Genomic DNA, 113,687 nt, shown 5'->3' with positions numbered 1-113,687 from the left:
GAGCCGACGAGCGGCTGCCGCACGGGCGACAGCGTGGTCCGCACCTACCGGCTGCTGCTGTCCGGCGCGCTCGGCGCGCAGGTCGAGCGCGCGGTGGTGCTCGGCCACCCCACGCTGTCACGGCCGGTCGCGCGGCTCCTGGCCCGTGCCGACGTCGAGGTCGTCTCGGCACGCGCGCGCGGGCGGTGGCCCGACCGGCCCTACGCCGTCGCGCACGAGGCCGACCAGGTCGACGTCGCGTCGCCCGACGACCCCGCGTGGGCGGAGGCGTGGCGCGCGGCGGACCGCGTCGTCTCGCGCGACCTCGACCGGCTCCTGGCCGCCGAGCCCGGCCTCACGCCCCACGAGGTGGCCGGTGCGGTCAGCCGGGCGGTGCCGCGTGGGGGGCTCCTCGTCGTGGGCGCGTCCAACCCGGTCCGCGACCTCGACCTCATGGTCGCGCGCTACGAGGTGGGCGGGCGACGCAAGGTGATCGCCAACCGCGGTCTGGCCGGCATCGACGGTACCGTCAGCAGCGCGATCGGGGCGGCGCTCGGACGGCCCCAGTCGTCGCGCGCGCTGGCGCTGATGGGTGACGTGACGTTCCTGCACGACACCACCGGGCTCTTCCTCGGCCCTCGCGAGGAGCGTCCCGACCTCACGATCGTCGTGGTCAACGACGACGGAGGGTCGATCTTCGCGACCCTCGAGCAGGGCGCACCCGAGCACGCGGACCGGTTCGACACCCTCTTCGGCACTCCGCACGGCGCGGACCTCGCCAGCCTGTGCGCGGCGGCCCGGGTCCCGCACCTGCGGGTCGGCAGCCTGCCCGAGCTCGAGCAGGCGCTCGCCATGCCCAACGGCGGCATCGAGGTCGTCGAGGCGCGGGTGCGCCGCGACAACCGCCGCGAGCTGGACGAAAAGATCCGCGCGCTGACCCTTCCCTGACGGGAGGGGGCCAGCGCGCGGATCGTCGTGCTGCGGTGCGTCAGTGGCTCAGGCCTGCGGGGTCTCCCACACGCGGACCCAGTCGACGTACATGTGCTGCGGGAGCTTCTTGTCGTTCATCTCCAGCGCCTCGTAGTCGGAGGCGAGCAGGCTCAGGATGAGGTACTGCTGGGCCTTCGACACGCGCTTCGACGTGCGCCACGTCTCCTTGCCGTCGATGCGGAAGATGATCGTCTTCGGCGTCCACTGGACCGAGAAGACGTGGTAGTTCTTCGACCAGCCGTCGCGCTTGTTCTGCAGGAACGACCTCGAGTCCTTGATCCACGAGCCGGTCTTGATCAGGCGCTTGCCCTTGTACCAGTGGATGAAGCTGGTGAGGCCACCCTGCGGGTGCTTGTCACCGAAGTACTCGATGATGTCGATCTCGTGGCCGTCGCTGCCCGGGCCGTTGCCGCCGACGGGCTGCGACCAGAAGCTGGAGTGCTGGCCCTGCGACTTGTGCATCTTCACGCGCGCGGCGGCGACGCCGTACTTGAAGCTGAACGCGCCCTCGGTGCCGACGTGGCCGTTCAGGCGGTAGGAGATCTTCTTCTTCAGCTTGCGGGAGGTGGCCTTGCACTTGCCCTTGGCCGACTTGTCCTTGATGACGCTCAGGCGCAGGGTGCCGCCGCCGACCTTGACGGCCTTCGGGTCGCCCTTGGAGCACTTGCGCTTGCTGGACGGCTCGTAGTCCTGGCCGCGCATGCTCCACACAGGGCTCAGGGAGCCGCCGGAGAACTCGTCGGAGAAGGTCGGGGTCAGCCACTGCGACGTGTCGGCGGCGGAGCTCGAGACCTTCTTGAGGCCCTTGAACTTCTGCGCAGTCACGCGGTAGGTCACGGCCGCGCCACCGCTGGAGACGGCCGCGCGGAAGTTGGCGTCGCCGGACCGCTCCTGCTTGGCGGTGCCGACCTTCTTCCACGACGTCCCGACGAGACGCTCGAGGACGACCTTGCGCCCGACCTTGACCGGCTTGATGGTCGCGGTGACGGCGCCCTTGGCGGAGTCGGCGCTGGCGTCGCGCTTGCCCTGCTGGACGATCTGCGGGAGCACCTCCAGCGAGATCTTCTGGCCGGCCTTCTTGGTCAGCGACGACGTCGGCGCGGTGCGCTCGATGGTGTCGGTGGCCGAGCCGGTCTCGACCGTCAGGAGCAGGGACGCGGGCAGGAGCAGCGCGACGGCGCTGCCTGCGAGCACGCGGCGTGCAGACATGTAGAACTCTCTTCGTCTCGGGTGCGATTGGTGGTTCCCCCAGGGCACTCCACCCAGTCGGAGGCTGTCCCACCTTAACCTTCAGCCCCACCGGTACGACGATTCGGCGTGCCCCGGAGCGCGCCTATGGTGGATGCCATGCGGATCACCAAGTTCGGTCATGCGTGCGTCCGGGTGCAGGGAGAGGGCGGCGTCATCGTCCTCGACCCCGGGGTGTTCACCGATCCGGCGGCCCTCGAGGGCGCCGACGCCGTGCTCATCACCCACGAGCATCCCGACCACGTGCATCCCGACCACCTCCGCGGCAGCGACGCCCCGATCTGGACGATCGCCGCCGTCCACCGGCTGCTGCGCGAGCAGGCGCCCGACGTGGCCGACCGGGTGAGCGTCGTGCGGCCGGGCGACCGGCTCGAGGTCGCCGGCACGGCGGTCGAGGTCGTCGGGGAGAAGCACGCGGTGATCCACCCCGACTACGACCGCTTCGACAACTCCGGCTACGTCCTGGAGTCCGGGGGAGCGAGCGTCTACCACCCGGGCGACGCCCTGACGCCGCCCGGCCGTGCGGTCGACGTGCTCCTCGCGCCGGTCAGCGCTCCGTGGCTCAAGGTCAGCGAGGCGATCGACTTCGTGCGCGAGGTCGGCGCGCCCCGGTCGCTGGGGATCCACGACCGCGTCTACAGCGACATCGGCCTCGACATGGTCGCCACTCACATGGCCAACCTGCTGCCGAAGGGCCAGGCCTTCGAGCGTCGCGAGCCCGGGCAGGACCTCTAGCGACTCCTGGGTCAGCCGGCGCCGAGCGCGTCGCGCACGGGCACGAACTTCGCCTGCGACTCGGCGAGCTCCGCCTCGGGGTCCGAGCTCGCCACGATGCCGCAGCCGGCGAAGAGCCGGACGCCGCCCTCGGTGACCATCGCGGAGCGCAGCGCGATGCCCCACTCGCCGTCGCCGGAGGCGTCCATCCAGCCGACGGGTCCGGCGTAGCGGTCGCGCGGCATGCCCTCGATCTCGTCGATGAGGCGCGTCGCCTCGGTCGTCGGGGTGCCGCCCACCGCCGCCGACGGGTGCAGCGACTCGGCGAGCTGCAGCGACGTCGCGTCGTCGTGGACGACGCCGTTGACGTCGGTGGCCAGGTGCATGACGTTGGGCAGGTGGAGGACGAACGGCGCCTCCGGCACGTTCATCGACGAGCAGTGCGGCTCCAGGGCGTCGGCGACCGAGCGCACGGCGTACTCGTGCTCCTCGAGGTCCTTCGACGAGCGGGCCAGGGTGGCGGCGAGGGCGAGGTCGCGCTCGTCGTCACCCGTACGCCGGATCGTGCCGGCCAGCACGCGGGAGGTCACCAGGCCGCGCTCGCGGCGCACGAGCATCTCGGGAGTGGCGCCGAAGAGCCCGTCGACGTGGAACGTCCAGCACATCTCGTACTGGGCGGCGAGCCGGTGCAGCGGCCAGCGGACGTCGAGCGGCTCGTCGGTGGTGGCGATGAGGTCGCGGGCGAGGACGACCTTCTCCAGGTCGCCGGACGAGATGCGCCGGACCGCCTCGGCCACGACCGACATCCACTCCTCGCCGTTGCGGGCGCCGTCGGAGAAGACGAGCCCGACGGGCGGCTCGGGAGCGGGCGCGGGCTCGAGCGCCGGCGCCTCGACCGAGACGGTCGTCAGCCAGGCCCGGTCGCCGCGTCGCCCGACGACGACCTGGGGGACGACGAGCACGGAGTCGCCGGGCTCGTCGGCGAACGCGAAGGCGCCGAAGGAGACCAGTCCCGTGCCCGGCTCCACGACCTGGTCCTCGACGTCGGCGCGCGCGACGGTCTCCGACCACCACTTCACCGCGTCGCTGAAGCGGGTCGGACCCGACGTCTCCAGGCGTGCGGCCACGCCCCAGCCGACCAGGCCCTCGCCGCGGCGCAGCCAGCTGACGGGCTCGTGCCGGGGCAGCAGGTCGAGGAGGGAGAGGGCCGCCGGGTCCACCGGGACGGTCCGCACGACGAGCGGCGGGGTGGAGGCGGACGCGGGGGTCGTCACGAGGGGGGAGCCTACGCCGAGACGTGCAGGGCGGGGACGACAGATCGTCCAAACGGCGAACAGGAGAGGCGTACGTCACCTAGGTTGCCTCGGTAACCGACACAGCCTAGGAGCCCGCACGTGCCTGCCCACGAATCTCCTCTCGTCCGGTTGGAGCGCCACGCGCGCAACCGTGCTCTCGAGGTCGCCGTGACGGAGGTGCGCGACGGGTCGTGGACCACGCTGACGTGGAACGAGCTCTACCGCCGGGTCATCGACGGCGCCGCCGGCATGATCGAGGCGGGCGTCAACCCGGGCCAGGTAGTCGTCATCCGGGTCCCGACCGGCGTCCGCCAGCTCGAGCTCGAGCTCGCCACGCGGGTCGCCGGCGCCGTGCCGCTGCTCCTGCCCGAGCACCTCGATCCGAGCGAGGTGGGCCGGCTCCTCGACGAGGTGCAGGTGCGACTCGTCGTCGTCGACGACGAGAGCCGCCTGTCGCTGCTGCGACGCGCGGCCCTGGCCGACGCCCAGCTGTTCGAGTGCGACGACCGCTCCTGGGAGCGCCTGCGCGGGATGGGGCTCGAGCGTCGCAAGCGCCAGCCCGACCTGCTGGCCTGGGTCGCCGGCGCGCGTGCCGGGTCCTCCTCGGCGCCGGTGCTCGGCCTGCCGCGGGAGAAGAGCGAGGCATGGCTCTTCCGCCCCGAGTGCTCCGGCGCCCTCTCCGACCTCACCGGCCACGACGTCGTCCTGCTGACCGGCGAGGCGACCGACCGCTTCACCACGGTGGCGCGCGACGCCCACCTCACCTCGGGGTGCACCCTCGCCTGGGTCGAGACCCCCGAGCAGCTCGAGGCGGCCCTCGCCCACGTGTCGCCGACCCACGTGCTGCTCGACCACGTGGCGGCCCGGGTGCTGGAGGACCTGCTCGAGGCGGGCACGATCGACGGCGCGCCGTGGCACGAGACGCCCCGTGAGGTCCTCGACGCCGCGTCCGCCCTGGTCGCCGAGGCGCGGCTCGGCTCCAAGGAACGCAAGCTCGCGGCCGAGGTCACCGCCCTGAAGCCCTGGTGGGGCGACCGGCTGCGCGTGCTCGTGATGGACGCCCGCGTCCACCGCCGGGTCAGTGCGCTGGCGACCACCCTCGGCTTCCGCCTCGGACGGGTCGCGCACCACCCCGCCGTCCGGCTCGAGCTGTCGCGCGAGCACGCGGTGGTCGACGTGCCGGCGGCCCCTCAGCCCGAGACCGCCTCGGTGTCCCTCCCGCGGCGCGGCCGGGCGGGCGACGGGCTGGACTCGGCCTTCTCGCTCGCCGGCAGCCCCGGCTCCTGAGCCGGCTCGCTCAGGAGCGGTAGACGATCACCTTGTCGCCGAGCCTGACCTGGTCGAACAGCCAGGCGACGGCGGCGCGGTCGCGCACGTTGACGCAGCCGTGCGACGCCCCGTTGTAGCCGTTGGCGGCGAAGTCGGGGGAGTAGTGCACCGCCTGGCCGCCCGAGAAGAACATGGCGTAGGGCATCGGGGTGTTGTAGAGGCTCGAGACGTGGTCGCGCGACTTGCGGAAGACCGAGAAGGCCCCCTCACGCGTGGGCAGCTCGTCCGACCCGAAGCGCACCTCGACCGTCCTGAGCACCGCGCCGTCGACCACCCAGCGCAGCGAGCGCGACGTCTTGTCGACGCACATGGCCCGCCCCGTCAGGCAGCGCGGGTCGAGGGCCGGCCCGGTGGGCACGATGTTGAAGAGCTCGGCCTTCGTCGGCGTCCGGGTCATCGCCTTCAGCCGCTCGAGCGTGCGGCGGTCGACCGCGCCGGTGACCGGGATCCGGCGCTTGGCCTGGAAGCCCTCCACCGCCTCGACCGTCGCCTGCGTGTAGCGACCGGTGACGCGGGCGTCGTACCAGCGGACCTGCACGAGCCGGGCCTGCACCTGGCGCACCCACATGCCCGTGTCGCCGCGCTGCAGCAAGGGCTTGCCGGGGGTGTAGACGTTGTGCAGCGCCTCGGTCGTCGGCTCGGTCGTCAGGCTGACGATCTTGAGCCAGGTGCGCTCGTCCACGACGCCGTCGGCGGTCCAGCCGCGGCGGCGCTGGAAGGTCGCGACGCCGTCGCGGGTCTCCCGGTCGAACCGGCTGGTCACGACCTCGGAGTGCAGGTCGAGCTGGTGCAGCCGGCTCTGCAGCACCCGCACCCGCCAGCCGGAGTCGCCGAGCTGCATCGGGGCGAAGGCGGCGCGCGTCGCCGGCGCTGCGGAGGCGGACCCGCTCGCGGACACCCCGCTGAGGACGGTCAGGGCGCAGAGCAGCGCCAGGACGAGCGCAGGAGCGCGGTGACGTGACATGTGGGTCCTCCCCCGGGGAAGCCATAGACGTGGTGATCATAGGGACGTACGACGACACCCCCGCGTTGCGCCTCCCGAGGATCGGACGCCTACGCTCGCGGCGTGGCCCGTGCTGACCTGGACAAGCAACCGACCGACGTACGTCGCATGTTCGACACCGTGGCCAAGCGCTACGACCTCACCAACGACCTCATGACCGCCGGCATCCAGCGCACCTGGCGCCGCGCGATGGTCGACGCGGTGGCGCCGCAGCGCGGCGACCTGGTGCTCGACCTCGCCGCTGGCACGGGGTGCTCGAGCGAGCCCTTCGGCGCCCACGGGGCCACCGCCGTCCCGTGCGACTTCTCGGTCGGCATGCTCCAGCAGGGGAAGAAGGACCGGCCCTCGCTGCCCTTCGTCGCGGGCGACGGCACCCGCCTGCCGTTCCTGGACGACACCTTCGACGCGGTGACCATCTCCTACGGCCTGCGCAACTTCGTCGACCCGGTCGCCGGGCTCAAGGAGATGCTCCGCGTCACCCGGCCCGGGGGCCGCCTCGTCGTGTGCGAGTTCAGCACCCCCACCAACGGCGCCCTCCGCACGCTCTACCTCGACGGCTTCATGCAGGCGCTGCCCCGCATCGCCTCGCTCACCGCGAGCGCGGCCGACGCCTACGTCTACCTCGCCGAGTCGATCCGGGCCTGGCCCGACCAGGAGGGACTCGCGGCGATGGTCGCCGAGGCCGGCTGGCAGCGGCCCGAGTGGCGCAACCTCACGGGCGGCATCGTCGCCCTGCACCGCGCCACTGCGTGACCTCCCGCCGGTGATTTAGGACACGCTCGCATCACCGAATTGCGCTCGTCAGAGACGTACGAACGAGTCCGCACCCCCACGTGACGCACGCCGCACCGGAGTCCTAGACTGTGGCCCGCGCCACTCGTGAAGCCGTTCACAAGGGCACATGTCTCGAGGGCACAGGCCCAGCAGGGCGTGGCGCAGGTCCATGGGAAGGGAAGCGATGGAGCTCTACACGCCGGTCCTGGCGCTGGCACTCATCGCGACGGGGTTCGCGGTCTTCTCCGTGATCATGAGCGCCGTCGTGGGTCCCAAGCGCTACAACCGGGCCAAGCTCGACTCCTACGAGTGCGGCATCGAGCCGACGCCGCAGCCCGTCGGCGGCGGCAGGATCCCGGTGAAGTACTTCATCACCGCGATGCTCTTCATCGTCTTCGACATCGAGATCATCTTCCTCTACCCGTGGGCCGTCCACTTCGACCAGATGGCCCTCTTCGGCCTCGTCGAGATGGTCCTGTTCATTGCGACTGTGTTCGTGGCCTACGCCTACGTTTGGCGTCGCGGCGGACTGGATTGGGACTGAGGACCGTGATGCCCGCACATTGCCCGCGTTGTCGTCGGTCGACGACCGCTCCGCTGCGCTCCGCTGAAGGTCGTTTTCCCTCCTCCGCCTTGGCACTGCACGCGCCTCACGACCCTCAGAGGGAGAGTTGAGATGGGACTGGAAGAGAAGCTGCCGAGCGGCGTCCTGCTGACCACCGTCGAGGGGGTCGCGGGCTACATGCGCAAGGCGTCGTTCTGGCCGGCCACCTTCGGCCTGGCCTGCTGCGCCATCGAGATGATGACCACCGGCGGCCCCAAGTACGACCTCGCGCGCTTCGGCATGGAGGTCTTCCGGGCCAGCCCGCGCCAGGCCGACCTGATGATCGTGGCCGGGCGGGTCAGCCAGAAGATGGCCCCGGTCCTGCGCCAGATCTACGACCAGATGCCCGAGCCCAAGTGGGTCCTCGCGATGGGCGTCTGCGCCTCGTCGGGCGGCATGTTCAACAACTACGCGATCGTCCAGGGCGTCGACCACGTCGTGCCGGTCGACATGTACCTCCCCGGCTGCCCGCCGCGCCCGGAGATGCTCATCGACGCGATCCTCAAGCTCCACGACCAGGTCCAGCAGACCAAGCTGGGTGCCAACCGTCGTGACGAGGTCGCCGAGCTCGAGACCGCCGCGCTGCGCGCCCTGCCCACCTCGGAGATGAAGGGCCTGCTGCGGTGACCGACAAGCCCGACGAGAAGGCGGCCGGCAAGGCCGCGGACGAGTCCGACGACAAGACGGACAACAACGAGGCCGCGCGACCGGCCGAGGAGCGCAACCTCGAGAAGGCCAAGTCCGGCACCGGCACCGGCAGCGGCGTCGAGCAGCCGGCGCCCGAGCAGTCGCCGGAGAACGTCCCGGCCCCCACCGGCGAGGTGCGGGCGGTGGGCGAGCGCCGCGGCATGTTCGGCGTGACCGGCACCGGCGACACCTCCGGCTACGGCGGGCTGGTCAGCGCCACGGTCTTCCCGGCGCCGTCGGCGAAGCCCTACGGCGGCTGGTTCGACGAGGTCGCGGGCGCGCTCGAGGCGCGTCTCGAGGCCACCGAGCTCACCTCGGCCATCGAGAGCGTCGTGGTGCACCGCGGCGAGATCACCTTCCACGTGCGCCGCGAGGACCTGCCCTTCGTGGCGCAGATGCTCCGCGACGACGAGGCGCTGCGCTTCGAGTTCTGCGCCGGCGTCAGCGGCGTCCACTACCCCGACGACACCGGTCGCGAGCTGCACGCCGTCTACCACCTGGCGTCGATGACCCACAACCGGCGCATCCGCGTCGAGGTCAGCGCGCCCGACAGCGACCCCCATGTGCCGAGCCTGGTGAGCATCTACCCGACGCTCGACTGGCACGAGCGCGAGACCTACGACATGTTCGGGCTGATCTTCGATGGTCACCCCGCTCTGACCCGGGTGCTCATGCCGGACGACTGGCCGGGCCACCCGCAGCGCAAGGACTACCCGCTCGGCGGCATCCCCGTCGAGTACAAGGGTGGGTCCATCCCTCCGCCGGACCAGCGCAGGAGCTACAACTGATGATCCACCCCACTCGATTCTCCGATCCTCCGCTCCGCTCCTCCACGAACAATCGATCGGGGACCCCGGAATGACCACCGAGCAGGACTTCTACGCTGCGCCCGGCGAGACCAGCCAGGGCCGCGTCTTCACCGTCACGGGCCAGGACTGGGACTCGGTCACGCAGAGCATCGGCGAGTCCGCCGAGGAGCGGGTCGTGGTCAACATGGGCCCCCAGCACCCGTCGACCCACGGCGTGCTCCGGCTCATCCTCGAGCTCGAGGGCGAGACGGTCACCGAGGCCCGCTGCGGCATCGGCTACCTCCACACCGGCATCGAGAAGAACATGGAGTACCGCTCCTGGGTGCAGGGCACGACGTTCTGCACCCGCATGGACTACCTCTCCCCGTTCTACAACGAGGCCACCTACGTCCTGGGCGTGGAGCGCCTCCTCGACATCGAGGACGACATCCCCGAGAAGGCGCAGGTCATGCGGGTGCTCCTCATGGAGCTCAACCGCATGTCCTCCCACCTGGTCGCCATCGCGACCGGCGGCATGGAGATCGGCGCCCTCACGGTCATGACGATCGGCTTCCGCGAGCGTGAGCTCGTGCTCGACCTCTTCGAGCTCATCACCGGCCTGCGCATGAACCACGCGTTCATCCGTCCCGGTGGCGTCGCCCAGGACCTGCCGCCCGGTGCGCTCGACGAGATCCGCGACTTCATCGCCCTGATGAAGAAGCGCCTTCCGGAGTACGCCGCTCTCTGCAACGCCAACCCGATCTTCAAGGGCCGCCTCGAGGGCGTGGGCCACCTCGACCTGGCCGGCTGCATGGCGCTCGGCCTGACCGGTCCGGTGCTCCGCTCCACCGGCTACGCCTGGGACCTGCGCAAGACCCAGCCCTACTGCGGCTACGAGGACTACGACTTCGAGGTCCAGACCTGGGACACCGCCGACTCCTACGGCCGCTTCCGCATCCGGCTCAACGAGATGTGGGAGTCGCTCAAGATCGTCGAGCAGTGCGCCGACCGCCTCGCCGGGCTCGAGGGCGCGCCCGTGATGGTGGGCGACAAGAAGATCGCGTGGCCCAGCCAGCTCGCCATCGGCAGCGACGGCATGGGCAACAGCCTCGACCACATCCGCCACATCATGGGCGAGTCCATGGAGGCGCTGATCCACCACTTCAAGCTGGTGACCGAGGGTTTCCGGGTCCCGACCGGCCAGGCCTACGTCCCGATCGAGTCGCCCCGTGGCGAGCTGGGCGCCCACGTCGTCTCCGACGGCGGCACGCGCCCCTTCCGCGCCCACTTCCGCGACCCGTCCTTCACCAACCTGCAGGCGACGAGCGTGATGGCGGAAGGCGGCATGGTCGCCGACGTCATCGTCGCCATTGCCTCGATCGACCCCGTCATGGGAGGAGTCGACCGATGAGTCTCGACGAGAAGACCTGGGCCGAGCTGCGCGAGATCGCGGACCGCTACCCGGAGAAGCGCTCCGGCCTGCTGCCGATGCTGCACCTCGTGCAGTCGGTCGAGGGTCGGGTCACCCCCGAGGGGATCGAGGCGTGTGCCGAGGTGCTGGGGATCAGCGCCGCCGAGGTCAACGGGGTCGCGACCTTCTACACCATGTACAAGCGCAAGCCGGTCGGCGACTACCACGTCGGCGTCTGCACCAACACGCTGTGCGCGGTCATGGGGGGCGACCTGATCTTCGAGCGGCTCAAGGAGCACCTCGACGTCGGCAACGACGAGACGACCGCCGACGGCTCGATCACCCTCGAGCACGTCGAGTGCAACGCGGCGTGCGACTACGCCCCGGTGATGATGGTCAACTGGGAGTTCATGGACAACCAGACGCCGGAGTCGGCCGTCCAGGTCGTCGACGACCTCCGCGCCGGCCGGGAGGTCCACTCCACCCGCGGGCCGCGACTGTGCACGTGGCGCGAGGCGGAGCGCGTGCTCGCGGGCTTCCCCGACGACCGCGCCGACGAGGGGCCGGCCGCCGGTCCCGCCTCGCTGGCCGGTCTCGCGATCGCCCGCGAGCAGGGCTGGACCGCTCCGAAGGGAGAGAGCAAGTGACCGACACGCTGACCCCGGTCCTCACCGACAACTGGGACGCCGACCGCGCCTGGACGCTCGCGTCCTACGAGGAGCGCGGTGGCTACGCCGCCCTCGACAAGGCGTTCGCGATGACGCCCGACGACGTGATCACCGCCGTCAAGGACTCCGGGCTGCGCGGGCGCGGCGGCGCCGGCTTCCCGACGGGCATGAAGTGGGGCTTCATCCCGCAGGACAACCCGAGGCCGAAGTACCTCGTCGTCAACGCCGACGAGTCCGAGCCGGGCACCTGCAAGGACATCCCGCTGATGATGGCCAGCCCGCACACGCTGGTCGAGGGCGTCGTCGTCAGCTCCTACGCCATCCGTGCCAACACGGCGTTCATCTACGTGCGCGGCGAGGTCCTCCACGTCGTACGCCGCCTCCAGCGCGCGGTGCAGGAGGCCTACCTGGCCGGCCACCTCGGCAAGAACATCCACGGCTCGGGCTACGACCTCGACCTCGTCGTGCACGCCGGTGCGGGCGCCTACATCTGTGGCGAGGAGACGGCCCTGCTCGAGGGCCTCGAGGGTCGCCGAGGCCAGCCGCGTCTGCGCCCGCCGTTCCCGGCCGTCGCCGGCCTCTACGCCAGCCCGACCGTGATCAACAACGTCGAGTCGATCGCCTCGGTGCCGAGCATCATCACCAACGGCGCCGCCTGGTTCGCCGGCATGGGCACCGAGAAGTCCAACGGCTTCGGCATCTTCAGCCTGTCGGGCCACGTCACCAACCCCGGCCAGTACGAGGCCCCGCTGGGCATCACGCTGCGCCAGCTGCTCGAGCTGGCCGGTGGGGTCCGTGAGGGCCACGAGCTGAAGTTCTGGACCCCCGGCGGCTCCAGCACGCCGCTCCTCACGCCCGAGCACCTCGACGTGCCCCTGGACTTCGAGTCGGTGGGCGCTGCCGGGTCCATGCTCGGCACCCGCGCCCTGCAGATCTTCGACGAGACCACCTGCGTGGTGCGCGCCGTGCTGCGGTGGACCGAGTTCTACAAGCACGAGTCCTGCGGCAAGTGCACCCCCTGCCGCGAGGGCACGTGGTGGCTGGCGCAGACCCTCGCCCGGCTCGAGAGGGGCCAGGGCGACGAGGGCGACCTCGACCTGCTGCTCGACCAGTGTGACAACATCCTGGGGCGGGCGTTCTGCGCGCTCGGGGACGGCGCCACCAGCCCGATCTCCAGCTCGATCCAGTACTTCCGGGACGAGTACCTCGCCCACCTCACCCACGGCGGCTGCCCGTTCGACCCGGCCGCCTCGACCGCCTTCGCACCCGCGGGAGCCTCAGCATGAGCACGACCGACAAGGCGCCGGAGCGGGTCGACACCGACCTCGTCACGCTCACCATCGACGGCGTCCAGGTCAGCGTCCCCAAGGACACCCTGGTCATCCGCGCCGCCGAGCAGGTGGGCGTGCAGATCCCGCGCTTCTGCGACCACCCGCTGCTCGACCCGGTCGGCGCCTGCCGCCAGTGCCTGGTCGACATCCCCGACGCCGGCAACGGCCGCGGCTTCCCCAAGCCGCAGGCCTCCTGCACCCTGCCGGTGGCCGATGGGATGGTGGTCAACACCCAGGCGACCAGCGAGGTCGCCGACAAGGCGCAGCAGGGGATCATGGAGTTCCTGCTGATCAACCACCCGCTGGACTGCCCGGTCTGCGACAAGGGCGGCGAGTGCCCCCTGCAGAACCAGGCGATGAGCAACGGCCGCGGCGAGAGCCGCTTCGCCGAGCGCGGTGGCATCAAGCGCACCTTTCCCAAGCCGATCAACATCTCCGCGCAGGTCCTGCTCGACCGCGAGCGCTGCGTCCTGTGCGCCCGCTGCACCCGGTTCTCCGAGCAGATCGCCGGCGACCCCTTCATCGCCCTCGCCGAGCGCGGCGCGCTGCAACAGGTCGCCATCTACGAGCGCGAGCCCTACGAGAGCTACTTCTCGGGCAACGCCATCCAGATCTGCCCGGTGGGCGCGCTCACCTCGGCCGACTACCGCTTCCGCTCGCGGCCCTTCGACCTGGTCTCCACGCCGGGCGTCGCCGAGCACGACGCCTGCGGCGCCGCGATCCGCATCGACCACCGTCGGGGCAAGGTCATGCGACGCCTCGCCGGAAACGACCCCGAGGTCAACGAGGAGTGGATCAGCGACAAGGACCGCTTCGCCTTTCGCTACGCGCAGGTCGATGACCGCATCACCTACCCGCAGGTCCGCGAGGACGGCGTGCTGCGCCCCGCGTCGTGGACCGAGGCCTTCGCCGTCGCCGCCCGCGGCCTCCGCGACGCCGGCGCCGCGGCCGTGCTCACCGGAGGCCGGCTGACCGCCGAGGACGCCTACGCCTACGCCAAGTTCGCCCGCGTCTCGCTCGGCACCAACGACATCGACTTCCGCGCCCGCCCGCACAGCGCCGAGGAGGCGAGCTTCCTCGCCAGCCACGTCGCGCTCGCCGGTGACGTCACCTACGCCGACCTCGAGGCCGCGCCCGTCGTGGTGCTCCTCGGCCTCGAGCCCGAGGACGAGGCGGCGACGCTCTTCCTGAGGCTGCGCAAGGCCGCCAAGCGCGGTCGTACGCAGGTGGTGTCGGTCGCGCCCTACGCCTCGCGCGGCCTGACGAAGATGAACGGTCGGCTCGTGCCGGCCGTGCCGGGCACCGAGGTCGAGGTGATCGGCTCGCTCAAGGACGCCGAGCACGGCGTCACCAAGGACGCCGTCATCCTCGTGGGCGAGCGCCTCGCCCAGACCCACGGCGCCCTCAGCGCCGCCGCCGACCTCGCCGCCGGCACCGGTGCCCGCCTCGCGTGGGTGCCGCGTCGCGCGGGAGACCGCGGTGCGGTCGAGGCCGGCGCGCTGCCCACCCTCCTGCCCGGCGGACGTCCGGTCACCGAGGCCTCGGCGCGCGTCGACGTGGGCGCCGCCTGGGGCGCGGAGTCGCTCCCGGCCAAGGTCGGCCGTGACGGCAACGCGATCGTGGCGGCGCTGGCCAAGGGCGACCTCGGCGGCCTCGTCGTCGGCGGCGTCGACCCCGACGACACCGCCGACCCGGCCGCCTTCCGCGCCGCGCTCGACGCGGCCCGCTTCGTGGTCAGCCTCGAGCTGCGCGAGACCGACGTGACCCGTGTGGCCGACGTCGTCCTGCCGGTGGCCCCGGTCGCCGACAAGGCCGGCACCTTCGTGACCTGGGACGGCCGGACGCGCTCCTTCGACGCAGTCTTCGCCAACCCGGCGTCCCTGCCCGACCTGCGCGTCCTGTCCGGCATCGCCGACGAGCTCGCCGCGATCGGGCACGGTCGCCCGCTCGGCTTCCGCACGGTCGCGGAGGTCCGCGACGAGATGCAGGCACTCGGCCCGTGGGACGGCGCCCGTCCGGCGCTCGACGCCGGCAAGGCGCCCAAGCCCGCCAAGGTCCCGAAGAAGGGCGACACCACCTTCGCGCTGGCGACCTGGAAGCAGCTCGTCGACCTCGGCTCGATGCAGGACGGCGAGGAGCACCTCCGCGCCACCGCCCGCCGGCCGGTCGCACGCGTGAGCCGCGCGTCCTACGAGTCGGTGCTCGGGATGCTCGAGGCGCACCCCGCCGGCGAGCGGCTCGTCACGGTCACCGGTGACCGGGGCAGCGTGACACTGCCGGTCGTCGTCGCCGACATGCCCGACGGCGTCGTCTGGGTCCCTGCCCGGTCGTTCGGTCGCGGCGTCCTCGCCGAGCTCGCCTCGCCCGGCAGCACGGTCACCCTGAAGGGAGCCTCCTGATGAACCACCCCACGAAGTTCTCGTGCTCCTCCGCTGCGCTCCTCCGCCCGACAACTCCGAGGGGACCCCGATGATGCTCGCTCCGCTCGCGGCGGACCTGCCCGACCCCGGCCTGGCCGCCTTCGGCCAGGACCCGTGGTGGGTCATCGCCCTCAAGGCCGTCTTCATCTTCCTGATCCTGGTGCTGCTGACGCTCTTCAACATCTGGTTCGAGCGCCGGGTCGTGGCCCGGATGCAGCACCGCGTCGGCCCCAACGTGCACGGACCCTTCGGGCTCCTGCAGTCGCTGGCCGACGGCGTGAAGCTCGCGCTCAAGGAGGACATCATCCCCAAGGCGGCCGACAAGGTCGTGTTCCTGCTCGCGCCGGTCATCGCCGTCGTCCCGGCCTTCGTCACCTGGGCGGTCATCCCGCTCGGTCCCGTGGTCAACTTCTTCGGCCACGAGACGCCGCTGCAGCTGACCGACATGCCGGTGGCCGTCCTCTTCATGCTCGCCATCGCCTCGATCGGCATCTACGGCATCGTCCTCGGCGGCTGGTCGTCCGGCTCGACCTACTCCCTGCTGGGCGGCCTGCGCTCCAGCGCGCAGATGATCTCCTACGAGGTCGCGATGGGCCTCGCCCTCGTCGCGGTGTTCCTCTACGCCGGGTCGATGTCGACCTCGGAGATCGTCGCCGCGCAGGACCGGCTGTGGTTCGGGCTGATCCTGCTGCCGTCGTTCGTCATCTACGTCATCTCGATGGTCGGCGAGACCAACCGCGCGCCCTTCGACCTCCCCGAGGCCGAGGGCGAGCTGGTCGGCGGCTTCCACACCGAGTACTCCAGCCTCAAGTTCGCGCTGTTCTTCCTGGCCGAGTACATCAACCTCGCCACCGTGTCGGCCATCGCCACGACGCTGTTCCTCGGCGGCTGGGCCGCGCCGTGGGGCATCGAGAACGTGTGGGAGGGCGCCAACAGCGGCTACTGGCCCCTGCTGTGGTTCTTCGGCAAGGTCTTCTGCTTCATCTTCCTGTTCGTCTGGCTGCGCGGCTCTCTGCCCCGCATGCGCTACGACCAGTTCATGGCGCTGGGCTGGAAGGTCCTCATCCCCGTCTCGCTGGCCTGGATCGTGGCCGTCGCGACCATCCGGGTGATCTCGCTCGAGGGCAACATCAACCGCACCTACCTCGTGGCCGCGATCGCCGTCCTGCTCGTCCTCACCGTGGCGCTGATGTTCGTCGGCGACAAGTCCGACAGCTCGGGCGAGGAGTCCTCGACCGAGGCGAGCGAGGAGCCCCACGACGCGTTCGCCGGCGGCTTCCCCGTGCCGCCGATGCCTGCCGGCGGCGCCGTACGCGGAGGCGCCGCGCCGCTGTCGTTCGCCCAGAGCCGCACCACCGTCACCGCTGCAGCGGAGGAGAACCATGAGTGAGTCCCCTCAGTCCGGGCAGGGGTCCAAGGGCATCAAGGAGAGCCTCTGGGACCCGATCGCCGGGTTCGGCGTCACCTTCCGGACGATGTTCAAGAAGGTCGTCACCGAGCAGTACCCGTTCGAGAAGCTGCCGACGGCTCCCCGCTTCCACGGCCGGCACCAGCTCAACCGCTGGCCCGACGGCCTGGAGAAGTGCATCGGCTGCGAGCTGTGCGCCTGGGCCTGCCCGGCCGACGCGATCTACGTGGAGGGGGCGTCCAACGTCGACCTCCCCGACGGCTCGGGGCGCTTCAGCCCCGGTGAGCGCTACGGCCGCGTCTACCAGATCAACTACCTGCGCTGCATCCTGTGCGGGCTCTGCATCGAGGCGTGCCCGACCCGCGCGCTGACGATGACCAACGAGTACGAGCTCGCCGACGACAACCGCGCCGACCTGATCTACGAGAAGTCCGACCTGCTCGCGCCGCTCCTGCCCGGCATGGAGGAGCCGCCGCACGCGATGCGGCTCGGCGACGACGAGGGCGACTACTACCGGGGGGCCACGCGATGACCTTCTGGATCCTGGCCCCGATCATGGTGGCCGCCGCGCTGGGCATCCTGTTCGTCCGCAAGGCCGTGCACGCCGCGCTCCTGCTCGCCGTGGTAATGATCAGCCTGGCGGTCCTCTACGCCGTGCTCGACGCGCCGTTCCTCTTCGCGGTGCAGATCATCGTCTACACCGGCGCGATCTTGATGCTGTTCCTCTTCGTGATGATGCTCATCGGCGTCGACGCGACCGACTCGGTCGTGGAGACCATCCGCGGCCAGCGCGTGATGGCCGTCGTCCTCGGCCTGCTGTTCGGCACCGTGCTGGTCCTCGGCATCAGCCAGGTCACGCTCGGCGCGGTGGTCGGGCTCGACGAGGCCAACGCCGGCGGCAACGTGCCGGCGATCGCCAACATCCTGTTCTCCCGCTACGTCTTCGCCTTCGAGGCGACCAGCGCCCTGCTCATCACCGCCGCGCTCGGCGCGATGGTGCTCGCCCACCGCGAGCGCCTGACGCCCAAGGCGACGCAGGCCGACCTCGCCGCCCAGCGCCTGCGCGACTACGCCGAGCACGGCAAGCACCTCGGACCGCTGCCCTCGCCGGGCGTCTACGCCCGCCACAACGCGGTCGACACCCCGGCCCTGCTGCCCGACGGCACCGCCGCCGAGTCGTCGGTGTCCCGGGTGCTCGCCGCCCGCGGCACGGTCCGCTCGGCCCCCGCGCTCGCCGACGACATCGACGACGTACGCCGTCAGATCGGTGACCCGACCTCGATGCCCGAGACCTCGGGCAAGGCCGGCGCGCCCGCGACCACCGAAGAGGACGTCGAGAAGGGCGTGCAGAAGTGACCCAGTACATCGTCGCCACCCCAACGACTTCTTCGCTCCTCCGCTGCGCTCCTCCGCGAACAACTCGCCGGGGACCCCGACGCTCGGAGAGGTCGAGCCTTGACTGAATACATTGTCTTGTCGGCGATCCTCTTCACGATCGGCTGCGTGGGTGTCCTCACGCGCCGCAACGCCATCGTGGTGTTCATGTGCGTGGAGCTGATGCTCAACGCCTGCAACCTGGCGTTCGTCGCCTTCGCCCGCCAGCACGGCAACCTCGACGGCCAGATCACCGCGTTCTTCGTGATGGTGGTGGCTGCTGCCGAGGTCGTGATCGGGCTCGCGATCATCATGACCATCTTCCGCACCCGACGCTCGGCCTCGGTCGACGACGCCAGCCTGCTGAAGTACTGAGGGAGCGCTCGTGAACCTGTTGTCCCACTCAGTACTCGCGGTCGGCCTGCCCATGGCCGAGGAGGGTGGCCACCCACCCGTGGTCGCGCCCGACATGGGCGCGGGCGGCGTCTTCGACCTGCTCTGGCTGGTCATCGCCCTGCCGGTGCTCGGCGCGGTCCTGCTGCTCGGCGTCGCGCCGTTCCTGCCGGGCTCGCTCCGGGCGACCGCCGACAAGCACGGCCACCTCGTCGGCACCGCGATGTCGGTCCTGTCCTTCGTGCTCAGCCTCGTCCTGTTCTTCGCCCTGCTCGGCCGCGACGCCGAGTCGCGCCAGGTCGGCCAGCAGCTGTGGACGTGGTTCGAGACCGGGTCGCTGACGGTCGGCATGGACCTGCTCTACGACCCGCTGGCCGCGCTGTTCCTGCTCCTCATCACCGGTGTCGGCTCGCTGATCCACGTCTACGCCATCGGCTACATGGAGCACGACCCGCGCCGTCGCCGGTTCTTCGGCTACCTCAACCTCTTCGTCGCGGCGATGCTCACGCTGATCCTGTCGGCCAACTTCGTGGGCCTCTTCCTGGGCTGGGAGGGCGTCGGCCTGGCGTCCTACCTGCTCATCGGCTTCTGGCAGCACAAGCCGTCGGCCGCCGCGGCCGCCAAGAAGGCCTTCGTCATCAACCGGGTCGGTGACATCGGCCTGTCGCTGGCGATCGCGCTGATGTTCGCCACCTTCGGCACCACCGACTTCGGCGCCGTGAGCGAGCTCGCCGGCGAGGCGAGCCAGGGCACGCTCAACGCCCTGGGCCTGCTGCTCCTGCTCGGCGCGTGCGGCAAGTCCGCGCAGGTGCCGCTGCAGGCGTGGCTGCTCGACGCGATGGAGGGCCCGACCCCGGTCTCGGCCCTGATCCACGCGGCGACCATGGTCACCGCCGGTGTCTACCTGGTGGTCCGCTCCAACTTCATCTACGACCTCACGCCCGTCGCGCAGACCGCGGTCGTCATCGTCGCCACCGTCACGCTCCTCTGGGGTGCTGTCCTCGGCTGCGCCAAGGACGACATCAAGAAGGCGCTGGCCGGCTCGACGATGAGCCAGATCGGCTACATGATGCTCGCCGCCGGCCTCGGTCCCGTCGGCTACCCGTTCGCGATCTTCCACCTGCTCACGCACGGCTTCTTCAAGGCCAACATGTTCCTCGGTGCGGGCTCGGTGATGCACGGGATGAACGACGACGTCGACATGCGCCACTACGGCGCGCTCAACAAGGCCATGCCGGTCACCTTCCTGACCTTCGCGATGGGCTACCTGGCGATCATCGGCTTCCCGGGCTTCTCCGGCTTCTGGTCCAAGGACAAGATCATCGAGTCGGCCCTGGCCGACAACCTGGTCATCGGCCTCCTGGCGCTGCTCGGCGCCGGCATCACCGGCTTCTACATGACCCGCCTGATGCTCATGACCTTCTTCACGACCAAGCGGTGGGAGCCCGACGTCCACCCGCACGAGTCGCCCAAGGTGATGACGGTCCCGCTGATCGTCCTGGCCGCGCTCTCCGTCCTCGGTGGCGCCCTGCTCCTCGGCGACTGGATCGTCACCTGGCTCGAGCCGGTGACCGGTGTCGCGGAGCACCACGAGCCGCCGCTGCCGGCGATCGTGATCACGCTGATCATCACCGCCGTCGTGGCCCTCGGCGTGGCCGCCGCCTGGTTCCTGGTGGGCAGGCGCGAGGTCCCGCGCGAGGCCCCGCAGGACGTGTCGTTCGCGACCCGCGCCGCCCGGGCCGACCTCTACGGCGACGCGATCAACGACGCCGTCGTCGTACGCCCCGGAGCCGGGCTGGTCGGTGGCCTGACCACCTTCGACCGCGTCGGCGTCGACGGTGTCGTCGAGGGCGGGTCGTCCGCCGTCGGCGGGCTGTCCACCACGATGCGTCGAGTCCAGAACGGCTTCGTCCGCTCCTACGCCCTGTCCCTCCTCGGTGGCGCCCTGCTGGTCGTCCTCGCTCTCCTGGCGGTGAACCTCGGATGACCCTGACTGTCCTGATCCTGCTGCCGCTGGTCGGCGCGCTCGTCACGGCCTTCGTGCCGGCCGCGGTCGCCCGGCTGGTCGGCCTCGGCTTCGCCGCCGCGACCCTGGTCGCCGGCATCGTCGCCGCGACGCAGTACGAGACCGGCGGCGGCATGCAGCTGGAGGAGACCCACACCTGGATCGAGTCGCTCGGCGTGCACTACGCGCTCGGCGTCGACGGCCTCGGCTTGCTGATGGTCCTGCTCACGGTCGTCCTCGTGCCGATCGTGCTGCTCGCCGGCTGGCACGAGTCGGAGGCTCCCGGCAACAACGGCGCCCGGTCCTTCTTCGCCTGGACCCTTGCGCTCGAGGCCATGTCGCTGGCGGTGTTCACCGCCACCGACGTGCTGCTCTTCTACGTCGTCTTCGAGGCCACGCTGATCCCGGCCTACTTCCTCATCGGCGGCTTCGGCCGGGCCGGTCGGGGGCGTGCCGCGACCAAGTTCCTCATCTACCAGCTCGCGGGCGGGCTCATCATGCTCGCGTCGGTGATCGGGCTCTACGTCGTCTCCGCCGACGCCGGCAACCCGAGCTTCCTGATCAGCGACCTGGCCGCGATCGACATCGACGAGACCACGCAGCGCTGGCTGTTCGTCGGCTTCTTCATCGCGTTCGCGATCAAGGCGCCGATGTTCCCGGTGCACACCTGGCTGGCCGACACCACGGAGAAGGCGACCACCGGCACCTCGGTGCTGCTGGTCTGCATCCTCGACAAGATCGGCACCTTCGGCATGCTGCGGTTCTGCCTCGGGCTGCTGCCCGACGCCTCGCAGTGGGCGACGCCGGTCGTGGTCGTGCTCGCGCTGATCTCGATCATCTACGGCGCCCTGGTCGCCATCGGCCAGGACGACGTGCTGCGCCTGATCGGTCTCACGTCGCTGTCGCACTTCGGCTTCATCGTGCTCGGCATCTTCGTCTTCAGCTCCAACGGCAGCTCCGGCGCGATCCTCTACATGGTCAACCACGGCATCGCGACGGCGCTGATGTTCCTGGTCGCCGGGTTCCTGATCCACCGCACCGGCACCGCCTCCATCCGCGAGATGGGCGGTGTCGAGAAGGCGGCCCCGGTGCTCGCCGGCTTCTTCCTCGTCGGCGGGCTGGCCGCGGCCGGCCTCCCTGGCCTGTCGCCGTTCGTCTCCGAGATGCTCGTCATCATCGGCGCGTTCGACCACCACTGGCTGGTCGGCTCGGTCGCCGTGCTCGCGATCGTTCTCGCCGCGTTCTACGCGCTCTGGATGTACCAGCGGACGATGACCGGCCCCGACCGGGTGGGCATGGCGCCGGTGGCCGACCTCGACCGGCGTGAGGTGGGCATCCTCGCCCCGCTGCTGCTCGCGCTCGTGCTGTTCGGCTTCTACCCGATGCCGCTGCTCGACGTCATCAACCCGTTCGTCCACGAGTCGCTCGCGAGCGTGGGCATCGGCCAGGAGGGTGGTCCCCAGTGACCGAGTTCGTGAAGCCCAGCATCGAGTACTTCGAGCTCTGGCCGCTGCTGGTCGTCTTCGGGGTGGCCTGCCTCGGCGTCGTCGTCGAGGCGTTCCTCCCGCGCTCGGTCCGCTACACCGCACAGGTCGCGCTGGCCCTGGGCGGCCTCGTGCTCGCCCTGGTCGGCGTGGTGCTGGTGGCCCAGGACGTGCAGACCTACGACGACGGCGCCGCGCGCGGCGTGCTCGCCGTCGGCGGCACGATCGCGGTGGACGGCCCGAGCCTCTTCATCTGGGGCCTGGTCCTCGCGCTGGCCATCGCGGGCGTGCTCCTCTTCGCGGAGCGCCACCTCGACGGCGGGGTGTCGGCGTTCGCCGGCCAGGCGGCCGCGGTGCCTGGCACCGACGCGGAGACCGCGTCGATCGCGGCCAACCGCGAGCACACCGAGGTCTACCCGCTGATGATGTTCGCGGTCTTCGGCATGATGCTCTTCCCGGCGGCCAACGACCTGCTGACGATGTTCGTCGGCCTCGAGATCCTCTCCCTGCCGCTCTACCTGCTCAGCGGCCTGGCGCGTCGCCGCCGCCTGCTCAGCCAGGAGGCCGCGCTCAAGTACTTCCTGCTCGGCGCGTTCTCCTCCGGCTTCTTCCTCTACGGTGCGGCGCTGCTCTACGGCTTCGCCGGCTCCTTGGACTTCGCCGCGATCAACGAGGCCGTGCGCAACGACGTCGGCAACCAGAGCCTGCTGCTCATCGGCACGGGCCTGCTGTCGGTCGGCCTGCTCTTCAAGGTCGGCGCCGTGCCGTTCCAGGCGTGGACGCCCGACGTCTACCAGGGCGCGCCGACGCCGGTCACCGCGTTCATGGCGGCCGGCACCAAGGTCGCCGCCTTCGGCGCGATCATGCGCCTGTTCTACGTCGCCCTCGGCGCGGACCGCTGGTCGTGGCAGCCGATGCTGTGGATCATCGCCGTGCTGTCGATGTTCGTCGGCGCCGCGCTGGCCATCACGCAGACCGACATCAAGCGCCTGCTGGCCTACTCCTCGGTCGCGCACACCGGCTTCATCCTCACCGGCGTGATCGGCCTGCAGGCCTCCGACCAGCTCGCCGTGGGCGAGATCAGCTCGGTCCAGGCGGTGCTCTTCTACCTCGCCACCTACGGCTTCGCCACGCTCGGTGCCTTCGCCGTCGTGAGCCTGGTCCGCGACGGCGGCGGCGAAACGACGGCGATCGACCGGTGGGCCGGCCTCGGCAAGGAGTCGCCGGTGGTGGCCGCGGTCTTCGCGTTCTTCCTGCTGGCCATGGCGGGCATCCCGCTCACCTCCGGCTTCGTGGGCAAGCTCGCGGTCTTCTCGGTGGCGCTCGCGGCGGGCGCGTGGCCCGTCGTGGTGGCCGCCGTGCTCGCGAGCATCGTGGCCGCGTTCCTCTACGTCCGGGTCATCAAGGTCATGTACTTCGACGCGCCCGTCGGCGACGGTCCGAGCGTGGCCTACCCCTCGGTGCTGACCGCCACGACCATCGCCGTCGGGGCCGCGATCACCCTCGTCCTCGGCGTGCTGCCGGGCCCGGTGCTCGACCTGGCGGCGGCTGCGGGAGAATTCATCAGGTGACCGACTCGCCCCTCGCCATGCCCGTCGTCGACCCCGCTCTGGAGGAGCGGCTGGTCGAGCGGCTGGCGCGCATCGAGGAGATGCTCGCCGACCACTGCAAGGGGCGCGCACAGTTCGTCTCGGAGGCCGCGACGCACCTGATGATGGCCGGCGGCAAGCGCTTCCGGCCGCTGCTGGTGCTGCTCGCGGCCGAGGCGGGTCCCCACCCCGACGCCGACGCGGTCGACACCGCCGCGTGCGTCGTCGAGCTCACCCACGTCGCCTCGCTCTACCACGACGACGTCATGGACGAGGCGTCGCTGCGCCGCGGGGCGCACACGGCCAACGCGCGGTGGGACAACAACGTCGCCATCCTCACCGGCGACTTCCTGTTCGGGCGTTCCTCCGAGCTCACCGCCGAGCTCGGCCCCGAGGCTGTCCTCATCCAGGCGCGCACCTTCACCCGCCTGGTCGAGGGTCAGATCATGGAGACGGTGCCCCCGGGGCCCGGCGAGGACCCGCTGGAGCACTACCTCGACGTCGTCGCCGGCAAGACGGGCTCGCTCATCGCCACGTCCGCGCGCTACGGCGCGATGTTCAGCGGGGCGCGCCCCGAGGTCGTGGAGGCCCTGAGCTCCTACGGGGAGATCGTCGGCTCGGCCTTCCAGCTCACCGACGACATCCTCGACATCGCCTCGGAGTCCGACACCTCGGGCAAGACCCCCGGCACCGACCTGCGCGAGGGCGTACCCACCCTCCCGGTCCTGATGGCCCAGGCCTCGACCGACCCGGCCGACGCCCGCCTGCTGTCGCTCCTGGGCCGGCCGCTGGTCGACGACGCCGAGCACGCCGAGGCGCTCGAGCTGCTGCGCCGCCACCCCGCCATCGACCAGGCCCGCGGCCACGTCCTCGCCGAGGCCGCCCGCGCCAAGAAGCTGCTCGAGGCGCTCGACCCCGGCCCCGTGCGCACGGCCCTCGAGTCGTTCGCCGACATCGTCGCCACCCGCACGTCCTGACGCCTCGCGAACCTCACTCGAGGTAGGTGAGCGTCCGGACGCGGTGGTAGCCAAGACGCACGGCACGGGCCAGGTCGTCGCCGGTGACCACGAGGCCGGTGTGCATGGCGGCCATCGCGTAGCCGACGAAACCTGTCGCGGCGTCGTCGTCGGTGTCGGGATCGAGGCAGGCCCGGTCGAACATCGGGCGCAGCTCGGGCGGCACGGACTCCTTCTCGTGCTCCTCGACGTACATGAACTCGTCCGCGTCGAACAGGACGGCTCCGTCGCGAGCGCAACCGAACCGCTCGTGCGCCATGATGTTGCTCCGCGTGACCGCTGCTGCGCCCCCGAGCGCCGAGAGCGCGGCCAGCACCCGGGGACTGGGATCTGCGTAACCGGTGTGCTCGACAGCGACCACGCCGCCGTCGACCTCGGCCAGCGCGTACCCGGAGTAGTCGATGTCCTCGAGGTCCGGGTACGGCTCGCGGCCTGCCTCGGGTTCGGCCCCGAGGAGCCGGAGCACCTCCGCGCGTGTGCCACCTCGGACGAGCAGCACGGTCAGCGACTCGCCATCGATACCCGCGTCCTCGAACATCGCCTCGTAGAGCAGGGGGTCGTGATCCATCCGGGGAGACTAGTGCCGCTCCGCGAGCGGCCGGAGGGCCCCGTCACGCGTTGATCGCAAGGACGATGCGATCGACGACCTCGAGCGTGACGGGCTCGTCGAGGACCTCCCTCACCCAGGCGGCGTTGTGTGCGCGATCCGGGTCGGTCGAGGACGCCAGCCACCGTTCGCAGCCGATCTGGAGGATGTGGCCGAGCTGGGCCACCAGCATGGTCAGGTCTCCACGGTCGGTCAGTCGACCCGGACCGCCGGCGCCGACGTAGGCGTCGTACAACGAACGCATCCGCTCGGGCTCACCCAGCCCGTACTCGAAGAGCGCGCACCCGAGCTCGCCGTTCACGTCGCCGGGGCCGCTGTTCTCCCAGTCCAGCACGACCAGACCGCCTCGCGGCGTGCGGCGGACGTTGTCCGCCCACAGGTCGCGGTGACAGACCGTGGCCGCGAGCGGCGGGGTGAGGATGCCCTCGGCCTCCAGGACCTCGGGGAGGCGGGTCGGGAGGCGACCGGCGAAGGGGGCACCCGCGCTCCGCAGGCGCCCCAGCAGCTCCTGCCAGGCCCCGGCGCCCACCGGGTCGACGTACCAGCCGTCGACGGGGCTGGTGGTCGGCACAGCCGCCGCGTGGATGGACGCCAGCAGGCGTCCGACCCGGCCGGGTTCGAGCCGCTGGTCCGCTGGCAGCACGTCGACCCACTCGTAGACCCGCACGTGGGCGCCGCCGACGTCTGCGAGGACGGTGCCCGCGCCAGTGCGTACGACCGCCGGCATCGGCACACCAGCGGCCCGAACCACGTCCTGGTAGCGCGCATCGAGCTCGGCGTCCTCGACCGAGACCGGGACGTGCGCGTGCTTGACCGCGAACCGGCCCCGCGCCGTGACCAGCTGCCAGACGTCACCGAGGCGCCCGGACGCAACGGGACCGCGCAGGCGAGCGTCCGGTCCCAGCCCGAACCGCTCGGCGATCACACCGGCGTGCGTGGGGTCGAGCACGAACCCCACCGTACGCCGAACACGCCGCGCCCAGCGCGGGGTCGCGGACGGGCAAGCTCGCAGATCGCTCGTCGCTGGTGCGAGCAGACTTCGAGTCAGACGGCGCTGGCCTGGGCGACGAGCCGCAGCTGGCGGCGGCGGTGGTTGAGCGCCTCGACGGTGAAGATCGCGAGCGCCACCCACACGAGCCCGAAGCCGATCCAGCGGCTGGGGGGCATGTCCTCGTGGAAGACGAGGATGCCGAGGGCGAACTGGATGGTGGGGGCGAGGTATTGCAGCAGGCCGAGGGACACCATCGAGACCCGGATCGCCGCGGCGCCGAAGAGCATGAGGGGGATGGCGGTGATGATGCCGGTGGTGGTGAAGAGCAGCGCGTGCCCGACCCCGTGGCTGCCGAAGCTCGAGGCGCCGGTCGCCACGAGCCAGGCGACGTACGCCGCGGCGAAGGGGGCGATCACCATGGTCTCCAGCGTGATGCTCTCCACCGCGCCGACGCCCGCCTGCTTCTTGAGCAGGCCGTAGGTGCCGAACGAGAACGCGAGCACGAGCGCGACCCAGGGCGGCCGGCCGTAGTCGACGGTGAGCACGGCGACCGCGACGAAGGCGATCGCCATCGCGATCCACTGGAGGCGGCGGAGGTGCTCGCCGAGGATGAGCACGCCCATCTGCACGGTGACGAGCGGGTTGATGAAGTAGCCCAGCGAGGTCTCGACGACGCGGTCGTTGTTGACACCCCAGATGTAGCCGCCCCAGTTGATCGTGATGACGACGGCGGCGCAGCTGATCAGGAGGAGCCGACGCCGATTGCGCAGCAGGGCCCGGAAGTGCCCGACGCGTCGCGACAGCACCAGGATGACGAGCATCGTGAGCACCGACCACACGATGCGGTGCGCGAGGATCTCGATCGCACCGGCCGGCTGGAGCAGCGTCCAGTAGAGGGGGAACGTGCCCCACAGGATGTAGGCCAGTGCGCCGAAGATCAGTCCGCGTCGGCTATCTGGCACTCCGGGAGTCTAGGCGCAGCCTGTCGCCTACGATTGGGGAGGCCTCGGGGGCGGGACCCCGACCGCCACACACGTCATCACCACTGAGGGGGAACTCACCATGCGGACTCTCCGCACTGTCCTGGCGGCACTCGTCGCCGCCCTGCTCGTCGTCGGGGGGCTCAGCACGAGCGCCGGCGCCGGGTCGCTGCCCAAGCGGATCATCGATGAGGTGCCGCCGAAGACCAAGCAGGTCTCCTACAGCGCCTTCAAGCTCAAGGGCACCGTGATGGAGCCGCAGGTCGACGGCACCCTGCTGCCCTACGCCAACCAGAAGGTGAAGATCCTCAAGAAGAAGTGCGGCAGCTGCAAGTGGCGCACCGTCAAGAAGGTGAAGACCAACGACAGCGGCGTCTTCAAGACCCGCATCTACGCCCCGGACCGGGGTCGCTGGAAGTGGCGCTCGAAGGTGGACCACTCCAACGGCTACGGCAACACCAAGGGCAAGGTCTGGACCCTGTTCTTCGAGTGACCCCGGCTCAGCGCCGGGAGCACCCGCCCCTGGACGATCAGATGATCGTCCAGGTGTCGCCACCGCCGATCAGCCCCGCCAGCCTGGCGGAGCGGTCGGCGGTGCCGTCATTTGAAGCCTGCTCGACGGCCGCGCTGACCTGCTCGCGCGCCTGGTCGTCGTACGTCGGCCGCTGCACCTGGCGGAAGATCCCGATGGGCGACTGGTCGAGGTAGTCCGCGGCAGTCAGCCGTGAGATCGCGAACGCCGTCGACGGGTCCTCGTTGTGGGCGTCGTGGACCAGGATGTCCGCGGCGTCCACGTCGTTGGTCGCCACGACCGTGACCCCGCCGCTCGCGGTGTCGCGGACCAGCGCCTTGGACCCACGCCCGTCCTCGAGCCTGGCGCCGAACGTGATCGGCTCGCCGTGCACGAGCGGGATGATCGCGTCGGCCTTGGTGTCGGGCGACTTGATCGCGTCGAAGGCGCCGTCGTTGAAGATCGGGCAGTTCTGGTAGATCTCCACCAGCGACGTGCCGCGGTGGGCGGCGGCCGCGGCCAGCACGTGGGTGAGGTGCTTGCGGTCGGAGTCGATCGTGCGGGCGACGAAGGACGCCTCGGCGCCCAGGGCCAGCGAGACCGGGTTGAACGGGTGGTCCAGCGAGCCCATCGGGGTCGACTTGGTGACCTTCCCGGTCTCGGAGGTGGGGGAGTACTGCCCCTTGGTCAGGCCGTAGATCCGGTTGTTGAACAGCAGGATCGTCATGTTGACGTTGCGGCGCAGCGCGTGGATCAGGTGGTTGCCGCCGATCGACAGCGCGTCGCCGTCACCGGTGACGACCCACACCGACAGGTCCTCGCGCGCCGTGGCGATGCCCGTCGCGATCGACGGCGCGCGGCCGTGGATCGAGTGCATGCCGTAGGTGTCGAGGTAGTAGGGGAAGCGCGAGGAGCAGCCGATGCCGGAGACGAAGACGATGTTCTCGCGGCGCAGCCCGAGGTCGGGCAGGAACGACTGGACGGCCTTGAGCACGGCGTAGTCGCCGCAGCCGGGGCACCAGCGCACCTCCTGGTCGGAGGTGAAGTCCTTGCCCGTCTGCGGCCCGTCGGCCGCCGGCACCTGCTCGGTGCCCGAGCGCAGGCCGGGGAGGGGCAGGTCGGTGGAGGTGCCGGTCTGGATGGGCGCGGTCATCAGATGTGCTCCTTCTGGGTGGGCTCGCCCCACACGCCGAGGTCGATGTCGATGCCCTCGGCCTGGCCGACCAGCTCGCCGATCGCGTGGGCGAGCTCGGTGGCCTTGAGGGGAAGACCGCGGACGTGGTTGTAGCCGACGGCGTCGACGAGGTACTTCGCGCGCAGCAGCAGGGAGAGCTGGCCGAGGTTCATCTCCGGCACGAGCACCTTGTCGTAGCCCTTGAGGACCTCGCCGAGGTTGCTCGGGAACGGGTTGAGGTGGCGCAGGTGGGCCTGGGCGACCTGGTAGCCGGCCTTGCGGACGCGGCGTACGCCGGCACCGATCGGACCGTAGGTCGATCCCCACCCGAGGACCAGCACCTTGGCCTCGCCGGACGGATCGTCGACCTCGACCGGGGGGATCGAGTCGGCGATGCGGTCGACCTTGGCCTGCCGGGTGCGGACCATGAAGTCGTGGTTGGCGGGGTCGTAGGAGATGTTGCCGTGCCCGTCGCCCTTCTCGAGGCCGCCGATGCGGTGCTCGAGGCCGGCGGTGCCGGGGATCGCCCACGGGCGGGCCAGGGTCTTCTCGTCGCGCAGGTAGGGCCAGAACTCCGCGTCGTCACCGCTGCCGTGGTTCTTCTCCGTGGCGAACGCGGGGTCGATGACGGGGAGCTCGTCGACGGCCGGCACGCGCCAGGGCTCGGAGCCGTTGGCCAGGTAGCCGTCGGAGAGCAGCAGCACCGGGGTGCGGTAGGTGACGGCGATCCGGGTGGCCTCGACGGCCGCGGCGAAGCAGTCACCGGGGGACTGCGGCGCCACGATCGGCACCGGCGCCTCGCCGTTGCGGCCGAACATCGCCTGGAGCAGGTCGGCCTGCTCGGTCTTGGTGGGCAGGCCGGTCGAGGGCCCGCCGCGCTGCACGTCGACGACGACCAGCGGCAGCTCGGTCATCACGGCCAGGCCGATCGCCTCGGACTTCAGCGCCACTCCGGGACCCGAGGTGGAGGTCACGCCGAGGTGTCCGGCGTACGACGCCCCGATGGCGGCACCGACGCCGGCGATCTCGTCCTCGGCCTGGAACGTCGTCACGCCGAAGGACTTGTGCTTCGACAGCTCGTGGAGGATGTCGGAGGCGGGGGTGATCGGGTAGGTGCCGAGGAACAGCGGGAGCCCGGCCTGGACGCCGCCGGCGACGAGGCCGTAGGCGAGCGCGAGGTTGCCGGTGATGTTGCGGTAGGTGCCGGGAGGAAGCGTGGCCGGCTTGATCTCGTACTGCACGGCGAACGTCTCGGTGGTCTCGCCGAAGTTCCAGCCGGCCTTGAAGGCCGCGAGGTTGGCGTCGCGGATGTCGGGCACCTTGGCGAAGCGCTTGGTGAGGAACGCCGTCGTCGGGTCGGTGGGTCGGCCGTACATCCACGACAGCAGGCCGAGCGCGAACATGTTCTTCGCGCGCGAGGCGTCCTTGCGGGAGAGGCCGAACTCCTTGACCGCCTCGACCGTCATGCCGGTCAGGTCGACGGGGTGGACGGCGTACTCGGCGAGGGTGTCGCCGTCGAGCGGGCTGGTGGTGTAGCCGGCCTTCGTGAGGTTGCGCGCGGTGAAGTCGTGGGTGTCGACGATGATCGTGGCGCCCTTGTGGAGGTCGCCGAGGTTGGCGCGCAGCGCGGCCGGGTTCATCGCGACGAGCACGTCAGGGGCGTCGCCCGCGGTGAGGATGTCGTGGTCGGCGAAGTGCACCTGGAACGACGAGACGCCCGGCAGCGTCCCCTGGGGCGCCCGGATCTCCGCCGGGAAGTTGGGCAGGGTGACGAGGTCGTTGCCGAACGCGGCCGTCTCCTGGGTGAACCGGTCACCGGTCAGCTGCATGCCGTCACCGGAGTCGCCTGCGAACCGGATGATGACGCGGTCGAGCTGCTTGACCTGCTTGTCGGTCTGGGTCACCTCTGCCCTGCTTCCTACGTGTCGCGAGAGTCCTCTCCCAGCTCCCCACGATAGTCGCGGCGCCAGCAGATTCCTGCCGCTCCCCACGTGATGGACGCCTCCTCCCGTACCCCTTCCGCGCGGGCGTGACCCACGACACGCGCCCGAACTCCGGACAATGTCGGCGTCGTCAATAAACTCATGTATCTTTCTCGACATTGCACACCGATCGAGAAAGTCGAGCATCCCCCATGCAGATCCGTTCACGTGCCGCGCTCGCGGCCGCACTCGTCGGGGCCACCTTGTCCGGACTGGCCCTGTCCGCATGCGCCCCCGGTGGTGCCAGCAGCAGCGAAGAGGATGACTCCAACACCATCCACATCGTGGGCTTCGCGGTCCCGGAGGCCGCCAACAAGAACATCGCCACCGAGTTCGACAAGACGCCCGAGGGCGAGGGTGTGAAGTTCCAGACCTCCTACGGTCCTTCGGGGGACCAGAGCCGTGCCGTCGCCGCCGGGCTCAAGGCCGACTACGTCCACTTCTCGGTGCCGACCGACGTCACCCGCCTCGTCGACGAGGGCCTGGTGGCCGACGACTGGGACGCGGGCGACAACAAGGGCGTCGTCTCGCACTCGGTCGTGGTCTTCGGTGTCCGCGACGGCAACCCCAAGAACATCCGGACGTGGGACGACCTGGTCAAGCCCGGTGTCGAGATCGTCACGCCCAACCCGGCGTCCTCCGGCGCCGCGCGCTGGAACGCCCTCGCCGCCTACGGCCAGGTGATCAGCGACGGCGGCACCGAGGAGGAGGCGACCGACTACGTCAACAAGTTCTTCAAGAACGTCGTCTCGCTGCCCGGCAGCGGCCGTGACGCGACCACCGCCTTCCTCGGCGGCACCGGCGACGTCCTGATGGCCTACGAGAACGAGGCGATCCTCGCCGCCCAGAACGACGAGGGCTTCGAGTACGTCCTCCCCGACACCACGCTCCTCATCGAGAACGCGGGCGCCATCCTCGAGGACGCCTCCGAGCCGTCGCAGGCCTGGCTGGACTTCGTCCTCTCCGACGAGGGCCAGAAGCAGTTCGCGCTCACCGGCTTCCGCCCGATCCGCGACGACGTCGACTACGGCGGCACCGTCGAGGGCGCCGCCGACCCGTCCAACCCGTTCCCGGACGTCAAGACGCTGCTGACCGTCGACGACGACTTCGGCGGCTGGGACGAGGTGTCGACGAAGTTCTTCGACGAGGAGAACGGCCTGATCTTCGAGGCCATCCTCGGCGCCGGCCTCTCGCTCGAGTGACCTGTCGGCCACCTCATCACTCCACCCATCTCTGTCATGACATCAACTGAGATCGCAGCGGTCCGACCGGCGAGGACTCCTCGCCGGTCGGGGCCGCGCTCCACGCTCACGCGATCGTCGGGGCTCGGGCTCGGCATCGCCATGATCTGGTTCAGCGCGCTGGTCCTGATCCCCCTGGCGGCCGTCGTCGTCACCGCCATCGACGGTGGCTGGGACGTCTTCTGGTCGACCATCACCAACGGTCAGACCGCCGCCGCCATCAGGCTCACCGTCTTCACCGCCCTCGGTGTCACCGCCGTCAACGTCGTCATGGGCCCGCTCATCGCCTGGGTGCTGGTCCGCGACCGGTTCTGGGGCAAGTCGGTGCTCGAGGTGATGATCGACATCCCCTTCGCGCTGCCGACGATCGTCGCCGGCCTGGTGCTGCTCTCCCTCTACGGCACCGACAGCCCGATCGGCGTCGACATCGCCAACCAGCGCCCGGCCGTCTTCCTCGCGTTCCTCTTCGTCACGCTGCCGTTCGTGGTCCGGATGGTCCAGCCGGTGCTCGAGGAGCTCGACCGCGACGTGGAGGAGGCCGCCGCCTCGCTCGGCGCGAGCCGGTTGACCACCTTCCGCCGCATCATCCTGCCCAGCCTCACGCCGGCCATCACCGCCGGCGCGGCCCTGTCCTTCGCCCGCGGCGTCAGCGAGTACGGCTCGCTGGTCCTGCTGTCGGGCAACCTCCCGTTCAAGACCGAGGTCACCTCCGTGCGCATCCTCAGCAGCATCGAGAACGACAACGTCGCGGCCGCCGCTGCCGTCGCGACGGTGCTGCTGGCCATCTCGCTCGCGGTGATCGTGCTCCTGGACCTGATCCAGAGGCGGGTGGCCGCTCGTGGCTGACACGCTGGTCCGACCTACCGCAGAGGTGCCGCCCGTCGAGGAGCGTCGCCGGCCGCCGCGGGTGCGCAAGACTCCGGTCACCTACCTTCTCCGCTTCATCGTCACCGCCTACCTGTTCTTCCTCGTGGCGTGGCCGGTGTCGCTGGTCGTCACCAACACCTTCGACAACGGGTGGGAGTCGATCCGCTCCCTGCTCGAGGACCCCGACATGGTCGTCGCGCTGCAGCTCAGCGCGTACGTCGCCGTCTGGTCGGTCGTCATCAACACGCTCTTCGGCGTGGGGATGTCGCTGCTCCTGGTCCGCTACGAGTTCCCGGGCAAGCGGCTGCTCAACGCGCTCCTCGACCTCCCGCTGTCGGTCTCGCCGATCGTCGTCGGCCTCGCCCTGGTGCTGGTCTACGGCGGCCGCAACGGCTGGTTCGGCCCGACGCTCGCCGGCTGGGGCCTCGACGTCATCTTCTCGACGCCGGGCATCATCATGGCGACCACCTTCGTGGCGCTGCCGCTGATGATCCGCGAGCTCGTGCCGGTGCTCGAGGAGATCGGCATCGAGCAGGAGCAGGCGGCCGAGAGCCTCGGCGCCAACGGCCTGCAGCGCTTCTGGCGGATCACCCTGCCCTCCATCAAGTGGGGCATCACCTACGGCGTCGTGCTGACCCTGGCGCGCTCGCTCGGCGAGTTCGGCGCGGTCAAGGTCGTGTCGGGCAACGTGCTCGGCCAGACGCGTACGGCGACCCTCGCGGTCGAGGAGAAGTACCTCAACTTCGACCAGCAGGGCGCCTACGCCACCGCCTTCCTCCTCGCGATGGTCTCCGTCGCCTGCATCGTCATCGTCGGGATCATCCGGCCCAAGAACCACCCCTGACCCCCATCTCCTGACCTCACACCAGCTCGACCAGAGAGGCACCACCATGAGCATCGACGTGACCGGACTGAACAAGAAGTTCGGCGACTTCGTGGCGCTCGAGGACGTCAACGTCACGATCCCGACCGGCCAGCTCACCGCCCTGCTCGGCCCCAGTGGCGGCGGAAAGTCGACCTTGCTCCGCATCATCGCGGGCCTCGAGAAGGCCGACACCGGCTCGGTCAGCATCGAGGGCGTCGAGGCCACCCACCTGCCGGCCCAGAAGCGCAACGTCGGCTTCGTCTTCCAGCACTACGCCGTCTTCAAGCACATGACGGTGGCCAAGAACGTCGCGTTCGGCCTCGAGATCCGCAAGCGTCCCAAGGACGAGGTCGAGCACCGCGTCCAGGAGCTGCTCAAGCTCGTGCACCTCTCCCAGTTCGCGCACCGGCTCCCGTCGCAGCTCTCCGGCGGACAGCGCCAGCGCATGGCGCTCGCCCGCGCCCTCGCGGTGGAGCCGTCGGTGCTGCTGCTCGACGAGCCGTTCGGCGCGCTCGACGCCAAGGTCCGCAAGGAGCTGCGCGACTGGCTGCGCCGGCTCCACGACGACGTGCACGTGACGACCGTCTTCGTGACGCACGACCAGGAGGAGGCGCTCGAGGTCGCCGACGAGATCGTGGTCATCAACGAGGGCCGCGTCGAGCAGGTCGGCACCCCCGACCAGCTCTACGACGAGCCGGCCAACGACTTCGTGATGTCGTTCCTCGGCGAGGTGACCCACCTCGGCGGCGTCTCCCTCCGCCCTCACGACATCGAGCTCGACTCCTCACCCCGGCTCGCCGGTGGTGTCGAGGGCACGATCTCGCGGATGGTCCGGATCGGCTTCGAGGTACGCCTCACGGTGCTCACCGTGGACGGCGACGAGGTGTCCGTCGTGGTCACCCGGGCCCACGCGCGCACCCACGGGCTCGCCGAGGGGGGCACCGTGTGGCTCACCCCTGCGGCGGGTGCCACGGTGGTGCCGCGCATGGCGGCGGCCGTCTGAGCGCCGACAGCGTGGTCCAGGACGCGACGCGAGCGCCCGGCACGGACTAGCGTTCGCCTGTGACCCTCACGACGACCTCCGACGAGCTCTGGGCTGCCGTCGAGACCTTCGACGCCGAGGCCGCGGAGATCGCCATCGCCAGGCTGCTGTGGGACGTGCCGCTGTCCGGCGCGGTCACCGGCGTCGTCCTGCCCTTCCTGCAGGAGGTCGGCGACCGGTGGGAGGAGGGCACGCTCTCGGTCGCCCACGAGCACTTCGTCAGCGACATGCTGCGGCGCAAGCTGACCGCGCTGGCCGCCGTACCTCCGATGCCGGTGCTCGAGGACGCCACGGCGGTCGCGCCGGTCGTCCTGCTCGCCTGCCCGCCGGGGGAGCGGCACGACATGGTCCTGCTGTGCGTGGCGCTGATGCTGCGCGAGCGAGGCGTCCGCGTGCGGTTCCTGGGGGCCGACACCCCGGTGCCGGCGATCCTCACCGCGGCGCGCGGCACCGGGGCCGACGCTGTCGTGCTGGCGGCGACGAGGCCGACGATGTTCACCTCGCACGCATCGGCGCTGCGCAAGCTCGCCGCCGACCACCCGCTCTACGCCGCCGGGCGCGGCGCCGACGATCAGACCGTGGCCGAGATCGGGGCGCTCACGCTTCCCGCCGACCCCGTACGCGCCGTCGTCGCGCTCGTCGGCGCACTGGCCGAGATCCGCGGCGGCTGGTGAGCAGCTCCGCCGGCCGCCCGGTCTGATCGGCCCGAGTCATGAAGAACGCCCCACGACCAACCCCCTGGTCGCGGGGCGTTCTCGTCCATGGCGGTGCCGGCAGCCCCCCGTGAGGTTGCCGGTCGCTCAGCACCCACGTTGGCAGGTGCGGCAGGGAGTGTCCTCGGCTTCGAGGAATCTTCGACGTTCCCAGCAGAACCATTCCGGGAGGCGAGCTGCGGAGGCCCGGTCGCCGGTGAACGACAGGGACGGGTCCGGCTTCTGTGTGTCGCCCTCGAGGTCGTCGGTCGACATCCCAGCTACGCGCCACCCGTTGTCCGCGGCCGCACGGGACTCCTCGCGGACCATCCACTTGATGCGGCCGGCGCACGTTCTTCGACACCAGCCTCGCGCCAGCTGCGGGGACGGACTCTATGGGCATGGGGCCCTCCGGGCTGGCTCGAGGGCTGGGTGCTACTGCCCTGGAGGCGGGACGGGAATGCCGCGGTCGGTGAGGGTCTGCTCGGCACGGATGACCAGCTCTGCGCGCTTCGCTGACCACTTCCGCAGGTTTCCCAGCACGGTGCGCCCGTTCTTGCCGTGGCGCAGTAGATCGAGGTCAGGGCGAGCGAGCAGCACGTCGTAGAAGGGGGTGAGGGTGACGTCGCTGAACTTGAACCTTGCAGCCAGCGTCTCCAGCGGTGTCCCGTCGTTCGGAAGAACCTCGTTCACGTCCACGCCCGCGTCGAGGAGGCGTTCGACGAGTGGCGCCTCGGCCGCGAAGTCGTGCTCGTTGCGCGCCAGCAACACGTGCAGGGGATGGCGTCGGCTGACGTCGGCACCGTCATCGAGCAGCCGGTTAGCGATGGCAACCCGCTGGGTGGTGTCAGAGTTCGTCAGTGCCAGGACGAGGGTCGTGCCCGACTCGTGGTCGTGGTTCACCCACGCCGGCTCGGGTCAACGCGGCGTGCAGCGCGTTCGTGTCGCGGGGCGCGTTGCGGTTGGACAGTCCCACGCCTACCTGTCGTCCTGCTGGTTGTCTGCTCGACCCAGGGTCGCAGGAAGAGATCGGGTACGGACACCTCCTCGACCGCGGATCCGCCCAGTCAAGACAGCGTGCGGCCGGACTCAAAGACCTCCGCCAGCCCGAAGGTCAACGTGTCGATCCGACCTCGACATGACGCGTCGTACGGGGCACCACACCGAGGTCCGTGTCGTCGAAGATGTCTTCCTCAGCCCAAGCCAGTCGACGGAGTTGCGTCCGGCTGAGGTGCACCATCAGAGGCAGGCCCGCCTCGCGACCAGTGGGATACATGTCCTCGGCGATGTCGAGGCGGATCACACCAAGGGCCACCTCTCGGGCAACTCCGTAGCACCCGAGGAACTCGATGAACGCTTCATAGAGGTCGTCGTCGCTGATGTCTTCAGTGACACGGCGCACTCCGGACGAAGGAACGGACCGCTGGGCTGCGGCAACCGCTCGTTGCGCAGGAGTAGGAGTCGACTCTGGTCTTGGGGTGGACCCCTCTGGCGCGCACGCGAACCAGCCGCTTGTACTCATGCTTCGAGACTAGGTTCGAGACAGCCAGGAGGGGAGACCATTCCTCCCGAGGCCTGCCGCGCTCATCGGTATGTGCGGTCGTCAGATTGCTGAGGCCACGAACGCGACCAGGACGTAATTGGGGTGGCGTGCCCCACGCTCAGAAGGGCGTGGTTCACCGGTAGTTGGTGAACTGCACCGCGAAGTCGTAGTCCTGCGCCTTCACCAGCTGCTGGACGGCCTGGAGGTCGTCACGCTTCTTCGACGAGACGCGCAGCTCCTCGCCCTGCACCTGCGCCTTGACGCCCTTGGGCCCCTCGTCGCGGATCAGCTTGGAGATCTTCTTGGCGTCCTCGGAGGTGATGCCCTCCTTGAGCGCGATGTCGATCTTGGAGACCTGCCCGGACTGGCGCGGCTCGGAGGCGTCGAGGATCTTGAGGCTCTGGTTGCGCTTGATCAGCTTGTCCTGGAAGACGCTGAGCACCGCGCTGGCGCGGTCGTCGGCCGAGGCGGTGATCTCGATCGCCTTCTCGCCCTTCCACTCGATCGACGCGCCCGTGCCCTTGAAGTCGAAGCGAGTCGCGATCTCCCGCGCCGCCTGGCTGAGCGCGTTGTCGACCTCCTGGCGGTCCAGCTTGCTCACGATGTCGAAGCTCGAGTCAGCCATGTTGTGCCTCCTTGTGGGGCCTCCTGGAGCGTGCCCCGGCGATTCGTGGTGAAGTGCGTGCCTTGCTATTGTTCCGCACGGCCCGGCAGGTTGCCCGAGCGGCCAAAGGGAGCTGACTGTAAATCAGCCGGCATTGCCTACAGAGGTTCGAATCCTCTACCTGCCACTGGACGTAGTCCAGTCGCGAGACCCCCGTCGACAGGCGGGGGTCTCGTGCATTTGACTGCCGACATGAGCGATCCCGCCCCTCCCGACGACGCCTGGCTCGACGCCGAGTGCCGGCGCCTCCTCGCCTTCGGCACTCGCGTCGTGCACCCCCGCGGCGGTGCGGCGTGGCTGGACGACGACGGTGCCCCCGACCTCGCTCGTCCGGTGCACACCTGGATCACCAGCCGCACCGTCCACGTCTTCGGGATCGGCGCGCTGCTCGGGGTCGAGGGCTGCGCCGAGGTCGCGACCGGAGCCCTCGACGGCCTGCGTGGCGTGCTCCGCGACGACGACCACGGCGGCTGGTTCGCCGCGGCCGGCCCGGACGGCGAGCCCGACGACACCAAGGCCTGCTACGCCCACGCCTTCGTGATGCTCGCCGGGTCGACGGCGGTCGTCGCCGGCCTCGCCGGTGCGGACGACCTGCTCGCCGAGGCGACCCGGGTCTTCGAGGAGCACTTCTGGGACGAGGACCTCGGCCGCGTGGTCGACGAGTGGGACCGGGGATGGACCTCACCCGCGCCCTACCGAGGCCTCAACTCGACCATGCACTCCCTCGAGGCGATGCTCGCCGTCGGCGACGTGACCGGTGACCACTTCTGGCACGAGAGGGCAGCCCGGCTGGCCGGCCTGGTGGTCGAGCTGGCACCGTCGTACGACGGACGGCTGCCCGAGCACTTCGGTCCGGACTGGTCGGTCGACCTCGAGCTCAACCGCGACCGGCCCGACGACCCGTTCAAGCCCTACGGCGCGACCGTCGGCCACGGCCTGGAGTGGTCGCGGCTGCTGCTCCACCTCGAGGCGACCCTGGGGGACACGGCACCCGCGGGGCTGCTCGACACCTCGCGCCTGCTCTTCGACCGCGCGGTCGCCGACGGCTGGCACGCCGACGGAGCGCCGGGCTTCGTCTACACCACCGACTGGGAGGGCCGGCCCGTCGTCCGCGAGCGGATGCACTGGGTGGCCGCCGAGGCGATCGCGGCCGCCGCGGCGCTGCACCGGCGTACGGGCGATGAGGGCTGTGCCCAGCGCTACGCCGAGTGGTGGGCCTACGCCCGCGAGCACCTCGTCGACCGCGAGCGCGGGTCGTGGCACCACGAGCTCGACCCGTCCAACCGGCCGCAGGCCCACGTGTGGCCCGGCAAGCCCGACCTCTACCACGCCGTCCAGGCCACCCTCCTCCCGCGACTGCCCCTGGCACCGAGTCTCGCTCGCGCGGTGGCGCTGTCGGCCGCCCGACCCGCACCGGCATGATGGGGGCATGACCGACGAGCAGCCCCGGATCCTCGTCGTCGGCGAGGCACTCGTCGACGTGGTGCCCGGCCCCGACGGGACGACCCGCGACCACCCCGGCGGCAGCCCGGCCAACGTCGCGATCACCCTGGGCCGGCTCGAGCGCGACGTGCGCCTGGTGACGCTGCTCGGCGACGACGAGCGCGGCGCCGCCGTGCGGGCCTGGCTGGAGGCCAGCGACGTCACCGTCCTGGCCGGTACGACCGGGTCGGGCCGCACGTCGAGCGCCGCGGTGACCCTGGACGAGTCCGGCGCGGCCACCTACGACTTCGACCTCGACTGGGACCTGCGCTCGGTGCCCGAGGAGGCGTGCGACGTGCTCCACGTCGGCTCGATCGCCACCGTCCTCGACCCCGGCGCCGACACGGTCCTCGAGGCGTTCCGCACCCACCGGGGCCGGGCGCTGCTGTCGCTCGACCCCAACGCGCGCCCGGCGATCACCCCGGACCGCGCCGGGCCCGTGGCCCGCGTCGAGGAGCTCGTCGCGCTCGCCGACGTGGTCAAGGTGAGCGACGAGGACCTCCACTGGCTCCACCCCGACGACGAGCCCGTCGCGACCGCCACCCGGTGGGCCGACGCGGGACCCGGGCTGGTCGTCGTGACGCGCGGTGGCGCCGGCGCGGTCGCCGTACGTCCCGGCGGGACCGTGCTCGAGGTGCCCGGCGTGCCGGTCGCGGTGGCCGACACCGTCGGCGCGGGCGACACCTTCAGCGGCGTGCTCATCGACGCCCTCCTCGCCCACGGGGTCCACGGACCGGGTGGCGCGGACGCGCTGCGCGCGCTGACCGACCGCGACCTGCTCGAGGTCGTCACCACCGCCGCCGTGGGTGCGGCGATCAACGTCTCCCGCCCCGGCGCCGACCCGCCGACGCGGGCGGAGCTCTCCGCCGCGCTCGGCGTGGACCGCGAAGCCGGACAGGAGTGAGCGCGGAGCAGATCCACGACATCGGCAGGCGGCGGGCCTGGGTCATCTGGCTGGTCTCGCTCGCCGTCTACGTGCTCGCGGTGTTCCACCGCAGCTCGCTCGGCGTCGCGGGCATCATCGCGTCCGACCGGTTCGACATCAGCGCCACGAGCCTGGCGACGTTCACCGTCCTCCAGCTCGTGGTCTACGCCGGCATGCAGGTGCCGGTCGGGGTCCTGCTGGACCGCTACGGGTCGCGCGCCATGCTGCTGGCCGGTCTCGTGCTGATGACGGCCGGCCAGCTCGGCTTCGCGTTCTCGACGTCCTTCGCCGGGGCGGTCGCCTCCCGCGCGGTCGTGGGGGCGGGCGACGCGATGGTCTTCGTCAGCGTCATCCGGCTCGTCACGATCTGGTTCCTCGTGCGGCAGGCGCCCATGGTCACCCAGCTCACCGGCCTCACCGGCCAGCTCGGTGCGATCGCCGCGGCCGGTCCGCTGTCCTACCTCCTGCACGAGCTGGGCTGGACCCGCACCTTCGCACTCACCGCCAGCGTCGGGGTCGTGCTGCTGGTCGCCGTCGTCGCCCTCGTCAAGGACTCGCCCTACCGGCGCTCCGACGTGGTGGCCATCAAGCTGCGGGCGCTGGCACAGTCGGTGCGCACGGTGTGGGGCAACCCCGGCACCCGGCTGGGCATGTGGTCGCACTTCTCCTCGCAGTTCTCCGCCACGGTCTTCGCCCTGCTGTGGGGCTTCCCGTTCCTGGTGCAGGGCCTCGGGTGGTCCTCCGCGGAGGCGAGCACCCTGCTGATGGCGATGACCGCGTGGGCGGTGGTGAGCGGGCTGGTGCTGGCGCGACTGGTGGGCCGGCTGCCCTACTACCGCTCGTGGCTCGTCGTCGGCGTCGTCCTCACCATGGTGGTGCCGTGGACCGCGGTGCTGCTGTGGCCCGGCGTCGCGCCGACGTGGCTGGTGGTCGTGATGGCCTTCGCCACGGCAAGCGGAGGCCCCGCGTCGATGGTGGGCTTCGACCTGGCCCGCTCCTTCACGCCTCCCCACGAGACCGGCCGCGCCAACGGGCTGGTCAACATCGGCGGCTTCACCGCCTCCCTGCTGACGATGGCGCTGATCGGCATCGTGCTCGACCTGTCGGCCCCCGGTGGCATGGAGTCCTACACGCTCGGCGACTTCAAGCTCGCGATGGCGGTGCAGTACCTGTTCTGGGGCCTCGGCGTCGTGCAGGTGCTCCGCTACCGCCGGCGCGGCATCGCGCACCTCGCCCGCGTCCACCCCGGCTCCGTCGAGCAGATGCGGGCCGGCCAGCCCTTCGTCCACCCCGGCATCGGCACCGAGGGCGTCTAGGGGCGCAGGCCAGGCGTACGTCGTACCGCCGACCGACTGACAGCGGCCGGTTCCTGAACTTGTCGGCCCGTGCAAGGCCTGACATGTCCAGGGTTCCCCGGGCGGCCGGGGATCGCTGAACTTGTCGGCCGTCTCCCCGGGCAGCCGCGGGCGCGTCAGCCGATCTCGCCGTCGTCGTCGGGGTCGAGGTCGCCGGTGGGGTCCTCGGCGGTGGGGTCCTCGAGGAGCTCACCGCCGACGGCGTGGCCCTGCCAGGACACCATCTCCCAGCCGGAGTCGTGGTCGCCCTCGAGCACGATGAGCGCGGTGTTGTGGAGCGGCTGGGTCGCGGGCGGCGCGTCGGGGTGCGGGGCCATCCGCGTGGAGACCCAGGTGCGGAGCGCGGCACCGTGGCTGACGACGAGCGCGGCGCCGTGCCCGGTCTCGACGATGGTGCGGACGGCCGCGTCGTAGCGGGCGAGGAACTCGTGGCCGGTCTCGCCGCCCGGCATCCGGTGGTCGAGGTCGCCCTCGAGCCACGTCGCGACGGAGCCGATGTAGCCGGCGACCGCGTCGTGGTCGCTGCGCATCTCGAAGGCGCCGGCCGCGATCTCCTCCAGCCCGTCGAGCTGGACCGGCTCGAGCCCGCGCTCCTCGGCGGTGGGCGCGGCCGTCTGGTGCGTACGCACCCGGCTGGAGACGTAGATCGCGTCGAGGTGCTCGTCGGCGATCGCCTTCGCGGCTGCCGCGGCCTGGGCCCGGCCGAGGTCGGTGAGGTCGAGCCCGGGGTGGGCGGTGTCGAGCTCGCCGGCGACGTTGGCGTGGGTCTGGCCGTGGCGCATCAGCAGGAGTCTCAAGGCGGTTCCTCGGGGTCAGGGAGGGGGCGGGGGTGGGGGTCAGCTGTTGAACTGCGAGGTCTTGGACGAGGCCAGCTCGCGGGCCTGCTCCAGCGGCACGTCCTCCAGCGCCTCGGCGATGTCGGAGCCGATGTGGCTCACCTCCGGTCCCCGCTCGAGCGGGACGAGGGTGTGCACCAGCCGGTCGTCGTAGGCGTGCACCATCATGAACGCCTGGTTGGCGTCGACCCCGGAGACGAAGCGGTCGACCGGCGCCGGGTCGGTCGTGTAGCAGCTGGCCGAGGCGACCGAGACCGGCACGCCGGCGAAGGTCGACCACGACGAGAGGTGCAGGTGCCCGGCGAGGATGCCCCGCACGTCCGTCCCGGTGATGACGTCGGCGAGCGCCTGCTGGTCGTGCAGCTCGATGAGCTCGGCGGCACGCAGCATCGGCACCGGGAGCGGCGGGTGGTGCATCGCGAGGAGGGTGCCGTGCTCCGCGGGCGTCGCGAGGACGTCGGCCAGCCACGCCAGCTGGTCGGCGTGGAGGTCGCCGTGGTGGTAGCCCGGCACGCTGGTGTCGAGCGCGACGATCCGCAGGCCGTCGACCTCGTGCACGCGGTCCTGGAAGCCGTCGTCGTCGGACCCGAAGAGCCCGCGGGCGAAGGGGGCGCGCTCGTCGTGGTTGCCCATCGTCCACACCACGATCGCGCCCATCTCGGCGGCCGCGGGCTCGACGATCGAGCGCAGCGTCTCGTAGGCGTCGGGCTCGGCCCGGTCGGCGAGGTCGCCCGTGAACACGAGCGCCTGCGGCGCGGGTCGTACGACGGCGAGCCGGGCCAGGACGCGTCGGAGGTGGTCGACGTTGTCGATGACGCCGTAGTGCAGCCCGCCGCTGCCGATCAGGTGCGGGTCGGAGAGGTGCGCGACGACGTGCCGCGGGGCGGCGTACTGGCCGAGCTGCTTCACGCGCCCAGAGTAGGACCCGTCCGGGAGCGCGTCAGCGCGCCGGCAGGATGCGGCCGGTGACCTCGCCGAGGGTGATGCGGCCGCCACCGGTGCCGGGCGCGGAGTAGCGCAGCGTCACCTCGTCGCCGTCCTCGAGGAACGTGCGCTCGCGTCCGCCGGCCGTGAACGGCTCCTTGCCGCCCCAGCTCAGCTCGAGGAGGGAGCCGCGCTGGTCGCGCTCGGGGCCCGACACGGTGCCGGAGCCCCACAGGTCGCCGGTGCGGACGCTCGCGCCGTTGACCGTCGTGTGCGCCAGCATCTGGGCCGGCGACCAGTACATGGTGCGGTAGGGCGGGCGCGCGACGACCTCGCCGTCGAGCACCACCTCCACCTCGATGTCGAGCCCGGCCGGGCCCTCCACCCGCAGGTAGTCGAGGACCTCCGGGTCGTCCTGGCCGGGCAGGTCGGTCCAGGCGGCGTCGAGCGCGGCCAGCGGGGTGACCCACGCGCTGACGGACGTCGCGAACGACTTGCCGAGGAACGGCCCGAGCGGGACGTACTCCCAGGCCTGGATGTCGCGCGCCGACCAGTCGTTGAGGCCCACGACGCCGAAGGTGTGCCGCGCGAAGTCGGCGGTGGTGACCCGCTCGCCCATCGCGGAGGGCACGCCCACGACGAACCCGAGCTCCGCCTCGATGTCGAGCCGCTCGGAGGGGCCGTAGGTCGGTCGCTCGTCCGCGGGTGCCTTGCGCTGCCCGCAGGGGCGTACGACGTCGGTGCCCGACACGACGACCGTGCCCGAGCGGCCGTGGTAGCCGACGGGCAGGTGCTTCCAGTTGGGCAGGAGCGGCTCGGCGTCGGGCCGGAACATCCGACCGACGTTGGAGGCGTGGTGCTCGGAGGCGTAGAAGTCGACGTAGTCGCCGACGGCGAAGGGCAGCAGCATCCGCACGGAGTCGACCGGTGCCAACGCCGGCTCGACGAGGTCGCGCTCGGTCTGGTCGGTGAGCAGCCCGCTCACCCAGGCCCGGGTCGACGCCCAGACGGCCGGTCCGGCCGCCATGAACGGGTTGAGGGTCGGCTGGTCGAAGAGCGCGTGGGTGTCGACCATGTCGGCGGCCGCGACCACGCTGAGGTCGAGCACCTGGTCGCCGATGCGCACCCCCACCCGCGGGCGTTCCCCCGAGCGCGCGAAGACGCCGAACGGGAGGTGGTCGACGTCGAAGCCGGAGCCGGCGGCTCCGTCGACCCAGCTGGGCGCGGTCATGCGTCCTCCTTGACGTCGGGAGCGAGTCCGAGGGTGATCAGGTCGTCGAGCGGCTCGGTGACCGAGCACGAGCCGAAGGAGGTGAACCACCGACGGGCCGACGCGACGCCGCCGTCGGCGAGAGCGGCCGCGAGCGCGGCGCCGTCACGCTGCTCGAGGACCTCCGTCGCGTCGGCGACCGTGCCGCCGTCCCACAGCGTCCTCGTCGCGACCAGCACGTTGACGAAGCCGTGGGCGCCGCCGCCCTCCGGGTCGTGGCGGACGGCGCGGTGCAGGCCGGCGGTCGCCTTGAACCGGATCTCGCGGTCGAGCGCCGCGTCGATCCACGCGGCGACGGTCGCGGAGTCGGGCAGGAGGTCGTGGTCGACGTGGCCGAGGCGCAGCTTGAGCCGGTGGTCGCACGCCGCGACCTCGTCCGCCGCCGCGAGCCAGGTGGCCGTGGGAGGACCCGGCAGCTCGACGAACAGCGGTACGTCGACGTCCGCCGCGCGCAGGGCGGCGTCGATGCGGCGCACGTTGCCCACCGGGTCGTCCACGTCACGCACGGCGATCTCGACGGCCGCGACGTGCAGCCCGAGCCGGGCCGCCGCGCCGAGGGGCCCGGCGAGCTGGCCCGCTCCGCCGGTGACGACCACCGACAACGGCGCGTCGAACCCGCGGACGAGGGGGAGGTCGGTGTCGCGGAGCACGAAGGTGCCGACCAGGTCGGCCCACCTCTCGCCCCGGCGCGCGACGTGGGCGGCGGTGGCGTCGTGCAGCGGCACGTCGCCCGGCGGGAAGATCGCGGCGTCGTCGACGAGGCCGCGCCACTCCTCGGGCCAGGCGCGAGGCGGCGTCGGGTCGACAGGTGCGTCACGGGGGTCCACGGGGCTACTCTAGCCACCAGATAGCGGACGCCTGCGTCCGATAGTCGGATGATTGGATCGCACGATGGCCCACTACCGAGCACTCGGCCGGCTGCCGCGGCAGCGCCACACGCAGCTGCGCGACGACGACGGCCACCTCTTCCGCGAGGAGCTGATGGGCGAGGAGGGCTTCTCCTCGGACTCCTCCCTCCTCTACCACCGCGGCGTCCCCAGCGCGATCACCGACAGCCAGGTCTGGCAGCTGCCCGACCAGACGCGTACGCCCAACCACCCGCTCAAGCCGCGCCACCTCGAGCTCCACGACCTCGAGACCGGCACGTGCCCCGTCGAGGGGCGCCGGACGGTCCTCGGCAACAACGACGTGCGCCTCACCTACGTCGTCACCGGCACCGACCCCTCCCCGCTCTACCGCAACGCCATCGGCGACGAGTGCGTCTTCGTCGAGACGGGCAGCGGAGTGGTCGAGACCGTGTTCGGCGTCGTGCCCTACCGCGCCGGCGACTACGTCGTGGTCCCGCGCGCGACCGACCACCGCTGGGTGCCGGCCGAGCCGTCGCGCCTCTACGCCATCGAGGCCAACAGCCACATCCACCCGCCCAAGCGCTACCTCTCGCGCTTCGGTCAGTTCCTCGAGCACGCGCCCTACTGCGAGCGCGACCTCCACGGCCCGGCCGAGACCTTCCAGGCCGACGGCACCGACGTCGAGGTCCTGGTCAAGCACCGCACCAGCGCGGGGATCGTCGGCACCCGGCTGACCTATGCCACGCACCCCTTCGACGTGGTCGGCTGGGACGGCTGCCTCTACCCCTACACGTTCAACATCGAGGACTACATGCCGATCACCGGCAAGGTGCACCAGCCGCCTCCGGTGCACCAGGTCTTCGAGGGCTGGAACTTCGTCATCTGCAACTTCCTGCCCCGCAAGGTCGACTACCACGACCTCGCGATCCCGGTGCCCTACTACCACTCCAACGTCGACTCCGACGAGGTGATGTTCTACGTCGGCGGCGACTACGAGGCCCGCAAGGGCTCGGGCATCAACCTCGGCTCGATCAGCCTGCACCCCGGCGGCCACGCGCACGGCCCCCAGCCCAGCGCCATCGAGGCCAGCCTCGGCGTGCCCTACTTCGACGAGTCGGCCGTCATGGTCGACACGTTCGCCCCGCTGGAGCTGGGCGAGGGCGGCCTCGCCGTGGAGGACCCGGCCTATGCCTGGACCTGGGCCGGGCGCGGCCCGGACGCAGCGGGCGAGGACGGCGGACCGGCGGTCTACAGCAACTCCTGAGGCCGCCCGCACGGCCGCCCCCTCCTTCGGGTGGTCGTTAGCGTGGCCGGCATGACCACCGCAGCCCTCCCGCCCTGCGTCTTCCTCCTCTTCGGCGCTCGCGGCGACCTCGCGGCGCGCAAGCTCTTCCCGGGCCTCTACCGGCTCGCGGCGGCCGGGCGGCTGCCGGACGACTACGCCGTCGTCGGCAGCGGCCGGCACTCGCCGGGCTCCGACGACGACTTCCGCGAGGAGGTCCTCTCCGGACTTCGGGAGTCGGTGGACGACCTCGACGACGCCGTCGCGCGCGACCTGCTCGACCGGTTGACGTTCCAGACCTCCGACGCCGACGACGGCGCGGACCTCGCCGCCCGGGTGCGGGAGGTCGAGGAGGGCCTCGGCGACGACGTACGACGCATCGTCTACCTGTCGGTGCCGCCGGACGCGATGGGCGGGATGATCGGCATGCTCGGCCGCGAGGGGCTGGCCGAGCGGGCCCGCCTCGTCGTCGAGAAGCCCTTCGGGCTCGACCTCGCGTCCTTCGAGGAGCTCGACCGCGACGTGCACGAGGTCTTCGACGAGGAGCAGGTCTTCCGCATCGACCACTTCCTCGGCAAGGAGGCGCTGCAGAACCTGCTCGCCCTGCGGTTCGCCAACGCCCTCTTCGAGCCGGCGTGGGACCGCCGCAGCATCGCCTCGGTGCAGGTCGACGTCCCCGAGACGCTCGCGATGGAGGGCCGCGGCTCGTTCTACGAGTCCACCGGTGCGCTGCGCGACATGGTCTCCACCCACCTCTTCCAGATCCTCGGCGCGGTCGCCCTCGAGGACCCGGGGGAGTGGTCCTCCGAGGCCGTACGACGCGCGCGTGCCGCGGTCTTCGCCGACGTACGCCTGCTCGACCCCTCACGCGTCGTGCTCGGGCAGTACGACGGCTACCGCAAGGAGGAGGACGTGGACGAGGACTCCGACGTCGAGACCTTCGTGGCGCTCGAGGCCTGGGTCGACAACGACCGGTGGCGGGGCGTGCCCTTCTTCCTGCGCACCGGCAAGGCGATGGCCGAGACCCGGCGCACCGTCACCCTCCGCTTCCGCGCGCCCGACTCCACGGTGTTCGGGGAGGGCCTGGCCCGCGACGAGGTGGTGCTGGAGCTGACCGACGAGGCGCAGGTCCACGTCGACCTGCTCGGCAAGCGGCCGGGCCCGGAGATGGAGCTCGCGCCGGCGACCATGCGCCTCGACCTGGGCGACGAGCTCCCGCACGACGAGCCGCTCGAGGCCTACGAGCGCCTCCTCCTCGACGTGCTCAACGGTGACCACACCCTCTTCGCCCACGCCGACGAGACGCGGCGGCTGTGGGAGGTCTGCCAGCCGGTGCTCGACGACCGGCCCGCGCCGCTGGCGTACGACCAGGGGTCGTGGGGCCCGGCCGAGGCGCTCGGCCTGCCCGAGGGCGGCTGGCGGCTCGGGAGCGGCGACGCCGATGGCGAGTGAGGGACCTGGGGGCGGCGGTCCCGGTCCCGGCGGTCCGGCCGCGCCCATCGCGGACCACGGCCTGATCGGCGACCTCCGCACCGCGGCCCTCGTGGCGACCGACGGCACGATCGACTGGTTCTGCCCCGGCCGCTTCGACGCGCCGAGCGTCTTCGCCTCGATCCTCGACCCCGACGGCGGGTCGTGGCGGCTGGGGCCCGACGACCCCGACGCGCGCAGCCAGCAGTACTACCACCCCGAGACCAACATCCTCGTCACCCGCTTCATGACCGAGCACGGCGTGGTCGAGGTCCAGGACTTCATGCCGGTGCTGCGCGCCCACGACCCCGACCACCGGCAGCGGCTCGTACGCCGCGTCGTCGGCCTGCGCGGCTCCGTCGACCTGACCATGCACATGGCGCCGAGACCCGACTACGCCAGCACCGACCCCGACCTCAGCGTCGAGGACGGCGTCGTCCGCTTCGCCGACGGTGACGTCCACCTCGCCCTGTCGAGCACCGTCGACCTCGACGTCGCCGCCACCACCGCGACCGCGCGCCTGGGCCTGACGACCGGCGAGTCCGCCCTCTTCGTCCTCGAGGTCCTCGCCCCCGACGAGCCGGCACGCGGGTGCTCGCTCTCCGACGTGTCGGACCTCTTCGAGGCGACGGCCGCCTTCTGGCGCGGCTGGCTCGGGCAGTCGACGTACACCGGGCGGTGGCGTGAGTGGGTCGACCGCTCGGCCCTGACCCTCAAGCTGCTGTGCCACGAGCCGAGCGGCGGCATCGTCGCCGCCCCGACCACGAGCCTCCCCGAGCGCATCGGCGGCTCGCGCAACTGGGACTACCGCTACGTGTGGGTCCGCGACGCCGCCTTCAGCGTCTACGCCCTGCTGCGCCTCGGCTTCACCGACGAGGCGGGTGCCTTCGTCCGCTTCCTGTCCGAGCGGCTCGGCGAGGCGGCCGACGGCGCCGACGACGAGCTCGGCCCGCTCCGCGTGCTCTACGACCTCGACGGCGGGCTGCCGCACGAGCGCGAGCTCGACCACCTCGCCGGCTACCGCGACTCCCGCCCCGTGCGGGTCGGCAACGGCGCGGTCGACCAGCTGCAGCTCGACGTCTACGGCGAGATCGTCGACTCGGTCTACCTCTTCGACAAGCACGGCCGCGGCATCAGCCACGACGCGTGGGGCGACCTGCGCCGGATCGTCTCGTGGCTGATGGACAACTGGCAGCGCCCCGACGCCGGCATGTGGGAGGTCCGCTCGGAGCCGCGCACCCACACCACGTCGCTGGTGATGAGCTGGGTCGCCGTCGAGCGGATGATGCGCGTGGCGCGGCGCCGCGGACTGCCCGGCGACCTCACCAAGCTGGCCGCCTGCCGTGACGAGATCTACGAGCGCGTGATGACCGAGTGCTGGAACGAGGAGCTCGGCGCCTTCACCGCCGTCGCGCACGGCGACGCGCTGGACGCGGGCGCGCTGCTGATGCCGATGGTGAAGATGCTCGCCCCCGACGACCCGCGCTTCCTGTCCACCCTCGCCGCCATCGAGGAGCGCCTCGTCACCGACAGCCTGGTGCTGCGCTACGACCCGGAGGCCTTCGGTGACGGGGTCCAACCCGGCGCCGGGGAGGACTCGGGTGAGGACTCGGAGGACGACTCGGGGGACGGCTCGGGGTACGACTCGGTCGAGGAGGGCACGTTCTCGCTGTGCTCGTTCTGGTACGTCGAGGCGCTGACCCGCGCCGGCCGCCTCGCCGACGCCCGCCTGGCGCTGGAGAAGATGTTCACCTACGCCAACCACCTCGGGCAGTACGCCGAGCAGGTGGGCCTCAACGGCCAGCAGCTGGGCAACTTCCCGCAGGGCTTCACCCACCTCAGCCTGATCAGCGCGGTCATCAACCTCGACCGCAGCCTCGACGGCTGACCGGCGCGCCGCTGGGCCGGACCTCGCACCCGAGTTCCATGCTTCGGGGTCGAGATCTGTACCTGTAAGTGGGGCGGTCACCGGATATCCGGTGACTCCGGACGAGGAGGCCGGGGGTGGCGGCGGATCGCGGGTTGCGGCGCCGAGCGCGCGCGATGTGCCGCCACCTTTGTGGCCCCGGCCCGGGGGGTGGCGGCGGATCGCGGGTTGCAGCGGCGAGCACGCGCGATGTGCCGCCACCTTTGTGGCCTCGGCCCCGGGGGTGGCGGCGGATCGCGGGTTGCGGCGGCGAGCGCGCGCGATGTGCCGCCACCTTCGCAGCCCGGCGCCGGCGCCGGCGCCAGCGGCGCGTCCAGGCTCAGGACGTCCAGGCGTGCCAGAGGTCGGCGTACTCCCCGTCGAGGTCGAGCAGCTCGTCGTGGCTGCCGAGCTCGACGATGCGACCGTCGAGGACCACGGCGATGCGGTCGGCGTCGTGGGCGGTGTGCAGCCGGTGGGCGATCGCCACGACGGTGCGGCCCTCGAGCAGGCTGTTCATCGACCCCTCGAGCGTCCGGGCGGTGCGCGGGTCGATGAGCGAGGTCGCCTCGTCGAGCACGAGCGTGTGGGGGTCGGCGATGATCAGCCGGGCCAGGGCGACCTGCTGGGCCTGGGCGGGGGTGAGCGAGAAGCGGCCGGAGCCGATCATGGTGTCCAGCCCCTCGGGCAGGCGCTCGACCCACGACAGCCCGCCGACCGCGGCGAGCGCCTGTCGTACGGCGTCGTCGGGGGAGTCCTCGCGGGCGAGCACGACGTTGTCGCGCACCGAGCCGATGAAGACGTGGTGCTCCTGGGTGACGAGCGCGACCTCGGTGCGCAGCACCTCGAGCGGGAGGTCGACGAGGTCCACCCCGCCCACGCGGGCCGACCCCGTGCGGGGGCGGTTGATCCCCGACAGCAGGCGCCCGAGCGTCGACTTGCCCGATCCGCTCGGACCGACGACGGCCAGCCGCTCGCCGGTGCGCAGGCGCAGGTCCACGCCGTGGAGCACGTCGTGGCCCTCCCGGTAGGCGAACCGGAGGTCCTCCGCGGCCAGCTCGACGCCGTCCGGGAGCCGGTCGCCGGGCTCGCGGTCGGGCGGCACCTCGGCGATGCCGAGCAGGCGGCTGGTCGAGGCGGCGCCCACCTGGAGCCGGTCGACCTCACCGATCACGGCGTCGAGCGGCTCGGCCAGCGCGACGACGTAGAGCAGGGCGGCGGTGATCTGGCCCAGGTCGACCCAGCCGCGGCTGTAGCCGTAGGCGCCGACGACGAGGGTGACGACCTGCGGCAGCTGGAAGGCGGCGTTGAGGGCCGCGAAGAGCACGTTGCGCAGGGTCATGCCGTAGCGCTCGGCCTGCGCGGAGACGGCGATGTCGTCCGAGCCGGCCCGGACCCGGGCCTGCGATAGGCCGAGCGCCTCGACGGTGCGCGAGCCCTCGACGGTCTCGGTGAGGGTGGTGTTGATCCGCGAGTAGGTGGCGCCCTCGGTGATGTACGCCTTGGGCGCGCGCCGCAGGTAGGTGCGCACGGCCGGCGTGCAGAGCGCGAACACCACGAGGGCGGGCATCGCGAGCACCAGCGAGTTGAGCAGCATCGCCACGACGGACAGCACGACGGTCATCAGCGAGATCAGCAGCCGGGGCACCCCCCACTGCACCGACCGGGCCATGGTGCCGACGTCGCGGGTGACGCGGGTGACCAGGTCGCCCGTGCTGGCGCCCTCGACGCGGCCGACCGGGAGCCGCAGGATCGTGCGCACCACGTGCTCGCGCGCCGAGGCGAGCAGGTCCTGGCCGAAGTGGGTGGAGGTGCGCTGGGCGCCGAAGGTGAAGAGGGCCTGCAGGACGACGACGCCGATCACGGCGAGGGCCAGTGCGTCGAGGCCGGTCGCCGCGGCGCCCTGGGTGTCCACCCGGTTGACGAGCGACCCGAGCAGCCGCGGGACGACGAGGGCCGACCCGGCGGCGAGCGCATTGAGGACCACCATCAGCACGAACGAGCGCTTGCGCTCGCGCACGAGGTCGGCGAAGAAGGCGAGCACGGCCCGGTTGCCCGAGACCGGCCAGCCGCGCACCGGGTTGCGTGAGGCGTCGTAGACCGCTTCGGCCCGCTGCCGGCGCAGGTCGTGGCGCTGCCACAGGGCACGGTTGCGCGCACGCAGGCCCACGCGGCCGGGGGGCTCGAGCTCCGGTGGGACGGCCGGCGGGTCGGCGGCCCGGTCGCGCCAGGTGTCAGCGGAGGTGGCGAGGAGGTCGGTGGTCATCGGGCCGGCTCCTCCTCGTCGAGCTCGCGGGTGACCACGCGCCGGTAGCCCTCGTGGTCGGAGAGGAGGTCGGCGTGCCGGCCCTCGGCGACCACCGTGCCGTCGTGCAGCAGCACGACGCGGTCGGCGTGGTGCAGCCACAGGGGCGAGACGGTCGTGACGACGGTCGTACGACCCCGGCGCGCCTCGGCGACCCGGGCCGCGATGCGGGCCTCGGTGTGCGCGTCGACCGCGGACGTCGGCTCGACCAGCACGAGCACCGGCGCGTCGGCGGCGATCGCGCGGGCCAGCACGACCCGCTGGCGCTGGCCGCCGGACAGGCCACGTCCCCGCTCGTCGAGCTGGCCCTGCCAGCCCTCGGGGAGCGCGTCGTAGACGTCCTCGGCGCTGGCGATGCGCAGGGCCTCCTCGGCCTGCTCACGGGTCAACCGGGCGTGGGGGTCCACGGCGTCCTGCAGGGTGCCGGCGAAGAGCTGGCTGGTGGTGTCGCTGACCAGCACATGGCGTCGTACGTCGTCGAGGCGGGCGCGGGAGAGGTCGACCCCGCCCAGGGTGACGCCCCACTCGCGGCGCACCCGCTCCTCGTCGAGCGCGGCGATCCGGGCCCGTTCGGCCGCCCGCTCGGCGCGGGACCGTCGGGCGGCGCGACCCTTCGCGCCCTCGTCGTCGGCGAGGGGGACGGGCTCGGTGTCGGCGGGCAGGTAGCGGCCGAGCCGGTCGGCGAGCGCCGCGCTCTGCTCGGGTACGGCGCTGACGACCACGGTGAGGACGCCCGGTTGCACGGTCAGCCCGCTGGCCGCGTCGTGCAGCGGCGCGGTGCCGTCGAGGACGACCGGCTCGGCCGGGTCGCGCCACGGCGGCTGCTGGTCGAAGATCGCGACGGCCTTGCGGGCGCTGACCAGCGAGCGGGTGCTCTTCTGCGCGAACTCGAAGAAGGTGCGGATCGGGCCCACCATGAAGAGGCCGTAGCCCAGGAAGGTGATCAGCTGGCCGACGCTGAGGGTGCCGTCGAGGACCTGCCGGGTCCCGAGCCACACCAGCGCCACGAGGAAGATGCCCGACAGCAGCACGCCGACGGCCTCGACGACGGCCTGCCAGATGCCGGCGGCCACCCCGGCCCGGCGCGCGGACTGCGACTGGCGCGCGTAGTTGGCCCCGAAGGTCTGCTCGCCACCGATGCCGCGCAGGATCCGCAGCCCGGCGACGATGTCGGTCGCCAACGAGGTCAGGTCGGACGTGCGCGAGCGCTCGAGCTGCTGGCGGCGGTGCAGCGGGCGCAGCAGCGGCAGCGCCGCGCCGACCAGGACCGGCGCGGCCACCAGGGTGAGCAGCCCGAGCTGCCACGACATCGTCAGCACGATGAAGGCGACGGTGAGGTAGGACACGAGCTGGCCGACCGTGCGGGCCAGGATCTCGGTGAGCGCGCCGAACTCGTCGGAGTCGCTCGAGGCGACGCTCAGCACCTCGCCGGTGGGGGAGCGGCGCGGGAGCACGTGGCCCATCTGCGCCACCTTGCGGGTCACCATCTCCAGGGCGCCGTAGAGGGCGACCAGCCAGCTGCGCACCACGAGCGTGTGCGACACGATGCCGAAGACGCCGCCCACCACGACCACGGCGAGCAGCAGCGCGGCCCATCCCAGGAGTGCCGCCTCGTCGCCGCCGACGATGCCCTCGTCGACCGCCCGGCCGAAGATCCACGGCCCGAGCGTCATCGGGAGGAACCACAGCGCGTAGCAGAGCGACGAGAGGGCGATCAGCGCCTTCTGCTGGCCGAGGATCCACCTGAGGAACGCCAGCGGTGACCGGGTGTCAGGGTCCGGCGTTGGCGCGTCGTCCGTACCCGTGAAGAACGTCGCGATCCGGGGTGGGTAGTCCTGCATGTCGTGTCGAACCCTAGGCGCCGGTGGCCCGCCGGCACGAACCGTTATCGCTGCCGCTCGGTGCCCGCCGGCTCAGGCGGCGCCGTACGCCGGGTAGTCGGTGTAGCCCTCGGCGTCGCCGCCGTAGAACGTCTCGGGCCGCGGCGGGTTGAGGGGCAGGCCCTCGGCGAGCCGGCGCGGCAGGTCGGGGTTGGCGATGAAGGACCGGCCGAAGGCCGCGGCGTCGACGAGGCCGGCGTCGAGCAGCCGCTCGGCCTTGGCGAGGTCATAGCTCCCGGCCCCGACGATCGGCCCGGGGTGGGCCGCTCGCAGCGCGCGTCGGTAGTCGTCGTCGAGCGCGGGGCCGCCGGCCCAGTCGGGCTCGGACAGGTGGAGGAAGGCCAGGCCGCGGCGGCCGAGCTCGCCGGCGACGTACAGCCCTGCGTCGGCGCCCTCGGGGTCCTCGGTGCCGTTGAACGAGCCGATCGGGGAGATCCGGATGGCGACCCGGTCCGCGGACCAGGCGTCGACGACGGCGTCGGTGACCTCGAGCATCAGCCGGGCCCGGCCGGCCAGTGAGCCGCCGTACTCGTCGGTGCGCTGGTTGCTGTCGGCGGCGAGGAACTGGTGCAGCAGGTAGCCGTGGGCGCCGTGGATCTCGACGAGGTCGAAGCCGGCCTCGCGGGCGTTGACGGTCGCGCGCCGGTAGTCCTCCAGCAGCCGGGGGATCTCGTCGAGGCCGAGCGGTCGGGGGACGGGGCAGGCGACCCGGGTGGGCCGACCGTCCTCGCCGCGCACGGTGGTGCGGTTGCGGTAGGGGCCGTCGCTCGCCGAGACCGGCAGCTCGCCGCCGTGGAACGACTCGTGCGAGACCCGGCCGACGTGCCACAGCTGCGCGGCGATCCGCCCGCCGACCTCGTGCACGGCGTCGGTGATGCGGCGCCACCCGGCCACCTGCTCGTCGCTGTGGATGCCGGGGGTGTCCATGTAGCCCTTGCCCTCGGGGCTGATCTGGGTGCCCTCTGAGATGAGCAGGCCCGCCCCCGCGCGCTGGACGTAGTAGTCGCGCATCAGGTCGTTGGGCACGTCGCCCGGGGCCGTGGCACGCATCCGGGTCAGCGGCGCCATCAGCACGCGGTTGTCGGCACTGACGGCGCCGAGGGTCAGGGGCTCGAAGAGGGAGGGCACGCCAGCCGCCAACGGGGCCCGGCGGTGGGCTATTCCGGGTCTGCCCGCCGCCGTGACCCGGGTCACGTCCGTCCGGCGCCCGGGAGCGGGTGCGACCCTGCGCGCATTCGCCCGTGGGGGTACCGTGGCGGTCGATGACCGACGTCGAGGTGCTTGCTCCACGTGAGGTCCCGCTCGGGGGTCCTCGGGCCATGCGCGTACGACGCACGCTGCCGCAGCGCCACCGGTCGCTGATCGGCGCCTGGTGCTTCGTCGACCACTACGGCCCCGACGACGTGGACGAGACCGGTGGCATGGTCCTCCCGGTCCACCCGCACACCGGCCTGCAGACCGCCAGCTGGCTCTTCGGCGGCGAGCTGGAGCACCGCGACTCCGTCGGCAGCCTGGCCACCGTGCGACCCGGCGAGCTCAACCTGATGACCGCCGGCCGCGGGATCAGCCACACCGAGGTCTCCACCCCCGGCACCACGGTGCTCCACGGTGCGCAGTTGTGGATCGCGCTGCCCGACGACAGCCGCCACGTCGAGCCCCGCTTCGAGCACTTCGCGCCCGACCCGGTCCGCGGACCCGGCTGGGAGGCCCGGGTCTTCATCGGCTCGCTGCTCGGCGCGACCTCCCCGGTGCAGGTGCACACCCCGTTGCTCGGCGCCGAGGTCATGCTCGCACCCGGCAAGAGCGTCGAGATCGAGGTCGACCCGACCTTCGAGCACGGCGTGCTGCTCGACGTCGGCACGATCGACGTCGACGGGCAGGAGCTCGCGCCCAGCGACCTCGCCCACCTCCCGCACGGGCGGACCACCATCACGCTGACCGCGCACGAGGAGGCCCGGCTGCTCCTCCTCGGCGGGCCGCCGTTCGGCGAGCCCATCGTCATGTGGTGGAACTTCATCGGCCGCAGCCACGACGAGATCGCCGCCTACCGCCGCGAGTGGCAGGAGCAGATCACCACGGACGACGACCCCGACCAGCCCGACCGGGTGGTCGCCGACGGCCGCGAGGTCCGCGAGGGTCGGTTCGGCACGGTCGACCTCGGCCTGCAGCCCATCCCCGCACCGCCCCTGCCCAACGTGCGGCTCAAGGAGCGGCGCTGACCGGCGTCGGTCCCGTCGTCGGTGCCGACGGGGTGGCGCGCTGCCCCTGGGGCGCGGGGGACCCGGTCAACCTCGCCTACCACGACACCGAGTGGGGGCTGCGCGTCGACGGCGAGGCCGCCCACCTCGAGCGGCTCACCCTCGAGGCGTTCCAGTCCGGCCTGTCGTGGCGCACGATCCTCGACAAGCGCGACAACTTCCGCGCCGCGTTCGCCGGGTTCGACGCCGACGTGGTCGCCGCCTACGACGAGGACGACGTCGAGCGGCTGATGGCCGACGCGGGCATCGTCCGCAACCGCCGCAAGGTCGACGCCGCGATCACCAACGCCCGCGCCACGGTCGCGCTGCGCGAGCAGGGCGGGCTGGAGTCGTTCATCTGGTCCTTCCGACCCGAGCCCGGCCCCGCCCCCCGCACCACCGCCGAGGTGCCCACCACCTCGGCCGAGTCGATCGCCCTGTCCAAGGCGCTCAAGAAGGCGGGCTTCGCCTTCGTCGGCCCCACCACGATGCATGCCCTGATGGAGGCCATCGGGCTGGTCGACGACCACCTCGCCGGCTGCCACCGCCGCGGCTGCGCGGGGTGAGGGTCAGCCGGGCTTGCGCCAGACCGACACGTGGCTCTCGCTGTCGCCGGTGAAGGGTGCGCCGTGCCAGTCGGCGACCCGGCGCTCGAGCTCCATCCCGGCGAGCTGCGCCATCAGGTCGCACTCGTTGGGCCAGATGTAGCGGAAGTTGCTCGCGCCGTAGGTCACCGTGCCGTCGTCGTGGCGGCGGTAGTGGTGGGACGTGCCCTGCTGCGTGGTCATGTCGTAGGTGTCGAACCCGACGTGCCGGCGTCCCACGTGGAACGGCACCGCGTCCTGGCCGGGCGGGAAGCGCCGGATGCCGGGGACCCACAGCTCGACCACGAACCGGCCGCCCGGCTCGAGGTGGGCCGCCGCGTTGCGGAAGCACGCCACCTGCTCGGCCTGCGTTCGCAGGTTGCCGATGCTGTTCCACACGACGTAGACGAGGGCGAACTCGCCCGGCACCCGGGTCGTGGCCATGTCGCCGACGACGACCGGGAGGTCGGCCCGCTTGCGGTGGAGCTCGTCGGTCATCGGCTGCGAGAGCTCGATGCCGGAGACCCGGATCCCGCGGTCGGCCAGCGGGATCGCGACCCGGCCGGTGCCGACGGCCAGCTCCAGCGCCGCGCCGTCCCCGGCGAGCCCCGCGAGGAGGTCGACGGCCGGGTCGAGGACCTCGGGCTCGAACATGAACGCCGAGCCCTCGTCGTACGCCGCCGCCGTCTCGGCGTCCCAGTAGTCGCTGCTGCTCATGGCGACACGCTGCCCGACCCGGTCCGTCGGGATCCACCCATTTCGCCCCTGCCGCAGTGCCGCGCCAGTCCGTAGGCTCCCCGTCCATGACGACGCGCGTGCACGCCTTCTCCGCCGACGACGCCCTCGCCGACCTCGACGCCACCGGCCTCGTCGAGGCCCTGCGCTCCGGGCTGGTCTCCGTGCCGGAGGTGGTCGAGGCTGCGATCACCCGCACCGAGCAGGTCGACGCCGCCCTCGGCGCGGTGGCGTACGCCGCCTACGACCGCGCCCGCGCCGAGGCGAGGCACCCACGCGGTGGCTGGTTCGCGGGCGTGCCGACGTTCGTCAAGGACAACGTCGACGTGGCCGGCATGCCGACCCAGCACGGCTCCGACGCGTTCACCGCCGAGCCCCAGGCCGTCGACGGCGACTTCGCCCGGATGTACCTCGCCACCGGGCTCATCCCGCTCGGCAAGACCCAGCTCTCCGAGTTCGGGTTCTCCGGCGCCGCCGACCACGTGCGCCTCGGGCCGGTCCGCTCGCCGTGGAGCCCGGACCACTACGCCGGCGCCTCGTCCGCCGGCTCCGCCGCCCTCGTCGCGGCCGGGGCCGTGCCCATCGCGCACGCCAACGACGGCGGCGGCTCGATCCGGATCCCGGCCGCGGTCAACGGTCTCGTCGGCCTCAAGCCCACCCGCGGTCGCCTCGCCCAGGACCGGATGATGCGCGACATGCCGGTCCGGATCGTCTCCGACGGCGTGCTCACCCGCAGCGTCCGCGACACCGCGGCGTTCTACCGCGAAGCCGAGAAGGTGTGGCGCAACCCGCTCCTCGCGCCGGTCGGCGACGTCACCCGGCCCGGCCGGGCGCGGCTGCGGGTCGCGGTCGTCACCGAGGGCATCGGCCGCTCGTGCAGCCCGGAGGTGCGCGAGCTGACGCTGCGCACTGCCGCCCTGCTCGAGCAGCTCGGCCACCACGTGGAGGAGGTCGACAACCCGGTGCCGGCCAGCTTCCCCGAGCACTTCGTACGCTTCTGGTCGATGCTCGCGCTGGCCATCTCACGCCGCGGCCGGAAGGACTTCGGCCCCACCTGGGACCCGACCAAGCTCGACAACCTCACCCTGGGCCTGGCCCGGCACGCCGCGCGCAACCTGCACAAGCAGCCGTGGTCGATCGCGGTGCTGCGCGGCTCGCAGCGGCTCGCGGCCCGCCACCGGGCGTCGTACGACGTCACCCTCACGCCCACCCTCGCGACCGAGACGCCACGCGTCGGCCACCTGCGACCCGACCAGGACTACGACGAGATCATGAGCCGGCTGATGGACTGGGTGGCGTTCACCCCGCTGCAGAACGCGACCGGCGAGCCGGCGATCTCCCTGCCCCTCGCGACCACCGCCGCGGGGCTGCCCCAGGGCATGATGCTGGGCGCCGGAGCGGGGCGCGAGGCCCGCCTCCTGGGGCTGGCCTACGAGCTCGAGGAGGCCGTCGGATGGCCCCGGATCCACGCCGATCCGGGCGTCGCCTGAGCCGATTTCTCATCGCGGCGGGGCGTGTGTATCGTTCTCCGTCGTTGCCCCTTTAGCTCAGTCGGCAGAGCGTCTCCATGGTAAGGAGAAGGTCTACGGTTCGATTCCGTAAAGGGGCTCTGGGTCGGACCTCCCTCCGGGGGCGTCTGTCCTCCGCGGCGGGGTAGCTCAGGTGGTTAGAGCACACGGCTCATAATCGTGGTGTCGCGGGTTCGAGTCCCGCCCCCGCTACCACCGAAGTCTCCCGCACCATCCGCAACCCAAGGATCTCCTCATGGCCAGCAAGAGCTCTGACGTTCGCCCCAAGATCACGCTCGCGTGCACGGAGTGCAAGGAGCGCAACTACATCACCAAGAAGAACCGGCGCAACGACCCGGACCGGATCGAGCTGAAGAAGTTCTGCCCGCGCGACCGCCGGCACACGATCCACCGCGAGACCCGCTGACGCTGTTCTTCGTCGCACCCGACCCGTCCGAGCACTCGGACGGGTCGTCGTGTTTGTAGGCTCCCTCCTATGCCCGTCGACCCCTCGCTGGTGGGGCGCGCGTTCCCCGCACCGGCGCCCCTGTCCGTGACCCCCGAGCGGGTCAGCGCCTTCGCGGCGGCCGTCGGCCACCCCGCCGGCCCCGGTGAGCCCGGCGACGTCGTCCCGCCGACCTTCCCGATCGTGCTCGCCTTCGACGCCATGCAGGCCTTCCTCGACGCCGAGCGGATCGACCTGCACCGCATCGTCCACGGCGAGCAGCGCTTCGCCTACGCGCGCCCGCTGGCGGTCGGTGACGAGCTGTCCGCGACCCTCACCGTGACCGGGCTGCGCCAGATCGGCGGCGCCGACATCATCGCCACCGCCAGCGAGATCACCGACGCCACCGGTGCGGTCGTCTGCACCGGCAAGGCCACCCTCGTCCACTCCGCCGGATCGGAGGCGGGCGCGTGAACGCCGGGGACGTGCTCGAGACCAGGACCTTCACGGTCACCCGCGCCGACCTCGTCGCGTACGCCGACGCGAGCGGCGACCACAACCCCATCCACCAGGACGAGGACGTCGCCCGCAGCGTCGGCCTGCCCGGCGTGATCGCCCACGGCATGTACACCCTCGCCCTCGTCGGCCGCGCCGTCGCGGAGTGGACCGGCGGCGCCGAGGTCGTCGACCTCGGGGCGAAGTTCACCAGCCCCGTCGTCGTACCCGCCGAGGGCGGTGCGGAGGTGGTCGTCGGCGGCACCGTGAAGTCGGTGGCCGACGGCCTCGTCACCCTCGCGCTCGAGGTGACGTGCGAGGGCCAGAAGGTGCTCGGCATGCCGAAGGCCGTCGTGCGTGAGGCCACCGTCCGTGCCTGACCTGCGCGACCACACCACCCTCCGCCTGGGTGGTCCCGGCCGCGAGTGGGTGCGCGCGACCACCGAGTCCGAGCTGGTCGCCGCTGTGGCCGACGCCGACGCGGCCGGCACCCCCGTGCTGCTGCTGTCCGGCGGCTCCAACCTCGTGGTCGCCGACGAGGGCTTCGACGGCCGGGTCGTGCAGGTCGCGACCACCGGGATCGACGCCGACACCGACACCTGCGACGTCGATGCCCTCGCCCAGTGCGGCGGCGTGGTGCTCACGGTGGCCGCCGGGGAGGACTGGGACGAGCTGGTGGCCCACGCCGTGGCCCAGGGGTGGGCCGGCATCGAGGCGCTGTCCGGGATCCCGGGGGCCGTCGGCGCGACGCCCATCCAGAACGTCGGCGCCTACGGCCAGGACGTGGCGCAGACCATCGCCCGCGTCCGCACCTGGGACCGCGTCGACCGCACCCAGCGCACCTTCGCCGCCGCGGACTGCGGCTTCGGCTACCGCCACAGCCGCTTCAAGGCCGAGCCCGGGCGCTACGTGGTGCTCGAGGTGACCTTCCAGCTGCGGCAGGGCGACCTCTCCGAGCCGGTGGCCTACGCCGAGCTCGTCCGCACCCTCGGCGTCCGCCAGGGCGAGCGGGCTCCGCTGGCGGCCGTGCGTGACGCGGTGCTCGCGCTGCGCTCCGGCAAGGGCATGGTGCTCGACGCCGGTGACCACGACACGTGGAGCGCCGGGTCGTTCTTCACCAACCCGTTCCTCACCCCCGAGCAGGCCGCCGCGCTGCCCGACGACGCCCCGCGATGGGACCAGCCCGACGGGACGGTGAAGTCGAGCGCCGCATGGCTGATCGAGCGCGCCGGCTTCGGGAAGGGCTACACCAGCCCGGCCGCGGGGGAGCGGGTGCGCCTGTCCACCAAGCACACCCTCGCCCTCACCAACCGCGGCGGCGCCACCACCGAGGAGCTGCTCACCCTGGCCCGCGAGGTCCGCGACGGGGTGCACGAGCGCTTCGGCGTCACCCTGGTCAACGAGCCCGTGACGGTCGGCTGCTCCCTCTGACCGGTATCTGAGGACGGGGCGGACGGATCTTCACCCGATCCGCGACCAGGGCGTCCTCAGACATCTCCTTCAGCCGAGCCAGTCGGCGATGTCCCGCTTGGCCGCCGCGACGACGTCCGACGGCGCCTGCGAGGCCTCGAACGACATCTCCGCGAGCCGGGCCAGCACCGTGTCGTCGAGGTCGTGCGCGGCGCGCATCGTGGCGTACTGGCCGGCGAGGCGGGAGCCGAAGAGCAGCGGGTCGTCGGCGCCGAGCGCGATCGTCGCGCCGGCGGCGAGCAGCTGCGGCAGCGGGACCGACGTGAGGTCGCTGTAGACGCCGAGCGAGACGTTGGAGACGGGGCAGACCTCGAGCGCGACGCCCGACTCGACGAGCCGGTCGAGCAGCGCCGGGTCCTCCACGCTGCGCACGCCGTGCCCCAGGCGGTGCGCCCCGAGGCGGTCGAGGCACTGCCGCACGTGGTCGGGGCCGCGCAGCTCCCCGCCGTGCGGGACGAGCAGCAGCCCGGCGCGCTCGGCGATCCGGAACGCGGCCTCGAACTCCTCCGTGCGCCCGCGGCGCTCGTCGTTGGACAGCCCGAAGCCGACCACGCCCCGGCCGGCGTACTGCGCGGCCAGGCGCGCCAGCGTGCGGGCGTCGAGCGGGTGGCGGGTGCGGTTGGCGGCGATGACGACCGCGATCCCGAGCCCGGTGCGCTCCGACGCGTCGCGCACGCAGTCGAGGACGAGGTCGGTGAAGGCGGTGATGCCGCCGAAGCGGGCGGCATAGCCGCTGGGGTCGACCTGGATCTCCAGCCAGCGGCCGCCGTCGCGCACGTCGTCCTCGGCGGCCTCGAGCACCAGGCGTCGTACGTCGTCGGGCGTGCGCAGCACGGAGCGGGCCACGTCGTAGAGGCGCTGGAAGCGGAACCAGCCCTTCTCGTCGGCGGCGCTGAGCTGGGGCGGCCAGTCCTCGACGAGCGGGTCGGGCAGGACGATGCCGTCGCGCTCGGCCAGCTCGAGCAGCGTGTCGTGGCGCATCGACCCGGTGAAGTGCAGGTGGAGGTGCGCCTTCGGCAGCCGGGACACCTCCCGGCGTGGCTCCGCGCGATCCACCGGCCCCGCCCCCGCACCTGCCATGCCCCGCATCGTAGGGGGGCGCGGGCTCGTCCTGCGGCCGGTGGGTGCCTCGGTTCGACTGGGAGTGGGCCCGCCCCGTATGCTTCCGGATTGGTGGTTTCGCCACATGCTTCGGCATGCCCCCAGCGATGGGGACGGGACCACCGAAGGGCACTAGCTCAACTGGCAGAGCATCGGTCTCCAAAACCGAAGGTTGGGGGTTCAAGTCCCTCGTGCCCTGCGACAACACTGCACAGCAAGACTGCACACAGCAACGGCGAGAAGGTGGATGACGTGGCCGACGGCAACGCGGTTCAGGACCGGCGCGACTCGCGCGGCGACGACCGTGGGCGCACCAGCCCCGCCACGTTCCTGCGCCAGGTGGTGGCCGAGCTCCGCAAGGTGGTGTGGCCCACCCAGCAGCAGCTGATCACCTACTTCTTCGTCGTGCTGGTCTTCGTCGTCGTGGTGATGGCGCTCGTGACGGTCCTCGACCTGGCTTTCGGAAAGCTGGTCTTCGAGATCTTCACGGGCAGCGGCGCCCAGTGACGACAGGGGAGACAGTTCCCCGCCCCCAGCTATGAACTACGGAGTGAGACGTGTCTGACAACCATGACGTGGACCAGGTCGACGACCAGGTCGAGATCGTCGACGAGGCGACCCCCGAGGACGCCGAGACCGACGTCGACGTCGTCGAGGACACCGAGGACGTGACCACTGACGCGACCGACGAGGCCGGCGACGCCGCTGCCGACGTCGACGCGGACGAGTCGGACGAGTCGGACGCCGCCCCCGCGGACGAGGAGCCCGTCGCGAGCGCCGAGGACGACGACCCGCTCGAGGCCTTCCGCCGCGAGCTGTGGGCCAAGCCGGGCGACTGGTTCGTCGTGCACACCTACTCCGGCATGGAGAAGCGGGTCAAGCACAACCTCGAGAACCGCATCATCTCCCTCAACATGGAGGACTACATCCACGAGATCGTGGTCCCCACCGAGGAGGTCGCGGAGATCAAGAACGGCCAGCGCAAGATGGTCACCCGCACCGTGCTCCCCGGCTACGTCCTGGTCCGGATGGACCTCACCGACGAGTCCTGGTCCGCCGTGCGCCACACGCCGTCGGTCACCGGTTTCGTGGGGCACAGCCACCAGCCCGTGCCGCTGAGCATGAGCGAGGTCGAGGACATGCTGGCGCCGGCCGTCGTGGCCGTCGCCGAGGCCGAGGCCGCCGCCTCGGGCGAGAAGGGTGCCTCCACCACGCCGCGCAAGCCCGTCGAGGTCGCCGACTTCGACGTGTCCGACTCGGTCATGGTGGTCGACGGCCCGTTCGCCACGCTCCACGCGACGATCACCGAGATCAACGCCGAGTCCCAGCGCGTCAAGGCGCTCGTCGAGATCTTCGGCCGCGAGACGCCGGTCGAGCTCAGCTTCAGCCAGATCCAGAAGGTCTGACGCCGGCGTCCGACGATTTGGTGTCCGCCCGCTCAGCGGGCTGACAATGCAGTAGCAACAACCCGTGGCAGGGGGCAGGTGCCCTCGTCATGACCACACGAGAGAGAGAAGAAGGCAATGCCTCCCAAGAAGAAGATCGCCGCACTCGTCAAGGTGCAGCTGCAGGCCGGCTCGGCCACCCCGGCTCCGCCGGTCGGTACGGCGCTCGGTCCGCACGGCGTCAACATCATGGACTTCTGCAAGGCCTACAACGCCCAGACCGAGTCCATGCGCGGCAACGTGATCCCCGTCGAGATCACCATCTACGAGGACCGCTCGTTCGACTTCATCACCAAGACCCCGCCGGCCGCCGAGCTCATCAAGAAGGCTGCCGGTTTGTCCAAGGGCTCCGGCGTCCCGCACAAGGACAAGGTCGGCAAGCTGACCAAGGACCAGGTCCGCGAGATCGCGACCACCAAGCTGCCCGACCTCAACGCCAACGACATCGACGCGGCCATGAAGATCGTCGAGGGCACTGCGCGCTCGATGGGCGTCACGACCGACTGAGCGGGCTCAGCAGACAAGCACTGACCGTGGGAGAGCCGCGCTGGCTCGCCTAAACCACATCCTTCGCACCACAGAAACGAGAAGACCATGCAGCGCAGCAAGACCTACCGCGCGGCCGCCGAGACGTTCGACAAGGACGAGCTCTACGCGCCGCTGGCCGCCATCAAGATCGCCAAGGGTGGCTCCAAGAAGAAGTTCGACGAGACCCTCGACGTCGTCATGCGCCTGGGCGTCGACCCGCGCAAGGCCGACCAGATGGTCCGCGGCACCGTCAACCTCCCGCACGGCACCGGCAAGACCGCCCGTGTCCTCGTGTTCGCCAACGCCGACAAGGCCGAGGCCGCCCGCGAGGCCGGCGCCGAGTTCGTCGGTGGCGACGAGCTGATCGAGAAGGTCGCCGGCGGCTGGCTCGACTTCGACGCCGTCGTGGCGACGCCCGACATGATGGGCAAGGTCGGCCGCCTGGGTCGCGTCCTCGGCCCGCGCTCGCTCATGCCCAACCCGAAGACCGGCACGGTGACCCCCGACGTCGCCAAGGCCGTCACGGACATCAAGGGCGGCAAGATCGAGTTCCGCGTCGACCGCCACGCCAACCTGCACTTCATCATCGGCAAGGCGTCCTTCTCCGAGGTCCAGCTCGCGGAGAACTACGCCGCCGCCCTCGAGGAGGTGCTGCGGCTCAAGCCGGCCAGCTCCAAGGGCCGCTACATCAAGAAGATCACCGTCTCCACGACGATGGGCCCCGGCATCCAGGTCGACCCCAACCGCGTGAAGAACGTCGCGTCGGAGGACGAGGCCGTCCAGGCCTGATCCGCCGCCGCGTGCACGGCCCGGTCGCCCCTCGGGGTGGCCGGGCCGTTCTGCGTCCGGACGTCCTTCGGTGGGCCGGTCGCCGTTTGGGTGCGGGGGCATCGGGTAGAACGTCAGTGGCAGCTCTTGCCGCCCCACCGTCGTACCTCTCGTCCCAGGAGACACACATGCGCGTCACGTCCCTCACCCGCCGCCTCGGCTCCGCCGCCCTGGTGCTGACCATGGGAGCCGGCCTCGCCGCGTGCAGCGACGACTCTGGCTCCGCCGACAGCTCCAGCTCGGCGACCGACGGGAGCGCCGACGAGGGAGCCACGAGCGAGGAGGGCGCCGAGGAGAGCGAGGCGCCGGCCGAGGCCTCGCTCGCCGAGCTGTCCGCCGAGGAGTTCTACCCGGCCGTCATGGAGGCCATGCGCGAGGCGGAGACGTTCGCGTTCGAGACCACCTCGGGAGCCGCCGGCCAGGCGCAGACCATGTCCGGCCAGGCCCGCTTCAGCGACGACGGCATCGAGATGCAGGCCTCCAGCACCGGGGCGCAGGCGATGGAGATGATCCTGCTCGGCAAGGCGATGTACATGAAGTCGCCCGACCTCGGCACCGGCGACAAGTGGCTCAAGATCGACCTGAGCGACCCCAACTCCCTGTTCGGGATGATCGGCAAGGCGACCGACCCCGAGGTCATGTTCAAGGCCATGGAGGCGCCGAAGAAGCTCGAGCTCATCGGCTCCGAGGAGGTCGACGGCGTCGAGGCCAACCACTACCGGATCACCCTCGACCCGACGCAGTACCTCAAGGCCATGGAGTTCCCGGCCGCGATGGCCGACATGCTCCCCGACGAGCTCGTGACCGAGATGTGGGTCGACGCCGACGACCTGCCGCGCAAGTTCACCCAGACGATGCAGATTCCGGCCGTCGGCGGCGGCAAGCCCACCACCACGACCGCCGAGGGCACCTACTCCGACTTCGGCACCGACGTCGAGATCGAGGAGCCCCCGGCGAGCCAGGTCACCCAGCAGCCCGGGATGTGAGCCTCCGGCGGGCGGGTCGCCCGACTGACACGGCTTCGTCTCACTCCCGGAAGACCCGCTCGTCGATCAGCTGCTCCTTGACCTCCGAGCCCTCGGACTCGTAGCGGCCCTGGTCGAAGCGGGTGCGGAACTGCAGCACCGCGCCGTCGCGACCGAACCGGTTCTTCTCCACCGTCAGGACGGCGTAGTCGCGGAACCGCTCGGCGTTGCCGAGGTCGTAGGTCAGGTGGTGGCGCGCGACGATGTCGAACTTGTTGTTGAGCACCAGGACGACGTCGGCCTCGTAGGCCAGGGCGCTCGAGCCGCGCAGGTCGTTGGCACGCATCCGCTTGCCCCGGCGCAGCGCCTCCTTCTCGGCAGCCGCGATCGCGAGGACCGGCGCGCTGATGTCGATGGCGAGGTCCTTGAGGCCCTCGACGATCTCGGTGGTGCTGGCTTCCTCGTCGGCGTGGCTCGACCTCACCTTCTGCAGGTAGTCCACGATCACCAGAGGGGTCGTGCCCGAGAGCTCCCGCACCGCGTCGATGGCGTTCTGGATCGCAGCGAGGTCGGTGCGCGTGCCGGTGGAGCGGTGCACGAACAGCATCTCGGAGTACTGCGCGACCCGGGTCAGTGCCTCGACACCGGAGGGGACCGACTCCAGGCGGTGCTCCAGCGAGCTCACCCACAGGTCGTCGAAAATCGACCTGATGCTGTTCACCCGCACCTGGTCGGAGTCGTCGAGCTCACCCGCCTCCATGGCGATGAGCTTCTGGGTGAGGTCCTCGGCGTCGTGCTCGTAGGAGAAGTAGAGGACCGGACGACCGGTGGCGGCGTTGTTGCGGGCCACCTGGAGCGCGAAGGTCGACTTGCCGAGGCCCTGCGGCCCGGCGAGCAGGACCAGCGAGCCGGCCCGCATCCCGCCGCCGATCAGGGGGTCGAGGCCGCCGAAACCGGTCTTCCAGAGGCGCCCGGCCGCGTTGCGGCCGGTGAGCATGCGTTCGTCGCTGCGGGCCAGGGAGGCTCCGACGGTCATGAGCTGGTGATCCACGGGGTCATTGGACCAGTGTTGGGCGGCGTGCGTGGGCCGATTGCGGGGTTTGCCGGCCGATGCCGCCGATTTGTCTGGTCCGCGCCCCGGCGCGTACTGTCCCTCTCGAAACCAGAGACCGCAGGTTGTCACGAGCTCCTCGCTCGTGACCGAAGGTCCGCAGCAGCGGGCGGCCGGCGCAGGTGAAGAGCAAGCGGCTCACGCCGCTCCACGCCCTGAGCCTGTGCTCAGGGCGTTCGTCTTCTGTGGTCCCGACGCCGGTGGTCAACCCCGGAAGGAGACCCATGGCGCGGCCAGAAAAGACTGCCGCCGTTGCAGAGATCGTTGAGTCCTTCAACGACTCCGCCGGCGCTGTGCTGACCGAGTACCGCGGGCTCACCGTGAAGCAGCTGCAGGACCTGCGGCGCTCCCTCGGCGAGAACGCCAACTACGCCGTGGTCAAGAACACGCTGGCCAAGATCGCCGCCACCGAGGTGGGCATCGAAGGCTTCGACGACCTGCTGACCGGCCCCACCGCCATCGCCTTCATCAATGGAGACGTGGTCGAGGCCGCCAAGGGTCTGCGTGACTTTGCCAAGGCAAACCCCGCTCTTGTCATCAAGGGTGGAGTCCTGGACGGCAAGCCGCTCGACGCTGCCGAGGTCGCCAAGCTGGCCGACCTCGAGTCGCGCGAGGTGCTGCTGGGCAAGCTGGCGGGCGCGATGCTCGCCTCGCTCTCCCAGGCCGTCTACCTGCTCAACGCCCCGATCGCCCAGGCCGCCCGTCTCGCGGGTGCGCTCCAGGCCAAGGCCGAGCAGGACCCCTCGATCCTCGCAGGTGGTGCCGGCACGCCGGCTGCTCCCGCTGCCGAGGACGCCCCGGCGGAGGAGGCCCCCTCGTCCGAGGGAGCCGCCGAGCCCGAGGCGACCGACGAGGCTGCCGAGCCGGCCGCCGAGTCCACCGACGCCTGAGCCCAGGCCGACGTACACCACCTGAAACCCGGCGCCTCGCACCACGCGATGGCGCCACACACGGAAGGAAACGCCACCATGGCGAAGCTCAGCACCGACGAGCTCCTTGACGCCTTCAAGGAGATGACCCTGATCGAGCTCTCCGAGTTCGTGAAGCAGTTCGAGGACACCTTCGGCGTGACCGCCGCCGCTCCCGTCGCCGTGGCCGCCGCCCCGGCCGCCGGTGGCGCTGCCGGCGGCGACGCCGCCGCCGAGGAGAAGACCGACTTCGAGGTCGTCCTCGAGGCCGCCGGCGACAAGAAGATCAACGTCATCAAGGAGGTGCGCGCCCTCACCTCCCTCGGCCTGAAGGAGGCGAAGGACCTCGTCGAGGCCGCGCCCAAGACGATCCTCGAGAACGTCGACAAGGCTGCCGCGGACAAGGCCAAGGAGGCCCTCGAGGCCGCCGGCGCCACCGTCACCGTCAAGTGACGATCCGCTAGCACCGCTGCACCGCAGCACCCGTCGAAGGGCGGTCACCCCGTGGGGTGGCCGCCCTTCGTCATGTCCGGCGCCGACCGGACGGACCCGCGTCCCTCCGCAGGGGTGAACGCACCGGCGCGTCTCGCGACGGTGAGTGACGAGCGTCGCACCGCGGCCGTAACCTCTCGCGCCCTCCCGCGTTGTCTACCCAGGAGTAGCGCGGGGCGGGAGCCGCCCGGCCAGTGGCGAGCCAGCCGGCAGGAGGGTGCACATGGGCGTCGAGATCCAGGTCAACGACCTCACCAAGTCCTTCGGCAAGCAGCTCATCTGGGGCGACGTCACGCTGACCGTCCCGGCCGGTGAGATCTGCGTGATGCTCGGTCCGTCGGGCACGGGCAAGTCGGTGTTCCTCAAGACCCTCATCGGCCTCCTCAAGCCCGACAAGGGTTCGATCATCATCGAGGGCACCGACATCGCGAGCTGCTCCGAGCGCGAGCTCTACGAGATCCGCAAGCTCTTCGGCGTGCTGTTCCAGGACGGCGCGATGTTCGGCTCGATGAACCTCTACGACAACGTCGCCTTCCCGCTGCGCGAGCACACGAGGAAGTCCGAGTCCGAGGTGCGCGACATCGTCATGGAGAAGATGGACCTCGTCGGTCTCCTCGGCGCCGAGGACAAGCTCCCCGGTGAGATCTCCGGAGGCATGCGCAAGCGCGCCGGCCTGGCCCGCGCGCTCGTGCTCGACCCCGAGATCGTGCTCTTCGACGAGCCCGACTCGGGCCTCGACCCGGTGCGCACGGCCTTCCTCAACCAGCTCATCGTCGACCTCAACGCCCAGATCGACGCCACCTTCCTCATCGTCACCCACGACATCAACACCGCGCGCACCGTGCCCGACAACATCGGGCTGCTCTACCACCGGCACCTGGCGATGTTCGGCCCTCGCGAGCAGCTGCTGAGCTCGGAGGAGCCGGTCGTGCGGCAGTTCCTCAACGCGCAGCGCGTCGGCCCGATCGGCATGTCGGAGGAGAAGGACGCCGACGAGCTCGCGGCCGAGGCCGGGCAGGAGCTCCCGCCGCTGCCGCCGATCCCGCTGCAGCTCGACCCCTCCAACGGCATCCCGCGCCGCAGCCAGCGTCCGGCGGGGGAGTGGTGTCGCGAGCACGGCGTCACGCCGCCGCCCGGTTCGTTCGAGTCCAGCAACGCCGGCCTGGCCCCGGGAGCCTGACGACCGATGGCCACGTCCATGTCCTCGCGCGCGCTCGCGCCCATCGGGGTCGCCGGCAACCTCTTCGCCTTCGCCCTCGACGTGGGGCGTGGGCTGTTCCGGCGGCCCTTCCAGGTGCGCGAGTTCATCCAGCAGGCGTGGTTCATCGCCTCGGTCACCATCGTGCCGACCGCGCTGGTCGCCATCCCCTTCGGCGCCGTCATCGCGCTCCAGGTCGGCGGGCTGATCAAGCAGTTCGGCGCCCAGTCCTTCACCGGCTCGGCGTCGGTCCTCGCCGTCATCCAGCAGGCGGCCCCCATCGGCACCGCGCTGCTGATCGCCGGCGCCGGCGGCTCCGCGATCGCGGCCGACCTGGGCGCCCGCAAGATCCGCGAGGAGCTCGACGCGATGATGGTGCTGGGCATCGACCCCATCCAGCGCCTCGTCGTGCCGCGCGTGCTGGCGTGCATGCTCGTGGCGTTCTTCCTCAACGGCATGGTCAGCGTCGTCGGGGTCAGCGGCGGCTACGTCTTCAACGTGATCCTGCAGGACGGCACCCCCGGCGCCTACCTCGCCAGCTTCACCGCGCTCGCCCAGCTCCCCGACCTCTGGATCGGGCTGATCAAGGCGCTCGTCTTCGGACTGATCGCCGCGATCGTCGCCTCCTACAAGGGGATGAACGCCAAGGGCGGGCCGAAGGGCGTGGGCGACGCCGTCAACGAGTCCGTGGTCATCACGTTCCTGCTGCTCTTCGTGGCCAACTTCGTGCTGAGCATGATCTACCTGCAGGTCGTCCCCCCGAAGGGCGGATGAGCGATGGCCCTCCGCGACGTCTACGCCAAGCCGCTCGCCTCCCTCGACGACCTGGGTGGCCAGCTGGCCTTCCACCTCGGGGTGCTGAAGGCGGTCCCGCGCTCGGTCACCCGCTACCCCCGCGAGATCATGCGGATCCTGGCCGAGGTCACGCTCGGCTCGGGTGCGCTCGCCGTCATCGGCGGCACCGTCGGCGTCATCATCGGCATGACCTTCTTCACCGGCGCCCAGGTCGGGCTCTCCGGCTACGCCGCGCTCAACCAGCTCGGCACCGCCGCCTTCTCCGGCTTCGTCTCGGCCTACTTCAACACCCGCGAGATCGCGCCGCTGGTCGCGGGCATCGCGCTCGCCGCCACGGTCGGGTGCGGCTTCACCGCCCAGCTGGGCGCCATGCGGATCTCGGAGGAGGTCGACGCCCTCGAGGTGATGGCCATCCCCTCGATGCCGTTCCTCGTCGCCACCCGGGTGGTGGGCGGCCTGATCGCGATCATCCCGCTCTACGTCGTGGGACTGCTGTCGTCCTACTTCGCGAGCCGGCTCGTCGTGACCCAGTTCTACGGCCAGTCCGCCGGCACCTACGACCACTACTTCAACGCGTTCCTGCCACCGGGCGACGTGCTGTGGTCGTTCGGCAAGGTCCTCGTCTTCGCCGTGACCGTGATCCTCATCCACTGCTACCACGGCTACAACGCCTCCGGCGGGCCCGCCGGCGTGGGCGTCGCCGTGGGTCGCGCGGTCCGCACGAGCATCGTCGCCATCAACGTGCTCGACCTGCTCCTGTCCATGGCCATCTGGGGCGCGGCCACCACCGTGCGGTTGGCGGGGTGAGCCGACGATGAGGACCAAGTCCCTGGGCGTGCTCTTCCTCGCCCTCATGCTCGCCGCGGTCTGGGCGACCTACGGCGTGTTCACGCAGAAGTTCAGCGACTACGACGAGGTCACCGTCAAGGCGTCCAAGATCGGGCTCCAGCTGCCGCAGCGCGCCGACGTCAAGATCAAGGGCGTCATCGTGGGCGAGGTGCTCGACTACGAGCCCACCGCGGAGGGCGCCGACATCACGCTCGGGCTCTACCAGGACCGGACCACCGACATCCCGCGCGACGTCACCGCCTCGATCCTGCCCAAGACCCTCTTCGGCGAGAAGTTCGTCTCCCTCGTCGTCCCCGAGGGCGGGTCGTCCGCCGAGACGATCGCCGACGGCGACGTCATCCAGCGCACCGACCTCTCGATCGAGGTCGAGCAGGTGCTCAGCGACCTCTACCCGCTCCTGCGCGCGGTCCAGCCCGCTGACCTCAACACCACCCTCAACGCCGTCGCCACGGCCCTCGAGGGCCGGGGCGAGCAGCTCGGCGAGACGCTCGAGACGCTCGACTCCTACCTGACCCGCTTCAACCCCGAGCTCCCGGCCCTCATCGAGGACCTGCGGCTCACCGCGCGGGTCTCCGACACGTACGCCGACGTGCTGCCGGAGGTCGCCACCATCCTGCGCAACACGATCACCACCACCTCCACGCTCGAGGACCGCGAGGACAAGCTGCAGGCGCTGTTCAACGACGTGTCCAGGTTCGCCGGCGTCACCGAGCGGTTCACCCGCGCCAACGGCGACAACCTGGTCCGCCTCGCCGACCTCGGTGCCGCCCAGCTCGAGGTGTTCGCGCGCTACGCCCCCGGCTACCCGTGCCTGCTCGGTGGGATCGTCGGCGCCGGCAAGCTCCAGGCCGAGGCGTTCCGCGGCTTCACCCTCCACATCGTCCTGGAGACGCTGCCCAACCAGCCGCGCGGCTACGGCCCCCAGGACGCACCGGTCTACGGCGACAAGCGCGGTCCCTACTGCGGGACCCTGCCGAACCCGCCGTACTCGCAGAGCAACCCGGGCACCCAGCCCGACTTCGTCGACGGGGTCGACGAGCCCACCGGCAAGGGCACCAGCCGCGTCGCCCCGGGCTGGTCCGGCACCGCCGCCGGCTTCGCGGGCGGCCGTGACGAGTCCGCGCTCCTCAAGGCGCTGCTCGCCCCGGGGCTCGGCGTCAGCAGCGACGACGTACCCGACCTCGGGGTCCTCCTGGTGGGGCCGATGGCACGCGGGGCGGAGGTGTCGCTGCGATGAGCCGGATCCTGGACGTGAAGACCTCGATCGACCTGGTCAAGCTGCTGGTCTTCGTCGTCGTCACCTCGCTCGCCACGACGGTGCTGGTCGTGACGATCGGCAACCTCGACTTCGGCAGGTCGCGGGAGTACAGGGCGGAGTTCACCGACGCCACCGGCGTCAACAAGGGCGACGACATCCGCGTGGCCGGCGTCCGCGTCGGCACCGTCAGCGAGGTGGAGATCGTCGACCGCACCCGTGCGCTGATCACCTTCTCGGTCGACCGCGACACCTCGGTCAACGGCGGCACCAACGCCGCGATCCGCTACCGCAACCTCGTCGGCCAGCGCTACATCTCGCTCACGCAGGAGGTGGGTGACACCCGACGGCTCCCGGCCGGCTCGACGATCCCGGTGTCGAGGACGACGCCGGCGCTCGACCTGACCGTCCTCTTCAACGGGTTCAAGCCGCTCTTCGAGGCGCTCTCGCCCGAGGACGTCAACCAGCTGTCCTACGAGCTCGTCCAGGTGTTCCAGGGCGAGGGCGGGACGCTCGAGGGACTGCTCGCGCACACCGCGTCGGTGACCTCGACCCTCGCCGACCGCGACCAGGTCATCGGCGACCTCATCGACAACCTGTCGTTGGTCCTCGACCACGTCGCCGACCGCGACAAGCAGCTCACCCGCCTGATCCAGTCGTTCCGCACGTTGGTCGGCGGGCTGAAGAAGGACCGCAACGCGATCCTCGGCTCACTGGAGGAGGTCTCGGCCCTGTCGGTGGAGACCGCCTCCCTGATCGACGGCATCCGCGAGCCCTTCGTGAAGGACATCAAGGAGCTGCGCGCGGTGGCCGGCAACATCGACAAGAACAAGGCCGAGCTCGACCGTGCCATCCAGGTGCTGCCGATCAAGCTCACCAAGATCGGTCGCACCGCGATCTACGGCTCGTTCTTCAACTTCTACCTCTGCGAGTTCCAGGGGCGGGTCAACCTGCCCCGCGACATCTCGATCCCGGTGAAGTACAACACCGGCTCCGACAGGTGTGATCTCGGATGACAAGCCACCCCACGACGTTCTGCTCCCCCGCAACGCTTCACCCCACAGCCTTGCGGTTCCCCCGCTGCGCTCCTCCACCGCAAGCCTGCGGGGGCCCCGAAGCGCTCCTCCTCACAACGCCGAGGGGACCCCGGACATGAAGCCGTTCAGGGAACGCAACCCGATCGTGGTCGGGGCGGTCAGCCTCGTCGTCCTCGCGGTGACCGTGGTCGCCGCCCTGCGGGCCGACGACCTGCCGATCATCGGCGGGGGCGACACCTACCACGCGATGTTCACCGAGGCGGGCGGGCTCAAGGTCAACGACGAGGTCCGCATCGCCGGCGTCCGCGTCGGCAAGGTCGACGAGATCGAGCTCGCGGGCGACGAGGTGCGGGTCAGCTTCAAGGTCGACGACGCCGCCGACTTCGGTGGCGAGACCCGGGCCGCGATCAAGGTGAAGACGATCCTCGGCTCGATGTTCCTCGCGCTCGAGCCCGCCGGCGGCGGCCGGCTCGCCGAGGGGGCGACGATCCCCGCCGCGCGCACCTCCTCGCCGTTCGACGTGGTCGAGGCGTTCGAGGGACTCGCGGCGACCTCCGAGCAGATCGACACCGACCGGCTCGCGGAGTCGCTCACCACGCTCGCCGACCTCACCCGCAACACCCCCGAGGAGTTCCGGGGCGCGCTCGACGGGCTGAGCCGGCTCTCGTCCAACATCGCCGCGAAGGACGAGCAGCTCAACACGCTGCTGGTCAACCTCGAGCGGGTCTCGACCGTCCTCGACGAGCGCGACCAGGACATCATCAAGCTGATGCAGGACAGCGACGTGCTGTTCCGGGCCCTCGTGGCCCGCCGCGAGGCCGTGCACGACCTGCTGGTCTCCAGCACGACCCTGTCGAAGGAGCTCACCCGCCTCATCGAGCAGTCGCGCGAGGACCTCAGGCCCGCCCTCGCCCACCTCGAGAACGTCGTGGCGGTCCTCAACAAGAACGAGGACAACCTTGACAGCAGTCTCCGGCTGATGGCGCCGTTCTACCGCGTCTTCGCCAACACGCTCGGCACCGGTCCGTGGTTCGACACCTGGATCTCCAACTTCCCACCCGTCCCGCAGGTGGGCTGACCCATGGACCTCGTGAAGCGCCTCGTCGTACCGCTCGTCGTGCTCGCCTTCGTCGTCGCGGCGGCCGTCAGCTTCCTCGGTGGCGACACCTCCAAGACCCTCGTCGCCCACTTCCCCCGCGCCATCTCCGTCTACGAGGGGAGCGACGTCCGGGTCCTCGGCGTGGCAGTGGGCACGGTGACCCGCGTCGAACCCACCGGCACCGACGTGACCGTCACCATGACGTACGACGACGAGGTGAAGCTGCCCGCCGACGCGCGGGCGGTGATCATCGCCCCGTCGGTGGTCGGCGACCGCTACGTCCAGCTCACCCCCGCCTACTCCGGCACCGGCGAGGTCCTCACCGACGGGGCCGAGCTCTCCGTCGACGAGACCGCGCAGCCGCTCGAGCTCGACCAGATCTACGAGAGCCTCGACCGCCTCAACGTCGCGCTCGGTCCCCGGGGTGCCAACAAGTCCGGGGCGCTGTCCGACCTGCTGTCGGTCACGGCCGACAACTTCGGCGGCCAGGGCACGACCTTCCGGCAGACGATCAAGGACTACTCGCGACTCAGCGACACGCTGGCCGGCAACTCCGACGAGCTGTTCGGCTCGGTCGAGGCGCTGGAGGGCTTCATGGAGACGCTCGCCGAGAACGACCAGACGGTGCGCCAGTTCAACCAGTCCCTCGCCGACGTCTCGACCATGCTGGCGGGGGAGCGGGAGGAGCTGGTCGCCGCCACGAGGAACCTGTCGGTGGCGCTCACGGCGGTCAAGGAGTTCGTCGAGGAGAACAAGGGATCGCTCAGCCGCAACATCACCGGGGTCAACCGGGTCGCGAAGGTGCTCGTGCGCCAGCGAGCAGCCCTCGACGAGATCCTGCGCGTGGCCCCCGGGGCGCTCAACAACCTCGCGCTGACCTACAACCCGCAGGCCGGCACCCTCGACACGCGTGCCAACTTCGGCGAGTCCATCAACCAGCTCGAGATCGACCCGGCCGCGTTCCTGTGCGGCTTCGTCGGCCAGGTCGAGCGCTCGGGGCAGGTGTGCGACCGGATCACCGACCTGCTCGCCCGGCCCCGCGCCGGCGCACTCGGCCGGGAGCCGACGCCGCTGCCGGCGCAGGACGTCTTCGACCCCACCCTCGGCGGGCTCGTCGCGGCAGACCCGGAGGTGGAGCGATGATGCGGCTCAAGGTCCTCGTGCTGGGTGTGCTCGCGACGCTCTTCCTGTCCGCGTGCGACGCGAGCGTCTACTCGCTCCCGCTCCCGGGCGGTCCCGACGTGGGAGACGACCCGATGACGGTCAAGGTGGAGTTCGCCGACGTCCTGGACCTGGTGCCGCAGTCGACGGTCAAGGTCAACGACGTGAGCGTCGGCAAGGTGAGCGCCGTCGACCTCGAGGGCTACCAGGCGCTGGTCACCCTGGAGATCCGGCGCGACGTCGACCTGCCCGGCAACGCGGTGGCCGAGCTGCGCCAGACCAGCCTGCTCGGCGAGAAGTTCGTCGAGCTCAGTGCCCCTGAGGAGGGTGCGATCGAGTCCCGGCTGCGGGACGGGGCCGTCATCCCGATCGAGCGGGCCGGTCGCAACCCCGAGGTCGAGGAGGTGCTCGGCGCCCTGAGCCTGCTGCTCAACGGAGGCGGCGTCGCCCAGCTCAAGACCATCACCCAGGAGCTCAACCTGGCCCTCGAGGGCCGCGAGGACTCCGCGCGCTCCGTGCTGCGCAACCTGCGCACCTTCACCGGCCAGCTCGACGAGAACAAGGCCGACATCGTCGACGCGATCGAGTCGCTCAACCGGCTCGCGCTCGCGGCGGAGAAGCAGCTGCCCACGATCGACCGGGCGCTCGACGAGCTGCCCAGCGCGCTCGACTCCATCGACCGCCAGCGCGACGACCTCGTGGAGATGCTGGCGGCCCTCGACCGGCTGTCGTCGGTCGCCGTGGACGTCATCGCCCGCTCGAAGGACGCGACCATCACCTCGCTCCGGCGGCTCGACCCGGTGCTGACCCAGCTCGCGGCGTCGGGTGACGACTTCACCAACGCCTTCCACGTCTTCCTCACCTACCCCTTCGTCGACGAGGTCGTCGGCCGCGACCCGCAGGTGGCGCGCAACCTGCACATGGGCGACTACACCAACCTCTCGATCACCCTCGACGTCGACCTGACCGGGATCCCGACCACGATCCCCACCACGTTGCCGACCGAGGCGTGCATCCCGCTGAGCGCCCTGCCCCAGGACGGCCCGCTGCCCGACTCGAGCCGGCTGTGCCAGGACGCCCTCGACGCGATCAACGACTGCCTCGAGGGCCTGCGCCGCGGCGACGTCTCCGCCTGCATCGGCCTCCCGGGCTCGGTCATCAGCGCGGTGTGCAAGCAGTACCCCGTGCCCGGCCTGTGCGGCGGGTCGGGAGACCCCACCGTGCCGCTCCCGACGCCCACGCTGCCGACCGTCCCGGTCCCCACGCTGCCGACGATCACGCTGCCCGGGCTGCCCGGCCTGCCCCGCCCCGGCGCCTATCCGGCCGGCGACCCGCCCGGCAGGGAGCGGGGGCCGACGATGGGCGACCTCGCGGAGGTCTACGACCCCGCCCTCGTGAGCCTCCTCGTCCCCGGGATGGTGACGCGATGATCACCCGGAGGACCAAGCTGCAGCTGCTCGTCTTCGCCATCATCACGCTGGTGGGCGTCAGCTTCGTGGGCGCTCGCTACGCCCGGCTCGACCGTCTCGTCCTCGACCAGAGCTACACGGTCGTGGCCCACTTCGCCGACTCCGGAGGCGCCTTCGCCGGGGCGGAGGTGTCCTACCGCGGGGTGCGCGTGGGCGAGGTCAGCGAGCTCGTCCTCACCGACGACGGCGTCGACCTCGTGCTCGACATCGAGGAGGAGCACGACGACATCCCGGCCGACGCCCACGCGCTGGTCGGCAACCGGTCGGCCGTCGGCGAGCAGTACGTCGAGCTCCAGCCGCAGAGCGACGACGGCCCGTTCCTGCGCGACGGCTCGGAGATCGCCCGCGACGTCACGACGACCCCGATCCAGACCGACACCCTCCTCACCCACCTCGACGAGACCGTGCGCAGCGTCGACCAGGACGACCTGCGCACCGTGACCTCCGAGCTCGGCCTCGCCTTCAGGGGCGCCGGCGACGACCTCCAGACGATCCTCGACAGCAGCAACGAGCTCATCACCGTGGCGGAGCAGAACTTCGACGTCACCGTCGACCTGATCCGCGACAGCAACACGGTGCTCAACGGGCAGATCGACTCCGAGCGCGCCTTCCGTCGCTTCGCGCGCGACCTCTCGCTCTTCTCCACCACGGTGGCCGACCACGACCGGGACCTGCGCCGGCTCATCGAGGACGGCTCGCTCGGCGCCAACGAGCTGCGCGTCTTCCTCGAGGACAACGAGGTCGAGCTCGGCGACCTCATCAACAACCTGGTCACCACCGGCGAGGTCGTGGTCAAGCACCTCGACGGCATCGAGCAGCTGCTGGTCATCTACCCCTACGTCGTCGAGGGCGGCTACACGGTCGTGTCGCGGTCGCCGGGCACCGGGCTCTACGACGCCCACTTCGGCATGGTCCTCACCTCGGAGCCGCACGTGTGCCTCGGCGGCTACGAGGGCACCGACCGCCGCTCGCCGCTCGACGGCAGCGACGCCCCCATGAACGAGGGCGCCGGGTGCACCGAGTCGGCGGCGACCTCCAACGCCCGCGGCGCGCAGAACATCCAGGCGCCGCGACCGGCCACCGGCTGGGGTGCCGCCGACTTCGCCCACGACCCCGAGACGGGCGCCGTGACGTCCGACCCCGCCGAGATCCAGCGCCTCACCGGGTCGCGTCCCGCGGCGCCGCGGACCCTCGGCGAGGACAGCTGGAAGTGGCTCTACCTCGAGCCGCTGCTCGGGCACGGCGTGACGTCGGCCGCCGATCGTCGTTGACCCTGCAGACCCCTTGGAGGAGGGGTCGCACGTTCCAGGGAGGGAACATGTCCGTGCTGTCCGAACGCACCCGGTCGGGCGGGGCCGTCGAGCCCGGGCCCGCCGGGAAGGTGGCCGAGGGTGGGTCCGCCACCCGTGACCCCGCCCCACCTCGCTGGCGGCGCCTGCTCGCCGTCGCGCTCACCCTCGTCGTCGTGGCCTGCGTCGCCGTGCTCGTCTGGCTCACCGCCGGTGGGCGGGCGTCGGCCGGTGGCACGCTCGACCACCCCGAGGAGCGCGAGCAGGTGATGAGCCTGACCGACCAGTTCGTCAAGCGGCTCGGCACCTACAGCCCCGACCTCCTCGACGGGTCCGGCCAGATGCCCGACTACCGCGAGCAGGTCCGCGAGGTCATCACGCCGAAGTTCGCGGCCGACTTCGACAAGGAGGTCGCCACCGCCGAGCAGCTCGTCGCCCAGGGCGGCATCACCCGCACCGCCGACGTCTTCGCCACGGCCGTGTCGTCCGTGGACGACGACTCCGCGCGGGTGCTCGTCGCCGGGGCGTTCACCGACAGCTACCAGCAGGGCGAGGGCAAGCAGGCGCGCACCGTCGACCAGGAGCCGCTCCCGTTCCGCTTCACCGTCGACCTGGTGATGATCGAGGGCGAGTGGCTCGTCGACGACTTCACCCCGGTGAGCTCGCCCGACGAGCCCGGCGCCTCCGAGGGGAGCACCCCGTGACCGACGCACCCACCTGGTACGACGTCCTCGACGTGTCGCGCGACGCCTCGACCGAGGAGGTCCGCGCCGCCTGGAAGGGCCGCATCGCCGACCTCGAGCCGGGCGACCGACGCTTCGACACCCTCAACCGGGCCGCGAAGGTCCTGCTCGACCCCGCCGCGCGTGCGGCGTACGACGAGACGCTCCCGCCCGAAGGTGTCCGAGAAGCCCTGGACACCCACGAAGCCGAGGGCGCCGAGGGCGCTGGGGGCTCGGCGTCACCGGAGCCCGTGGCGAGGCCGGGCCGGGCGGGGCCGGGCCTCGCCACCCGCCTCCGCCGTTCCTCGACCGCCGGGGCCGACGCGCCGGGGGAGCGGCGCGGGGCGCCCTCCTGGCTGCTGGCGGGGCTGGGCGTGCTGGCGGCCGGGCTCCTGGGCGCGACCGCGTGGACGTGGAGCCAGGGCGCGGCGGCCGGCGACGACACGGCCGCCCGTGACGCCCAGGTGGCGGCGGAGCGCGCCGTCGTGCCCGTGCTGTCCTACGACTACGAGACCCTCGAGGCCGACCAGCGCGAGGCCCAGGCCCTGATGACCGGCAGCTACCGGGAGGAGTACGACAAGCTCTTCACCGTCCTGGAGGACAACGCGCCGCGGACGCAGACCCGGGTCACCGCCTCGGTGGTCGCCTCAGGCATCGTGCGCGCGAGCCAGGACCGGGTGCAGGTGCTGGTCTTCGTGGACCGGCCGACGACCAACAAGCTCGACGCCGAGCCGGTGGTCTACAAGGATCAGGTCACCGTGTCGATGCAGCGCGTGGACGGCGAGTGGCTGGTCGACGACCTCATCACCTCGCCCGCCCAAGGGTAGGCAATCGGCGCGTTCTGCTTGACCCAGGGCGACGTGACGTTCATAGTCATGGCCAACGCGTGGAGCGTCCCTCAGGGAAGTCGACCCCGCGTTTGTGGCGTGTCCTCAAGTGCGCTATCGTGTCTCCTTGCGCCTGCCCTCAGATGCCCGACGCCTTCCGGACGGTCGTCGTGGTGGTCGGCAAGCGCCGATCACTTGCTCATTTGTGAGGACACCTCTTGGCCGCGCGCAGCTCTGCTGGTAACCACCGTCGCACCTCTTTCGCAAAGATCACCGAACCTCTCGAGGTTCCCCCCCTCATCTCGCTCCAGACGAGCAGCTTCGACTGGCTGGTCGGCGGCGAGCGCTGGGAGGCGGAGGTGGCCGCCCGTCGGGCTGCCGGTGAGGACGTCTCCGAGAAGACCGGTCTGCAGGAGATCTTCGAGGAGATCTCCCCGATCGAGGACTTCTCCGAGACGATGATGCTCTCCTTCGACAACCCCGTCTTCCTCGACGAGAAGTACACCGAGGAGGAGTGCAAGGAGAAGGACTTCACCTACTCCCGCCCGCTCTACGTCTCGGCCGAGTTCATGAACCACGAGACCGGTGAGATCAAGGGCCAGACGGTCTTCATGGGCGACTTCCCCATGATGACCCGCAAGGGCACCTTCATCATCAACGGCACCGAGCGCGTCGTCGTCTCGCAGCTCGTGCGCTCGCCCGGCGTCTACTTCGAGTCGAGCCCCGACAAGACCTCCGACAAGGACATCTTCACCGCCAAGCTCATCCCGAGCCGCGGTGCCTGGCTGGAGTTCGAGATCGACAAGCGCGACCTCGTCGGCGTGCGCCTCGACCGCAAGCGCAAGCAGAACGTCACCGTCCTGCTCAAGGCGCTCGGCTGGACCACCGAGCAGATCCGCGAGGAGTTCGGCCAGTACGAGTCGATGATGCTGACCCTCGAGAAGGACAGCGTCCGCTACGAGGTCGTCTACGAGGAGCTGCAGAAGAAGGCGCGGGGCGAGGCCCCGACCGCCGAGCAGGTCAACGACGAGGTCACCCGCCTCGCGCTGCTCGACATCTACCGCAAGCTCCGCCCGGGCGAGCCGCCGACGGCCGAGGCCGCGCAGACGCTGCTCAACAACTACTACTTCAACCCCAAGCGCTACGACCTGGCGAAGGTCGGCCGCTACAAGATCAACAAGAAGCTCGGCCTCCACGAGGCGTTCGACCAGCAGACGCTGACCATCGACGACGTCGTGGCCGCCATCCGCTACGTCGTGCAGCTGCACGCCGCGGGTGTCCAGGCCGACTCGCCCGACCTGGTCGACGCCCAGGGCAACGTCGTCGAGGGTCCTGACGGCGCCCCCGTCAAGGTCCAGGCCGACGACATCGACCACTTCGGCAACCGCCGCATGCGCACGGTGGGCGAGCTCATCCAGAACCAGCTCCGCACGGGCCTGGCCCGCATGGAGCGCGTGGTCCGCGAGCGGATGACGACCCAGGACGTCGAGGCCATCACGCCGCAGTCCCTGATCAACATCCGCCCCGTGGTCGCGGCGCTGAAGGAGTTCTTCGGCACCTCGCAGCTCTCGCAGTTCATGGACCAGACCAACCCGATCGCCGGCCTGACGCACAAGCGTCGCCTCTCGGCCCTCGGTCCCGGTGGTCTGTCCCGCGACCGCGCCGGCATGGAGGTCCGTGACGTCCACCCGTCGCACTACGGCCGCATGTGCCCCATCGAGACCCCTGAGGGCCCCAACATCGGCCTGATCGGCTCGCTGGCCTCCTACGGCCGGATCAACCCGTTCGGCTTCGTCGAGACCCCCTACCGCCGCGTGGTGAAGGGTGTCGTCACCGACGAGATCGACTACCTGACCGCCGACGACGAGGACCGCTACGTCATCGCGCAGGCCAACGCCCCGCTCGACGACGCGATGAAGTTCGTCGAGGAGCGCGTGCTGGTCCGTCAGAAGAACGGTGAGGTCGACGCGATCCTGGCCGAGGAGGTCGACTACATGGACGTCTCGCCGCGCCAGATGGTGTCGGTCGCGACGGCCCTGATCCCCTTCCTCGAGCACGACGACGCCAACCGCGCGCTCATGGGCGCCAACATGCAGCGCCAGGCCGTGCCGCTGATCACGAGCGACAGCCCGCTGGTCGGCACCGGCATGGAGTACCGCGCCGCCGTCGACGCCGGTGATGTGGTCGTCGCCGACAACGCCGGTGTGGTCAAGGAGGTGTCCGCCGACGCCATCGAGACGATGAACGACGACGGCACCTACCAGACCTACAAGCTGGCCAAGTTCCGTCGCTCCAACCAGGGCACCTGCATCAACCAGCGCCCGCTGGTCAAGGCCGGTGACCGTCTCGAGGTCGGTACGCCGATCGCCGACGGCCCCTGCACCGACGACGCCGAGATGGCGCTGGGCACCAACCTGCTCGTCGCCTTCATGCCGTGGCAGGGCCACAACTACGAGGACGCGATCATCCTCAGCCAGCGCCTGGTGCAGGAGGACGTCCTCACCTCGATCCACATCGAGGAGCACGAGGTCGACGCCCGCGACACCAAGCTCGGCCCCGAGGAGATCACCCGGGACATCCCGAACGTCTCCGAGGAGGGCCTGGCCGACCTCGACGAGCGCGGCATCATCCGCATCGGCGCCGAGGTCACCACCGGTGACATCCTGGTCGGCAAGGTCACGCCCAAGGGCGAGACCGAGCTCACCCCCGAGGAGCGCCTGCTCCGCGCGATCTTCGGTGAGAAGGCGCGCGAGGTGCGCGACACCTCGATGAAGGTGCCCCACGGTGAGTCCGGCACGGTCATCGGCGTGCGCGTCTTCGACCGCGAGGACGGCGACGACCTGCCTCCGGGCGTCAACCAGCTGGTGCGCGTCTACGTCGCGCAGAAGCGCAAGATCTCGGTCGGCGACAAGCTCGCCGGACGCCACGGCAACAAGGGCGTCATCGCCAAGATCCTGCCGGTCGAGGACATGCCGTTCATGGAGGACGGCACCCCGGTCGACGTCGTGCTCAACCCGCTGGGTGTGCCGCGACGCATGAACATCGGCCAGATCCTCGAGCTCCACCTCGGCTGGCTCGCCAAGCAGGGCTGGGACCTCAACCTCTCCGGCGAGAAGGGCGAGTCCGACTGGAAGAAGCGCCTCATCTCGATCGGCGCCGACCAGGCCGACCCCAACACCAAGGTCGCGACCCCGGTGTTCGACGGTGCCCGCGAGGACGAGATCACCGGCCTCCTCGGCTCCACGCTGCCCAACCGCGACGGTGAGCGGATGGTCAAGGAGGACGGCAAGGCCAACCTCTTCGACGGTCGTTCGGGTGAGCCGTTCCCGGAGCCGGTGGCTGTCGGCTACATGTACATCCTCAAGCTGCACCACCTCGTCGACGACAAGATCCACGCTCGCTCGACCGGCCCCTACTCGATGATCACGCAGCAGCCGCTGGGCGGTAAGGCCCAGTTCGGTGGACAGCGGTTCGGCGAGATGGAGGTCTGGGCGATGGAGGCCTACGGCGCCGCCTACGCCCTCCAGGAGCTGCTGACGATCAAGTCCGACGACGTGCCGGGCCGCGTGAAGGTCTACGAGGCCATCGTGAAGGGCGAGAACATCCCCGACTCCGGCATCCCGGAGTCGTTCAAGGTGCTCGTCAAGGAGATGCAGTCGCTCTGCCTCAACGTGGAGGTGCTGTCGCAGGACGGCTCCACCATCGAGATGAAGGACGCCGAGGAAGACGTCTTCCGGGCGGCCGAGGAGCTCGGCATCGACCTGTCCCGCCGCGAGCCCAGCTCGGTCGAAGAAGTCTGAGTCGCTGGTACGGCGGCCGGCCACCGGTCGCCGTACCACCTCAGTCCCAGCCTCACTTTCCACGTACTAACGAAGGACTGCAGCCATCGTGCTCGACGTTAACTTCTTCGACCAGCTTCAGATCGGCCTGGCCACCGCGGACGACATCCGCACGTGGAGCCACGGCGAGGTCAAGAAGCCGGAGACCATCAACTACCGCACGCTCAAGCCCGAGCGTGACGGCCTCTTCTGCGAGAAGATCTTCGGTCCCACCCGGGACTGGGAGTGCTACTGCGGCAAGTACAAGCGCGTGCGCTTCAAGGGCATCATCTGCGAGCGCTGTGGCGTCGAGGTCACCCGCTCCAAGGTGCGCCGCGAGCGCATGGGCCACATCGAGCTCGCCGCGCCCGTGACCCACATCTGGTACTTCAAGGGCGTCCCGTCGCGCCTGGGCTACCTGCTCGACCTGGCGCCGAAGGACCTCGAGAAGGTCATCTACTTCGCCGCCTACATGATCACCTCGGTCGACGAGGACGCGCGTCACCGCGACATGGACTCGCTCGAGAACAAGGTGGGCCTGGAGCGCGAGCGCCTCGAGAAGCGCCGCGACACCTCCGTGGAGGACCGCGCCAAGAAGCTCGAGGAGGACCTCGCCACCCTCGAGGCCGAGGGCGCCAAGGCCGACGCCAAGCGCAAGGTGCGTGATGGTGCCGACCGCGAGATGAACCAGCTCCGTGACCGCGCCAACCGTGAGATCGCGCGCCTCGAGGAGGTCTGGGACACCTTCAAGAGCCTCAAGGTCCAGGACCTGCTCGGCGACGAGCTGCTCTACCGCGAGATGAAGAACTGGTTCGGCAAGTACTTCGAGGGCCACATGGGCGCCACGGCGATCCAGAAGCGCCTCCAGGACTTCGACATCGAGGCCGAGGTCGAGTCGCTGCGCGACACCATCGCCAACGGCAAGGGCCAGCGCAAGGTCCGTGCCCTCAAGCGGCTCAAGGTCGTCGACGCGTTCCGCAAGACCGGCAACCAGCCCATCGGCATGGTGCTCGACGCCGTCCCGGTGATCCCGCCGGACCTGCGTCCGATGGTCCAGCTCGACGGTGGCCGCTTCGCCACCTCCGACCTCAACGACCTCTACCGCCGCGTCATCAACCGCAACAACCGCCTCAAGCGACTGCTCGACCTCGGTGCTCCCGAGATCATCGTCAACAACGAGAAGCGGATGCTGCAGGAGGCCGTGGACAGCCTCTTCGACAACGGTCGTCGCGGTCGTCCCGTCACCGGCCCGGGCAACCGGCCGCTGAAGTCGCTCTCCGACATGCTCAAGGGCAAGCAGGGTCGCTTCCGCCAGAACCTGCTCGGCAAGCGAGTGGACTACTCGGGCCGTTCGGTCATCGTGTCGGGTCCGCAGCTCAAGCTGCACCAGTGCGGTCTGCCCAAGCAGATGGCACTCGAGCTGTTCAAGCCGTTCGTAATGAAGCGGCTGGTCGACCTGTCGCACGCGCAGAACATCAAGTCCGCCAAGCGGATGGTGGAGCGCGCCCGCCCGGTCGTGTGGGACGTCCTCGAAGAGGTCATCACCGAGCACCCCGTGCTGCTCAACCGTGCGCCCACCCTGCACCGCCTCGGCATCCAGGCCTTCGAGCCGCAGCTGATCGAGGGCAAGGCCATCCAGATCCACCCGCTCGTCTGCGGCGCGTTCAACGCCGACTTCGACGGTGACCAGATGGCCGTGCACCTGCCGCTGTCCGCGGAGGCGCAGGCCGAGGCCCGCATCCTGATGCTGTCGACCAACAACATCCTCAAGCCGTCGGACGGTCGTCCGGTGACCATGCCCTCGCAGGACATGATCATCGGCCTGTTCTGGCTGACCACCGACCGTGAGGGCGAGCCCGGCGAGGGTCGCGTCTTCTCCTCGCCGGCCGAGGCGATCATGGCCTTCGACCGTCGCGAGATCACGCTGCAGAGCAAGATCAGCATCCGCCTCACCGACGTGGTGCCCCCGCTCGACCTCGAGCTGGGTGCCGACTGGGAGGAGCGGACCGCGGTGCGGCTCGAGACCACCCTCGGCCGTGTCTACTTCAACGACACGCTCCCGGCGGACTACCCGTTCGTCAACGAGGAGGTCGGCAAGAAGCGCCTCGGCGCGATCGTCAACGACCTCGCCGAGCGCTACACCAAGGTGCAGGTCGCGGCCTCGCTCGACGCTCTCAAGGACGCCGGCTTCCACTGGGCCACGCGCTCGGGTGTGACCGTCTCGATCGACGACGTCACCACCCCCGACGACAAGGCCGAGATCCTCAGCCGCTACGAGGCCCAGGCCGAGAAGGTCCAGAAGAACTACGAGCGCGGTGTGATGACCGACGACGAGCGTCGTCAGGAGCTCATCGAGCTGTGGACCCAGGCCGCTGCCGAGGTCGGTCGCGCGATGGAGGCCAACTTCGACCGCAAGAACCCGATCTACATGATGGTCGACTCGGGCGCCTCCGGAAACATGAACCAGATCCGGCAGGTCGCGGCCATGCGTGGTCTGGTGGCCAACCCGAAGGGCGAGATCATCCCGCGCCCGATCAAGGCCAACTTCCGCGAGGGCCTGACGGTGCTCGAGTACTTCATCGCCACCCACGGTGCCCGCAAGGGTCTCGCCGACACCGCGCTGCGCACCGCCGACTCGGGCTACCTGACCCGTCGTCTGGTGGACGTCTCGCAGGACGTCATCATCCGTGAGGACGACTGCGGCACCGAGCGCGGCCTGCCCAAGCGGATCGACGACGAGCACGTGGAGACCTCGGCCTACGCCCGGGCCTCCGCCGTCGAGATCACCCACCCGGAGACCGGCGAGGTCCTCGCCGCCGCCGGTGAGGACCTGGGCGACGTCAAGATCGGCGAGCTCGTGGCCGCCGGCGTCACCGAGGTCAAGGTCCGCTCGGTCCTGACCTGCGACGCCCGCACCGGCACCTGTGCCAAGTGCTACGGCCGCTCGCTGGCCACCGGCAAGCTGGTCGACATCGGTGAGGCGGTCGGCATCATCGCCGCCCAGTCCATCGGTGAGCCCGGCACGCAGCTGACCATGCGCACGTTCCACACCGGTGGTGTGGCCTCCGCCGACGACATCACGCAGGGTCTGCCCCGTGTGGTCGAGCTCTTCGAGGCCCGCTCGCCCAAGGGTCGTACGCCGATCTCGGAGTCCGCCGGTCGCGTGAAGATCGAGGAGACCGACAAGGCCCGCGTCGTCGTGGTCACCCCCGACGACGGCTCCGAGGTCCAGGAGATCCCGGTGTCGAAGCGCTCGCGCCTCAACGTCGAGGACGGCGACCACATCGACGTCGGTCACCACATCACGTCCGGTACGCCCGACCCGCAGGACGTCCTGCGCATCCTCGGTGTCCGCAAGGCGCAGGAGCACCTCGTGGACGAGGTCCAGGAGGTCTACCGCTCGCAGGGCGTGGCGATCCACGACAAGCACATCGAGATCATCGTGCGGCAGATGCTGCGTCGCGTGACGGTCATCGAGTCCGGTGACACCAACCTGCTCCCGTCCGACCTGGTCGACCGGGTGCGGTTCGAGGAGGAGAACCGGCGCGTGGTCTCCGAGGGCGGCAAGCCGGCCTCGGGTCGTCCGGTCCTCATGGGCATCACGAAGGCCTCGCTCGCGACCGAGTCGTGGCTCTCGGCGGCCTCCTTCCAGGAGACCACCCGGGTGCTCACCGACGCCGCGATCAACGGCCGCTCCGACAGCCTCCGTGGCCTGAAGGAGAACGTGATCATCGGAAAGCTCATCCCGGCCGGCACCGGCCTCGAGCGCTACCGCAACATCCGGGTGGAGCCCACCGAGGAGGCGCGCGCCGCGGCCTACTCGGTCACCGGCTACGACTCCTACGACTACGACTTCGGTCCGTCGTCGCAGGCGGTCGCACTCGACGACTTCGACTTTGGCTCGTACCAGAACTGATCGCGAAGCGATCCGTTCTGGTGTGACGAGCCAGATCGAGTAGCACCGACGCCCGTCCTCGCTTGCGAGGGCGGGCGTCGTGCGTATCGAGGTCGGCCGGTGGTCTCGTGACGGGCGCCAGGGCGCCCCTCGACCAGCGATGCCGGCTCCTTCCACGCCCTCTGCGAGAATTCCGGTGTGACGACCCCCTCCTCGCGCCCCGCCTCCGCCGACGTGCTCGTCGTCGGCGCGGGCCCCGCGGGCTCGGCCGCCGCGGCCTGGGCCGCCCGTGCCGGGCTCGACGTCGTGCTCGCCGACGCGGCGACGTTCCCGCGCGACAAGACCTGCGGCGACGGGCTCACCCCCCGGGCGATCGGGGAGCTGCAGAGGCTCGGCCTCGAGGACTGGCTGCGCGCGCACACCGTCAACGAGGGCCTGCGCGCCCACGGGTTCGGCCAGACGCTGCTGCTGCCGTGGCCGGGCGGCTCGCTGCCCGACTGGGGCTCGGCGGTGGCTCGCACCGAGCTCGACGACCACCTGCGCACGGGGGCGATCAAGAGCGGCGCGCGTGCCGTCGACGGCGCCCGGGCGGTCGGCGTACGACGTGAGGGCGAGCTGGTGGCCGCGGTCGAGCTCCGCGACGCCGAGGGCACCTACGAGGTCGCCTGCCGCTGGCTGGTCGTGGCGGACGGCGTCCGCTCGCCGCTGGGCAAGCTGCTGGGCCGCGAGTGGCACCGCGACACCGTCTACGCCGTCGCCGGACGGTCCTACGTCGACTCCGAGATGAGCGACGACCCGTGGATCAGCTCGCACCTCGAGCTGCGCGACGAGCAGGGCGAGCTCGTGACCGGGTACGGCTGGATCTTCCCGCTGGGTGACGGCACCGTGAACCTCGGCGCCGGCACCCTGGCGACGAGCAGGCGCCCTGCCGAGGTCGCCATCAAGCCGCTCATGCAGACCTACGCCGACACGATCGGCGCGGACTTCGGGCTCTCCGGCGAGCTGCGGGCGCCGACCTCGGCGCTGCTGCCCATGGGTGGCGCCGTCAGCAACGTCGCCGGCCCCAACTGGGCGCTCATCGGCGACGCCGCCGCGTGCGTCAACCCGCTCAACGGCGAGGGCATCGACTACGGCCTCGAGACCGGCCGCTTCGTGGCCGAGCACATCACCAGCGGCGTCGGCCTCGGCGAGGCCTGGCGCTCGACGCTGGTGGAGCACTACGGCGAGGCGTTCTCGATCGCCCGCCGGCTCGCGGGGATCGCCACCCAGCCCCGGGTCGTCGCCGCCCTCGGGCCGGCCGGGATGCGCTCGGACTGGCTGATGACCCTCGCCCTGCGCTGGATGGGCAACCTCGTCGACGACGCCGACCGCGACCGCGCGGCCCGGGTGTGGCGCTGGGCCGGACGCCGGTCGATGGCGCGCGACGCCCGACCGCCCTTCGCGTGAGCCGGGACCGGACCTACCGCGCTGCCGTCGCGCTGGGGAGGGCCGGCATGCGCGCGCTGGGCATCCAGGTCGTGGGGAGGGGCGCCGAGCACGTGCCGACGAGCGGCCCGGTGGTGCTCGCGGCGACGCACGTGTCCTACCCGGACTTCGTGTTCGTGCAGGACGGCGCCCGGTCGTCGGGTCGTCACGTCCGCTTCATGACCCGCCACGACGTCTGGCACGTCCCGCTGGTGGGGCGCGCGATGAGCGCCATGCGGCACGTCCCGGTCGACCGGGAGGCGCCCGCCGGGGCGTACGTCGTCGCGCGTCGGCTGCTGCGCGAGGGCGAGGCGGTCTGCGCGTTCCCGGAGGCGGGGATCAGCTACTCCTACACCGTGCGCTCGCTGATGCGCGGCGTGGCGAGCCTGGCCCGGGAGACCGGCGCGCCCGTCGTCCCGGTGGCGCTGTGGGGCTCGCAGCGGGTCTACTCGGTCGGCGTGCCCGACGAGCGCGGCCGCGAGCCGCGCCCCGACCTCACCCGCGGCCGCCGGGTCGACGTCAGCTTCGGACCACCCCTCGTCGTCGGTCCGGACGAGGACCTCACGGCGTGGACCCACCGGCTCGGCGCGGCGCTGACCGCGCAGCTCGAGGAGCTGCAGCGACTCCCGCACCACCGTCCGCGGCCCGGGGAGCACGCGCCCTGGTACCCCGCCCACCTCGGCGGCCACGCCCCGACGCGGGCCGAGGCCGCGCACCTCGACGTGGTGCCCCGCGCGGCGGTCAGACCGACGTGGGGGCCGAGCTAGGCCGCTTGCGTCGCGACTCCACCCAGCCGAGCGGGTTGGTGAACGGCTCGAGCACGCGCCGCACCGGCGGCGACGCGAGCAGGAACGCGAGGCCGACCGCGCCGAGGACGGTGAGGACCAGCCCCATCGCCGGGTAGGACGCGGTGAAGTCGGGCCAGCCGAGCGCCTTGAACGTCTTGATGACGAAGCCGTGGAAGAGGTAGACCACCATCGTCGCGGTGCCCATCGTGGTGAACCAGCCGAGGCTGCGCCGGGGCACGAGCGACATCGCCGCGAAGGCGCCCACGAGGCCGACCATCATGACGGTGAGCCGGGTCTGGAAGGCGATCTCGTTGTCGATCGGCAGGTCCGAGTAGCCGGTGTCGTACCAGAGCAGGGCGGTCTCGGCCCACGTGTCGGTGTAGACCGCCATCACGCCGATGCCGACCAGCATCGGGACCGCCGCCACCTTCACCCAGACGTCGTCGAGGTGGGCGAGGTGGCGCGGCTTGAGGTGCAGGCCCAGCACGAAGAACGGCAGCAGGCCGAGGAAGCGGGGGATCATCAGCGAGTCGTCGGTCCAGAGGCCACCGAGCAGGCTGACGATCACCGACAGCGGCAGGAAGAGCCAGTGCCGCTTGAGGACCGGCGTCACCAGGCGCCACATCAGCAGCACGATGAGGTACCACATCGTCCAGTGCGGCTGGATCCACAGCGGCCCCGTGACGTCCTCGCCGACCACCTCGCGGCGGTAGTAGAACAGCGCCGGCTCGAAGAGCAGGTAGGGGATCGCGAGCGTGTAGACCAGGCTCTTCATCCGCCGCCGGTCCCACTCGAAGGACTTCGAGAGGTAGCCGCTGACGAACACGAAGGCCGGGATGTGCCACAGGTAGATGAAGTCGTAGACCCAGTGGCTGCCCGCGCTCTCCTCGACGAGGCCGATCGCGTGACCCACGACGACGAGGGTGACCAGCACCATCTTGACGTTGTCGAGCCACGGATCACGGGACGCGGGGGGCACGCCGCTCACGGTACTTCACGAGGTCGTTCACTAGGTTGGACGCCATGGGATCCCTGCCGAGGCGACAGCGGGTGGCGGCGTACGCCGTCATCCTCCGCGAGCGCGGGGGTCAGGTCGAGATCCTGCTGAGCCGGCTCGCGCCCCGGGTCTCCCGGTCCGAGCTGTGGACGCTCCCGGGTGGCGGCGTCGACCACGGCGAGGACCCGCGCGACGCCCTGATCCGCGAGGTGCAGGAGGAGACCGGGCTCGACGCGACCGTCGGTGACAGGGCACGCGTCTACAGCGCCCACATGCCCCGCTCGCCGCGCGACGGGCAGCTCGTCGACGCGCACGCGATCCGCCTGGTCTACGAGGGCTGGGTGCCGCCGCACTCGCCGGTCCCGCGGGTGGTGGAGGTCGACGGCTCCACCATCGAGGCGGCGTGGCGGACGCTCGACGACGTCGCCTCCGGCGCCGTCCCGGTGTCGTCGGTGGTGACCGAGGCGCTGGTGGACCACCAGCCGTTCCGCCTGCAGCGCGTGGCGGCCTACGCCCTCGTCACCCGGCGCCACGACGGCGCGGACCAGGTGCTGCTGACCCGGCTCTCGGCGAGCGCCGCGCACCCCGGCAGGTGGACGCTGCCCGGCGGGGGCGTGGACCACGGCGAGCACCCGTCGGTGGCGCTCGCCCGCGAGGTCGAGGAGGAGTGCGGGCTGCCGTGCGAGGTCGGCGCGCTGGTCGGCGTGCACGACACCCACTTCGCCGGCACCGCCCCGTCCGGCCGGATCGAGGACTACCACGGCGTGCACCTCGTCTACCGGGCGAGCGTCGCCGACGGCGAGCCCCGGGTGCTGGAGGTCGACGGCACCACCGACGCGGTCGCGTGGGTGCCGACGACCGACGTCGCGTCGGGCGCGGTCGACGTGCTCGACGTGGTCGACTACGCACTGGAGGTCGTGTCGTGACGGAGACCGTCTTCACCTACGCCGCACCCGGGCTGAAGTTCGGGCGCGGCGCCAGCGACGAGATCGGGTGGGACGTCCAGCAGCTGTGCCGAGACGTCCCCGGCGACGCGGCGCGACGGGTCCTGCTCGTCACCGACCCGGGCGTCGCCGTCACCGGCCACCCCGAGCGGATCGCCGACGGCATGCGGACCCGCGGTCTCGACGTGGTGGTCTACGCCGAGGCGCACGTCGAGCCGACCGACGCCTCCCTGGAGGCGGCCGTCGCCGCGGCCCGCGAGGCCGGGCCCTTCCACGCGGTGGTCGCGGTCGGTGGCGGCTCCTCGATCGACACCGCAAAGGCGGTCGACCTGATGCTGACCAACCCCGGCGCGCTGATGGACTACGTCAACGCGCCGGTCGGTGGCGGCCGGGCGCCCGAGCACCCGCTCCTGCCGCTCGTCGCGGTCCCCACGACCACGGGCACCGGTGCCGAGTCGACCACCATCTGCGTGCTCGACGTCCTGGCGCTCGAGGTGAAGACCGGCATCTCCCACGCCCGGCTGCGCCCCACGCTGGCCGTCGTCGATCCCGACCTGACCATGACGCAGCCCGCGATGGTCACCGCCTCGGCGGGCATGGACATCCTCTGCCACGCGCTGGAGAGCTGGACGGCGCGGTGGTACGCCGACTTCGAGGCCAAGCAGCCCGAGCAGCGGGTGCCCTACTGCGGCGCCAACCCCATCGCCGACATGTGGTCGGAGAAGTCGCTGTCGCTGCTCGCGGGCGCCTTCCGCCGCGCGGTGCGCGACGGCTCCGACGGCGAGGCGCGCGAGCAGATGGCCCTCGCCGCGACCTTCGCCGGGCTCGGCTTCGGCAACGCCGGCGTCCACGTCCCCCACGCGTGCGCCTACCCGATCGCCGGCCGGGTGCGCGACTACCGCCCGGAGGGCTACCCCGCCGACGAACCGATCATCCCGCACGGGATGGCCGTGGTGATGACGGCGCCGGCCGCCTTCGCGCTCCTCCACGACGCCGCGCCCGAGCGGCACCGCCGGGCGGCCGAGATCCTCGGCGGAGCCGGCGAGCCGCTCCCCGACGTGCTCCGGCGGCTGATGCGCGACGTCGGCCTGCCGAGCGGCCTGGCCGAGCTCGGCTACGGGGTCGGTGACGTGGACGACCTGGTCGAGGGGGCGCTCCAGCAGCAGCGCCTGCTCGCCACGGCTCCCGTCGAGGTGACCCCCGACGACCTGGCCGCCGTGTTCCGGGACTCGCTCGAGCACTGGTGACGGGACGCAGCCGTCGTCCCGGCGCGGCACCGTGCCGAGGCGTGGTCGCCGCGGGATCGGTGACCTGCGGGCCGGTCACTAGGATGGAGCCATGAACCCCCGCCACCGTCGACTCGTGATCCCGGTGGCGCTGGGGGCACTCATCCTCATCGTCGTCCTCGCCGCCGTGCTGTGAGCGCCGAGCTCGCCACGGTCCGCTCGGCGATCCTCGACGCCGACGGCCTCGTGCGCGCGCTGGCGACCGGGCGGCGCAAGGGCCGGCCGGTCCCGGTCGTGGACGGGCGCGAGGTACGACGTGTCGAGGTCCGGGTCGTCGACCTCAAGGCCGGGCGCCACCTGCAGGTGACGTCGTACGACGCCACGCAGGCGCACACCACCAACCACCTCGTGGGCGAGGCGGCCGCGGCCGCGGTGGACGCGCTGCTCGCGCAGCCGTTCGCCAACTGGCACGTCGACACCGCCACCGAGACCCACCAGCTGCGGGTGACGAAGAAGGGCGCGCCGCTGCTGCACACCTCGACGCGCGCCGAGGAGGTCGCGCCGGAGCGTGGTCACGACCGGCCCAAGGACCGACTGCTGCCAGAGGACCACCCCGTGCTCCGGGCGCTCGGGATCAGCGACGCCCAGGGCCGGGTGAAGCCGACGCGGCAGGCGAAGTACCGGCAGGTGGAGGAGCTCGTCCGGCTGCTGGACGCCAGCCTCACCGAGGCGATGGCGCAGGGCCGCGTGCGCACCCCGACGGCCGACGACCCGCTGCGCGTCGTCGACCTGGGCTGCGGCAACGCCTACCTCACCTTCGCCGCGCACGCCTACCTGTCCGACCGGCTCCCGGTGCGGGTCACCGGCGTCGACGTCAAGCAGCAGTCCGCCGACCACAACGCGCGCGTCGCCGCCGACCTGGGCATCGACGCCGACTTCGTCGTCGGCTCCATCGCCGATGCCCGGCTCGAGCAGGCTCCCGACGTCGTGCTCGCCCTCCACGCCTGCGACACCGCGACCGACGACGCGCTCGGACGCGCGCTCGAGTGGGAGGCCCCGCTGGTGCTCGCCGCCCCGTGCTGCCACCACGACATCGCCGCCCAGCTGCGCACGACCGAGGTGCCGGAGCCCTACGCGATGCTCACCCGCCACGGCATCCTGCGCGAGCGCTTCGCCGACACCCTCACTGACGCGTTGCGTGCGGCGCTGCTGCGTCGCGAGGGCTACCGCGTCGACGTCGTCGAGTTCGTCGAGAGCGCCCACACCCCGCGCAACACGCTGCTGCGGGCGGTGCGCACCGGCGCGGACGGGTCGGAGGCCGCCCGCGAGTACGACGACCTGCTGGCCGCGTGGGGCGTCCGGCCCCGGCTCGGCGAGCTGCTCGACCATGCGTGAGCTGCGCCGGGTCGCCGTCGGCGTCCTCGTGCTCGTGCCCTTCCTGCTGGGCGCGGCCTCCGGTGCGCCCGGTGCGCCGGACCGCCCGGCCTTCCGCTTCACCGACCCCGAGATCGTGGAGTCGAGCGGGCTCGTCGTGCTGCCCGGCGGCGGACGCGACGGCGGCCTGGTCGTGACCACCAACGACTCCGGCGACGCGGGTCGCGTCTTCGTCGTCGACCCGGCGTCCGGCGCGACGGTCGGCGTCACCACCTGGTCGACGGACCCCGAGGACGTCGAGGCGCTCGCACCTGCGGGCCCGGGCCACGTCTGGGTCGCCGACATCGGCGACAACCGCCACGCCCGCGACTCGGTGTCGGTGCTCCGGGTGCCGGTCGGGCGGGGTGACCGCGACGTCGTGCCGGAGGCCTACGACCTGGTCTACCCCGACGGCTCCCACGACGCCGAGGCCCTGCTCAGCCACCCGGTGACCGGGCGGCTGTTCGTCATCACCAAGGGTGTCTTCGCCGGCACGGTCTACGCCGCTCCGCAGCGCCTGCGCGCCGACCGGGCCAACCGCCTCACCGAGGTCGGCGACGCACCGGGCATCGTCACCGACGCCACGTTCCTGCCCGGTGGGGGAGGAGTGGTCATGCGCACCTACTCCTCGGCGCACCTGTCGTCCTACCCGTCGTGGCAGGCCGTCGAGTCCTGGTCGCTGCCCGACCAGGACCAGGGCGAGGGCGTCGCCCTCGCGGACGGGGAGCTGCTCGTCAGCACCGAGGGCGCCCGCTCCCAGGTCCTCCGGGTCGACCTGCCGGCGTCGGCTGGCGCGACCGACCGGCTCTCGCCGGCCTGGACGAGCCTGCGCTGGCTCGCGACGGCGCGCGGCTTCCCGCTCTGACCGCTCGGCTCAGGCGAGCGCCGCGTCGAGCGCGGCCTGGACGTGGAGCGTCGTGCAGGGGAAGACCGGCAGCTCGACGTCGGCCTGCTTGACCAGCAGCTCGAGCTCGGTGCACCCGAGCAGCACGCCGCCCGCGCCCGCGTCCCAGAGCTCCTCGATGATCGACACGACCCGGCTGCGCGTGCGGGGGAGCACGACGCCGTGCACGAGCTCCTCGTAGATCGCGTCGTTGAGGAAGTCGTGGTGCCCGGCGTCGGGGACCACCACCGACAGCCCGTGGTCCTGGAGCCGGTCGACGAAGAACGACTCCGTCATCGCGACCTTCGTGCCGATGAGCCCGACGGTCTCGACGCCCGCGGCGCGGACCGCCTCGGCCACCACGTCGCCGAGGTGGAGCAGCGGGATCCCGACGGCTTCCTCGACCTGGTCGGCGACCTTGTGGAAGGTCGTGGTGCACAGCAGCAGGAAGTCGGCGCCGGCGCGCTCCACCCCGCGGGCGGCGTCGGCGAGCAGCAGCCCGACCTGGTCCCAGCGCTCGTCGTCCTCGAGGTGGGTGACCTCCGCGAAGTCGACGGTGGTGAGGGCGAGCTTCGGCGAGGACAACCCGCCGAGCCGCTCCCGCATCCCGAGGTTGAGGTCGCGGTAGTAGACCGCGCTGCTCTCCCAGCTCATGCCGCCGACGAGTCCGATGGTCTTCACGCGCGGCAGTCTCCCACGTGCACGCCCGCAGCCGTCCCCGTCTCGCCTGCTGCGCAGCGTCAGGAGCGGTGGACCTTGTGCGCGGCAGCCTGGGCACGCGGCTTGATGACGAGCTCGTCGATGTCGACGTGGGAGGGCCGGGTGGCGACCCACGCGATGGCGTCGGCGACGTCCTCGGCGAGCAGCGGCTGGTCGACGCCGGCGTAGACCGCGTCGGCACGCTCCTGGTCCCCGCCGAAGCGGACGAGCGAGAACTCGTCGGTGCGGACCATCCCGGGGGCGACCTCGCTGATCCGCACCGGCTCGCCGTTGAGCTCGAGCCGCAGCGTCTCGGTCACCACCTTCACCCCGTGCTTGGCCGCGGTGTAGCCCGCGCCGCCCTCGTAGGCCCAGCGCCCGGCCGTCGACCCGACGTTGACGATCACCGCGTCGCCGCTGGCCCGGAGCGCGGGGAGCAGCGCCTTGGTCACCCGGACCAGCCCGAGCACGTTGACGTCGTACATCCAGCGCCACGCGTCGACGTCGGCGCCGTCCACCCGGTCGACGCCGACGGCACCGCCGGCGTTGTTGACCAGCACGTGGCAGACCGGCACGGCCGCCGCGAGCGCGTCGACCGACGCCTGGTCGGTGATGTCGCAGGTGACGGCCTCGCCCCCGATCTCGGCCGCGAGGTCCTCGATGCGCTCGGTGCGGCGGGCCGCGCAGATCACGCGGAACCCCTCCGCCGCCAGGGCGCGGGCGGTCGCGGCGCCGATCCCGCTCGAGGCGCCGGTCACGACGGCGGTGCGGGCCTGTGTCTGCTCGGAGGTCATGCCGCCATCCTGCCAAGGACCCGTGCTGCCAAGATGTCCGGGTGATCATCGCGGCGGCTGACGGTTCGGCACTCGGCAACCCCGGCCCGGCCGGCTGGGCGTGGTACGTCGACGACGACTGCTGGGCGTCCGGCGGCTGGCCGCGCGGGACCAACAACATGGGCGAGCTGATGGCGGTCCTCGACCTCCTCCAGCAGACCGCCCACGTCGACGACGAGCTGCACGTCTTCTGCGACAGCAAGTACGTCATCGACTCGATCACCAAGTGGATGCCGGGCTGGAAGCGCAAGGGCTGGAAGAAGAGCGACGGCAAGCCCGTGCTCAACGTCGAGCTGATGAAGGCGCTCGACGCCGCCATGGAGGGCCGCCGCGACCGGGTCCGCTTCGAGTGGGTGAAGGGCCACGCCGGCCACGAGCTCAACGAGGCGGCTGACAGGCGCGCCAACGCCGCCGCGTCGGCGTACCAGCGCGGTGTCGAGCCCGACGCCGGCCCGGGCTTCGCGGGGAGCAGCGTCGCGCACCCGGCCGCCGAGGTCGGGCAGGTCGAGGAGGAGCCCGACCTGTTCAGCGACCTCGGGGGTGAGCCGACGCCGACCGACGAGGAGCACGTCGTCGCCATGGAGCGGGCCCTGCTCACCGACGAGGTGAGGGGCGACCCGGCCGCGGTGGCGGCCCTGCTCCACCCCGCGTGGCAGGAGGTCGGCCGCTCGGGCCGGCTCTGGACCCGCGACGACCTGCTCGCCGAGATCGGCCCGATCAAGCCGGTCAGCCTCGACGTGGTGTCCGTGGAGCGGGTCGACCGCGACACGATCCTGCTCCTCTGGCGGGCGCTGGCCGACGAGCGCTCCACGCTGCGCAGCAGCCTGTGGGTGCGCGCCGGCGGGCAGTGGCAGCAGCGCTTCCACCAGGGCACCGACGAGCCCTGAGGAACGCCCCCGCGACCGCCCGGAGGGGTGAGCCGTGGCACACTCGTGCGATGCCTCCTGCGAAGCTCGCCGCGTCGCTCGCTCTCCTGGGCGGCGTGCTCTGGATCCTGCACGCGCTGCTCGGTGGCGGTGACGGCCTCCTCACCGGGACCCTCCACCTGCTCGGCCTCGCGTGCGTGCTGGTCGCCTCGGCCGCCTTCGGCACCACGCTGGTCAAGGGTGACGCCGTGGCCGTGCGCGCGGTCGTCGGCGTGGCGTCCGGCCTGCTGGCGCTGTCGGTGATCGAGGCGTTCCGCCCGGACGGCGCTCCGTGGTACGACGGCTCGTGGGGCGTCGTGGCAGCCGCCGTCGGTGGTCTCGGGCTCGTGCGCAGCCGTGGCCGGTCCGCCGGCCGCCGCAGTGGCCGTCGCGCCGCCCGGCGCACTCCCACCGGCGCGCACGCCCGCTGACCCGCGCCGCTCGGGAATCCCGGGACGCCTCGCGGGGTTGTGCCTGAGGTGCCCTGTCCGGGGCGCGCGCAGTCGAGGTCTCGAGGAGGCACCACGTGGGCGAGCGGGTCGCGATGATCAGCCTGCACACCTCACCGCTGGACCAGCCCGGCACGGGCGACGCGGGCGGCATGAACGTCTACGTGATCGAGCTCTCCCGGCGCCTGGCCGAGCAGGGCATCGCCGTCGACGTCTTCACCCGGGCCACCTCCTCCAGCCTCCCGCAGGTCGTCGAGGCGGCCGACGGCGTGCTCGTCCGCCACGTGGCCGCCGGCCCGTTCGAGGGGCTCACCAAGGGCGAGCTGCCCGGCCAGCTGTGCACCTTCGCCCGTGAGGTGCTGCGCACCGAGGCCATGCAGCCGCTCGGCCACTACGACGCCGTCCACTCCCACTACTGGCTCTCCGGTCAGGTCGGCGCCCTCGCCCGGGACCGGTGGAACGTCCCCCTCGTCCACTCGATGCACACCATGGCCAAGGTCAAGAACGAGGCGCTCGCCGACGGGGACACCCCCGAGCCCCTGTCCCGGGTGATCGGTGAGGAGCAGGTGGTGGAGGCGGCCGACCTGCTCGTCGCCAACACCGACACCGAGGCGCGCCAGCTCATCGACCTCTACGACGCCAGCCCCGGCTCGGTCGAGGTGATCCATCCCGGGGTGGACCTCACGGTCTTCGCCCCGCGCGGCCGGGGGGCGGCCCGGCGCGAGCTCGGGCTGGCCGAGGACGCGGCGGTGCTCCTGTTCGCCGGCCGCATCCAGCCGCTCAAGGCGCCCGACGTGCTGCTGCGGGCGGTGGCCGTGCTGCTCGAGGAGGACCCGTCGCTGCGCAGCCGGCTCGTCGTGCCTGTCGTGGGCGGACCGTCCGGCTCCGGGCTCGAGCACCCGACCGCCCTCGCCGACCTGGCGAGCGACCTGGGCATCGGCGACGTGGTGCGGTTCGTCCCGCCGGTGAGCCAGGCCGAGCTCGCCGTGTGGACGTCCGCCGCCACCGCCGTCGCCGTGCCGTCCTACAACGAGTCGTTCGGCCTCGTCGCCGTGGAGGCGCAGGCCACCGGCACCCCGGTGGTCGCCGCCGCCGTCGGCGGGCTCACCACGGTGGTCCGTGACGGCGTGAGCGGGCTCCTGGTCGCCACGCACGAGCCCCGCGACTGGGCCGCGAGCCTGCGCCGGCTCATCGACGACCCGGTGCTCGTGGCGCGGCTCGGCCGCGGCGCTGTCGCCCACGCCCAGGACTTCTCCTGGGAGCGCACCGCCGAGCGCACGCTGCTGGCCTACGAGCGGGCCGGCGGGCGCATGCGTGCTGAGATGGCCTCATGAGCGCCCCCTCTCCGTCCGCCTCCCCGTCCGCCTCCTCGTCCGCCGCCTCCGAGACCTCCGCCGCCGTCGACGTCGTCCGCGACTACCTGGCCGCGAACGGGATCGAGCACGACGAGACGGCCCGCGAGGGCGTCGAGGGCGCGAGCTTCTCGCTCACGCTGCCGGGGGAGAAGAAGCTCCAGACGCCGCTGCGCCTCGATGTCGGCGCCCACGCGCTCGGGGTGCACGCCTTCGTGTGCCGCAACCCCGACGAGAACCACGCGCGCGTCCACCGGTGGCTGCTCGAGCGCAACCTCAGGATGTACGCCGTCTCGTTCGCCGTGGACCGCCACGGCGACATCTACCTCGAGGCGCGGCTCCCGCTCGCGTCGATCGACCCCGACGAGCTCGACCGCATCCTCGGCTCCGTGCTCGCCAACGCCGACGAGTCGTTCAACGCCATCCTCGAGCTCGGCTTCGCCTCCTCGATCCGCAAGGAGTGGGAGTGGCGGGTCTCGCGCGGGGAGTCCACCCGCAACCTCGAGGCCTTCCGGGGCTGGCTCGAGGCCTAGCGCGCCGCCTTCGGCCGGCGGCGGGTCATGAGCACGCCGACGATGGCCAGCGCGCCGCCGACGAAGCTCAGCGTGGGCGGCACCTCGTCGATGGTCAGCCAGGCCACGAGCGTGGCGATGCCGGGCACCAGGAACGTCGTCAGGGAGAGTGCCCCGGCGTCGGTGTGGGTCAGCGCGTAGGCCCAGGTGGTGAAGGCGACCGCGGTGGGGAACACGCCCAGGTAGAGGATCCACCACAGCTCGGCGCCGCCGTCGGCGACGATCCCCGGCAGGTCCCCGGAGAAGGGCAGGCAGGTCAGGGCGCCCATCAGGAACGACACGAACACGACCTGGACGGACGGGATGCGGCGCAGCAGGACCTTCTGCGTCAGCACCCCGACGGCGTACATCACGGCGGCGACCAGCACGAGGCCCACGCCGAGGAGGCTGGCATCGGCCTGCGTGGAGGAGCCGCGCGCGATCACGGCCACGCCGGCGAAGCCGACGACCATGCCGCCGAGCAGCCAGGCGTGGAGCCGCTCGCCGAACAGCGGGATGGCGAGCAGGGCGACGATGACGGGTCCGATCTGGATGATCATCGCGGCGGTGCCGGCGTCGACGTGGCGCTCACCGGCGTTGAGGGCGAGGTTGTAGACGCCGAACCAGCCGACGCCGCCCGCGAGCAGCAGCGTCCACTCGCGACGGGTGGGACGCACCCAGCCGCGCCGCAGCACCAGCGGCAGCACCACGAGGGCGGCGACGAGGAGGCGGCCCGAGCCGATCGCGCCGGGGCTGACGTCGTGCGCGACGTGCCGGATGACCACGAAGGCCGAGGCCCACATGACGAGGGTGATGGCACCCGCGGTCACCGGCAGCCAGGGGGCCGGGGCGGTGGTGGTGGGTCGGCTCCCGGCGGTCTCGGTCGTGGTCGTCACGGGTCAAGGCTAGGTACGGTCATGACCAGCCGCCAGCGCTTTTCGGACGTCGTACGACGACATCCCGCCGCTCGCGCCGCTGGACCGGCGAGCCCTCCGGGCTCAGAGGTCCAGCTTGTAGCCGAGCCCCCGGACGGTGACGAGGTACTTCGGCTCGCCCGGGTCGGGCTCGAGCTTGGCGCGGAGCCGCTTGACGTGCACGTCGAGGGTCTTGGTGTCGCCGACGTAGTCCGAGCCCCAGACGCGGTCGATGAGCTGGCCGCGGGTGAGCACGCGGCCGGGGTTGCGCAGGAACATCTCGAGCAGCTCGAACTCCTTGAGCGGCAGCCGCTGCTCCGTGCCGTCGACCGTGACGACGTGGCGCTCGACGTCCATCCGCACCGGGCCGGCCTCGAGGGTGTCGGGCATCAGCTCGGGCTCGTGGCCGCGACGCAGGACGGCGCGGATGCGGGCGACCAGCTCGCGCGGGGAGTAGGGCTTGGTGACGTAGTCGTCGGCGCCGAGCTCGAGCCCGACGACCTTGTCCACCTCGTCGTCCTTGGCGCTGACCATGATCACCGGCACCGAGGACGTCTGCCGGATCTGGCGGCAGACCTCCGTGCCCGGGATGCCGGGGAGCATCAGGTCGAGCAGCACGATGTCGGGGCCGAAGCGGTCGAACTCGGTGAGGGCGGTGTTGCCGTCGGCGGCGATCGCCACCTCGTAGCCCTCCTTGCGGAGCATGTAGGCGAGGGCGTCGCTGTAGCTCTCTTCGTCCTCGACGACGAGTACGCGGGTCATCTGGTTGTCTCCTGCTGGGTCCTGCGCGGATCGGGCTCTGGCTCTGGCTCGGGGTCGGTGCCGGGTCGCGCCGGGGCGACGACCTCGACCGGGGTGGTGCCACCGGAGCCCTGGTCGGGCTCGGAGTGGTGGGGGAGGGTGAGGGTGAAGGTCGAGCCCTGGCCCTGCACCGACCACACCGCGATGTCGCCGCCGTGGGTGGCGGCGACGTGCTTGACGATCGACAGGCCGAGGCCGGTGCCGCCCGTCGAGCGGTGGCGCGCCGGGTCGACGCGGTAGAAGCGCTCAAAGATGCGGTCGATGTCCTCGGCCGGGATGCCGATGCCCTGGTCGACCACGGAGATCTGCACCTGCGTGCCCTCGGCGCGGGTGGTGACGACCACGCGCGAGCCCTCGTTGGAGTAGGCGACGGCGTTGGCGACGAGGTTGCTGATCGCCGCGCCGATCTGCTCCTGCGACCCGAAGACCTCCAGGCCCGGCTCGCCGCGGGACTCCACGGTGATCTGCTTGGCGGCCGCCTCCATGGCGCTGGTGTCGACGGCGGTCGCCACCGCGGCGTCGATGTCGACCATGACGGGCTTCTCCAGCGGGTCGTGGCCCTGCAGCCGGGACAGCTCGATGATCTGCTGGACCAGCTTGGAGAGCCGGTCGCTCTCGGTGAGCATGCGCCCGGCGAAGCGCTGGACGGCCTCGGGGTCGTCGGAGGCGTCGGTGACGGCCTCGGCGAGCAGCCGGATCGCCCCGACCGGGGTCTTGAGCTCGTGGCTGACGTTGGCCACGAAGTCGCGGCGCACGGCCTCCACGCGGCGCTCGCGGGTGCGGTCCTCGACGAGCGCGAGCACCAGCCGGGCGCCCAGCGGGGCGACGCGGGCGGTCAGGGTGCGGGTGAACCCGCCGTCGGGTGCGGGCATGTCGAGGTCGCTCTCGCGGATCTGCCCGTCCCGGCGCACCTGCGCGATGAGGTCGAGCAGCTCCTGGACCAGGACGGTGTCGCCGCGCACCAGCCCGAAGGCGTAGGCCGGCGCCGAGGCCTTGAGGACGTGGTCGGACTCGTCGACGACGACGGCGCTCGAGCGCAGGATGCTCAGGACGGCCGCGACGCCCTCCTGGATGACCGGCTCCTCGGCCTCGGGGAGCGTGTGGCGCTGCCGGTCGCTGATGTGCCAGGCGAGCACCGCGCCGCCCGCCACGATGGCTCCGACGAGTGCCGCCAGGGCAGCCTGCGTCGTCGGATCCACGCTCACATCGTACGCACCGGGAGCGGGCGCCCGGCCCGGACGGACACGGGGCACGGAGTGTTCACCCCTCGTTCATCGAGCACGCACATCTGTTCGCTTGGGCTCCCTAGAGTGCGCGTCATGCGTGAGGCTTTCCATGACCAGCTCGACGGCATCTTCGCCGACCTGTCCGACATCTGCGGACAGGTCGAGGTCGCCGTACGAGAGGCCACCAAGGCGCTGATGACCGGCGACGTGCACACCGCGGACCAGGTGATCAGCAACGACAAGGCGATCGACGCCGCCCGCGAGCGGGTCGACGACACGTCGTTCGCGCTGCTCTCGCTGCAGCAGCCGGTGGCCGGCGACCTGCGGATGATCGTCTCCGCGCTGCGGATGGTCAGCGAGCTCGAGCGGATGGGCGACCTCTCGGTCCACGTCGCGAAGATCGCCCGCCTCCGGGTGCCGTCCGTCGCGGTGCCCGACGAGCTGCGGCCGACCATGGAGCAGATGGCGCGCACCGCCGAGGACATGGTGCGCCGGGTGCGCAGCATCATCGTCGACCGTGACGTCGAGGCGGCCATCGAGCTCGGCCGCGACGACGAGGTGATGGACCAGCTGCGGCGCCGCTCCTTCACCGAGCTGCTCTCCACCGACTGGAAGCACGGCGTGGAGGCCGCGGTCGACATCGCCCTGCTCGGCCGCTACTACGAGCGCATCGCCGACCACGCGGTCTCGGTCGCCAACCGGGTCGTCTTCGTCGTCACCGGCGACATGCCCCCGCGCGACTGACGTACGCCCCGCCGCCCGCGCTGCTCACCCGAGCGGTGCGCGAGGCGGGTTTCGTTCGGCTGGAACCCGCGTCACACACCGCTCGCGGGCGTGTCGTACGACGGCGCGCGCCCGGGCGGTGCGTGAGGCGGGTTTCGTTCGGCAGGAACCCGCCTCACACACCGCTCGCGGGCGGGTCGTACGACGGCGCGCGCGGGAGCGGGCTCTGGTCAGCGACCCTGGTTGGCGACGGCTGCGGCGGCTGCGGCAGCGGCCTCGGGGTCGAGGTACTCGCCGCCGACCACGGTGGGACGCATGTCGTCGTCGAGGCGGTAGACCAGCGGCATGCCGGTCGGGATGTTGAGGCCCGCGATGTCCTCGTCGCTGATGCCGTCGAGGTGCTTGACGAGCGCGCGGAGGCTGTTGCCGTGGGCAGCCACCAGGACCGTCTGCCCGGAGCGCAGGTCGGGCACGATCTCGGCCTCCCACCACGGCAGGAAGCGGGCGATGACGTCCTTGAGGCACTCGGTGCGGGGCAGCTCGTCGCCGAGGTCGGCGTAGCGCGGGTCGGAGGCCTGGGAGAACTCCGAGGAGTCGTCGAGCGGCGGCGGCGGGGTGTCGAAAGACCGGCGCCAGAGCATGAACTGCTCCTCGCCGAACTCCGCCAGCGTCTGCTTCTTGTCCTTGCCCTGGAGCGCGCCGTAGTGGCGCTCGTTGAGGCGCCAGGAGCGCTTCACCGGGATCCAGTGGCGGTCGGCGGCGTCGAGGGACAGGTGGGCGGTGGTGATCGCGCGGCGCTGCAGCGAGGTGTGCACGATGTCGGGCAGCAGCCCGGCCTCGACCAGGAGCTCGCCCCCGCGGACCGCCTCGGCGCGGCCCTTCTCGGTGAGGTCGACGTCGACCCAGCCGGTGAAGAGGTTCTTGGCGTTCCACTCGCTCTCGCCGTGGCGGAGCAGGACGAGCGTGTGCGTCATGAGGCGTCCATGCCTTCCCAGTAGCCGGTGTCGTTGGCGACGACGGGGACGTTGAGCGAGATGCGCTCGCCGTTGCCGAACTCGACGGCCAGCGGGATGAAGTCGCCCGCGGTGAAGTCGCCGGTCAGGACGATGTCGGCGGGCGGCTCGGCCAGGTTGACCAGGCCGTCGGCGGGGATCGTGACGGGCTCGAACTCGGCCGCCTCGATGGTCGTGCCGTCGCCCCCGGAGATGCCGGTGAGGCTCTGCTCCTCGGAGCCGTCGTTGTTGGACAGCGAGGCCACGAACGTCCCGGACCCCTCGGTGCCGGAGACCACCACGGCGGAGAGCAGGTCGACCACGCCCTCGCGGTTGTTGCTGCCGCCGGCGGGGGTGTAGTCGCGCTCGGTGGCGTAGTCGAACCCGCAGGAGGTGAGCGGCGCGGCGAGCGCGATGACCGCGGCGGCGGTCGCGAGGGATCGGAGTCGCATGGCGGACAGCCTAGCGTCGGCTCAGGTGAGCCCGACGGTGCGCCCTGCGATCAGGATCGCGACGACCGCGAGGGCCGTCCACGCGCCCGCCAGCACGAGCAGGCGCGGGGTGCCGGTGCGCAGCGCGACCAGCAACGGGAACGACTTCTCGCCCTCCTCGTGGTCGTCCACGAGGCCCGGCAGCGCGAGCAGCACGTGGACGCCCAGCCCCAGGGCCGCGGCCAGGGCGACCATCACGGGCGTGGGCGGCGTCGGTGCGCCGACGCCCGCCCAGCCGCCGTACGCCAGGAAGGCGGGGTAGAGCGCGAAGCTCGCCATCCACGGCACGAAGGACACAGCCCGGGCGTGGAGGAACCGGTCGCCGACCGCGGAGACCACGAGGAGGGCGAGGTACGTCGCTCCGGCGCGGCGGCCGTGGGCCACGGCGAGCGGGAGGACGAGCAGCGCGGCGCACGTCAGCGCGAACCCCACCGTGCCCGGGTCCAGCCGCCCCCCGGCGAGCGGTTTGTCGGGGCTGCGGCGCTCGTCGCGCTCGCGGTCGACGAGGTCGTCGGACCAGCCCAGCAGCGCCTGTCCGACGAGCACCGTGGCGGCGACCAGCCCGACCTCCCTGAGCGGCCGGCCGGCGACGGCCGCGGCCGTGGCCAGGACGGCAGCGGTGACCACCGCCTGGCGCGGGTGTGCCGCTCGGACGAGGAGCAGCGACGGCGTCGTCACGAGGGCCCGAGGCATGGGCCGCAGTATGGACCAGCACCGGTCCGGTGACAGGCGAACGACGGTCCCGCGCAGGGCGCGCACCACAGCAACACGCGATCTGTCAAGCCCGGACAGGGCCTCTGACCTGCGCAAACGCGTCTGGAGGTGTCTCGGAGCCGTGTTAGAATGTTCACCTAGGAAGGGGAACTGAACATATGACTTTCACCGTTGGCGAAACGGTCGTCTATCCCAATCACGGGGCCGCGGTCATCGAGGACATCGAGATGCGGACGATCAAGGGAGAGGACCGGCAGTACCTCGTCCTCAGGATCGTCGCACAGCAGGACCTGGTCGTGCGCGTCCCGGCCTGCAACCTCGATCTCGTCGGCGTCCGCGACGTCGTCGACAAGGAGGGCCTCGACCGCGTCTTCGACGTGCTGCGCGCGGCCCACGTCGAGGAGCCGACCAACTGGTCGCGCCGCTACAAGGCCAACCTGGAGAAGCTGCACTCCGGTGACGTGATGAAGGTGTCGGAGGTCGTGCGCGACCTGTGGCGCCGCGAGCGTGACCGCGGCCTCTCCGCCGGCGAGAAGCGCATGCTCGCCAAGGCCCGCCAGATCCTGGTCTCCGAGCTCGCGCTCGCCGAGAAGACCAACGAGGACAAGGCCGAGGCCATGCTCGACGAGGTGCTCGCCTCCTGAGCGTGGACGACGCTGACCGAGGCCCCTGGGACGACGTTCCCCGGGGCCTCGGTCTCGTTCTGGACGAGGGGCGCGGGAGCCTGCCCTACGCGCTCATCCACGGGGAGGCGCTGGTGGCCTGCGCGGCCTGGGCACTCGGCGACTCCGGGGTCGACCTCGTCGACGCGACCGTCCCCTGGGAGGCGCTCGTCGAGTCCGGGGAGGACCTCGTGCTCCACGACTCGCTGTGCCCGATGACCCCGGCCGCGTTCATCGGCGCCTGCCTCGAGCGCGCGCGTGCGACGGGCCGTCCGGTGGTCGGCGTCCGCCCGGTGACCGACACCGTGAAGGTGCTGGCCGACGGCGACGCGGGGCAGGTGGTCGGCGAGACGCTCGACCGCGACGCCCTCCTCGCCGTCGCGTCCCCGCTCGTCATCCCCGCCGCGGTCCTCGCGTCGCTTCCCGGCCCGCCGTCGACCGACCTGGCCCGAGCCGTCGCCGACCTGGCCGCGGCCGGTCACGCGGTGGAGACGGTGGAGGCGCCCCCCGAGGCCAGGCGGGTGTCCTCGCCCGACGACGTACGCCTCCTCGACGCGTTCACGGCCCGGTCGGGCTGAGCTCCTCCGCGAGCGCGACGTCCTCGGGGAAGGTGACCTTGAGGTTGAGCGGGCTGCCGGCGACCGCTGCCACGTCGACGTCGCGGTAGGCAGCGACGCAGGCCGAGGTGTCGGTGCCCTCGAACCCGTCGTCCGCCGCCGCGCGGTAGGCGGCCAGCACGTCGCGAGCGCGGAAGGCCTGCGGCGTCTGCACGCCGCCCACGCTCGCGTCGACGGGGCCGAGGTCGACGCCGACCAGCCCCGTCACCGGGACCACCGGGATCGCGCCGCCCACCTGGCGGGCGGCGGTGACCACGGCCTGCCACAGGGGAAGCCCCGCCAGCGGCCGGGCGCCGTCGTGGACGACCACCACGTCGACCTCGCCCGCCTCGATCTCGGGGGCCAGCACCCGCAGGGCGGCCAACTCCGACGCATGCCGGGTCGCGCCACCGTCGACCACGTGCACCTCGCGGTCGGCGAGGTGCGGGGCGACGGCCGACTCGACCGCTGAGCGGTCCTCGGGGCGCACGACGAGCACGAGGCGGAGTACGTCGGGCAGCGCGAGCGCGTCGCGCACCGACCACACCAGCACGGGGACCCCGCGCAGCGGCAGGAGGACCTTGTTGACCGCGGCTCCGACGCGGCTGCCGGAGCCGGCGGCGAGGATGACGACAGCGGTGGACACGGCGCTCCTCAGCGGGTGAGGAGCGCGGTGGCGATCGCGGCCACGCCCTCGCCGCGGCCGGTCAGCCCGAGGCCGTCGGTGGTGGTGGCGGACAGGCTGACCGGAGCCCCGAGGGCTGCCGAGAGCGCCGCGACGGCCTCGTCGCGGCGCGGGCCCAGCCGGGGGACGTTGCCGATGACCTGCACGGCGACGTTGCCGATCTCCCAGCCCTGGGCGCGCACCCGGCGCGCGGTCTCCGCCAGGAGCGTGGCCCCCGACGCGCCCGCCCACTCCGGTGCGGACGTGCCGAAGTTGCTGCCCAGGTCGCCGATCCCGGCGGCGGAGAAGAGGGCGTCGCACGCCGCATGGGCCGCCACGTCGGCGTCGGAGTGGCCCTCGAGACCGGCCGGCTCGTCCGGCCAGGCCAGGCCCGCGAGGTGCATGGGGACGCCAGCGACGAGCCGGTGCACGTCGGTGCCGATGCCGATCCGCGGGACGGGAGGAGGGGAGGTCACGTCGGCATCATGCCGGACGCCCGTCACAATGGTGCCGTGACCGCTCGCCGTCCTCCCTGGGTGCTCGCCGGAGTGCTGGCCGGTCTCGCCGGTCTGGCGACCAGCTATGCGACCGCGATGGTGCTCACCATCCGGGACGCGCCGGTCGTCGCGGTGGCCGAGGGGGTCATCCGGCTCACGCCCGGACCGGTGGCCGAGCGTGCCATCGCCGTGCTGGGCCACCTCGACAAGCCGTTCCTGATCGGCGTCATCCTGCTCCTGCTGCTGGGCCTCTTCGCGCTCGCCGGCGAGCTCGGTCGCGGCGGGTGGTACCGGCCGCTGCTCGTCTGGTTCCCGCTCGCTGGGCTGGGCCTGGCCGCCGTGCTGAGCCAGCGGGGAGCCGGCGCGGTCGACGCCTTGCCGGTCGCGGTCGGCCTGCTCACCTGGGTGACCCTGCACTCGGCCCTCACCGACGCCCTCGACCGGGGTCGGCGGCGGCCCGAGCTGGAGTCGCACGAGCGACGCGTCTTCCTCATGGTCGCCGGCGCCGTCTCGGTCGCGGCGGTCGGCATCGCCGTCGCGGGACGCCTGGTCGGTGCGGGGCGCCGTCACGTCGAGGTGAGTCGCCGGCTGCTGCGCATCCCCGGGGTGACCCGGCGCCAGCCCCCGGCCGGCACCTCCGTCGGGCTGGCCGGGATCACCCCGTGGCAGACGCCCGACGAGGACTTCTACCTGATCGACACGACCATCGCGAAGCCGACCATCGAGCCCGAGGACTGGTCGCTGCGCATCCACGGGATGGTCGACCGCGAGCTCACGCTTACCTACTCCGACCTCGTCGCGCGCCGGATGACGGAGGCGTGGATCACGCTCAGCTGCGTGAGCAACGAGGTCGGCGGCGACCTGGTGGGCAACGCCCGCTGGAGCGGCATCCGGATCGCCGACCTGCTGGCGGGCCTCGGGGTCTCCGACGACGCCGACTGCGTGCTCCAGACCTCCCACGACGGCTGGACCTGCGCGACGCCCCTCGAGGCGCTGACCGACGACCGCCACGCCATGCTCGCCGTCGCGATGAACGGTCGCCCGCTGCCCATCGAGCACGGCTTCCCGGTGCGCACGATCGTGCCGGGCCTCTACGGCTACGTGTCGGCGACCAAGTGGGTCGTCGACCTCGAGGTGAGCACGTTCGCCCGGTCGACCGGCTACTGGACGACCAAGGGCTGGTCCGCCGAGGGGCCGGTCAAGATCGCCTCGCGCATCGACGTACCCCGCGCGGGCGACGAGGTGCCGACCGGCGCCGTGTCGTTCGGCGGCGTGGCCTGGCACCAGCACACCGGCATCGACTCCGTCGAGGTGCAGGTCGACGGCGGTGCGTGGACCCCGGCCGAGCTCGGCGGCGTCCCGTCGGTGGACACCTGGGTGCAGTGGAGGGCGACGATCGACGTGCCCGAGGGCGACCACGAGGTCCGGGTCCGGGCGACCGGCAAGGACGGCGAGACCCAGACGAGCGTCCTCCGCTCCCCGGACCCCGACGGGGCCACCGGCTGGCACACGGTGGAGTTCAGCGCGGTCTGAGCCCCGCAGCGGGACCGCTCAGCTGTTGCGGACGACGTACGCCGTCCCGCCGGAGGCGGCGATCCAGATCCGCTCGAACTGGGCGCGGTCGTAGACGCGGCGCACCTCGGCGTTGGTCGCGCCGGCGGGGTCGTTGACCACGACGTCGCCGTCGGCCTCGAAGCCGACGACGACCAACAGGTGGCCGTTGCTCGCCGAGATCGGGGCGCCGGCGAGCTGGTTGCGCCCGAAGGCGATCGACACGATCAGGGGCACGCCGGCGGCGATGAAGTCCTCGGCCTCGCGGAGGTCGCGCATGCGGGTGACGTAGGAGTCGCCGCCGACGAGGGTCGCGGCGTAGGCGGTGTTGAAGGCCCAGTTGCCGGTGCCGCGGTAGCCGTGGTCGTAGACCATCTTGGCGGTGTGGTCGACGACGGCGTCCGCGTGGCCGGCGGTGATGCCGGTGGGCGTGGGGGCGATGCCGTGGTAGGCGAGCACCATCGCGAGCGAGGTGGGGGAGCACCAGGCCTCGCCGCCACCGCCCCAGGCGGGGTAGTGGCCGCTGTGGACCATCTGCGAGTAGGTCGGGACGGGCAGCACGGTGCCGGCCGCCGGGCCGGGCTGCGAGGTGGGACGGGCCGCCGAGGCGTCGGCGGAGGCGACCGCGCCGACGCGCTCGAGGCTGACCGCCTTGCTCGACCCCTTCGGCCGCATGAGGGTGACCCGGAGCTGGTACGACGTCACGGCGGAGGTGGCGAACCAGGTGTCGGCGCTGACGCGGCCGAGGTCGTCGGTCTGGCCGGAGTAGGTCCGGCGGGGGACGGGACGGTCGGTGCGCGCCCAGTCGGCGACGGTGTCCCAGGTGCCGGTGCGCCCGCTGGCGTCCTGCGCTCGGAGCTCGACGCGCACCAGGGTGCGACCGGGCGTGGTGGCCTCCCACGACGGGATGACCGCGGTCGCGCCGAAGCCCGGCGAGGCCCAGGGGGAGGTCCAGGTGCCGGCCTCGTAGGCCTTGCCGGCGACGGTGCGCGGCCTGGCGCGCAGCAGGGACACCTGGCCGCGGCCCAGCTTGAGGCCCGTGCGCTGGCCGGTCTTGAGGTCGCGGTAGCTGCTCCACGACGTGAGGTCGACCTGCGGCGTCGCGCGCTGCCTGGCCGAGGGCTCGTCGGCCGCGGTCGCCGCCGGGGCGAACGGGGTGGCCAGCAGGAGGGGGAGGGCGAGGACCGCGACACGTCGGAGCACCGGTCGACGATAACCCGGAATGTCCCACACGTCTCAGGAGTCACACGGCCCGCGGGAGCGCGACCGCCGACGAAGCCGGGGGATCGACCCGGTCACCCTAGACTTGCCCGGTGACTCTGAGGCTCCACGACACCGCGACGCGCGAGACCCGCGACTTCGTCCCGCTCACCCCGGGCCGGGCCGGCATCTACGTGTGCGGGCTGACCGTGCAGTCGGAGCCGCACGTCGGGCACGTGCGGTCGGCGGTCAACTTCGACGTGCTCCGCCGCTGGCTCGCCGCCACCGGCCACGAGGTCGACTTCATCCGCAACGTCACCGACATCGACGACAAGATCCTGGCCAAGGCGGCCGAGCAGGGCGTCCACTGGTACGCCCTCGCCTCGGCGATGAAGCGCGAGCTCGACGCGGCCCTGGCCGCCATCAACGTGCTGCCGCCGACCTACGAGCCGGGAGCGACCGGGCACGTCCCGGAGATCGTCGAGCTGATCGAGCAGCTCATCGCGCGCGGCCACGCGTACGCTGCCGAGGACGGCAGTGGCGACGTCTACTTCGACGTGCGCAGCTGGTCGGCCTACGGCGAGCTGACCCGCCAGCGGGTGGAGGACATGGAGCCCGCCGGTGACGCCGACCCGCGCGGCAAGCGCGACCCGCGCGACTTCGCCCTGTGGAAGGGCCAGAAGTTGGGGAAGGAGCCGGAGACCGCCTCCTGGCCCTCCCCGTGGGGTCGGGGAAGGCCCGGGTGGCACATCGAGTGCTCGGCGATGGCCGGGAAGTACCTCGGCCCCGCCTTCGACATCCACGGCGGCGGCGTCGACCTCCGCTTCCCGCACCACGAGAACGAGCAGGCCCAGTCGCGTGCTGCGGGCCGCCCGTTCGCGTCGTACTGGCTGCACAACGCCTGGATCACCACCGCCGGCGAGAAGATGAGCAAGTCGCTGGGCAACTCGATGCTCATCCCGTCGGTGCTCGAGCGCGTGCGGGGCATCGAGCTGCGCTACTACATCGTCGCGGCCCACTACCGCTCGCACGTCGAGTTCAGCTTCGAGGCGCTCGAGGAGTCGGCCAAGGCGTTCCGGCGCATCGAGGACTTCCTCGACCGCGCCGCCCCGGTCGTGGGCACGTGGTTCGCCTCGGTGCCCGACACGTTCCGCGAGGCGATGGACGACGACCTCGGCACCCCCGCCGCGGTGGCGGTCATCCACGACTCGGTGCGCGAGGGCAACCGCCTGCTCGCCGACGGGGCCTCGGACGCGCTCGGCCAGAAGTTCGGCGAGGTCATCGCCATGCTCGACGTCCTCGGGCTCAACCCGGCCGACGAGGCGTGGCCCACCGGCGGGGCCGACGACCGGCTGACGGCCGTGGTCGACGTCCTCGTCCAGGGGCTGCTCGCCGAGCGCGCAGCCGCCCGCGAGACCAAGGACTGGGCGCGCGCGGACACCATCCGTGACCAGATCAAGAACGCCGGGCTCGAGGTCGAGGACACCCCGGCCGGCCCACGGTGGTCGATCAATGCAGGGAGCGTGTGACGTGGCAGGCAATTCCAAGCGCAAGGGCGCCATCAAGAAGACCGGCAAGGGCAACCCCACGGCCGGCTCGGGCGGACGCGTGCGCCGGGGTCTCGAGGGCCGCGGGCCCACGCCCAAGGCCAAGGATCGCCCCTACCACCAGGCGCACAAGGCGGCCAAGCGCGCCGAGCGCGACAAGTCGACCCGCCCGAAGCGCCGGACGACC

General features: G+C 71.5%; 107 protein-coding genes and 4 tRNA genes (2 of these 111 cut by a window edge). 78 read left to right on the top strand and 33 right to left on the bottom strand.

Annotated elements, in window-relative coordinates:
• On the top strand, window positions 1-927 hold the 3' portion of the coding sequence (gene menD / locus NCI01_RS07905; RefSeq protein WP_254180932.1) for a 2-succinyl-5-enolpyruvyl-6-hydroxy-3-cyclohexene-1-carboxylic-acid synthase. Its footprint begins 678 nt before the window's first position; only the last 927 of its 1,605 coding nucleotides appear in the window; its start codon lies beyond the left edge, outside the window; the stop codon is at window positions 925-927.
• 48 nt (window positions 928-975) lie between these two features.
• Here the strand turns inward: menD and NCI01_RS07900 are convergent, their stop codons facing one another.
• Window positions 976-2,178, bottom strand: a complete 1,203-nt coding sequence (locus NCI01_RS07900) for a glycoside hydrolase family 16 protein (protein ID WP_254180931.1) — start codon at window positions 2,176-2,178, stop codon at window positions 976-978.
• 138 nt (window positions 2,179-2,316) lie between these two features.
• Here NCI01_RS07900 and NCI01_RS07895 point away from each other — a divergent pair, with 138 nt between their 5' ends.
• Window positions 2,317-2,952 (top strand): MBL fold metallo-hydrolase, encoded by a 636-nt coding sequence (locus NCI01_RS07895; RefSeq protein WP_254180930.1) that lies wholly within the window; start codon window positions 2,317-2,319, stop codon window positions 2,950-2,952.
• 11 nt (window positions 2,953-2,963) lie between these two features.
• Here NCI01_RS07895 and NCI01_RS07890 read toward each other — a convergent pair whose 3' ends face one another.
• Complete coding sequence (locus NCI01_RS07890; RefSeq protein ID WP_254180929.1) at window positions 2,964-4,205, bottom strand: isochorismate synthase; 1,242 nt, start codon at window positions 4,203-4,205, stop codon at window positions 2,964-2,966.
• A gap of 120 nt (window positions 4,206-4,325) precedes the next feature.
• Between NCI01_RS07890 and NCI01_RS07885 the strand changes: the two genes are divergently transcribed.
• On the top strand, window positions 4,326-5,513 hold the full coding sequence (locus NCI01_RS07885) for an AMP-binding protein (protein WP_254180928.1): 1,188 nt from the start codon (window positions 4,326-4,328) through the stop codon (window positions 5,511-5,513).
• A 10-nt stretch (window positions 5,514-5,523) separates the two neighbouring features.
• Here NCI01_RS07885 and NCI01_RS07880 read toward each other — a convergent pair whose 3' ends face one another.
• Window positions 5,524-6,519, bottom strand: coding sequence for a L,D-transpeptidase family protein (locus tag NCI01_RS07880; RefSeq protein ID WP_254180927.1), 996 nt, complete (start codon window positions 6,517-6,519; stop codon window positions 5,524-5,526).
• Between the two features lie 102 nt (window positions 6,520-6,621).
• Between NCI01_RS07880 and NCI01_RS07875 the strand changes: the two genes are divergently transcribed.
• From NCI01_RS07875 to NCI01_RS07800, 16 genes are all read left to right on the top strand, one after another.
• A complete protein-coding gene (locus NCI01_RS07875; RefSeq protein WP_254180926.1) occupies window positions 6,622-7,311 on the top strand; it encodes a demethylmenaquinone methyltransferase in 690 nt (229 codons plus the stop codon).
• Window positions 7,312-7,516: 205 nt separating this feature from the next.
• On the top strand, window positions 7,517-7,876 hold the full coding sequence (locus tag NCI01_RS07870; RefSeq protein ID WP_254180925.1) for an NADH-quinone oxidoreductase subunit A: 360 nt from the start codon (window positions 7,517-7,519) through the stop codon (window positions 7,874-7,876).
• A gap of 132 nt (window positions 7,877-8,008) precedes the next feature.
• Window positions 8,009-8,563 carry a NuoB/complex I 20 kDa subunit family protein gene (locus tag NCI01_RS07865; protein ID WP_254180924.1) on the top strand — a complete coding sequence of 185 codons (555 nt, stop codon included), beginning with the start codon at window positions 8,009-8,011 and terminating at the stop codon, window positions 8,561-8,563.
• Window positions 8,560-9,411, top strand: a complete 852-nt coding sequence (locus NCI01_RS07860; RefSeq protein ID WP_308213200.1) for an NADH-quinone oxidoreductase subunit C — start codon at window positions 8,560-8,562, stop codon at window positions 9,409-9,411. Before NCI01_RS07865 ends, NCI01_RS07860 begins: the two co-directional genes overlap by 4 nt.
• A gap of 70 nt (window positions 9,412-9,481) precedes the next feature.
• On the top strand, window positions 9,482-10,822 hold the full coding sequence (locus tag NCI01_RS07855) for an NADH-quinone oxidoreductase subunit D (protein WP_254180923.1): 1,341 nt from the start codon (window positions 9,482-9,484) through the stop codon (window positions 10,820-10,822).
• Window positions 10,819-11,469: an NADH-quinone oxidoreductase subunit NuoE gene (gene nuoE, locus NCI01_RS07850; protein ID WP_254180922.1), complete on the top strand. Its 651-nt coding sequence runs from the start codon at window positions 10,819-10,821 to the stop codon at window positions 11,467-11,469. The genes NCI01_RS07855 and nuoE overlap by 4 nt, the downstream gene beginning before the upstream one ends.
• Window positions 11,466-12,776, top strand: a complete 1,311-nt coding sequence (nuoF, locus tag NCI01_RS07845) for an NADH-quinone oxidoreductase subunit NuoF (protein WP_254180921.1) — start codon at window positions 11,466-11,468, stop codon at window positions 12,774-12,776. The genes nuoE and nuoF overlap by 4 nt, the downstream gene beginning before the upstream one ends.
• On the top strand, window positions 12,773-15,220 hold the full coding sequence (locus NCI01_RS07840; RefSeq protein ID WP_254180920.1) for an NADH-quinone oxidoreductase subunit G: 2,448 nt from the start codon (window positions 12,773-12,775) through the stop codon (window positions 15,218-15,220). The genes nuoF and NCI01_RS07840 overlap by 4 nt, the downstream gene beginning before the upstream one ends.
• 73 nt (window positions 15,221-15,293) lie before the next feature.
• Entirely contained in the window at window positions 15,294-16,631 is a 1,338-nt protein-coding gene (nuoH, locus tag NCI01_RS07835) for an NADH-quinone oxidoreductase subunit NuoH (RefSeq protein ID WP_443689964.1), read from the top strand.
• Window positions 16,624-17,181 carry an NADH-quinone oxidoreductase subunit NuoI gene (gene nuoI, locus NCI01_RS07830; protein ID WP_172257989.1) on the top strand — a complete coding sequence of 186 codons (558 nt, stop codon included), beginning with the start codon at window positions 16,624-16,626 and terminating at the stop codon, window positions 17,179-17,181. Before nuoH ends, nuoI begins: the two co-directional genes overlap by 8 nt.
• Window positions 17,178-18,005 (top strand): NADH-quinone oxidoreductase subunit J, encoded by an 828-nt coding sequence (locus NCI01_RS07825; protein ID WP_254180918.1) that lies wholly within the window; start codon window positions 17,178-17,180, stop codon window positions 18,003-18,005. The genes nuoI and NCI01_RS07825 overlap by 4 nt, the downstream gene beginning before the upstream one ends.
• A 99-nt stretch (window positions 18,006-18,104) precedes the next feature.
• Window positions 18,105-18,398, top strand: a complete 294-nt coding sequence (gene nuoK / locus NCI01_RS07820; protein WP_254180917.1) for an NADH-quinone oxidoreductase subunit NuoK — start codon at window positions 18,105-18,107, stop codon at window positions 18,396-18,398.
• 94 nt (window positions 18,399-18,492) lie between these two features.
• Window positions 18,493-20,403, top strand: coding sequence for an NADH-quinone oxidoreductase subunit L (nuoL, locus tag NCI01_RS07815; protein ID WP_254181231.1), 1,911 nt, complete (start codon window positions 18,493-18,495; stop codon window positions 20,401-20,403).
• The gene (locus NCI01_RS07810; protein WP_254180916.1) at window positions 20,400-21,887 is read left to right on the top strand and encodes an NADH-quinone oxidoreductase subunit M; all 1,488 of its coding nucleotides are present in this window, start codon (window positions 20,400-20,402) and stop codon (window positions 21,885-21,887) included. The genes nuoL and NCI01_RS07810 overlap by 4 nt, the downstream gene beginning before the upstream one ends.
• Complete coding sequence (nuoN, locus tag NCI01_RS07805; RefSeq protein ID WP_254180915.1) at window positions 21,884-23,476, top strand: NADH-quinone oxidoreductase subunit NuoN; 1,593 nt, start codon at window positions 21,884-21,886, stop codon at window positions 23,474-23,476. Before NCI01_RS07810 ends, nuoN begins: the two co-directional genes overlap by 4 nt.
• 17 nt (window positions 23,477-23,493) lie before the next feature.
• Window positions 23,494-24,471: a polyprenyl synthetase family protein gene (locus tag NCI01_RS07800; RefSeq protein ID WP_302181801.1), complete on the top strand. Its 978-nt coding sequence runs from the start codon at window positions 23,494-23,496 to the stop codon at window positions 24,469-24,471.
• A 13-nt stretch (window positions 24,472-24,484) separates the two neighbouring features.
• Here NCI01_RS07800 and NCI01_RS07795 read toward each other — a convergent pair whose 3' ends face one another.
• The 3 genes from NCI01_RS07795 to rarD form a co-directional block, all read right to left on the bottom strand.
• Window positions 24,485-25,078 carry a DUF6461 domain-containing protein gene (locus NCI01_RS07795; protein WP_254180913.1) on the bottom strand — a complete coding sequence of 198 codons (594 nt, stop codon included), beginning with the start codon at window positions 25,076-25,078 and terminating at the stop codon, window positions 24,485-24,487.
• 43 nt (window positions 25,079-25,121) lie between these two features.
• Window positions 25,122-26,066, bottom strand: a complete 945-nt coding sequence (locus NCI01_RS07790; protein WP_254180912.1) for a phosphotransferase enzyme family protein — start codon at window positions 26,064-26,066, stop codon at window positions 25,122-25,124.
• Between the two features lie 95 nt (window positions 26,067-26,161).
• Entirely contained in the window at window positions 26,162-27,070 is a 909-nt protein-coding gene (rarD, locus tag NCI01_RS07785) for an EamA family transporter RarD (protein WP_254180911.1), read from the bottom strand.
• Between the two features lie 100 nt (window positions 27,071-27,170).
• On the opposite strand from rarD, the gene NCI01_RS07780 reads away from it, so the two are divergent.
• Window positions 27,171-27,581 carry a hypothetical protein gene (locus NCI01_RS07780; RefSeq protein ID WP_254180910.1) on the top strand — a complete coding sequence of 137 codons (411 nt, stop codon included), beginning with the start codon at window positions 27,171-27,173 and terminating at the stop codon, window positions 27,579-27,581.
• Window positions 27,582-27,618: 37 nt separating this feature from the next.
• Here the strand turns inward: NCI01_RS07780 and NCI01_RS07775 are convergent, their stop codons facing one another.
• Entirely contained in the window at window positions 27,619-28,752 is a 1,134-nt protein-coding gene (locus NCI01_RS07775) for a 2-oxoacid:ferredoxin oxidoreductase subunit beta (RefSeq protein ID WP_254180909.1), read from the bottom strand.
• Window positions 28,752-30,902, bottom strand: coding sequence for a 2-oxoacid:acceptor oxidoreductase subunit alpha (locus NCI01_RS07770; protein ID WP_372495119.1), 2,151 nt, complete (start codon window positions 30,900-30,902; stop codon window positions 28,752-28,754). The genes NCI01_RS07775 and NCI01_RS07770 overlap by 1 nt, the downstream gene beginning before the upstream one ends.
• Window positions 30,903-30,907: 5 nt before the next feature.
• On the opposite strand from NCI01_RS07770, the gene NCI01_RS07765 reads away from it, so the two are divergent.
• From NCI01_RS07765 to NCI01_RS22660, 5 genes are read left to right on the top strand one after another with little or no spacing between them, the layout of a single operon-like run.
• On the top strand, window positions 30,908-31,957 hold the full coding sequence (locus tag NCI01_RS07765) for a sulfate ABC transporter substrate-binding protein (protein ID WP_254180907.1): 1,050 nt from the start codon (window positions 30,908-30,910) through the stop codon (window positions 31,955-31,957).
• A 36-nt stretch (window positions 31,958-31,993) separates the two neighbouring features.
• Window positions 31,994-32,842: a sulfate ABC transporter permease subunit CysT gene (cysT, locus tag NCI01_RS07760; RefSeq protein WP_302181758.1), complete on the top strand. Its 849-nt coding sequence runs from the start codon at window positions 31,994-31,996 to the stop codon at window positions 32,840-32,842.
• On the top strand, window positions 32,835-33,707 hold the full coding sequence (locus NCI01_RS07755; protein WP_254180905.1) for a sulfate ABC transporter permease: 873 nt from the start codon (window positions 32,835-32,837) through the stop codon (window positions 33,705-33,707). Before cysT ends, NCI01_RS07755 begins: the two co-directional genes overlap by 8 nt.
• 46 nt (window positions 33,708-33,753) lie before the next feature.
• Window positions 33,754-34,731 (top strand): sulfate/molybdate ABC transporter ATP-binding protein, encoded by a 978-nt coding sequence (locus NCI01_RS07750; RefSeq protein WP_254180904.1) that lies wholly within the window; start codon window positions 33,754-33,756, stop codon window positions 34,729-34,731.
• 59 nt (window positions 34,732-34,790) lie between these two features.
• A complete protein-coding gene (locus tag NCI01_RS22660; protein ID WP_254180903.1) occupies window positions 34,791-35,444 on the top strand; it encodes a cobalamin B12-binding domain-containing protein in 654 nt (217 codons plus the stop codon).
• A 453-nt stretch (window positions 35,445-35,897) separates the two neighbouring features.
• On the opposite strand, the gene NCI01_RS07740 is transcribed toward NCI01_RS22660, so the two are convergent.
• From NCI01_RS07740 to NCI01_RS07730, 3 genes are all read right to left on the bottom strand, one after another.
• Window positions 35,898-36,365, bottom strand: coding sequence for a hypothetical protein (locus NCI01_RS07740; protein ID WP_254180902.1), 468 nt, complete (start codon window positions 36,363-36,365; stop codon window positions 35,898-35,900).
• Window positions 36,366-36,576: 211 nt separating this feature from the next.
• Window positions 36,577-36,864, bottom strand: a complete 288-nt coding sequence (locus NCI01_RS07735) for a hypothetical protein (protein ID WP_254180901.1) — start codon at window positions 36,862-36,864, stop codon at window positions 36,577-36,579.
• A 274-nt stretch (window positions 36,865-37,138) separates the two neighbouring features.
• Window positions 37,139-37,630, bottom strand: coding sequence for a YajQ family cyclic di-GMP-binding protein (locus NCI01_RS07730; protein ID WP_186340191.1), 492 nt, complete (start codon window positions 37,628-37,630; stop codon window positions 37,139-37,141).
• Between the two features lie 84 nt (window positions 37,631-37,714).
• Here NCI01_RS07730 and NCI01_RS07725 point away from each other — a divergent pair.
• The 4 genes from NCI01_RS07725 (at window position 37,715) to NCI01_RS07710 (ending at window position 41,392) form a co-directional block, all read left to right on the top strand.
• A tRNA-Tyr gene (locus tag NCI01_RS07725) sits at window positions 37,715-37,796 on the top strand.
• A 65-nt stretch (window positions 37,797-37,861) separates the two neighbouring features.
• A complete protein-coding gene (locus NCI01_RS07720; RefSeq protein WP_254180900.1) occupies window positions 37,862-39,091 on the top strand; it encodes an AGE family epimerase/isomerase in 1,230 nt (409 codons plus the stop codon).
• Between the two features lie 7 nt (window positions 39,092-39,098).
• Complete coding sequence (locus tag NCI01_RS07715; RefSeq protein ID WP_254180899.1) at window positions 39,099-40,055, top strand: carbohydrate kinase family protein; 957 nt, start codon at window positions 39,099-39,101, stop codon at window positions 40,053-40,055.
• Window positions 40,052-41,392 carry an MFS transporter gene (locus NCI01_RS07710; RefSeq protein WP_254180898.1) on the top strand — a complete coding sequence of 447 codons (1,341 nt, stop codon included), beginning with the start codon at window positions 40,052-40,054 and terminating at the stop codon, window positions 41,390-41,392. The genes NCI01_RS07715 and NCI01_RS07710 overlap by 4 nt, the downstream gene beginning before the upstream one ends.
• Before the next feature lie 155 nt (window positions 41,393-41,547).
• Here NCI01_RS07710 and NCI01_RS07705 read toward each other — a convergent pair whose 3' ends face one another.
• Genes NCI01_RS07705 through NCI01_RS07690 form a run of 4 tightly spaced genes read right to left on the bottom strand, consistent with a single transcriptional unit; the run spans window position 41,548 to window position 45,288 of the window.
• Window positions 41,548-42,228: a histidine phosphatase family protein gene (locus NCI01_RS07705; RefSeq protein ID WP_254180897.1), complete on the bottom strand. Its 681-nt coding sequence runs from the start codon at window positions 42,226-42,228 to the stop codon at window positions 41,548-41,550.
• Window positions 42,229-42,267: 39 nt separating this feature from the next.
• Window positions 42,268-43,176: a metallophosphoesterase gene (locus NCI01_RS07700; RefSeq protein WP_254180896.1), complete on the bottom strand. Its 909-nt coding sequence runs from the start codon at window positions 43,174-43,176 to the stop codon at window positions 42,268-42,270.
• Window positions 43,177-43,207: 31 nt separating this feature from the next.
• Window positions 43,208-44,422, bottom strand: coding sequence for a fumarylacetoacetase (gene fahA / locus NCI01_RS07695; RefSeq protein WP_254180895.1), 1,215 nt, complete (start codon window positions 44,420-44,422; stop codon window positions 43,208-43,210).
• Window positions 44,419-45,288: a hypothetical protein gene (locus tag NCI01_RS07690; protein WP_254180894.1), complete on the bottom strand. Its 870-nt coding sequence runs from the start codon at window positions 45,286-45,288 to the stop codon at window positions 44,419-44,421. Before NCI01_RS07690 ends, fahA begins: the two co-directional genes overlap by 4 nt.
• A 64-nt stretch (window positions 45,289-45,352) precedes the next feature.
• Here NCI01_RS07690 and NCI01_RS07685 point away from each other — a divergent pair, with 64 nt between their 5' ends.
• From NCI01_RS07685 to NCI01_RS07675, 3 genes are read left to right on the top strand one after another with little or no spacing between them, the layout of a single operon-like run.
• Window positions 45,353-46,573 carry a homogentisate 1,2-dioxygenase gene (locus NCI01_RS07685; RefSeq protein WP_254180893.1) on the top strand — a complete coding sequence of 407 codons (1,221 nt, stop codon included), beginning with the start codon at window positions 45,353-45,355 and terminating at the stop codon, window positions 46,571-46,573.
• Window positions 46,574-46,624: 51 nt separating this feature from the next.
• Window positions 46,625-48,043 (top strand): glucose-6-phosphate dehydrogenase, encoded by a 1,419-nt coding sequence (gene zwf / locus NCI01_RS07680; protein ID WP_254180892.1) that lies wholly within the window; start codon window positions 46,625-46,627, stop codon window positions 48,041-48,043.
• Entirely contained in the window at window positions 48,033-49,949 is a 1,917-nt protein-coding gene (locus NCI01_RS07675) for a glycoside hydrolase family 15 protein (RefSeq protein ID WP_254180891.1), read from the top strand. Before zwf ends, NCI01_RS07675 begins: the two co-directional genes overlap by 11 nt.
• Window positions 49,950-50,307: 358 nt before the next feature.
• On the opposite strand, the gene NCI01_RS07670 is transcribed toward NCI01_RS07675, so the two are convergent.
• The 3 genes from NCI01_RS07670 to nemA form a co-directional block, all read right to left on the bottom strand.
• Window positions 50,308-52,233, bottom strand: a complete 1,926-nt coding sequence (locus NCI01_RS07670; RefSeq protein WP_254180890.1) for an ABC transporter ATP-binding protein — start codon at window positions 52,231-52,233, stop codon at window positions 50,308-50,310.
• Window positions 52,230-54,113, bottom strand: coding sequence for an ABC transporter ATP-binding protein (locus NCI01_RS07665; protein WP_254180889.1), 1,884 nt, complete (start codon window positions 54,111-54,113; stop codon window positions 52,230-52,232). Before NCI01_RS07665 ends, NCI01_RS07670 begins: the two co-directional genes overlap by 4 nt.
• Before the next feature lie 72 nt (window positions 54,114-54,185).
• Window positions 54,186-55,280, bottom strand: a complete 1,095-nt coding sequence (gene nemA, locus NCI01_RS07660) for an N-ethylmaleimide reductase (protein WP_308213199.1) — start codon at window positions 55,278-55,280, stop codon at window positions 54,186-54,188.
• A 134-nt stretch (window positions 55,281-55,414) separates the two neighbouring features.
• Here nemA and NCI01_RS07655 point away from each other — a divergent pair, with 134 nt between their 5' ends.
• Entirely contained in the window at window positions 55,415-56,371 is a 957-nt protein-coding gene (locus NCI01_RS07655) for a pirin family protein (protein WP_254180888.1), read from the top strand.
• A 32-nt stretch (window positions 56,372-56,403) separates the two neighbouring features.
• Window positions 56,404-56,955, top strand: coding sequence for a DNA-3-methyladenine glycosylase I (locus NCI01_RS07650; RefSeq protein WP_254180887.1), 552 nt, complete (start codon window positions 56,404-56,406; stop codon window positions 56,953-56,955).
• A gap of 3 nt (window positions 56,956-56,958) precedes the next feature.
• On the opposite strand, the gene NCI01_RS07645 is transcribed toward NCI01_RS07650, so the two are convergent.
• Window positions 56,959-57,690, bottom strand: a complete 732-nt coding sequence (locus NCI01_RS07645) for a class I SAM-dependent DNA methyltransferase (protein WP_254180886.1) — start codon at window positions 57,688-57,690, stop codon at window positions 56,959-56,961.
• A gap of 86 nt (window positions 57,691-57,776) precedes the next feature.
• Between NCI01_RS07645 and NCI01_RS07640 the strand changes: the two genes are divergently transcribed.
• From NCI01_RS07640 to NCI01_RS07610, 7 genes are all read left to right on the top strand, one after another.
• The gene (locus tag NCI01_RS07640; RefSeq protein ID WP_254180885.1) at window positions 57,777-59,198 is read left to right on the top strand and encodes an amidase; all 1,422 of its coding nucleotides are present in this window, start codon (window positions 57,777-57,779) and stop codon (window positions 59,196-59,198) included.
• Window positions 59,199-59,244: 46 nt separating this feature from the next.
• Window positions 59,245-59,317 (top strand) — tRNA-Thr (locus tag NCI01_RS07635).
• Window positions 59,318-59,355: 38 nt separating this feature from the next.
• Window positions 59,356-59,432: transfer RNA gene (locus tag NCI01_RS07630), tRNA-Met, on the top strand.
• A 40-nt stretch (window positions 59,433-59,472) separates the two neighbouring features.
• On the top strand, window positions 59,473-59,643 hold the full coding sequence (gene rpmG, locus NCI01_RS07625) for a 50S ribosomal protein L33 (RefSeq protein ID WP_056907127.1): 171 nt from the start codon (window positions 59,473-59,475) through the stop codon (window positions 59,641-59,643).
• Between the two features lie 69 nt (window positions 59,644-59,712).
• The gene (locus tag NCI01_RS07620) at window positions 59,713-60,135 is read left to right on the top strand and encodes an FAS1-like dehydratase domain-containing protein (protein WP_254180884.1); all 423 of its coding nucleotides are present in this window, start codon (window positions 59,713-59,715) and stop codon (window positions 60,133-60,135) included.
• A complete protein-coding gene (locus NCI01_RS07615) occupies window positions 60,132-60,536 on the top strand; it encodes a MaoC/PaaZ C-terminal domain-containing protein (RefSeq protein ID WP_254180883.1) in 405 nt (134 codons plus the stop codon). Before NCI01_RS07620 ends, NCI01_RS07615 begins: the two co-directional genes overlap by 4 nt.
• A complete protein-coding gene (locus NCI01_RS07610) occupies window positions 60,529-61,587 on the top strand; it encodes a UDP-N-acetylmuramate dehydrogenase (RefSeq protein WP_254180882.1) in 1,059 nt (352 codons plus the stop codon). Before NCI01_RS07615 ends, NCI01_RS07610 begins: the two co-directional genes overlap by 8 nt.
• A 69-nt stretch (window positions 61,588-61,656) precedes the next feature.
• Here the strand turns inward: NCI01_RS07610 and NCI01_RS07605 are convergent, their stop codons facing one another.
• Window positions 61,657-62,706: an adenosine deaminase gene (locus NCI01_RS07605; RefSeq protein ID WP_254180881.1), complete on the bottom strand. Its 1,050-nt coding sequence runs from the start codon at window positions 62,704-62,706 to the stop codon at window positions 61,657-61,659.
• Between the two features lie 147 nt (window positions 62,707-62,853).
• On the opposite strand from NCI01_RS07605, the gene NCI01_RS07600 reads away from it, so the two are divergent.
• The 6 genes from NCI01_RS07600 to NCI01_RS07575 all read left to right on the top strand — a co-directional run bounded on the left by NCI01_RS07600 (window position 62,854) and on the right by NCI01_RS07575 (window position 66,514).
• Window positions 62,854-62,926, top strand: a tRNA-Trp gene (locus tag NCI01_RS07600).
• A gap of 53 nt (window positions 62,927-62,979) precedes the next feature.
• On the top strand, window positions 62,980-63,234 hold the full coding sequence (gene secE, locus NCI01_RS07595; protein WP_254180880.1) for a preprotein translocase subunit SecE: 255 nt from the start codon (window positions 62,980-62,982) through the stop codon (window positions 63,232-63,234).
• A gap of 50 nt (window positions 63,235-63,284) precedes the next feature.
• On the top strand, window positions 63,285-64,133 hold the full coding sequence (gene nusG / locus NCI01_RS07590) for a transcription termination/antitermination protein NusG (RefSeq protein ID WP_254180879.1): 849 nt from the start codon (window positions 63,285-63,287) through the stop codon (window positions 64,131-64,133).
• A gap of 117 nt (window positions 64,134-64,250) precedes the next feature.
• The gene (gene rplK / locus NCI01_RS07585) at window positions 64,251-64,679 is read left to right on the top strand and encodes a 50S ribosomal protein L11 (protein WP_172258021.1); all 429 of its coding nucleotides are present in this window, start codon (window positions 64,251-64,253) and stop codon (window positions 64,677-64,679) included.
• Between the two features lie 87 nt (window positions 64,680-64,766).
• Entirely contained in the window at window positions 64,767-65,489 is a 723-nt protein-coding gene (gene rplA, locus NCI01_RS07580; protein WP_254180878.1) for a 50S ribosomal protein L1, read from the top strand.
• A 167-nt stretch (window positions 65,490-65,656) separates the two neighbouring features.
• Window positions 65,657-66,514, top strand: coding sequence for an SCO4651 family lipoprotein (locus NCI01_RS07575; protein ID WP_254180877.1), 858 nt, complete (start codon window positions 65,657-65,659; stop codon window positions 66,512-66,514).
• Window positions 66,515-66,554: 40 nt separating this feature from the next.
• Here the strand turns inward: NCI01_RS07575 and NCI01_RS07570 are convergent, their stop codons facing one another.
• Window positions 66,555-67,544, bottom strand: coding sequence for a DnaB-like helicase C-terminal domain-containing protein (locus NCI01_RS07570; protein WP_254180876.1), 990 nt, complete (start codon window positions 67,542-67,544; stop codon window positions 66,555-66,557).
• 284 nt (window positions 67,545-67,828) lie between these two features.
• On the opposite strand from NCI01_RS07570, the gene rplJ reads away from it, so the two are divergent.
• The 17 genes from rplJ to NCI01_RS07485 all read left to right on the top strand — a co-directional run bounded on the left by rplJ (window position 67,829) and on the right by NCI01_RS07485 (window position 90,649).
• A complete protein-coding gene (rplJ, locus tag NCI01_RS07565; RefSeq protein WP_254180875.1) occupies window positions 67,829-68,494 on the top strand; it encodes a 50S ribosomal protein L10 in 666 nt (221 codons plus the stop codon).
• A 78-nt stretch (window positions 68,495-68,572) separates the two neighbouring features.
• Window positions 68,573-68,965, top strand: a complete 393-nt coding sequence (gene rplL, locus NCI01_RS07560) for a 50S ribosomal protein L7/L12 (protein WP_056907137.1) — start codon at window positions 68,573-68,575, stop codon at window positions 68,963-68,965.
• Window positions 68,966-69,227: 262 nt separating this feature from the next.
• Window positions 69,228-70,184: an ABC transporter ATP-binding protein gene (locus NCI01_RS07555; protein WP_254180874.1), complete on the top strand. Its 957-nt coding sequence runs from the start codon at window positions 69,228-69,230 to the stop codon at window positions 70,182-70,184.
• 6 nt (window positions 70,185-70,190) lie between these two features.
• Window positions 70,191-70,976: an MlaE family ABC transporter permease gene (locus NCI01_RS07550; protein ID WP_254180873.1), complete on the top strand. Its 786-nt coding sequence runs from the start codon at window positions 70,191-70,193 to the stop codon at window positions 70,974-70,976.
• A 3-nt stretch (window positions 70,977-70,979) separates the two neighbouring features.
• Window positions 70,980-71,804 (top strand): MlaE family ABC transporter permease, encoded by an 825-nt coding sequence (locus tag NCI01_RS07545; protein WP_254180872.1) that lies wholly within the window; start codon window positions 70,980-70,982, stop codon window positions 71,802-71,804.
• 7 nt (window positions 71,805-71,811) lie between these two features.
• Window positions 71,812-73,083, top strand: coding sequence for an MCE family protein (locus NCI01_RS07540; RefSeq protein WP_254180871.1), 1,272 nt, complete (start codon window positions 71,812-71,814; stop codon window positions 73,081-73,083).
• Complete coding sequence (locus tag NCI01_RS07535; RefSeq protein ID WP_254180870.1) at window positions 73,080-74,117, top strand: MCE family protein; 1,038 nt, start codon at window positions 73,080-73,082, stop codon at window positions 74,115-74,117. Before NCI01_RS07540 ends, NCI01_RS07535 begins: the two co-directional genes overlap by 4 nt.
• A 136-nt stretch (window positions 74,118-74,253) precedes the next feature.
• The gene (locus NCI01_RS07530) at window positions 74,254-75,216 is read left to right on the top strand and encodes an MCE family protein (protein ID WP_254180869.1); all 963 of its coding nucleotides are present in this window, start codon (window positions 74,254-74,256) and stop codon (window positions 75,214-75,216) included.
• A gap of 3 nt (window positions 75,217-75,219) precedes the next feature.
• Window positions 75,220-76,380 carry an MCE family protein gene (locus NCI01_RS07525; RefSeq protein ID WP_254180868.1) on the top strand — a complete coding sequence of 387 codons (1,161 nt, stop codon included), beginning with the start codon at window positions 75,220-75,222 and terminating at the stop codon, window positions 76,378-76,380.
• On the top strand, window positions 76,377-77,828 hold the full coding sequence (locus NCI01_RS07520) for an MCE family protein (protein ID WP_254180867.1): 1,452 nt from the start codon (window positions 76,377-76,379) through the stop codon (window positions 77,826-77,828). Before NCI01_RS07525 ends, NCI01_RS07520 begins: the two co-directional genes overlap by 4 nt.
• Window positions 77,825-79,138, top strand: coding sequence for an MCE family protein (locus tag NCI01_RS07515; protein ID WP_254180866.1), 1,314 nt, complete (start codon window positions 77,825-77,827; stop codon window positions 79,136-79,138). Before NCI01_RS07520 ends, NCI01_RS07515 begins: the two co-directional genes overlap by 4 nt.
• A gap of 47 nt (window positions 79,139-79,185) precedes the next feature.
• Entirely contained in the window at window positions 79,186-79,860 is a 675-nt protein-coding gene (locus NCI01_RS07510) for a hypothetical protein (protein ID WP_254180865.1), read from the top strand.
• The gene (locus tag NCI01_RS07505) at window positions 79,857-80,705 is read left to right on the top strand and encodes a J domain-containing protein (RefSeq protein ID WP_254180864.1); all 849 of its coding nucleotides are present in this window, start codon (window positions 79,857-79,859) and stop codon (window positions 80,703-80,705) included. The genes NCI01_RS07510 and NCI01_RS07505 overlap by 4 nt, the downstream gene beginning before the upstream one ends.
• A gap of 218 nt (window positions 80,706-80,923) precedes the next feature.
• Window positions 80,924-84,505, top strand: coding sequence for a DNA-directed RNA polymerase subunit beta (gene rpoB / locus NCI01_RS07500; protein WP_254180863.1), 3,582 nt, complete (start codon window positions 80,924-80,926; stop codon window positions 84,503-84,505).
• Between the two features lie 88 nt (window positions 84,506-84,593).
• The gene (locus NCI01_RS07495) at window positions 84,594-88,439 is read left to right on the top strand and encodes a DNA-directed RNA polymerase subunit beta' (RefSeq protein ID WP_254180862.1); all 3,846 of its coding nucleotides are present in this window, start codon (window positions 84,594-84,596) and stop codon (window positions 88,437-88,439) included.
• Between the two features lie 177 nt (window positions 88,440-88,616).
• On the top strand, window positions 88,617-89,864 hold the full coding sequence (locus NCI01_RS07490) for a geranylgeranyl reductase family protein (RefSeq protein WP_254180861.1): 1,248 nt from the start codon (window positions 88,617-88,619) through the stop codon (window positions 89,862-89,864).
• Complete coding sequence (locus NCI01_RS07485) at window positions 89,861-90,649, top strand: lysophospholipid acyltransferase family protein (RefSeq protein ID WP_254180860.1); 789 nt, start codon at window positions 89,861-89,863, stop codon at window positions 90,647-90,649. Before NCI01_RS07490 ends, NCI01_RS07485 begins: the two co-directional genes overlap by 4 nt.
• On the opposite strand, the gene NCI01_RS07480 is transcribed toward NCI01_RS07485, so the two are convergent.
• Window positions 90,624-91,649 (bottom strand): acyltransferase family protein, encoded by a 1,026-nt coding sequence (locus tag NCI01_RS07480; RefSeq protein ID WP_254180859.1) that lies wholly within the window; start codon window positions 91,647-91,649, stop codon window positions 90,624-90,626. The two genes, NCI01_RS07485 and NCI01_RS07480, sit on opposite strands and share 26 nt — an antisense overlap.
• A 44-nt stretch (window positions 91,650-91,693) precedes the next feature.
• On the opposite strand from NCI01_RS07480, the gene NCI01_RS07475 reads away from it, so the two are divergent.
• The 4 genes from NCI01_RS07475 (at window position 91,694) to NCI01_RS07460 (ending at window position 96,115) form a co-directional block, all read left to right on the top strand.
• Window positions 91,694-92,593, top strand: a complete 900-nt coding sequence (locus NCI01_RS07475; RefSeq protein WP_254180858.1) for an NUDIX domain-containing protein — start codon at window positions 91,694-91,696, stop codon at window positions 92,591-92,593.
• Window positions 92,590-93,858, top strand: coding sequence for a hydroxyacid-oxoacid transhydrogenase (locus NCI01_RS07470; RefSeq protein WP_254180857.1), 1,269 nt, complete (start codon window positions 92,590-92,592; stop codon window positions 93,856-93,858). Before NCI01_RS07475 ends, NCI01_RS07470 begins: the two co-directional genes overlap by 4 nt.
• A gap of 171 nt (window positions 93,859-94,029) precedes the next feature.
• The gene (locus tag NCI01_RS07465) at window positions 94,030-95,232 is read left to right on the top strand and encodes a class I SAM-dependent methyltransferase (RefSeq protein ID WP_254180856.1); all 1,203 of its coding nucleotides are present in this window, start codon (window positions 94,030-94,032) and stop codon (window positions 95,230-95,232) included.
• Window positions 95,225-96,115: a YncE family protein gene (locus NCI01_RS07460; protein ID WP_254180855.1), complete on the top strand. Its 891-nt coding sequence runs from the start codon at window positions 95,225-95,227 to the stop codon at window positions 96,113-96,115. Before NCI01_RS07465 ends, NCI01_RS07460 begins: the two co-directional genes overlap by 8 nt.
• A 9-nt stretch (window positions 96,116-96,124) precedes the next feature.
• Here NCI01_RS07460 and NCI01_RS07455 read toward each other — a convergent pair whose 3' ends face one another.
• Both NCI01_RS07455 and NCI01_RS07450 read right to left on the bottom strand, forming a co-directional pair.
• The gene (locus tag NCI01_RS07455) at window positions 96,125-96,814 is read right to left on the bottom strand and encodes an aspartate/glutamate racemase family protein (protein ID WP_254180854.1); all 690 of its coding nucleotides are present in this window, start codon (window positions 96,812-96,814) and stop codon (window positions 96,125-96,127) included.
• A gap of 59 nt (window positions 96,815-96,873) precedes the next feature.
• On the bottom strand, window positions 96,874-97,626 hold the full coding sequence (locus NCI01_RS07450) for an SDR family NAD(P)-dependent oxidoreductase (protein WP_254180853.1): 753 nt from the start codon (window positions 97,624-97,626) through the stop codon (window positions 96,874-96,876).
• Window positions 97,627-97,667: 41 nt separating this feature from the next.
• Between NCI01_RS07450 and NCI01_RS07445 the strand changes: the two genes are divergently transcribed.
• The 4 genes from NCI01_RS07445 to NCI01_RS07430 all read left to right on the top strand — a co-directional run bounded on the left by NCI01_RS07445 (window position 97,668) and on the right by NCI01_RS07430 (window position 100,904).
• The gene (locus tag NCI01_RS07445; RefSeq protein WP_254180852.1) at window positions 97,668-98,552 is read left to right on the top strand and encodes an RNase H family protein; all 885 of its coding nucleotides are present in this window, start codon (window positions 97,668-97,670) and stop codon (window positions 98,550-98,552) included.
• Between the two features lie 50 nt (window positions 98,553-98,602).
• Window positions 98,603-99,001, top strand: a complete 399-nt coding sequence (locus NCI01_RS07440; RefSeq protein ID WP_254180851.1) for a hypothetical protein — start codon at window positions 98,603-98,605, stop codon at window positions 98,999-99,001.
• Window positions 99,002-99,096: 95 nt separating this feature from the next.
• Window positions 99,097-100,353: a D-inositol-3-phosphate glycosyltransferase gene (mshA, locus tag NCI01_RS07435; protein WP_254180850.1), complete on the top strand. Its 1,257-nt coding sequence runs from the start codon at window positions 99,097-99,099 to the stop codon at window positions 100,351-100,353.
• On the top strand, window positions 100,350-100,904 hold the full coding sequence (locus NCI01_RS07430) for a type III secretion system chaperone family protein (RefSeq protein ID WP_254180849.1): 555 nt from the start codon (window positions 100,350-100,352) through the stop codon (window positions 100,902-100,904). The genes mshA and NCI01_RS07430 overlap by 4 nt, the downstream gene beginning before the upstream one ends.
• On the opposite strand, the gene NCI01_RS07425 is transcribed toward NCI01_RS07430, so the two are convergent.
• The 3 genes from NCI01_RS07425 to NCI01_RS07415 form a co-directional block, all read right to left on the bottom strand.
• Entirely contained in the window at window positions 100,901-101,818 is a 918-nt protein-coding gene (locus tag NCI01_RS07425; RefSeq protein WP_254180848.1) for a DMT family transporter, read from the bottom strand. The two genes, NCI01_RS07430 and NCI01_RS07425, sit on opposite strands and share 4 nt — an antisense overlap.
• A 102-nt stretch (window positions 101,819-101,920) precedes the next feature.
• The gene (locus tag NCI01_RS07420) at window positions 101,921-102,598 is read right to left on the bottom strand and encodes a response regulator (RefSeq protein WP_254180847.1); all 678 of its coding nucleotides are present in this window, start codon (window positions 102,596-102,598) and stop codon (window positions 101,921-101,923) included.
• The gene (locus tag NCI01_RS07415; RefSeq protein WP_254180846.1) at window positions 102,595-103,836 is read right to left on the bottom strand and encodes a sensor histidine kinase; all 1,242 of its coding nucleotides are present in this window, start codon (window positions 103,834-103,836) and stop codon (window positions 102,595-102,597) included. Before NCI01_RS07415 ends, NCI01_RS07420 begins: the two co-directional genes overlap by 4 nt.
• Before the next feature lie 120 nt (window positions 103,837-103,956).
• Here NCI01_RS07415 and phoU point away from each other — a divergent pair, with 120 nt between their 5' ends.
• Complete coding sequence (phoU, locus tag NCI01_RS07410; RefSeq protein ID WP_254180845.1) at window positions 103,957-104,607, top strand: phosphate signaling complex protein PhoU; 651 nt, start codon at window positions 103,957-103,959, stop codon at window positions 104,605-104,607.
• 209 nt (window positions 104,608-104,816) lie between these two features.
• On the opposite strand, the gene NCI01_RS07405 is transcribed toward phoU, so the two are convergent.
• From NCI01_RS07405 to NCI01_RS07395, 3 genes are read right to left on the bottom strand one after another with little or no spacing between them, the layout of a single operon-like run.
• Entirely contained in the window at window positions 104,817-105,560 is a 744-nt protein-coding gene (locus NCI01_RS07405; protein WP_254180844.1) for a phosphoglyceromutase, read from the bottom strand.
• On the bottom strand, window positions 105,557-106,030 hold the full coding sequence (locus tag NCI01_RS07400; protein WP_254180843.1) for a copper chaperone PCu(A)C: 474 nt from the start codon (window positions 106,028-106,030) through the stop codon (window positions 105,557-105,559). The genes NCI01_RS07405 and NCI01_RS07400 overlap by 4 nt, the downstream gene beginning before the upstream one ends.
• 21 nt (window positions 106,031-106,051) lie before the next feature.
• Window positions 106,052-106,762, bottom strand: a complete 711-nt coding sequence (locus NCI01_RS07395) for a UbiA family prenyltransferase (protein ID WP_254180842.1) — start codon at window positions 106,760-106,762, stop codon at window positions 106,052-106,054.
• A gap of 179 nt (window positions 106,763-106,941) precedes the next feature.
• Between NCI01_RS07395 and NCI01_RS07390 the strand changes: the two genes are divergently transcribed.
• Together NCI01_RS07390 and NCI01_RS07385 are read left to right on the top strand one after the other, a co-directional pair.
• Window positions 106,942-107,427 (top strand): CarD family transcriptional regulator, encoded by a 486-nt coding sequence (locus NCI01_RS07390; RefSeq protein ID WP_056602200.1) that lies wholly within the window; start codon window positions 106,942-106,944, stop codon window positions 107,425-107,427.
• 2 nt (window positions 107,428-107,429) lie between these two features.
• Complete coding sequence (locus NCI01_RS07385) at window positions 107,430-108,023, top strand: 2-C-methyl-D-erythritol 4-phosphate cytidylyltransferase (protein ID WP_254180841.1); 594 nt, start codon at window positions 107,430-107,432, stop codon at window positions 108,021-108,023.
• Here the strand turns inward: NCI01_RS07385 and NCI01_RS07380 are convergent.
• Together NCI01_RS07380 and ispF are read right to left on the bottom strand one after the other, a co-directional pair.
• Entirely contained in the window at window positions 108,004-108,687 is a 684-nt protein-coding gene (locus tag NCI01_RS07380; protein WP_254180840.1) for an IspD/TarI family cytidylyltransferase, read from the bottom strand. The two genes, NCI01_RS07385 and NCI01_RS07380, sit on opposite strands and share 20 nt — an antisense overlap.
• A gap of 8 nt (window positions 108,688-108,695) precedes the next feature.
• Entirely contained in the window at window positions 108,696-109,181 is a 486-nt protein-coding gene (ispF, locus tag NCI01_RS07375; protein WP_308213198.1) for a 2-C-methyl-D-erythritol 2,4-cyclodiphosphate synthase, read from the bottom strand.
• Between the two features lie 36 nt (window positions 109,182-109,217).
• Between ispF and NCI01_RS07370 the strand changes: the two genes are divergently transcribed.
• Window positions 109,218-110,735, top strand: a complete 1,518-nt coding sequence (locus NCI01_RS07370; RefSeq protein WP_254180839.1) for a molybdopterin-dependent oxidoreductase — start codon at window positions 109,218-109,220, stop codon at window positions 110,733-110,735.
• A gap of 18 nt (window positions 110,736-110,753) precedes the next feature.
• On the opposite strand, the gene NCI01_RS22655 is transcribed toward NCI01_RS07370, so the two are convergent.
• Window positions 110,754-111,956, bottom strand: coding sequence for a C39 family peptidase (locus NCI01_RS22655; protein ID WP_254180838.1), 1,203 nt, complete (start codon window positions 111,954-111,956; stop codon window positions 110,754-110,756).
• Window positions 111,957-112,066: 110 nt separating this feature from the next.
• On the opposite strand from NCI01_RS22655, the gene cysS reads away from it, so the two are divergent.
• Together cysS and rlmB are read left to right on the top strand one after the other, a co-directional pair.
• Window positions 112,067-113,482 (top strand): cysteine--tRNA ligase, encoded by a 1,416-nt coding sequence (cysS, locus tag NCI01_RS07360; RefSeq protein WP_254180837.1) that lies wholly within the window; start codon window positions 112,067-112,069, stop codon window positions 113,480-113,482.
• Between the two features lies 1 nt (window position 113,483).
• On the top strand, window positions 113,484-113,687 hold the 5' portion of the coding sequence (gene rlmB, locus NCI01_RS07355) for a 23S rRNA (guanosine(2251)-2'-O)-methyltransferase RlmB (RefSeq protein WP_254180836.1). Its footprint extends 753 nt past the window's final position; the window shows 204 of its 957 coding nt (coding positions 1-204); its start codon is at window positions 113,484-113,486; its stop codon lies off the right edge, out of view.

It is taken from the genome of Nocardioides pinisoli (genome assembly GCF_024199985.1).
GTDB lineage: Bacteria > Actinomycetota > Actinomycetes > Propionibacteriales > Nocardioidaceae > Nocardioides > Nocardioides pinisoli.
Note: the sequence above shows the minus strand (reverse complement) of the source record. Positions and strands in the feature narration are given on the sequence as shown.

Bases quoted from the DNA above. Each gene is read 5' to 3' on its own strand.
- NCI01_RS07675 (WP_254180891.1), top strand. From the start codon at position 48,033: ATGGCGAGTGAGGGACCTGGGGGCGGCGGTCCCGGTCCCGGCGGTCCG.
- NCI01_RS07665 (WP_254180889.1), bottom strand. From the start codon at position 54,113: ATGCAGGACTACCCACCCCGGATCGCGACGTTCTTCACGGGTACGGAC.
- phoU (WP_254180845.1), top strand. From the start codon at position 103,957: ATGCGTGAGGCTTTCCATGACCAGCTCGACGGCATCTTCGCCGACCTG.
- NCI01_RS07750 (WP_254180904.1), top strand. From the start codon at position 33,754: ATGAGCATCGACGTGACCGGACTGAACAAGAAGTTCGGCGACTTCGTG.
- NCI01_RS07405 (WP_254180844.1), bottom strand. From the start codon at position 105,560: ATGACGCACACGCTCGTCCTGCTCCGCCACGGCGAGAGCGAGTGGAAC.
- NCI01_RS07535 (WP_254180870.1), top strand. From the start codon at position 73,080: ATGAGCCGGATCCTGGACGTGAAGACCTCGATCGACCTGGTCAAGCTG.
- NCI01_RS07685 (WP_254180893.1), top strand. From the start codon at position 45,353: ATGGCCCACTACCGAGCACTCGGCCGGCTGCCGCGGCAGCGCCACACG.
- NCI01_RS07550 (WP_254180873.1), top strand. From the start codon at position 70,191: ATGGCCACGTCCATGTCCTCGCGCGCGCTCGCGCCCATCGGGGTCGCC.
- NCI01_RS07555 (WP_254180874.1), top strand. From the start codon at position 69,228: ATGGGCGTCGAGATCCAGGTCAACGACCTCACCAAGTCCTTCGGCAAG.
- NCI01_RS07670 (WP_254180890.1), bottom strand. From the start codon at position 52,233: ATGACCACCGACCTCCTCGCCACCTCCGCTGACACCTGGCGCGACCGG.
- NCI01_RS07865 (WP_254180924.1), top strand. From the start codon at position 8,009: ATGGGACTGGAAGAGAAGCTGCCGAGCGGCGTCCTGCTGACCACCGTC.
- NCI01_RS07895 (WP_254180930.1), top strand. From the start codon at position 2,317: ATGCGGATCACCAAGTTCGGTCATGCGTGCGTCCGGGTGCAGGGAGAG.
- NCI01_RS07575 (WP_254180877.1), top strand. From the start codon at position 65,657: ATGCGCGTCACGTCCCTCACCCGCCGCCTCGGCTCCGCCGCCCTGGTG.
- NCI01_RS07605 (WP_254180881.1), bottom strand. From the start codon at position 62,706: ATGGCAGGTGCGGGGGCGGGGCCGGTGGATCGCGCGGAGCCACGCCGG.
- NCI01_RS07645 (WP_254180886.1), bottom strand. From the start codon at position 57,690: ATGAGCAGCAGCGACTACTGGGACGCCGAGACGGCGGCGGCGTACGAC.
- NCI01_RS07400 (WP_254180843.1), bottom strand. From the start codon at position 106,030: ATGCGACTCCGATCCCTCGCGACCGCCGCCGCGGTCATCGCGCTCGCC.
- NCI01_RS07395 (WP_254180842.1), bottom strand. From the start codon at position 106,762: ATGCCTCGGGCCCTCGTGACGACGCCGTCGCTGCTCCTCGTCCGAGCG.
- rpmG (WP_056907127.1), top strand. From the start codon at position 59,473: ATGGCCAGCAAGAGCTCTGACGTTCGCCCCAAGATCACGCTCGCGTGC.
- cysT (WP_302181758.1), top strand. From the start codon at position 31,994: ATGACATCAACTGAGATCGCAGCGGTCCGACCGGCGAGGACTCCTCGC.
- NCI01_RS07825 (WP_254180918.1), top strand. From the start codon at position 17,178: ATGACCTTCTGGATCCTGGCCCCGATCATGGTGGCCGCCGCGCTGGGC.
- nuoH (WP_443689964.1), top strand. From the start codon at position 15,294: ATGCTCGCTCCGCTCGCGGCGGACCTGCCCGACCCCGGCCTGGCCGCC.
- rplK (WP_172258021.1), top strand. From the start codon at position 64,251: ATGCCTCCCAAGAAGAAGATCGCCGCACTCGTCAAGGTGCAGCTGCAG.
- NCI01_RS07765 (WP_254180907.1), top strand. From the start codon at position 30,908: ATGCAGATCCGTTCACGTGCCGCGCTCGCGGCCGCACTCGTCGGGGCC.
- NCI01_RS07870 (WP_254180925.1), top strand. From the start codon at position 7,517: ATGGAGCTCTACACGCCGGTCCTGGCGCTGGCACTCATCGCGACGGGG.
- NCI01_RS07640 (WP_254180885.1), top strand. From the start codon at position 57,777: ATGACGACGCGCGTGCACGCCTTCTCCGCCGACGACGCCCTCGCCGAC.
- rplL (WP_056907137.1), top strand. From the start codon at position 68,573: ATGGCGAAGCTCAGCACCGACGAGCTCCTTGACGCCTTCAAGGAGATG.
- NCI01_RS07530 (WP_254180869.1), top strand. From the start codon at position 74,254: ATGAAGCCGTTCAGGGAACGCAACCCGATCGTGGTCGGGGCGGTCAGC.
- NCI01_RS07545 (WP_254180872.1), top strand. From the start codon at position 70,980: ATGGCCCTCCGCGACGTCTACGCCAAGCCGCTCGCCTCCCTCGACGAC.
- nuoI (WP_172257989.1), top strand. From the start codon at position 16,624: ATGAGTGAGTCCCCTCAGTCCGGGCAGGGGTCCAAGGGCATCAAGGAG.
- NCI01_RS07810 (WP_254180916.1), top strand. From the start codon at position 20,400: ATGACCCTGACTGTCCTGATCCTGCTGCCGCTGGTCGGCGCGCTCGTC.
- rplJ (WP_254180875.1), top strand. From the start codon at position 67,829: ATGGCGCGGCCAGAAAAGACTGCCGCCGTTGCAGAGATCGTTGAGTCC.
- NCI01_RS07900 (WP_254180931.1), bottom strand. From the start codon at position 2,178: ATGTCTGCACGCCGCGTGCTCGCAGGCAGCGCCGTCGCGCTGCTCCTG.
- NCI01_RS07540 (WP_254180871.1), top strand. From the start codon at position 71,812: ATGAGGACCAAGTCCCTGGGCGTGCTCTTCCTCGCCCTCATGCTCGCC.
- rplA (WP_254180878.1), top strand. From the start codon at position 64,767: ATGCAGCGCAGCAAGACCTACCGCGCGGCCGCCGAGACGTTCGACAAG.
- NCI01_RS07510 (WP_254180865.1), top strand. From the start codon at position 79,186: ATGTCCGTGCTGTCCGAACGCACCCGGTCGGGCGGGGCCGTCGAGCCC.
- NCI01_RS07460 (WP_254180855.1), top strand. From the start codon at position 95,225: ATGCGTGAGCTGCGCCGGGTCGCCGTCGGCGTCCTCGTGCTCGTGCCC.
- NCI01_RS07880 (WP_254180927.1), bottom strand. From the start codon at position 6,519: ATGTCACGTCACCGCGCTCCTGCGCTCGTCCTGGCGCTGCTCTGCGCC.
- NCI01_RS07525 (WP_254180868.1), top strand. From the start codon at position 75,220: ATGGACCTCGTGAAGCGCCTCGTCGTACCGCTCGTCGTGCTCGCCTTC.
- NCI01_RS07430 (WP_254180849.1), top strand. From the start codon at position 100,350: ATGAGCGCCCCCTCTCCGTCCGCCTCCCCGTCCGCCTCCTCGTCCGCC.
- NCI01_RS07770 (WP_372495119.1), bottom strand. From the start codon at position 30,902: ATGCTCGACTTTCTCGATCGGTGTGCAATGTCGAGAAAGATACATGAG.
- NCI01_RS07450 (WP_254180853.1), bottom strand. From the start codon at position 97,626: ATGACCTCCGAGCAGACACAGGCCCGCACCGCCGTCGTGACCGGCGCC.
- NCI01_RS07780 (WP_254180910.1), top strand. From the start codon at position 27,171: ATGCGGACTCTCCGCACTGTCCTGGCGGCACTCGTCGCCGCCCTGCTC.
- NCI01_RS07795 (WP_254180913.1), bottom strand. From the start codon at position 25,078: ATGGATCACGACCCCCTGCTCTACGAGGCGATGTTCGAGGACGCGGGT.
- NCI01_RS07720 (WP_254180900.1), top strand. From the start codon at position 37,862: ATGAGCGATCCCGCCCCTCCCGACGACGCCTGGCTCGACGCCGAGTGC.
- NCI01_RS07620 (WP_254180884.1), top strand. From the start codon at position 59,713: ATGCCCGTCGACCCCTCGCTGGTGGGGCGCGCGTTCCCCGCACCGGCG.
- NCI01_RS07390 (WP_056602200.1), top strand. From the start codon at position 106,942: ATGACTTTCACCGTTGGCGAAACGGTCGTCTATCCCAATCACGGGGCC.
- NCI01_RS07420 (WP_254180847.1), bottom strand. From the start codon at position 102,598: ATGACCCGCGTACTCGTCGTCGAGGACGAAGAGAGCTACAGCGACGCC.
- NCI01_RS07655 (WP_254180888.1), top strand. From the start codon at position 55,415: ATGACCGACGTCGAGGTGCTTGCTCCACGTGAGGTCCCGCTCGGGGGT.
- NCI01_RS07475 (WP_254180858.1), top strand. From the start codon at position 91,694: ATGGGATCCCTGCCGAGGCGACAGCGGGTGGCGGCGTACGCCGTCATC.
- NCI01_RS07515 (WP_254180866.1), top strand. From the start codon at position 77,825: ATGATCACCCGGAGGACCAAGCTGCAGCTGCTCGTCTTCGCCATCATC.
- NCI01_RS07855 (WP_254180923.1), top strand. From the start codon at position 9,482: ATGACCACCGAGCAGGACTTCTACGCTGCGCCCGGCGAGACCAGCCAG.
- NCI01_RS07715 (WP_254180899.1), top strand. From the start codon at position 39,099: ATGACCGACGAGCAGCCCCGGATCCTCGTCGTCGGCGAGGCACTCGTC.
- zwf (WP_254180892.1), top strand. From the start codon at position 46,625: ATGACCACCGCAGCCCTCCCGCCCTGCGTCTTCCTCCTCTTCGGCGCT.
- fahA (WP_254180895.1), bottom strand. From the start codon at position 44,422: ATGACCGCGCCCAGCTGGGTCGACGGAGCCGCCGGCTCCGGCTTCGAC.
- NCI01_RS07440 (WP_254180851.1), top strand. From the start codon at position 98,603: ATGCCTCCTGCGAAGCTCGCCGCGTCGCTCGCTCTCCTGGGCGGCGTG.
- NCI01_RS07800 (WP_302181801.1), top strand. From the start codon at position 23,494: ATGCCCGTCGTCGACCCCGCTCTGGAGGAGCGGCTGGTCGAGCGGCTG.
- NCI01_RS07840 (WP_254180920.1), top strand. From the start codon at position 12,773: ATGAGCACGACCGACAAGGCGCCGGAGCGGGTCGACACCGACCTCGTC.
- NCI01_RS07520 (WP_254180867.1), top strand. From the start codon at position 76,377: ATGATGCGGCTCAAGGTCCTCGTGCTGGGTGTGCTCGCGACGCTCTTC.
- nuoE (WP_254180922.1), top strand. From the start codon at position 10,819: ATGAGTCTCGACGAGAAGACCTGGGCCGAGCTGCGCGAGATCGCGGAC.
- NCI01_RS07775 (WP_254180909.1), bottom strand. From the start codon at position 28,752: ATGACCGCGCCCATCCAGACCGGCACCTCCACCGACCTGCCCCTCCCC.
- nuoL (WP_254181231.1), top strand. From the start codon at position 18,493: ATGGGCGCGGGCGGCGTCTTCGACCTGCTCTGGCTGGTCATCGCCCTG.
- NCI01_RS07730 (WP_186340191.1), bottom strand. From the start codon at position 37,630: ATGGCTGACTCGAGCTTCGACATCGTGAGCAAGCTGGACCGCCAGGAG.